Here is a 112,546-nt window from a genome sequence, read left to right on the forward strand (position 1 = left end):
GCTCATGGTCGGCGCACGCTTCTGGTCCCGGCACCTCGTGCGCCTTGCTGCCGGACGGGAGGGCCTGTGATCCCGGTGCTGACCGGTGTACTGCTCTTTGCCGCCGTCTGGCTGCTGTGGCCGGGACTGTCCGGGGCGAGCTGCATCGTCGCGAAGTCGCCGCGGGCTCCAGACGCAGGCCGGGAGGGCGGCGGGGACGAAGCGGCCGACGATCCCGCCCTGCACCTGGATTTGTTGGGTGCCATGCTGGCAGCGGGACTGCCCCTGCCCCACGCCGTGGCTGCCCTCGCCGCCACCACCCGGGGAATGACCAAGACGGCTTTGGATCAAATTGCCTCTGCGCTGTTGCTGGGCGTGGAATGGCAGGAGGCCTGGGCGCTCGCGGAGCCCGGTTCCGGACTGGACGTGTTGCGTGATTCCTTGCGCTTCGGTGCCGCAACGGGTGCGCCCTCGGCGGCGGTGCTCTTTGCCCAAGCAGACCAGCTGCGGCGAAGCCGGCAGCAGGAAGACCAGCAGCGGGCGGCTGCCCTCGGCACCCGGCTTGTACTTCCGTTGGGGCTGTGCGCCCTTCCCGCCTTCATCGCCCTGGGCGTGGTGCCGGTGCTCGTCGCCCTCGTGCCCAGGCTGTAAGCACTCCTCCACAGTGCAGGCCGCGCCGCAGGTTGTGCACCGGCAGCAAGTCGGCGGTGCCCGCACCCTGGCGTAGTCGGGGAGGCTCAAATGACCGCAATCCGGCGGCCTTATCCAGGAGGAAAACATGTCATTGTCACTGGTCGAAATCCGGGACAGGACAGCACCACGCCCGCTGCCGCCGAACCCCGCGCTGCCGCCGAATCCCGTGCTGCAGCCGAACCCTGCGCTGCCGCATCCACGCGGGGACGCGGCAGCGCAGTCACGCCGGGCCGCAGCGGCGCAGACGCCCGGGGCCGCTCCGCTGCAACTGCCCGGGATGGAGCATGAGGACTCCGGCCATCGGGCGGTGGTAATTGCCTTCCCGGCCGGCGGCCGGGACAGGCTAGCCAGGCGAAACTGGCGGCACCTGGCAGGTTCTGAAGCCGGGATGGCAACCGCCGAGTATGCCATCGCGACGCTTGCGGCGGTGGCTTTCGCCGGCCTGTTGGTCCTGATCCTGCGCAGCGGCGAAGTCCGCGGCATGCTCACGGACCTGGTGGAACTGGCGCTGACGGCGGTCTGACCGGTGTCTCTGAGCCGCCTCGCCCACTTCCGCGCCAGCCGCTGCGACACAGCCGCCCACGGCCGCCCCGGCGAGCGCGGCAGCGTCACGGCCGAATTCGCCATCGTCCTCCCCGCCGTCGTCGTCGTGCTGGCTTTCCTGCTGGCCGGGGCAGCCGCCGGCGCAACGCAGCTGACTGTGGAGAAGGCCGCACAGGCCGCGGTTCGGCAACTCGGCCGCGGCGAGTCGGAGACAACCGCCGCCCATACCGTCCGCTCCATCGCGGGGGACGGCGCCACCTTGGCGTTCGGCAGCGGCGACGGCTGGGTCACGGTGCATGTCAGGGCGCAGATGCCGGGACCCTGGCCGGAATTTGGCGGCTGGACGCTGGAAGCCCGGGCCACCGGGCCGGTCGAGCCGACCGGGGGACCGGTGGTCCGGTCAGGCGCAGGAAATGATGGCCGATAACCGTCCGCCGTTGCCCGGGGCGGCGCCACCCGGTGCGGCACCCCCTGGAGCCGGTGCCGCTGCCGATGCCGGCGCAACAGGACAGGACTGCACGGAGCACGGGGCCGGAACGGTGCTGTCGGTGGGCCTGGTGCTGCTGCTGTGCCTGATGCTCGCGGTGGTCGTCACGGTGATGCAGACGGCCACGGCATCGGCGCGGGCCGGCAAGGCGGCCGACTTGGCTGCCCTGGCCGGCGCCGATGCTGCCCGCGGCCTGCTGGCCGGCGAACCATGCACCCTGGCCGCGGAAGTGGCACGCAAGCAGGAGGCCGAAATGTCCGCCTGCCGCCGCTCCGGACCCGGCGGTGTGGTGGTTGACGTCCGGACCGGGACCCGGCTGCCCGACGTGCTGGGGTGGCTTAACGGACATTGGACGCATGCCGAGGGCCTGTCACGGGCGGGGCCGCCACCGGGGCGGTAAGGTCCGTGCAGGGCGGCGGTGCCCCGCGGTTACGCGACGGCTGTCTGGTGCCGGTCGGCAGGGGCAGGGCCGGCGTGGGAAAGCAAGGCCTCGATCAGCGTGACCGCCCCGGACTTGTCCAGGGGATTGTTCTTGTTGCCGCATTTCGGGGACTGTACACAGGACGGGCAGCCCGTTTCGCACTCGCAGGACCGGATGGCGTCCCGGGTGGCCGCCAGCCAGATCCTTGCCGCCTCGAAGCCCCGTTCAGCCAAGCCCGCACCGCCGGGATGCCCGTCGTAGACGAAGATGGTCGGCTTGCCGGTATCGGCATGCAGTGCTGTCGACACCCCGCCGATGTCCCACCGGTCGCTGGAGGCCACCAGCGGGAGCAGCCCGATGCCGGCATGTTCGGCCGCGTGCAGGGCACCGGGCACACGGGCCGCGACCAAACCGGCGGCCGTCAATTGCTGCTCGCCGATGGTGAACCAGACGGCCTTGGTGAACAGTTCCCTGGCACCAAGGTCCAGCGGCTCTTCGCCCAGGATCTCGTTGGAGATGAAGGCCTTGCGCTGGAAGGAGATGACTTTGGTGGTGACCTTGACGTCGCCGAAACAGGCCTGGACCTCGCCCCACTGCTCGGTCCGCTGCGCGCCGAGCACTTCGATCTGCGTAACGTCGCGGGCTTGTGTGTAGTAGTCCGGATTGGCCCGGGTCACCATCGCGCAGTGGTCCTGCTCGTTGAGCTCATCCACCACGTACGCCGTGCCTTGGTGCACGTACACGGCGCCGTTGTGGGCCTGGTAGTGCGACTGCGGAGAGTCCATGGTCCCGAGCAGCGTCCCTGATTCCGTTTCGACGATGCTGATCGGTCCACCGCCGTCGGCCCGCAGATTAACCATGGCCGCTGCGCTTTCCGGATGGGTCCAATACCAGCCGGCGGGCCGCCGCCGGAGATAACCGTCGGCGGTCAGCTGGTCGAGCAGGCCGGGAGCTGCGGCACCGAACAGCCCGATATCCGCCGGCGTCAACGGAAGCTCCTGGGCGGCGGCGCACAGGTGGGGCCCCAGGACATAGGGATTCGACGGGTCGAAAACGGTCGCCTCCACGGAGACGTCGAAGACAGCCTCGGGATGGTGCACCAGGTAGGTGTCCAGCGGATCGTCGCTGGCCACGAAGGCAGCCAGCGCGGCCTGCCCGGACCGGCCGGCACGGCCGATCTGCTGGAACAACGACGCGCGGGTGCCCGGCCAGCCCGCGACCAGGACGGCGTCCAGCCCGGAGATGTCGATGCCCAGTTCCAGCGCCGAGGTGCTCGAGACGCCCAGCAGCTGCCCGGACCTGAGCTTGGCTTCCAGCTCGCGGCGTTCCTCCGGCAGGTAGCCGGAGCGGTAGGCAGCCACCCGCCCCGGCAGCGAGGGATGGACGTCGTCCAGCAGCCGCTTGGTGATGGAGGAAATCGTCTCGGCACCCCGGCGCGACTTGATGAACGCGATGGTACGCACCTGCGCAGCCACGAGGTTGGCCAGCAGGTCGGATGTCTCTGCAACCACCGTGCGCCGTTCCTTGGCGCCGTTCTCGCCTTTGAGCTCGGTGAGCTGGGGTTCCCAGAACGCCACGGTCGTGGAGCCGTGCGGCGAGCAGTCTTCGGTCACAGCCTCTGCTTCCGCGCCGATCAGCCGACCGAAGGAGGTTCCGGGGTCCGCGGAGGTGGCAGAGGCCCCGATGAACACCGGGTCCGCGCCGTAGCTGGCGCAGATTCGGCGCAGCCGCCGCACCAGATTGGCGACATTCGAGCCGAAGACACCGCGGTAACTGTGCGCCTCGTCAATGATCACGTAGCGCAGCCGGCGGAAGAAGCGTGCCCACCAGGCGTGGTTGGGCAGGATCCCGAAGTGCAGCATGTCCGGATTGGCCAGCACGAAGTTGGCATGGTCCCGGATCCAGCGGCGGGCACCCGGATCCGTGTCTCCGTCATAGGTTTCCGCCCGCACGGTGGGCAGCTTCAGCGCCTTGATGGCGGCCAGTTGGTCGGCCGCCAACGCCTTGGTCGGGGCCAGGTACAGGGCGGCGGCACCGCTCGGTTCGAGGCTGACGGTGTCTGCCAGGCCCGTCCGGTGGATGGCGTCCAGCGCCGGCACTTGGTAGGCCAGCGATTTCCCGGACGCGGTTCCCGTGGCAATGATCGTATGGCGGCCCTGGTGGGTGCTTTCGGCGGCGCGGACCTGGTGGCGCCACGGCTCGTGCACCCCGAGCACGGCATAGGCGGCACGGATATCTTCGTGGACCCAGTCCGGCCACGGCTCGGCCACGGCCTCCCGGGCCGGAAGCTCGCGGACGTGCACCAGTTGCTCAGGCTCCGGACCGGAGCCGAGCAGCGGGATCAGGGAATCGTGCAGGGCCACCCGAACATTGTGTCACCAGACCGAGGTGCGGCGGGCAGGCTCCGCAGCCCGGCAGGCCGGGCGCCCGGGGCGCAGCGGGCAGGCTTCCGCAGTCAGGCGAGCCGGGCGCCTGCCGGGCCGCCGGCCGGCCCGCACTGTGGCGGGCAGCAGGCGGTCAGCCCTCCGCCAGGGGCTTGAGAATCATCACATCGCAGACGGTATCCCAGCCCAGGTGCCTGTAGAGCATCTGGCCGTCGTGCGAGGCGATCAGCAGCCCGGTGTCCACCATGTGCTCCAACACGGACGCGATCAGCGCGCGCATCACGTGCGTGGCCAGCCCGCGGCGCCGGTAATTAACGTCCGTTTCGATATGGTCGAAGACCGCGAAATTGTCGACGGCGGCGGCGACGCCGTGCGCGGCCTCGTTGCCTTCGTGCACCACCCGGACCCGGTGGACATTCCCGTGCTTCTCGACCTCGGTCTTGAAATCGGGGTCGCGGTACCACGGGTCCTCGGTGTCCTGGCCGGACATGTCGGTGACCATCAGCGACTGGGCGTTGTGGTGCACGCGCAGCCCGTGCTGCGGCGCCAGTCGGTGGATCCGCTGCGCGTCGCGCGTCAGCACGGTGAAGATCCGTCCCGGCGACTTGGTGGTGTCGCGGGCCACGGCGGCGAATTCCTCGTCGCCCGGTTCAAAAGCAAAGTATTCCCAGTCCCCGGTCTTGTCGGCCAGCAGCACGGCCGGGTGTCCGTCGACCTCTTCGGCGGAGTAGCCCCGGCAGGCCGACCAGCCGGCAACCCAGGCGGCAAGGACGTCGTCGGGGACGTCAGTCGTATATTCGTGACCCATAGCAGGACTGTACCGAACAGCGGCCGCGGGCGGCACAGGAAATCGATGACAACCCTGTCACAATCCCTGATTTCCGACCACCGCGTACCCTTGATGCGTGGCTTTGAACCGGATTGTGCTCTATTACGCCTTCACCCCGCTGCCGGACCCGGACGCCGTCCGGCTGTGGCAACGCGCGCTGTGCGAGAAACTCGGCCTGCGCGGCCGGATCCTGATCTCCAAGGACGGGATTAACGGCACCGTGGGCGGCGAGCTGAACGCGGTGAAGCAGTATGTGAAAACCACGCGCGAATATCCCGCTTTCCGCGGCCTCGCTGTGAAGTGGTCCGAGGGCGGCGCGGAAGACTTCCCGCGGCTGAGCGTCAAGGTCCGTGACGAGATCGTGTCCTTCGGCGCTCCGGGCGAGCTCAAAGTGGACCAGGGCGGCGTGGTCGGCGGCGGGACGCACCTGCGCCCGGAGGAACTGCACCAGCTCATCGACGCGAAGAAGGCTGCGGGCGAAGACGTGGTCTTCTTCGACGGCCGCAACGCCTTTGAAGCGCAAATCGGCAAGTTCAAAGACGCCATCGTCCCGGACGTGGCCACCACCCACGACTTCATCAAGGAACTGGACTCGGGCAAGTACGACGAGCTTAAGGACAAGCCGGTGGTGACCTATTGCACCGGCGGCATCCGCTGCGAAGTGCTGTCATCCCTGATGGTCAACAGGGGCTTCCAGGAGGTCTACCAGCTCGACGGCGGAATCGTCCGTTACGGCGAAACCTTCGGCGACGCCGGGCTGTGGGAAGGTTCGCTTTACGTCTTCGATCAGCGCATGCACCTGGAGTTCACGCCGGACGCCAAGACCATCGGGGAATGTGTCCGCTGCCAGGCGCCGACCAACAAGTTCGAGAACTGTTCCAACCCGGACTGCCGCCAGCTGACGTTGTACTGTTCCGCGTGCGCAGCGGATCCGCAGACCCTGCGCTGCCCGGACGGCTGCCCGGAACCTGCCGCCTGACTGTTTCGGGCGGCAACGCGGACGTCGCTCCCCGGGCAGGGGACCGTCCGAGGACCTGTTACGGCGCGGGGACAGTGACGTCCCAAGGACGTCCGATCCCGAGGCCGGTCAGGCGTCCACGGTCTCCGGCCACAGGCCAACAGTTGCATCCTGCGGTTCGATGTCCTCGACCTCGGTCTTGAACACGCTCATGCCCCGCGCCTGGTAGTTGGCCACCGCCGCCGGCCCGTCCAGGGAACAGGTATGCACCCAGACGCGCTGGACCGGCGGAAACCCGTCCCAGCGGCCGTGCAACTGCCAGGCCTGCCGTATGCCCTCGGCCAGCAGGGCACCGCCAAGGCCGCGGCCGATCGCCTCGGGGAACAGGCCGAAGTACATGATTTCGACGTCGGTGCCCGCCTGGCCGGGGCGGCCCAGCAGCTCCACGTAGCCGGCCGGGGCGCCGGCGGTGTACAGCACCCAGGTTTCCGCGCCGGGAGCACGCACCACCTGTTCCCATTCGCTGCGTGTGAGCACCAGCCGGTCAGCCCAGTTCCAGCTGCTGCCCACACTCCGGTAGAGGAACTTGCTGTACTCGGGGCTGATCTGCGGTACCCGCACCACGGCGGCATCATCAGGCAGCGGGCGCGAGCCAGGCACCAGCTGGGCCGGATCGGTCTGTTCAAGGTGGGTGGTGGTGACGAGCATGAGGTCATTTAACCATCAGGGAACCGCCGCGGACGCACGGGCAGCAGTAACCGGCCGCTAGAGAGGCGCCAACACCTCCGCCCCGGGCAGGTCCGGGGTGGCCGCACCCTCGCCGCCGGGGTTACTAAACTTGGGCCGTGCGTAATACAGACTTCTCCGACGTGCCCGGCGCGCCCGCCAGCACCGACCCGCGGCTGCTGGCGGACCTGGCCGCAGACTTGACCGACCTCGATTACAGCGTGGACGGGGTGGCAACGCTGCTCGGCGCCGAGGCGTGGGAGGCCCTGGACCGCGACCAGCTAATCCCGGCCGTGCTGGCCACGGCCCGCCTGCTGGAGGATCCGGCACAGGGCCGTTTGGCCGCCGTCGTGCGCCTCTGGTTGCTGGGCCGGGGCGTGGAGCCCGCGCAGCTGGCAGGGGCGTTCCCGCGCACCGGGGTGGACGGCCTTGCCGCCCTCCGTCTGGCCGAGCACGACGGCGGCGAGTGGCGGGCAGCTGTTGACCTCCGCCCGTACGCCTTCGGCGAGACCGAGCTGTGGGTGGCCAGCGACCTCGGTGCGCACCAGCGGCCCGGCGTCCTCCGGCACGACCACGTCCTGGGCATCGGCCAGGCCTCGCTGACCCTGGCCCAGCTGACTGTGCGCCCCGCGGTGGAACGGGCCCTGGACCTTGGCACCGGTTGCGGGATCCAGCTCTTCCACCTGCTGGGCCACGCCCGGCACGCCACCGCGACCGACATCTCGGAGCGGGCGCTGGCCTTCACCCGGTTCAACCTCGCGCTCAACGCCGGTGCCCTCGGGCTGGACCCGGACAACCTGGAGGACCGGGTCAGCCTGCGGTTGGGCAGCCTGTTGGAACCGGTGGCGGGGGAGCGCTTCGACCTGGTGGTGTCCAACCCGCCGTTCGTGATCACGCCGCGGCGCCCGGCCGAACGGACCGACGAGCAATTCACCTACCGCGACGGCGGACTGCCCGGCGACGACATTGTGGCCACCCTCTTCCGTACGCTGCCGTCAGTATTGGCCGACGGCGGTGTGGCGCAGATGCTGGGCAACTGGGAAATTCCGGCCGGCGTCGGCAGTTGGCACGCACGGTTGGAACAGTGGCTGGCACCGGACATCGACGCCTGGGTGATCCAGCGGGAGCAGCTCAGCCCGGCGCAGTATGCGCAGACGTGGCTGCGCGACGCCTCGGTGAACCGCGATCTGGAGCTGTTCGAATCCGCTTACGCCGCCTACCTGGACGATTTTGCGTCCCGGGACGTGGAGGCCCTCGGCTTCGGGCTGGTCTGGCTGCGCCGCCCGCTGCCCGAAACCACGGCGGCGGCTGCAGGTGCAGGAGCGCTGCGGCGGTTCGAGGAGATCACGTATCCGATCGAGCAGCCCGTCGGCCCGCACCTGGCCGCAGCGGTCGAACGGGCCGATTGGCTGACCGAGCACGCCGCCGACTTCGGCCGCCAGCATCTGCGGGTGGCCGAGGACGTGACCGAGGAGCGGCACCAGCGGCCGGGCGCCGAACACCCCGGCGTCATCTTGCTGCGCCAGGGTGCGGGGCTGCGCCGGACCAACCTGATGAGCACCGAGTTGGCCGGGTTCGTTTCCGCCAGCGACGGCGACCTGGGCGTGGACCAGATCATTGGTGCCCTGGCGGCACTGTTGGGCCGCGAGGAGCCGGACTTCGCCCGTCAGCTGTCCGCCGAAGTGCGGAACCTGGTGGCAGACGGCTTCCTGGTGCCTGCCGGCGAATAGGAAATTGTTGCCGTATTGCAGTCGGGGATTGCCCGGCAGCCCCGCCCGGGAGCGGTGACCGGCATTACACTTACTGATCATGACTAAGGGTTCAACCACGACGACCGGCCGGGCGGCCGCGGCAGCGGCGGCCACCGGGGCGGAGCCGGCAGCCGGAGACAGGGTCAATATCTCCGACGCCCGCGCCATCCGTGCCCTGGCCCATAACGTGCGGTTGAAGGTTATCGAAGAGCTCTTTGATACGCAGCAGCCGGCCACCGCCACGGAGTTGGCCCAGCGGCACGGGCTGACCCCCAGCGCCATGAGCTACCACCTCCGGGCGTTGGAAAAGTGGGGATTCGTCAAGCGGTGCGTGAACCAGGGTGACGGCCGGGAGCGGCACTGGCAGGCCGCGGCCGGACGTCTGGACGTGACCAGCGTGGCGGACAGCCGTGCCGCCACCATGGGCGTGGTGGACGTGGAACTGAACGACCTGCGCGAACGTCTGTCCAAGTACGTCAAACGGGACAAGCAATTGCCGAACCCTGACACGTGGCGGCAGGAAGGACACCTGGCTGCCCTCAGCACGGGACGGTTCTACCTGACCGAGGAACAGCGGAAGGACCTCGGCCGGCGGATCGGCGAGATCCTGCTGGAATACAGCCCGACCACCAATCCCGAGAACCGGGGTGAAGGGGCCGAAAAGCTCTACTATGTCTTCTCCTTCCTGCCCGGCGACATCGACAACGATTAGGGCCCTGTCGCAGGCATCGGCAGTGGTCCGCGGCACCGGAGGCAACCGGCTGCACCCGTTGGCGTTTTCTGTTTCGCGGTACTGTTGCGGCTAACCTAGTGCTGACGGTCCTCCACCCCGCCGGGTTGGGGGACGTATTTACAAGCGCATCAACACCCCTTTCTTTACGTAGGAGCACAGTGCCAGCCAAGGCCCGCGAAAAAACCGGCAAGAAACTCGTCATCGTCGAGTCCCCGGCCAAGGGCAAAACCATCGCCGGGTACCTCGGCGAGGGCTTTGAGGTCACGGCTTCCATGGGGCACATCCGTGACCTGCCCCAGCCCTCCGACCTGCCGGCCGAGCTGAAAAAGACGTCGGTCGGCAAGTTTGCCGTGGACATCGACAACGATTTCGAGCCCTACTACGTGGTGTCTCCGGACAAGAAGAAGAAGGTTTCCGAGCTCAAAGCGATGCTCAAGGACGCCGACGAACTCTATCTGGCAACTGACGGTGACCGCGAAGGTGAAGCCATCGCGTGGCACCTGCTGCAGGTGCTGCAGCCCAAGGTACCCGTGCACCGCATGACGTTCAGCGAGATTACCCGCGAAGCCCTGCAACGCGCCCTGACCGAGGTCCGCGAGGTGGACACCGACCTGGTCGACGCCCAGGAAACCCGCCGCATCGTGGACCGGCTTTTCGGCTACGAACTTTCCCCGGTGCTCTGGCGCAAGGTCAAGGCCGGCTTGTCCGCAGGACGCGTGCAGTCCGTGGCCACCCGGCTGGTCGTCGAGCGTGAGCGCGAGCGGATGGCGTTCCGGGCGGCCTCCTACTGGGACCTGGTCGCCACGGTGGCGCCGGAGGACGCCGCCAAGGGCGGGGTGTTCAAGGCCAAGCTGGTCTCCCTCGACGGCAGCCGGGTCGCCGTCGGCAAGGACTTCGACGATCTGGGCCGGCTCAAGGCCCGCTCCGCCGTCCATCTGGACGAGGCGGCCGCCACCGGCCTGGCAGACTCCCTGCGCAGCGCCCGGTTCTCAGTCCGCGCGGTTGAGAACAAGCCGTACACCCGGCGTCCGGCAGCGCCGTTCACCACGTCCACCCTGCAGCAGGAGGCGGCCCGCAAGCTCCGGTTCTCCGCCCGCTCGACCATGCAGGTGGCGCAGAAGCTGTACGAAAACGGCTACATCACCTATATGCGTACCGACTCGCCGGCGCTGAGCGACCAGGCCGTCAACGCCGCACGGCGCCAGGCCTCCGAGCTGTACGGACCCGAATATGTTCCGGATGCCCGCCGCGTCTACAAGGGCAAGGACAAGAACGCCCAGGAAGCCCACGAAGCCATCCGGCCGGCAGGGGACTCGTTCCGCACGCCCGGCCAGGTCCGCAGCCAGCTTTCCGGCGACGAGTACCGGCTGTACGAGCTGGTCTGGAAACGCACGGTGGCCTCGCAAATGGCCGATGCCAAGGGATCGACGTCGACCGTGCGCCTCGGCGCCACGGCCGGGGACGGGCGGGACGCGGAGTTCACCGCATCCGGTACCGTCATCACGTTCCCGGGTTTCATGGCCGCCTATGAGGAGGGCAAGGACGCCGGCCGCGAGGACGACGACGATGCCACCGGCGGACGCCTGCCGAACCTCGCCAAGGGTGACGCGCTGGACGCGCAGGCGGTCGACGCCGTCGGACATGAGACGTCAGCACCGCCGCGCTACACCGAAGCATCGCTGATCAAGACGCTGGAGGACCGCGGCATCGGCCGCCCGTCCACCTACGCCGCCACCATCTCCACCATCATGGATCGCGGCTACGTCCGCACCCGCGGCTCCGCCCTGGTTCCGAGCTGGATCGCATTCTCCGTGGTGCGGCTGCTGGAAGAGTACTTCAGCGACTACGTGGACTATGACTTCACGGCGGAACTCGAAGAGGACCTGGACCGCATTGCCCGCGGCGAGGCCAGCCGGACGGAGTGGCTCTCCGGCTTCTATTACGGGGACCGCAAGGAAACCGGCCTGAACACCGTGGTGAACGACCTGGGCGAAATTGATCCGCGACGGATCAATTCGATCGAGATTGCCGAGGGCATCACCTTGCGGGTGGGCAAGTTTGGGCCATACCTGGAACGCAACGGCGAGGGCGACGGCGAAGAGCCGGAGCGGGCCAACGTCCCCGAGGACCTGGCTCCCGACGAGCTGACCCCGGAGAAAGCCGTCGAGCTGATGGAAACCCAGGGGCCGGGCGAGCGCGAGCTTGGCACGGACCCGGAGACCGGTCGGACGATCGTGGCCAGGGAGGGCCGTTACGGCGCCTACGTCACCGAAGTGATCCACGAGCCGACGGCCGAAGAGCTGGCCGCGCAGCCGGTGGAGTACTACAAGAACGGCAAGCCCAAGCCGCCGAAAAAGCCCGCCAAGGTCAGGCCGCGCACCGGCTCCCTGTTCAAGTCGATGAGCGTTGACACCGTCACCCTCGAGGACGCGCTGAAGCTGCTGAGCCTGCCGCGCGTGCTCGGCACCGATGCCGAGGGCACCGAAATCACCGTGCAGAACGGCCGCTTCGGCCCGTACCTGAAGAAGGGCAGCGACTCGCGGTCGATCGGTTCGGAAGAGGAAATCTTCACCATCACGCTGGAACAGGCGCTGGAGATCTACTCGCAGCCGAAGACCCGCGGCGGCCGCACCGCGGCTGCGCCGCTGGCCGAGTTCGGCGTGGATCCGGTGTCGGAGAAGAACATCGTGGTCAAGGACGGCCGGTTCGGCCCCTACATTACCGACGGCGTCACGAACATCACGGTGCCGCGCGCCACCAGCATCGAAGAGCTGACACGCGAGCAGGCCATCGAGCTGCTGGCGGAGAAGCGCGCGAAGGGACCGGCGAAGCCGGCGGCGAAGAAACCGGTACGGCGCAAGGCCGCCGCCAAGAAGTAGCGGACGTGCCCCGGCCGTTGCCCGCGGCGGTCGGGGCCGGAGCCGTTGTCCGTTGGCGGTGCCCGGGCCGCAACACTGCAATAATATGAACATGCGTCTGGGCGTCCTCGACATCGGTTCCAACACGGTGCATTTGTTGTTGGTGGATGCCCACCCGGGTGCCCGGCCCGTGCCCTTCGCCTCGCACAAGCGGCCGTTGTCGCTGGTGGCCTACCTGGATGCCGAGGGCAGTATCAGCGAAGAGGGCCAGCGGGAACTCATCGGCTTTATCCGCGAGGCCTGGCGGTTTGCCGGGCTGCACGGCGCCGAAGACATGCTGGCCTTCTGCACCTCGGCCATCCGCGAAGCGAACAACGGCAGGGCGGTGCTGGACCGGGTCAAGGCGGAAGCCAATGTCACGCTGCAGGAGCTGACCGGCCCGGAGGAGGCCGGCATGACCCTGGTGGCCGTCCGACGCTGGTACGGCTGGGGGTCGGGCACCATCCTGGACTTGGACATCGGCGGCGGCTCCTTCGAAATGGCCATCGGCCATGATGAACTGCCCGAACTAGCCGTATCTGTGCCGCTGGGAGCCGGCCGGCTGACCCGGCAGTGGCTGCCCGAGGACCCGCCGAGCGTGAAGAGCATCAAGGACCTGCACGCGTATATCCGCGAGACGCTGGCTCCCGTCGTGGGAGAGTTTTCTGCATTGGGCCGGCCGGACATGGTGGTCGGCACTTCCAAGACCTTCCGCTCGCTGGCACGGATCGCCGGAGCCGCGCCCTCGGCCGCCGGCCCGTACGTGCGGCGGGAACTGCACCGCACGGACCTGTCCCTGTGGGCCCGCAGGCTGGCCGCCATGCCGGTCAGCGACCGTGTTAATTTGCCCGGTGTCTCGATGGTGCGGGCGCCGCAGCTGTTGGCGGGGGCGATGGTTGCCGAGGCGGCGATGGAAATGTTTGAGATCGAGACCTTGCAGATCTGCCCCTGGGCGCTGCGGGAGGGGCTGATCCTCAAACGCTTCGACCACCTGCTCTACGACAGCGACGCCCCGGTCAGTCCGGTGGGCACCATGCTGGTGCAGCAGGCGCTGGAGCCGGCCCCCGCCGTCGAAAAGGTCGGCAGCTAGCGACCCGCCCCCTAAGCCGCGGAGTTGCCGGTACCCGGTGCGGGCTTACAAGGTTTGTTGGTCCCCGGGGGGAGGCTTAAATGGCGACGCCGGCGAACGTTGCGGTTGGTTGGGGGAGTCAACCGCTGTTCGCCGGCGCCTGGACCGGAACCAGCAGATCCGGTCCATCATCACTCGCACCTTGATGAGGTGCTTACGACACTAGGCGGCAACTTTGGGACGACGCCGGGAAATACCTGAACGGCACCTGTGAGTTCTTCCCGGCCGGCTGCGCCGAGGGGGAGGAACGCGGCACGCGCCCGATGACAGCCCCGTGATTCAATGGCAGACATGACTGCTGACGCCACCGGAACGCCAACCGCACGCCGCATCGCTTTCCTGGGCTGCGGTTCCATGAACGAGGCCGTCCTGGCCGGGCTGCTGGCCTCCGGAACACCCGCCGAAAACGTGACGGCGACGGTGCGCCGCGGCGAGCGCGCCGAAGAACTGCGCGGACGCTATCCCGGCCTGACGGTGCTGGCGGAACAGGACGACCCCGCGGCCAACGCCACCGCCGTGCAGGGTGCCGACGTTGCCGTGCTGGGGGTCAAGCCGACGGGCATCGCGGACCTGTGCCGGACCATCGCGCCGGCTTTGGACGCGGCGACGGTGGTGGTTTCCGTGGCCGCGGCGGTCACCGTTGCCGCCATGGAAGCCGCGCTGCCGGCAGCCCAGCCGCTGGTGCGCAGCATGCCCAACACGCCGCTCAAGGTGCGCCGGGGTGCCGTGGGCATCTCTGCCGGCAGCCACGTGACGGATTCCCAGCTGGCTGCCGCCCGCGAGGTGTTCGCCGGCGCCGGCACCGTCGTCGTGGTTCCGGAAAACCAGTTGGACGCGGTGTCGGCGGTCAGCGGTTCCGGCCCCGCCTATGCCTTCTATCTGGCCGAGGCAATGGCCGCTGCCGGCGTGGAGCTGGGCCTGGACCCGGAGCTGTCGATGACTCTGGCCCGCGAGACCGTGGCCGGCGCAGGCATCATGCTCACCGCGCCGGATGCCGACCCGGCGGTCATGCGCCGCGCCGTCACCAGCCCGAACGGCACCACGGAGCGAGCCATCGCCTCCTTCGACGACGACGGGCTGCCGCGTGTCATCGCGCGCGGTGCCGCGGCCGCCGCCGAACGGGCGGCCGAACTGTCGCGCGAACTGGCGTGAAGCGGGGCAGGCCCTGGGATCCCGGGACCGGCGCGGGCTCCGCTACGGACGGGCCGCGAAGCGCTCCAGCAGGTCCACGTGCCCGGAGACGATCAGCATGTCCCGGCTGGAGACCTTGGTTTCCGGCCGGGCATAGGTGAAGTCTTCGCCGGGTGACTTCACGCCCACCACGGTGACGCCGTACTTGGAGCGCACCTGAGACTCACCCAGCGTGAAGCCCTGGGTTTCCTTCGGCGGGTACATCTTGACGATGGCGAAACCGTCGTCGAACTCGATGAAGTCCAGCATCCGTCCGCCCACCAGGTGGGCGGCGCGGCGGCCGGCGTCGGCCTCCGGATAGATCACGTGGTTGGCGCCGATGCGCGAGAGGATCTTGCCGTGCGACGGGGTGATGGCCTTGACCCAAAGGTGCTCGATGCCCAGGTCCACGAGGTTCACGGTGATCAGCACCGAGGACTCGATCGACGTGCCGACACCGACGACGGCGGAGCTGAACTCATGGGCGCCCAGTTGGCGCAGCGCGTCGATGTTCGTGGCGTCGGCCTCCACGACGTGGGTCAGCTGCCCCGACCACTTCTGCACCAGTGTCGGATCACGTTCGATCGCCAGCACCTCGCGGCCCTGCTTGACCAGTTGTTCCGCGGTGGAGGCACCGAAGCGGCCCAAGCCGACCACCAGCACGGGCGCGTTGTGGGCGGGACGTCTGTTCGATGCGGACTTCTCAGCCAATGATGGGCCTCTCTTCGGGGTAGTGGAACAGCTGGCGGCGTTCGCGCAGCGCCAGCGCGGCGGCCAACGTGATGGTGCCGACGCGGCCGGCGAACATCAGGGCGCAGAGCACGTATTTGCCCTCGGGCGGCAGTTCGGCGCTCAGGTTGGTGCTCAGCCCGCAGGTGGCGAACGCGGAAATGACCTCGAACAACACCCGGTCCAGGCTTTCGCCGGTGAAGGCCAGCAGCAGGCCGGAGGCGACGGCCACCAAGGTGGCACCCATGACGATCACCGAGATGGCCACCCGCATGGCGCCTTCCGGGATGGTCCGGCCGTGGATCTTCACGTCCCGGTCCCCGCGGGCCTCGGCAACGATGGCCAGGAACACGATCGCGATGGTCGTGACTTTGATGCCGCCCGCAGTCGACGCGGAACCGCCGCCGGCGAACATCAGGGCATCGGAAAAGAGCATGGTGGACGGCTCCAGGTTGTTCATATCCACCAGGTTGAAGCCGAGCGAGCGCGTCATGATGGAGGCGAACGTCGCGTGGAGGACCTTGTCCCAGGTGCTCAGGCCGCCCAGGGTCTCCGGGTTGCTCCACTCCATGGCGCCCCAGACCAGGGCACCGACCACCAGCAGGATCAGCGACACCTCGACCGTAAGCTTGGTGTGCAGGTTCCATTTGCTGAAGCGCCAACCGCGTTCCAGGAGCACCATGACCACCGGGAATCCGAGGCTGCCCAAGAAACCTCCGGCCATCAGCGGCAGCAGGATCCACTCGTCGGTCTCGTAGGGGACCAGGCCGTCCGAGTGCGGGGTGAATCCCGCGTTGTTGAACGCCGAGATGGCATAGAAGATGCCGTGCCAGGCGGCCTGGGGAAAGGATTCGCCAAGCATCAGGAAGCGGGGGAACAGCACCAGGGCCAGCACCACTTCGATGATCACGGAGGTGGTGATCACGATCCGCAGCAGCGCGCCGACCTCGCCCAGGCGGCCTGCGTTGTTCATGGCAGACTGGGCGATCAGTTTGCCGCGCACGCCCAGCCGCTTGCTCACCATGAGCGCCAGCAGCGAGGCCAACGTCAGCGTGCCCAGGCCGCCGATGAAGATGGCCAGCAGGATCACGGCCTGGCCGAGGAAAGTCCAGTGGGCAGCGGTGGACACCACGGTCAGGCCCGTGACGCAGACGGCCGAGACGGCCGTGAAGAAGGCGTCGTGCAGTGGCGTGATGGCCCCGTCCCGCGCCGCGGCCGGCAACGACAGCAGGCCGGTGAAGACCAGGATCACCGCCACGTAGACGATCAGCGCAAGCCGTGCCGGGGAACTGTTGGCAACGCTGTCCACGAAATCGCGGAGCGTGCGCAAAAGGCTGAATCGTTCGTGTTCCCGCCCGGCCAGCCATGACGGCTGTTGTCTGGTCATTCCGATCGCTTCTGTCCGGCTCCGAATCGCTGACTTGTTCCTTGCAGTAGTAAATCATCATTTGACAGCACGGGCGCGGGACGAATGCGTGCGGACCGGTGCTTTCGCGTAGCCTGTCTGTGATGTCAGCGACCCCAGTTCCCGCGGTTCCCACCCTGGCGGTGTGGAGCGAATCCGTCTTGGCGTACAACTTCGGCGCGCACCATCCCATGTCGCCGATCCGGTTGGACCTGACGGCCAGGCTGGCTGACGAATTCGCCATTTTCCACCGCCCGAACGTCACTTTGGCCGCAGCCGAAATGGCCGGCGACGCGGCGTTGCAGACCGTTCACGACCCGGCCTACGTGGCCGCGGTAAAGGCGGTCAGCGAAGACCCTAACGCCGTAGATGAAGAGCGGGGCCTGGGCACCGAAGACGATCCCGTGTTTCCGGGCATGCACACCGCCAGTGCCCTCATCGCCGGGGCGTCCCTGCAGTCCGCGGCCGCGATCCTGGACGGCTCGGCGCTGCATGCGGTCAACTTCGCCGGCGGCATGCATCACGCCGCGCGCGGCAAGGCGAGCGGATTCTGCATCTACAACGATTGCGCGCTGGCCATCCAGCACCTGCTGGATAACGGCGTGCAGAGGGTCGCGTACCTCGACGTCGACGCGCACCATGGCGATGGCGTTCAGTCCATCTTCTACAACGACCCGCGGGTGCTGACCATCTCCCTGCATGAAACCGGCACCCACCTGTTCCCGGGGACGGGTTTTGCGAACGAGAGCGGGGGTCCGGAGGCGCCGGGCAGTTCCGTGAACGTCTCCATGCCGCCCCGCTCGGGCGACGCGGCCTTCCTGCGGGCCTTCCACGCGGTGGTCCCGCAGTTGGTCAGGGCCTTCGCCCCCGAAGTGATTGTCAGCCAGCACGGTTGCGACAACCACGTCCGCGACCTGCTGAGCAGCCTTCGGCTGAGCGTGGATGCACAGCGGCAAATGATGCTGGACACGGCCGACCTGGCGCGCGAGATCTGCGGCGACCGGTGGATCGCCACGGGCGGCGGCGGCTACGACGTCTGCAACGTGGTGCCCCGGTCCTGGACCCACATGCTGGCCATTGTGTCCGGCCGGGCCATTCCGCTGCACAGCGAGGTGCCGCAGTCCTGGCAGGACTATGTCGAGGTGCGGTACGGACAGCAGGCCCCGCTGTACATGGGCGACGACGCCGACCTGTGGTGGCGTTCGTGGGAGGTCGGCTATGACCCGAACGACGGCGTGGACCGCACCGTGATGGCCACGCGCAAGGAAATCTTCCCCTACCACGGGCTCGATCCCTGGTTCGACTAGGCGGTTGGAAGGCCGGCCGGTGGTGCCCACCCGGTTCTGGTGGACACGCAGTCTGGCGCCGGGCCGGCCGGGGGCCTGCTCGGTTCGGCGGGCGCGGCGCGCAGTATGGGCGCTGCACGGTATAACGATTTGCCGTACCTGGGCCCGGGACCACCGCCAAGGGTGTGCCGCAAAGCATATATGCGATTAGGGTAATGGAATGGCCATCGATGATGTCTTTGCAGTGATTGCGGAAGGTACCCGCCGGGACATACTCGGCTCGCTTCGTGACGGCGACAAAGCGGTGGGCGAATTGGTCGAAGAACTGGAGGTCAGCCAGCCGACCGTCTCCAAGCACCTGAAGGTGCTGCGCGAAGCCGGACTGGTCTCCATGCGCGCGCAGGGGCAGAAGCGCTACTATTCGCTGCAGACCGGGCCGCTGCAGGATGTGGCCGATTGGATCATCGGTTTCGGTGTTGATGTTCTGCCCGTGACCGAGGCGGAGCCGGTGGCACCCGCGGTGGCAGCCGCCGTCGTCGCCCCGCAGGAGCCCGCGCATGCCGTGACCGGACGGAGCCTCGAGGTTCCGGTTTCTGCCAACCTCAGCCGATCGCTCGGGCAGGCGGCCAACAAGGCAACGACCAAGGCCGCGGACATCTTCGCGCACCTGCCCAAGCTGCCGCGCCGCCGCCGCGGCTGAGCGGCAGGCCTGCCGCAGTCGCAGGCGGCAGCCCGCGCCGCGGCCGGCCGGCAGTCCCCGCGCCGGGCGGAGGACCCGGGCCGGTGATGACCCGCACGTGATGACCCACACATTCGGACCCCGGCGGCTTGGTCCGTTCGCCCGTGACGGGCCGCACTTTCCGCGCCAGCCATGGGGCGACCGGTGCCGGATATGCCCGGATCCGTGCGACAAAACGGCCGACTGTACCGCCGGTCGGCGCGTTACGGGGCGGTTCTGCGATGTGTCAGGCGTGTTTCTTAGATTCCGCTTCTTGTGGTTTTCTGTGTGAGGGCCTGCAGCAACCTGAGTGCCCCAATACGTCAGCTAGTGAAGGGACGCACCCATGGATGCCCACCTGCTTGAAGTCCGCGACGAAGTTTTCCGCCGCAACCCAGGCGAAACGGAATTCCACCAGGCCGTCACCGAAGTCTTCGAAACCCTCGAGCCGCTGTCCGCCCGGCATCCCGAATACTCCGACGCCGCCATCCTGCAGCGCATTTGCGAGCCCGAGCGCCAGATTATCTTCCGCGTTCCGTGGGTGGACGACGCCGGCAATGTCCAGATTAACCGCGGCTTCCGCGTCGAGTTCAACTCCGCGCTTGGCCCCTACAAGGGCGGCCTGCGCTTCCACCCCTCCGTCTACCTGGGCATCATCAAATTCCTCGGCTTCGAGCAAATCTTCAAGAATGCCTTGACCGGCATGCCCATCGGCGGCGGCAAGGGCGGCTCCGACTTCGATCCGCGCGGCCGGTCCGACGCCGAGGTCATGCGCTTCTGCCAGTCCTTCATGACGGAGCTCTACCGCCACATCGGCGAATACACAGACGTTCCGGCCGGGGACATGGGCGTGGGGACCCGCGAAATCGGCTACCTGTTCGGCCAGTACAAGCGCATTACCAACCGCTACGAGTCCGGCGTCCTCACTGGCAAGGGCACCGGCTGGGGCGGCTCGCTGGTCCGCCCTGAAGCCACCGGTTACGGCGCGGTGCTGTTCGCGCAGGAAATGCTCAAGACCCGCGGGCAAAGCCTGGACGGGCAGCGCGTGGCGATCTCCGGCTCCGGCAACGTGGCGATCAACGCCGTCGAAAAGGCGCAGGAACTCGGCGCCACCGTGGTCACCGCGTCCGACTCCGGCGGCTACATCGTCGACGAGGCCGGAATCGACGTCGAACTGCTGCGCCAGATCAAGGAAGTTGAGCGGGGCCGCATTTCGGAGTACGCCGAACGCCGCGGCTCGGCCGTGCACTACGTGGCCGACGGCAACATCTGGGACGTCAACTGCACCGTGGCGCTCCCGTGCGCCACGCAGAACGAACTGGATGAAAAATCAGCCCGCCGCCTGGTGGAATCCGGGTTGGTCGCCGTCGCCGAAGGCGCCAACATGCCCTGCACGAGCGAAGCAGCTTCCATCTTCCAGGACGCAGGTGTGCTCTTCGGTCCGGGCAAGGCAGCCAACGCCGGCGGCGTGGCCACGTCGGCCCTGGAGATGCAGCAGAACGCCAGCCGCGACGCCTGGAGCTTTGACTATACCGAGCAGCGCCTGACCGAAATCATGGTCGGCATCCACGACCGCTGCGCCGAGACGGCCGAGGAATACGGCATGCCCGGCAATTACGTGGCGGGCGCGAACATCTCCGGCTTCAAGAAGGTCGCTGACGCCATGCTCGCCCTGGGCCTCATCTAAGGCAGCGGACACAGCCAAAGCACTGATCACGACGACGGTGCCCGCCCCGGCGGGCACCGTCTCGTTTTGTGCGCACGGGGTTGTCCCCGCGGTGTCCACTGGCCCGCGGACGTGTCGGTCAGGCCGCCGGCTGCGGGACGCCCCAAGTAAGCTCACTCCATGGTGCAAAGACTCATCGGGCTGGATATCGGCGGCAGCAAGACGCACGGCATCCGGCTGGACGACGGTTTGCTGGTTGCGGAAGCGACGGCGGGCAGCGCGAACGTCCAGAACGCCAGCCCCGCCCAGGCCGCCGCGGCCCTGTCCGAAGTCTTCGGCCGGCTTGGGGGAGCCGGGATCACCGCCGTCTACGCAGGGGCAGGCGGGATCGACACCGAGGGCGATGCCGCGGCGCTGCGCGCGCTGATCGCCCCGCTGGCACCGGGGGCGGACGTCCACGTTGTCCACGACACGCGCCTGGTGCTGGCCGCCGGCCACCTCCGCACGGGGATCGGCGTGGTGGCCGGCACCGGATCATCGGTATGGGGCATCAACGAGGCCGGACTTGAGGCCCGCGCCGGCGGCTGGGGGCACCTGTTGGGCGATGAGGGCAGCGGCTACTGGCTGGGGCGGGAAGCAGTGCGGCACGTACTCTCCCGCCTGGATGCGGGTCTGCCACGGGACCGGCTCACGGACTTGTTGCTGGACGACTGCGGGCTGCAGGACCCGGTGGAACTGATCGCGCTGTTGCACTCACCGAAAACCGACCGGCGGTTCTGGGCGGGCAAGTCCCGCCTGGTGGTGGCCGCCGCCGACGAAGGCGACCCGCCGGCGGGGGCGATCGTCGACCGCGCCGCGGCGGACCTGGCCGGCCAGATTGCCCTGGTCGCCCGGCGGCTGGGCATGAGCGGCCCGGTGGTGCTCGGCGGCGGACTCGGCATGAACGTCCCGCGGTTCCAACGGTCGCTGGCTGCCGCACTGGAACCGCAGGGGATCGCGGACATCCGACCGCTGGACCGGGAGCCCGTCTTCGGCATTGATGTCCTGGCCGGTCTGGCCTGAGCGCGCTCCGGGGACGCCACCCTTCCCGCACCTCCGGCCTCAGCCGCAGCAGGAACCGGCGCTGCGCCGTCCGGCTGGCGCTGCCTCCGCGGGCGCCGCAGCCGACGCTGCGCTGCAGCCGGCGCCCCGCCGTCGGGCTGGCGCTGCCGCCGCGGGAGCCGGCGCCCCGACGTCGTCATAATCTGTCATGTCCCGGCGCGCGTTTTCCCTCTCCCGCGGATCCCGCGTAGAGTTCCGGGTATGACGACTCGTTGGTATGCGTATTTTGCGTTGGCTCTGGAGGGGCCTGACGTAACCGCTTAGCGCCTACGCATACCGACCTTCAGAGCCAACAGGGCAGAGATGATTCTCTGCCCTTCGCCATTTCTCCGGCGGGTTCTGTAGCAAAGTCCCGCCGCCAACAGACGGGACACCGACCATGAATGCAGCAGCCAACCACCTCTTGGAAACCGAAGCGCCGACGCCGGGCCACGGCGTCGCGGAGGTCGAAGCGGCCGCCCCGGCCTCGCCGCGCAGCACGAACAACCTGCGGGTGGGTGGCTTCAGCCCGCTGCCGTCGCCCGGCGACGTGTTGCAGGAACAGCCCCTGACCGCCGAAGCCGCCGCCGTCGTCGCCCGCGGCCGGGAGGAGATCCGTGCCGTCATGGACGGGGTGGACGACCGGCTCCTCGTGATCGTCGGGCCATGCTCGATCCACGACACCGCGGCAGGCCTGGACTACGCGCGCCGTCTGGCGCAGGTTGCGCGGGAACACCGCGAAGAGCTGCTGATCGTGATGCGCACGTACTTCGAGAAGCCGCGCACCACCGTGGGCTGGAAGGGGCTGATCAACGACCCGCGGCTGGACGGCTCCCATGACATCGCCGCCGGCCTGCGGCTGGCGCGGACCTTCCTGCTGGACGTGGCGGAGCTCGGCCTGCCGGTGGCCACGGAGTTCCTGGAACCGATCAGCCCGCAGTACCTGGCGGACCTGGTTAGCTGGGGCGCGATCGGCGCGCGCACCACCGAGAGCCAGATCCACCGCCAGTTGGTGTCCGGGCTCTCCATGCCGGTGGGTTTCAAGAACGGCACCGACGGCGGGCTGCAGGTCGCGCTCGACGCCTGCCACGCCGCGTCCGCGGCACAGGTGTTCCTGGGGATCGACGGGGAGGGGCGTGCCGCGCTCGTGTCCACCAACGGCAATCCCGACACCCACGTGATCCTGCGCGGCGGCGCGAGCGGCCCGAACTACGGAGCCGACCAGGTTGCGGCGGCCTCCGGGGCGCTGGCGGAAGCCGGTCTGAATCCGCGGCTGATCGTGGACGCCAGTCACGCCAACAGCGGCAAGAGCCACCACCGCCAGGCCGAGGTGGCTCTGGAGATTGCCGCGCAGGTCGAAGCAGGCGGCAGCGCCATCGCCGGCCTGATGCTGGAGAGCTTCCTGGTGGGCGGGGCACAGAAACTGGAGGTGTCCCAAGACGCCGGCGGACGGGCGTTGGTGTACGGGCAGAGCGTCACGGATGCCTGCATGGAATGGGACGTGACGGCCGACGTGCTGGCCCAGCTTGCATCGGCCGCCCGACATCGCGCCCCGGAAGCGGCATGAGGGCGAAAGCCCGTGCTTGGTTAAAACGCTTAAGCTACAGTGTGCACTTTCACTTTTGCCACAACAGCCTCTAAAGTATCTAGGAAGACGGTTGTTGGGGCGGGGCAAGGCGGCACGCCGCCGGTGTTGCTTACAGTAAAGGAACAGTGCGTAATGGCTGACGAGAATAATTTCTCGAGTGTGCGCTTCTTGACGGTGTCGGAAGTGGCCGCAGTCATGCGCGTGTCCAAGATGACCGTTTACCGCTTGGTGCATTCGGGCGAGATGCCCGCCGTGCGCTTCGGACGTTCCTACCGGGTGCCCGAATCAGCCGTGGAGGAGTACCTGCGCGGCGCCGTGATCGACCGGGAGACCGGGACCGCCTGACGCTCCGGTGCGGGCCTGCTGCTAGCCGGCGGTCAATGCCGGGGGCGCAGAGGCGGTACCCTGTTAAGGAACGTTTTACGTCATCGTCGAAAACCGTGAGTTGGCGTGTGCCCCGCCGGGCGCCGGCAGCTTGCGAAACTATCAGTGAATGAGGGACTCGTGGGTTCAGTTATTAAGAAGCGCCGCAAGCGTATGGCCAAGAAGAAGCACCGTAAGCTGCTTCGCAAGACCCGTCACCAGCGCCGCAACAAGAAGTAGGACCGACAACCGGTTCCCAAGCTTCCAAGGTCCGCCAGGAAACTGGCGGGCCTTGTGCCGTTAACCGGCCCGTTCATGCCGTTCGGGCGGGTTGGGCGTGGGTTGGGGCGGGACGGGCTGTGCCGGCCGTTACGCCGCCGGCCGGCGGAACCAATTGACGCCGCGCCAGAGCCCGTAGGCCGCGCCGGCCCCCGTGGCGGCCTTCAGGCCCACCGTGGCCGCCCGCCGGCCGCTCCTGAAGTCATAGACCGGCCAGTTGTTCTGCCGGGCGTGCCGGCGCAGCCTCATGTCCGGGTTGATGGCCACCGGGTTGCCCACCAGGGTCAGCAGCGGGACGTCGTTGTATGAGTCGCTGTAGGCCCAGCAGCGCCCCAGGTCCAGGCCCTGGCGGATGGCCAGCTCCTCGACCGCAACAGCCTTGGCCGGCCCGTGCAGGATGTCCCCGATGAGCCGTCCGGTGTAGGCACCGTCTTCGATTTCGCCCACCGTGCCCAAGGCGCCGGTCAGGCCAAGCCGGTCCGCGATGACGGCGGCCACTTCAACCGGCGTGGCCGTCACCAGCCAGACCTTGCGGCCCACCCGCAGGTGCTGGTCCGCCAGCGCCCTGGTTCCGGGCCAGATCTTGGAGGCGATGACTTCGTCGTAGACCTCGTCGCCCAGTTGTTTGACGTCGTCGCTCATCAGGCCGGTGGCCAGGGCCAGCGCCGTGTCACGGATGGACTGGATGTCCTTGAGGTTTTCTCCCCGCATCAGGAAGCGGGCCTGTTTGAAGCCGAAGCCGGCAGCGTCGCGCATCCGGAAGGCGCCGCGCTGGTACATCTTGCGGGCCACGTGGAACAGGCTGGCCCCGCGCATCAGGGTGTTGTCGACGTCGAAAAATGCCGCTTCCGTCCCCGGGTCGGCGGAGACCGAGGCGCGCTGTGCATGGCCGGCGGCGGTCTTGGGCATGCTTCGAGTCTAACGAGGCGCCGGGAATTGTCCGGGAATTGTCCGTTCACCGCCGGTGGCGGCTACCGTGGAAGGCATGAGTGGATCCGACGCCGGCCGCGCACACGAACTGGTGCTGCTGACCAAACCCGGCTGCCATCTGTGCCAGGCGGCACGGGAGACTGTCGGGAGTGTTGCGGGGGAGCTCGGTCTCGCCTGGGAGGAGAAGAACATCCTCGAGGACCCCGAGCTGGAGCGGCGCTTCGCCGAAGAAATCCCCGTGGTCATGATCGACGGCGTCCAGCGGGACTTCTGGCACATTGATCCGGACCGGCTGCGACGGCTGCTCACACAGTAGTTCGAGGCCGACAGGCCCGCGTCATCGGAGTTGGAGAGCGGCGCGGGGCAGCTTAATCTTGGGGGGACACTAGCCTGCGGTTGGACAGCCGCCGGCGGCACCCAGGACCCGGACCGGCTGGACACAGCAGGATCGGAGCCCCGCAGCAGGCATCGGAGCGACAACAGTGACCCACCTCCCGGATACCGAGGCGGCCAGGCCATCCGGCAACGAGATCCCGCCGGCCGCCCTCGCACGCCTGACCATCTACCTCCGGGCCCTGAATTCGCTGGTGTCTGAAGGCACGGAACGCATATCGTCCGAGCAATTGGCCGAATCCGCCGGCGTCAGCCCGCCCACCCTGCGCAAGGACCTCTCCTACCTCGGCTCGTTCGGCACCCGCGGCGTGGGCTACGACGTACGGCTGGTCGGCCAGGAGATTGCCGCGGCTCTGGGGCTCACCCAGGACTGGAAAGTGGCGATCGTCGGCATCGGCAACCTGGGCAGGGCGTTGGCCGGCTACTCCGGATTTACCACCAAGGGCTTCGGGGTCGTGGCGCTCTTCGACGCAGACCCGCAGGTTGTCGGGTCGGAGGTCGCTGGGATGCGCGTCAGCCCGATCGCTGACCTGGAACCCGTCCTGCGGCAAACCGGAGCCAACATGGCGGTCCTGGCCGTGCCAGCGGGCGCGGCGCAGGGACTCTGCGACCGGCTCGTCGAAGCCGGCGTGACGAGCATTCTCAGCTTTGCGCCCGCGGTGCTGCAGGTCCCGCCATCCGTGCAGCTGCGCAAGGTGGACATGGCCACCGAACTGCAGATCCTGGCCTACCACGCGCAACGGGCGCAGGCGACGGAGCATAGCTGAGCAGCGGCGCCCCGCCGCTTGGCGGACGTCAAGCGGCCGTCAAACGGCCGGAACCGCTCTGCTCAGCGGCCGTAGATGCCGAACTTGTGCGCTTTGGTGGCCTGGAAGAACCTGTTCGACGCCGGCATGAACAGCAGCACGATCGCCGCGATGCCCAGCAGCACCGACAAGGTGCCGAACCAGATGTTGAAAAGTCCGAACAGCGACAGCGCAGCGAATACCGTGCCGGTGATCCTGGCCCAGTTCTTGCCTGCCTTCACGCCGAAGGCCACCATCAGGTACAGCCCGACGGCGATCACCGCGGTGATGACGATAAACACTCCTGCAGTGCCGCTCATCATCTCCGCCAGCTCCGCGTCGGTGAACTGGCCGCCCTGCTCGCCCAGGGCTTCGCGGACCGCCGGGTCGTTGAGCACCATCGCCATGGTGCCGTCCAGGTTCGCCAGTTCGGTCAGCATTTCGATGGCGGTCAGCACGGCGGCAGCGATGATCAGCCAGAAGGCGATCATGACTTCGCGCGGCGCCGTGGGCTTGGCGGTGGCCTGCGCCTGCCCGCCGGGGTAGCCGTACTGGCCGGGCACGGCGCTCTGGTAGCCGTAAGGCTGCTGCCCGTACTGCTGACCGTACGGGGACTGGCCCTGCCCGTAGGGCTGCTGTCCGGGCTGTCCGTACTGCGGCGGGTTCTGCCCGTACTGTCCGTACTGGGGGGCGTTTTGCCCGTACGGAGGCTGATCCGAGCCGGGCTGCTGGGGCGCGTTCTGGCCGTACTGCGGCAGGTTCTGCCCGTACCGGGGCTGCTCCTGGCCTCCGGGCCGGCCTTCCCCGTCACCGGGCTGGTTCGGTTCGTTTTCTGGGGTGCTCATGGCCGGTTCCTTTTCATCTCATCCACACGGGTCGCACGTCTGCGCCGGCCAGCCTGCGCGCCGGCCGCAGAGGTGCTTGGCAGCTGTTAATGCAACACTACAATGCAGGCCTGCGCCGTGTCGGTCGGCCTGAAGGATGATTTTCAGCCTCGCGGCCCGCCTCGGCCCGCCCCGCGGCCCCGCCCCGCGGCCAGCCCCCGCCAGCCAAGCCGCCGGAGGTGCACGCCCGCCGGCGGTATGCCGGGGCTTTTGGGCAAACACCGGCGGTTTGAGACACTTGTACGCATGCCCGAAGCTATCGTCCACCTGCTCCGCCACGGCGAGGTCCACAACCCCGACCGCGTGCTTTACGGCAGGCTGCCGAGCTTCAGGCTGTCCGCCCTGGGCCAGGAAATGGCCGAGTGCGCCGCGGGCTACTTTTCCGGGCGCCGCGACGACGGCGCCACCATCAGTTACCTGGTGGCCTCGCCGCTGACCCGCGCACAGGAAACCGCCGCCCCGACCGCCAAGGCGCTCGGCCTCGAGATCGTTACCGACGAGCGGATCATCGAAGCCGAGAACCACTTCGAGGGCTTGGCGGACATCCGCTCGCACCTGAACCAGCCCCGGCACTGGCCGCACCTCTATAATCCCTTCCGGCCGTCCTGGGGGGAGCCGTACGCGGCGCAGGCCGCCCGGATGCGCAAGGCCATCGACGACGCCCGCCGGATTGCGGTAGAACGCGGCGGCGAGGGCGCCGAGGCGGTCCTGGTCAGCCACCAGCTGCCCATCTGGGTGACCCGGCTGGCCTCCGAGGGCAAACGGCTCTGGCATGATCCCCGCCGCCGCCAGTGCACGCTGGCCTCGGTGACTTCCCTGGAGTTCGACGACGGCCGCCTCACCGCGGTGCGTTATGCCGAGCCGTGCGCCCACCTCCTGCCCGGTGCGGCGAACCTGCCCGGAGCATAATAGAATTACTACGCGTTGTAGAAGTGGGATACCCCCAACCCCACCAAGAAAAGTGTGACTGTGACTGCCGATAACCCCCGTTTGTTCAATCGCCGTACCGCCTTCAAAGTCGGTGCGGGGCTGCTGGGCGCCCTCTCGCTCGCCGCCTGTTCCGCCGAGGACCCGTTGGCCCAGCAGGCCAACGCGGGAGACAACAAGAACTACATTGCCGGCGACGGGTCGGTCACCGAGTACGCGCCCGAGTCGCGCGGCGAACCCGTCCAGCTGACCGCCAAGCTCTTCGACGGCACCACCGTCGATGCAGCCGACTGGGCCGGACAGGTGACGGTTCTCAACTTCTGGTACGCCTCCTGCGCGCCGTGCCGGCTGGAAGCTCCGGACCTGCAGGCGCTCAGCGAGGAATTCGCCGACGGCGCCCGGTTCTACGGGGTCAACATCCGGGACGAGCGCCCCACGGCGGAGGCATTCGAGCGCAACTTCGGGGTGACGTATCCCAGCTTCATGGACAAGAACGGCGACGTCCTGCTGGCGATGACCGCCTATGTGCCACCGCAGGCCGTACCCACCACGCTGGTGCTGGACAAGGAAGGCCGCGTCGCCGCCCGGATCCTGGGCGTTGCGGACAAGGGCACCCTCAGGGCCCTGATTAAAGACTCAGTGGCCGCCTAGCAATGGGGTGGGCGACGGCCGCGCTGCCGATGACTTTGGGCGGCGCTTTTGGCGACACGGTGTTGAACGGCTCCGTGCTGCTGGCAATCCCCGTGGCCATGCTGGCCGGGCTGGTCTCCTTCCTGTCCCCGTGCGTGCTGCCGCTGGTTCCCGGCTACCTGGGCTACGTCACCGGCCTGACGGGCGTGGACCTCGAACGCCAGCGCCGCGGCCGGATGTTCGCCGGCATTGGGCTGTTCGTGTTGGGGTTTTCCGTCGTCTTCGTGATCATCGGGGCGATCTTCGGCCAGCTCGGTGCCTGGTTGAAGGGCAGCGACGCCGGCTGGGTCACCCAGGTGCTGGGCGTCGTCGTCGTCGCCATGGGCATCATCTTCATGGGCGGCCTGTCCTACTTCCAGCGGGACCGCAAGATCCAGTCGCGTCCGCCGGCCGGGTTGTGGGGAGCGCCGGTGCTCGGCATGACGTTCGGGCTGGGATGGGCGCCCTGCATCGGCCCGACCTTTTCCGCCGTGCAGGCGCTGGCCTACTCGGGCGGCGCCGATGCGGCCAAGGGCGCGTTCCTGGCCTTCGTTTACTGCCTGGGCCTGGGGATCCCGTTCCTGCTGATCGCCCTCGGCGTGCGGCGGGGGATGGGCGCCATGGCGTTCTTCCGCCAGCACCGGTTGTTCCTGCAGCGGGCCGGCGGCGCCATGCTGGTGGTTTTGGGCCTGCTGATGGCCAGCGGGCTCTGGGGAGACTGGGTGACGCAATTGCAGGACTGGTTTGCAAATGAAGTGAGGCTCCCGATCTGATGAGTCAGACACCCGACGGCGCTGGGCGCCATGACGAAGCCGATGCCCCCGCAGCGGCCGGACCGGGCACGGGCGGAGGCGGCGGGGCCGTGAAGGGCCCTCAGTCCGCCAAAGACCGGAAGCGCAGCCGCGACCGGGACGACGTCGCCGTCCCCGCGCTGGGTTTCGCCGGCATGCTGCGCTGGGCGTGGACCCAGCTGACGAGCATGCGCACCGCGCTGTTCCTGCTGCTGCTGCTGGCCGTGGCCGCGGTGCCCGGTTCGCTGTTCCCGCAGCGCCCGGCCAACCCCGCCGTCGTGACCCAGTACATTGCGGACAACCCGGAGGTCGGGCCGTGGCTGGACCGCTTCCAGCTCTTCGACGTCTACTCCTCGGTGTGGTTCTCCGCCATCTACCTGCTGCTCTTCCTGTCGCTGATCGGCTGCGTCATCCCGCGCGCCATCCAGCACTACAAGGCCATGCGGTCGCAGCCGCCCAGGACTCCCCGCCGGCTGTCCCGGCTGCCCGAGTACGGGTCCATGGCGGTCCCGGCGGAAGCCGGCGTCTCCGCGCGCACGGCCGTGGAGGACGCCGCCCGCTTGCTGAAGCGCCGCGGTTACCGGGTGGATGTGCGCGATGCGGCCACCGACCGGCCCTCCGTGGGAGCGGAACGCGGCTTCGGCAAGGAAATCGGCAACCTGGTCTTCCACACTTCGCTGATCGGCGTGCTGGTCTCCGTCGCCGTCGGCGGGCAGTTCGGCTACACCGGCCAGCGGATCCTGGTCGAGGGCGAAACGTTCGTGAATTCGCTCATCGGCTACGACAACTTCAACCCGGGCACCGGGTTCACCGAGGACCGGCTGGAGCCCTTCTCCATGCGCCTCGACGAGTTCGAGGTGGTCTTCGACCGGGAATCGCCGACCCACTACGGCCAGCCGCTCGACTTCACCGCCACCCTGACCGTGCGCGGCGAGCCGGGGGCACCCGAGGAACAGCAGGTGCTGAAAATCAACCACCCGCTGACCATCGGCGGAACGAACGTGTACCTCATGGGCAACGGCTACGCGCCGGTAGTGACCATCCGGGACGGCGAGGGCAACATCGCCCACCAGGGCCCCGTCATTGCCATCCCGAACGACGGCGCCTACACCTCCACCCTGGTGATCAAGGCGCCGGACGCGCAGCCGGAACAGCTGGGCTTCGTGGGGTTCTTCCTGCCGACCGCGATGGAGGGCGAAGACGGGGTGGCCTACGGCAGCGACCCGGATCCCATGAACCCCCGGCTGTACCTGAACTCCTACTACGGGGACCTCGGCCTGGACAACGGCGACCCCAAGAACGTCTACGTCCTGGACACCACCGAGCTGACCGTCCTCAACGACCGCAACCAGGACGACGGCGGCATCGAGCTCGCCGCCTACGAAACCGCGGAACTGCCCAACGGAATGGGCAGCGTCACGTTCGACGGCCTCGTCCGCTATGCCGCGCTGGACATCCACCACGATCCCGGCAAGGTCGGTGCCCTCGTGTTCTCCTCGCTGGCCCTGGCCGGCCTGGGCGCCTCCCTGTTCATCGGCCGCCGCCGCGTCTGGGTGCGGGCCGGTACCCACGAGGACGGCCGCACCATGGTCGAGTGGGGCCTGCTGGCCCGCGGCGAGGACCACCGGCTGGCTCCGGAAGCGGCCGCCATCAGCAACCTCTTCCGCACCCAGTGGCTGACGGATGCCGCCCCCAGGGCGCACAATAGCAAGAGCGCCGCCGGCGTTGACAACTCCTAAGGACATCTCTTCCCATGCCCACGATTGACCAGACCATGGCCCAGTACAGCGAGCTGTTCATCCTGCTCGGCGCGATGGCCTTCACCGTCGCCTTTATCGCCTTTTGCTGGGACCTGGCCACGTCCAGCAAGACCATCAAGGCGGTAGAAGACCGGCTGGCCGCCGGGCACGCCGCGGCCGACCAGGGCGTGTTGGTCGGCGCCGCCGGTGCGGCGTCCGGGGCTGCCGGCGCGAAGGCCGCCGGCGGCGCAGGAAGCGCAGGAGCCGGCGTCGAAATGGCCGCCGACTCGATGAACTACGGCAAGGAACGCCGTGCGGCCGCCCGGATCGGCGTGGCTCTGAGCGTGCTGGCCACCGTCATCCTGGCGGCCGGCGTGGTGGCCCGGGGAATAGCCGCCCACCGCGTGCCGTGGGGCAACATGTACGAGTTCTGCACCACGGGTGCGCTGATGGTGGCGGTGGTGTACCTGATTGCGCTGACCCGCAAGGACCTGCGCTTCCTTGGATCGTTCGTGATCGGCCTTGTGGTCATCATGCTCATCGCCGCGTCCGTCGGCTTCCCGACGCCGGTGGCCCACCTCGTGCCCGCCCTGCAAAGCTACTGGCTGATCATCCACGTCTCGGTCGCCGTGCTGGCCTCGGCGCTGTTCACGTTGACTTTCGCCATGTCCGTGCTGCAGCTCGTGCAGGCGAAACGCGAGGCCCGCGGCCGCGCCGGCAAGGCGGACAATCTGGCGTTCATGCGGCTCGCTCCCTCGGCGCTGACGCTGGAGAATGCCGCTTACCGGCTCAACGCCGTGGGTTTCGTGTTCTGGACCTTCACGCTCGTGCTCGGGGCAATCTGGGCGGAGCAGGCCTGGGGCCGCTACTGGGGTTGGGACACCAAGGAAGTGTGGACCTTCGTCATCTGGGTGGTGTACGCCGGTTACCTGCACGCCCGCGCCACCCGTGGCTGGACCGGTACCCGAGCCGCCTGGCTGTCGATCGTCGGTTACCTGTGCGTGGTCTTCAACTTCACGATTGTCAACGTCTTCTTCGCCGGCCTGCACAGCTACGCGGGGGTCTAGGACAGGTCGGCAGGATCGACCGAAGCGCGCAGCCGCGAATCATAGAAGGCCCGCCGCCCCATCGGGGCGGCGGGCCTTCTTCGGGTCCTGGAGCTCACGGGAGCCGGACGCGGGCGTTTAGGCCGCCGGTCGTTTAGCGGGGACCGTTCTCCGGGTCGTCTTCGCTCAGTTGGCGGTCGTCATGGGCCGCGGGCTTGTCCTCGCCGCCGTGCTTGGGGTCCTCGCCCTTCTTGAGTTCCTGTTCCTTCCGGTTCAGTTCCTCTTCGCGCTGCTTGGCGCGGCGCTGCGCATCAAGCGTGCGCAGGAAGGCAATGTCGTCGTCCGGGGCCGCCGGGCGGGGCGCCTGCTGGGGTTGCCGGCCGCCCGCACGGGGGCGGCCCCACACGAACCACATCAGGGCTCCGATCAGGGGCACCAGGATGATCGTGAGGATCCATCCCGGTTTTGAGATGCTGCGCACCTCATGCGGCCGCGACCGGATGCACTCGATGAGGGCATAGATCACCACCGCGAGGGCCAGTACCGCGAGCAGGACATAGAGACGGACCATGAATCAATTGTAGGTGAGCGTTAAGCTCCGGGCTGATGAATCTTGGTACCGGCCGGTCGATCTCGCGGGCAGCGTAAACTTGAGGCGTGGCTTTTTGGAAATTCAGCGCCCTGCGTCTCGGCATCATGGCCCTCATCTTTGTTATCTGCCTGTTTTTGAGGCTGGGTGTTGTCTACTCGGCCATCGCCGCCGCGATCATGGGTTGGTGCATCACGTACCTGTTCTTCCGCAAGATGCGGGACGAAGCGGGGGCGGCACTGGCGCGCCGTTTCTCCAGCGGTGTCAAGGCACCGAGGACCTCCACGGAAATTTCGGACGCGCTGGCCGAGGACGCGGCCGTCGATGAGCACGGCGAACTGAGCGTGGATTCCTCCCGCAAGCCGCGGGACGCGGAGCGGAAGCCGAACGGCACCCGGCCCGGGGACCAGGGCTGACCCAGACCCAGGCCGGGCGGCCAGCGGCGCCGCCCCGGCGACCGGCTACATCAGCCGGCTCAGCACCACGCCCAGCGCGAAGGCGGTCGCGAAGCCGAGATTGATCAGCCCGGTCTGCTTGAGTACCGGGATGAGGCTCTCGCGCTTCTTGCCCTTGAGCATCAGCCAGCTCGGCGTCAGGCACGCCGGTACCAGCAGCAGCACCAGCAGGATCCACGGGAAGTCGTAGACCATGATGAGCGGCAGCAGGAGGGCCACCGCGAGCATCATGACGTAGCTGACGCGCGCCGCCTCGTCGCCCATCCGGACGGCCAGCGTCAGTTTCCCCACCTCGCGGTCCGTGGGGATGTCACGGACGTTGTTGGCCATCAGCAGTGCCGTGGCGATCAGGCCGGTCCCCACCGCGCCGAGGAAGGACGGCCAGCTGACCTGCAGGGCCTGCGTGTAGGTGGTCCCCATGGTGGCCACAATGCCGAAGAACAGGAACACGTACACTTCGCCCAGCCCCCGGTAGCCGTAGGGGTTGTTGCCTCCGGTGTATCCCCAGGCGGCAATCACGCAGCCCACGCCAACCAGCAGCAGCGGCCAGGTCTGCGACAGGATGATCAGCGCGAGCCCCGCCACCATGGCCAGCCCAAAGCTGGCGAACGCGGCGGCCTTCACCGCTTTCGGTTTGGCCAGCCCGGACCCGGTCAACCGCAGCGGGCCCACCCGCACGTCATCGGTGCCGCGGACGCCGTCCGAATAGTCGTTCGCGTAATTTACGCCCACCTGGAACAGGACCGCGATGAGCGCGGCGAGGAGGGCATGCAGGGGTCGGAAGGAACCCAAATCGTAGGCGGCCGCGCTGCCGACGATCACCGGAGCGACCGCCATCGGAAGGGTGCGGGGCCGTGCCCCTTCGAGCCATTGCCCGGCTGTAGCCACTGTGGAAAATCCTTACCTGTGGGGGTTTCGTGCATCGTTGGCTGCGGGCAGCCGCAGCACCGGTCTATTCTCGCCCATTGAAGCGGACGGGCCGTGCAGCCTGCGGCGCAGGAGTGCCGGATGTCATACGGACGGCGGTTTCCCGCCGCGGGGCACGCCGTCTTGCCCGGCGGCATCCGCCGCCGAACGGAGCAGGATGTCGGCCACGGCCAGCCGGTCCGGCTTGCCGTTGGGCAGCAGCGGGAGCGCTTCCAGGCGCACCACGTGGCGCGGGACGGCGGGCCCGCCCAGCGCCTCGTGGACCCGGGCCCTGATCTCCTCCTCCGCGGCGGAGCCCACGACGGCGGCGCAAACCTTGGTGCCCCACTCGGGATCGTTGATGCCCGCCACCAGCGCGGCCTGGACCTCCGGCAGTCCTTCAATCACCTCGGCGACGGCCGCCGCGGACACCTTGACGCCGCCGGTGATCAGCACGTCGTCCGCGCGCCCGATCACGGTGAGCGCACCGGCGTCGTCCATCTCCCCAAGGTCCTCGGTGCGGAACCAGCGGGTGCCGCCGGACGCGCTGAAACGGGCGGCCGTGAGCTGCGGGTTGTCCAGGTAACCGCCGGCCACCACGTCGCCGCCGATCAGCACCCGGCCGCGTTCCAGCCGCAGGGTGACTCCTTCGAGCGGCACGCCGTCGTACACGCAGCCGCCGCAGGTCTCGCTCATGCCGTACGTGCGCACAATCTTCAGCGAATGTTTGGCAGCCTCCGACCGCAGCGCCTCCGGCATCCGGGCGCCGCCCAGCAGGATGGCATCGAACCGGCGCAGCGCCTTGAGTGTGTCGGGCTCCGCGGCGGTGAGCAGCCGGTGCAGCTGGGTGGGCACCAGCGAGGTGATCCGGAACCGGTCGGTCAGGGCGGCTGCCGCATCGGTGAACGCGTGGGCCGTGAACCCGCCGGAGAGATCCATGGCCCAGGGGCGGGTGCCGGCGTAGAGCGAGCGGACCAGCACCTGCAGGCCGGCGACGTAGTTCGGCGCGAGCGTCAGCAGCCACTGCCCCTCGCCGCCCAGCCGCAACGCCGTGCCCATCGACGACGCGGCCAGCGCATCAATCCCGAGCATGGTGGCCTTGGGCGTGCCGGTGGAACCCGAGGTCCGGACGACGGCGGCGGTCCCGGGAAGCAGCCCGGGCGAGGACACCGGCAGCGGGGTGCCGTCCGGTGCGAGTTCGACGGCGGGGCCCTCGCCGCCCAGCGCCGCGGTCAGCGCTGCCAGCGCCGGCTGGATGTCCATGCCGCCCACCCTAGAAGTAGTAGGGGAAAGACGACCAGTCCGGGTCGCGCTTGGCCAGGAAAGCTTCCTTGCCTTCGACCGCCTCGTCCGTCATGTATGCCAGGCGGGTGGCTTCGCCGGCGAAGACCTGCTGGCCGGCCAGGCCGTCGTCGGCCAGGTTGAACGCGAACTTCAACATCCGGATGGCCTGCGGGGACTGCCGGGCGATGTCCGCCGCGTATTCCAGCGCCACCTCCTCGAGCCGCTCGTGGTCCACGGCCTCGTTGACGGCGCCCATCCGGACCATGTCCTCGGCGGAGTACTCGCGCGCCAGGAAGAAGATCTCGCGGGCGGCCTTCTGGCCGATCTGCCGGGCCAGCAGCGCCGAGCCGTAGCCGGCGTCGAAGCTGCCGACGGTGGCATCGGTCTGCTTGAACTTGCCGTGCTGCCGGGAGGCGATGGTCAGGTCGGACACCACGTGCAGGGAGTGTCCGCCGCCCGCGGCCCAGCCATTGACGACGGCGATGACCACCTTGGGCATGGTGCGCATCAACCGCTGGACTTCCAAAATGTGCAGCCGGCCGGCGCGGGCCGGGTCGATGAATTCCGCCGACTCGCCGGCCGCGTTCTCCACCGGATACCGGTAGCCGTCGCGGCCGCGGATGCGCTGGTCGCCGCCGGAGCAGAACGAGTGGCCGCCGTCCTTGGGCGAGGGGCCGTTGCCGGTCAGGAGCACGGTGGCCACGTCCGGCGTCATCCTGGCGTGGTCCATGGCGCGGTAAAGCTCGTCCACGGTGCCCGGGCGGAAGGCATTGCGCACGTCCGGCCGGTTGAAGGCGATGCGCACCGCCGGCAGGTCGCGGACCACCTTGCCGCTTAGGTCGCGCTCCACCTGGCGGTGGTAGGTCATGTCCTGGAAGTCGAAGCCTTCCACCACGCGCCAACGCATCGGGTCGAAGAGGTCGGAAACCTTCTCCGGCAAGGCAGGCTGCGCCGGGGCGCCGGTGCTGCCGGCAGTGGTTTTGGCGGTACTGGCTGGGGCGGGGCTCTCGGAAGTCACCCTTCGAGTTTATCGTTGCCGTCCCGCGGGCTGGGCCGGGAGCACCCCCTCTACTAAGCTGTTCGAGACTACCGACTCCTTCCGAAAGAGCGACTGTGGGCCATCACTTTGAAATAGTCCGGCACGTCAACGCACCGGTCGACGCCGTATGGCGCGTGATCACGGACATCCCCGGGTCCGCGCGGACGCTGAGCTCCGTCACACGCGTTGAGATCCTGACGCCCGGCGACTACGCCGAGGGCTTCCGTTGGCGCGAAACCCGCAAGATGATGGGCAAGGAAGGCACCGAGGAGATGTGGGTGGCGGAGGTCAATGCGCCGGCGTCGACGACGGTCAAGGCGGGATCGAACGGCGCCGACTACACCACGAGGTTTACGCTCGCGCCGGCGGACGGCGGCACCCGGCTGGCCATGTTCTTCGGTGCCGAGCTGGAGAATCCGGGAAAGCTCTCCAAGCTGATGATGGCGCTCTTCGGAAAGCTGGGACTGCGCATGGCGCGCAAGCAGATGGTCAAAGACCTGGAAGAGATTGCCGCCAAGGCCGAGGGCCGGGACGAAACCGCCCGTTGAGCCGGCCGGGTTCCGTCGGAGGCACTGCCGGTGAACGTACACGTCATGGCAGTTGACCAGCCCCCGGCCGCGTGGGATTCTTTATAGAACGGTCGGTCGGTAAATTCAGTCGTCTGCGGCAGCCGAAGCGACCGCTCATCGTCATCGTTGAACGATCAAGCGCGAGGGATTATTTCTATGGCTGAGGCATTCCTGATTGGCGGGGCGCGGACCCCGGTTGGCCGCTACGGAGGGGCACTGTCGGCAGTCCGTCCCGACGACCTGGCGGCGCTGGTCGTCAAGGAAGCCGTGGTCCGGGCAGGCATCGATCCGGATGCCGTCGAGGAGGTCATCCTCGGCAACGCCAACGGAGCGGGCGAGGAAAACCGCAACGTGGCCCGCATGGCCTGGCTGCTGGCCGGCTATGGCGACCACGTCCCCGGCATCACCGTTAACCGGCTGTGTGCCTCCGGCCTGAGCGCCATCATCCAGGCGTCGCACATGATCAAGGCGGGCGCAGCGGACATCGTCATCGCGGGCGGCGTGGAATCCATGAGCCGCGCGCCGTGGGTGCAGGAAAAACCGGCAAAGGCCTTCGCCAAGCCGGGCGAAATCTTCGACACCTCCATCGGCTGGCGGTTCGTCAACCAGCGTTTCGCCAAGGGCGACCTCAGCCGCGGCGGCAAGATGACCTACTCCATGCCGGAGACCGCCGAGGAAGTCGCCGATGTCTACGGCATTTCCCGCGAGGACGCCGACGCGTTCGCCGTGCAGTCCCACGAGCGCGCCATCGCGGCCATCGAGGCCGGCCGGCTCAAGGACGAAATCGTACCGGTGACGATCAAGGGGCGGAAGGGCGACACCGTCGTCGACACCGACGAGGGACCCCGCCCCGGCACCACCCTCGAGGTCCTGGCCGGACTCCGCTCCATCATCAAGCCCGACGGCGTGGTCACCGCGGGCAACTCCAGTTCACTCAACGACGGGGCCTCGGCCATCGTCATCGCCTCCGAGGCCGCCATCAACAAGTTCGGCCTCACCCCGCGCGCCCGCATTGTCGACGGCGCATCGGCCGGCGTCGCACCGGAGATCATGGGCATCGGACCGGTGCCGGCCACCCAAAAGGTGCTGGACCGCGCCGGCTGGAGCGTCGACGACCTGGGCGCCGTTGAACTCAACGAAGCCTTCGCCACCCAGTCGCTCGCGGTGCTGCGCGACCTGAAGCTGGACCAGTCAATCGTGAACAACGACGGCGGTGCCATCGCCTTGGGACACCCGCTCGGTTCCAGCGGATCCCGCCTGGTGGTGACCCTCCTGGGCCGGATGGAGCGCGAAGGCGCGCAGCGCGGCCTGGCCACCATGTGCGTGGGCGTCGGCCAGGGCACCTCCATGATCGTTGAGCGGGTCTGATGCTCTTCGACGACTACTCCTTCAGCACGCTGCGGCTGGACGAGCGGGAGGACCGCGTCCACCTGGCGTTGAACCGTCCCGAAGTCCGCAACGCCATCGACCAGGCCATGGTCGACGAACTGCATGCCGTGTGCGCCGTCCTGGAACGCGCACCGCGGATCTTGATCCTGTCCGGCACCGAAGTCAACGGCAAGGGGATTTTCGCCTCCGGGGCGGACATCTCCCAGCTGCGCGAGCGCCGCCGCGACGATGCGCTGGCCGGGATCAATTCCACGGTATTCCACCGCATCGCACAGCTGCCCATGCCGGTCATCGCGGCCCTCGATGGCTTCGCACTGGGCGGGGGAGCGGAGCTGGCCTACGCGGCCGACTTCCGCATCGCCACGCCTTCGGTGAAGATCGGGCAGCCCGAGGTCGGCCTGGGCATCATGGCTGCGGCGGGCGCCACCTGGCGCCTGAAGGAACTGGTGGGAGAGCCGCTGGCCAAGGAAATCCTGTTGGCCGGCCGCATCCTGGACGCAGAAGAAGCGCTGGCGGCCCGCCTCGTCACCGAAATCCACGAGCCGGCCGGGCTCATCGACGCCGCGCATGCGCTGGCCGACCGGATCGGCAAGCAGGATCCGCTGGCCGTGCGCATCACCAAGTCGGTGTTCCATACCCCGCGCGAGGCGCACCCGATGATCGATACCATCGCCCAGGGCATCCTGTTCGAGTCGCAGGCGAAGTTCGACCGGATGCAGTCATTCCTGGACAAAAGCGCAGCCAAGAGCGCAGCCCGCAGTACCGCAATGCCGGCGGCCGCCGCACCGGGCGGGGACGCCGTCCGAAGCCCGGCCGTAGAGCAGGAAGGATCGAAGTGAGCGAGATGAATTCCGTGCAGACCATTCCCAACAACGTGGGTGTCCTCGGTGGCGGGCGCATGGGCGCGGGCATCGCCCACGCGTTCCTGACGGCCGGAGCCGACGTCGTCGTGGTGGAGCGCGACGAGGCCGCCGCCGAGGCGGCCCGCGGGCGCGTGACCGCGGCGCTGGCCAAGAGCGTGGAGCGGGGCACGACCACCGAGCCCCTGGATGCGCTCAAGTCCCGGCTGTCGGTCTCCGTCGACTACGGTTCGTTCGCCGCGTGCGGGCTGGTCGTGGAAGCGGTGCCGGAGGACTTCGAGCTGAAGGCCACCGCGCTGAAGGCCGTCGAGGCCCAGCTGTCCCCGACGGCATGGCTGGCGACGAACACGTCCTCGCTGTCCATCACCAAGCTGGCCGACCAGTTGCAGCGCCCGGCGAGCTTCTGCGGCCTGCACTTTTTCAACCCGGTTCCGGCCTCGCAGCTGGTCGAAGTGGTACTGGCCCCGAAGACGTCGGAAGAGCTCGCCGCCGCCTCCAGAAGCTGGGTCGAGGCGCTGGGGAAGACCGCCGTCGTCGTCAACGACGCGCCGGGGTTCGCCTCCTCGCGGCTGGGGGTGGCCATCGCGCTGGAAGCCATGCGCATGGTGGAAGAGGGCGTGGCATCCGCGGCGGACATCGACGCCGCGATGGTGCTGGGCTATAAGCACCCGGTCGGCCCGCTCAAGACCACCGACATCGTGGGGCTGGATGTCCGCCTCGGCATTGCCGAGTACCTCCACTCCACAATCGGGGATCGATTTGCCCCGCCGCAGATCCTTCGCGACAAGGTGGCCCGCGGCGAACTCGGCCGCAAGTCCGGCAAGGGTTTCTTCGACTGGGAGGACTAGCCGCCGCGGCGGTCGGCCCGTCCGTGGGACAGGCCCCGTCTAAACATGGACCCTGACAGCTGCAGCCCGGCCACGTGCCGGGCTGCAGCTGTCAGGGGCAGCAGCATGTCACTCCGGCGCCCGGCGGCGGTAGGCTGCTGGAATGTCGTCCGAACAGTCCCGCGATGCCGCGGGTGTGCCGGCGCCCGCCGGGGCCGATGCCGGCGCCGTCGCCTGGGAAGGCGCGGTCAACGCCCGCCGGGTGGCGGGGGACATCTTCCGGATGGGCCGCGCCGAATGGCTGACTGCCGCGGGCTGGCAGCAGGCGTACGACGACGGCGTGCGCACCATCGTGGATCTGCGGAACCCGGGCGAGCGCTCGCGACGCCCGACCGATCCCGTGGTGCCGGCCGGGGCGCTGGAGAAGTTTATGGTGCTCAACCGGCCGACCGAAGAGCCCGGGCACGCACGGTTCGCCAACAGCGCTCCGTACATGAACCACCCGCGTTACTACCTGGACAACGTGCGGGTCTTCCCGCACCTGATCGCCGAGGTATTCCGCACCCTGGCGCATGCGGAGGGCGCCGTCGTCGTCCATTGCTCCGCCGGGCGGGACCGCACGGGCATGGTCTCCATGATGCTGCTGCAGCTCGCCGGGGTCCCGGCCGAGCGGATCGCGGACGCACACGAGCTGGGCATCCGCGGCATCAACGACTGGCACCGGATCAGCCCCTATCCGCATCCGGTGGAGCGGTACGTCGGCGGCGAGGAACTGGAGGCGCGGGTGGCGGACATGCGCGGGTCCCTGCTGCACGTGTTGGCCCAGCTGGAGGTGGAGCCGTTCCTGCTGCGCCACGGCGTGACGCGCGCCGACATCGAGGCGCTCCGTCGCCGGCTCGCGTGAATGCGTGGGCCGAAAAGGGGGCTGTGCCGCGCGAAGCTGTCATGTAGGCTAGATACGTTACCGACCGACCGTTCAGTATTTTATGTCCCGCCCCATCTGCGCCAGCACTGGGCCGGGCGAAGAAAGGGCTGTCAACGATGACCTCTACCGCCGTTGATGTCGAAATTGTTCCCAGCTACATCCAGGATGCCTGGTGGACGCCCGAGGGCGATGTCTCCGGCACCGAGGTCCGCGATGCCAGCACCGGCGCAGTGCTCGCGCGGGTCAGTACCGACGGGCTGGACCTCGCTGCAGCCGTCGAGCACGGCCGCACCGTCGGCCAGGCCTCGCTGGGCCGGCTGACGTTCCACCAGCGCGCGCTCAAGCTCAAAGAGCTGGCCCAGTACCTGAACGCCCGGCGCGAGGGGTTGTACGAACTCTCGCACCGCACCGGCGCCACCAAGATCGACAACATGATCGATATTGACGGCGGCATCGGCGTGCTGTTCACCTTCGGCTCCAAGGGCCGGCGCGAACTGCCGAACTCCCAGGTGGTCGTCGACGGGCCCGCGGAGGTGCTCTCCAAGGACGGTTCCTTCATGGGCCAGCACATCTACACCCGGATCCCGGGCGTGGCCGTGCAGATCAACGCCTTCAACTTCCCGGTGTGGGGCATGCTGGAGAAGTTCGCTCCGGCCTTCATCGCCGGCGTGCCGACCATCGTCAAGCCCGCCACCCCCACGGGCTACGTCGCCGCCGCCGCGGTGAGGCTGATCATCGAATCCAACATCCTGCCGGCCGGTTCGCTGCAGCTGGTCTCCGGTTCCGCCCGTGACCTGCTGGACCATCTGGACTACCGCGACGCCGTCGCCTTCACCGGCTCCGCCTCAACCGCCAACCTGCTGAAGTCCCACCCGAACGTGGCCCGGGGCGGCATCCGGTTCACCGCCGAGGCGGATTCGCTCAACGCCGCGATCCTCGGGCCCGACGCGGTGCCGGGCACCCCGGAGTTCGACGCGTACATCAAGTCGCTGGTCACCGAAATGACGGCCAAGGCGGGCCAGAAGTGCACCTCGATCCGCCGCGCCATTGTCCCCAGGGACCGCATGCAGGACGTCGCCGACGCCGTGCGCGCCCGGATCGAGCAGCGCGTTGTCGTCGGCGATCCGCGGGCCGAGGGCGTCACCATGGGTGCGCTGGCCTCGGTGGAGCAGCTTGAGGACGTCCGCGCCGCCGTCCAGGCCATGGTCGACGCCGGCGGCGAGCTTGCCTACGGCACGCTCGATTCGCCGCAGGTCACCCGCGCCGACGGGACCGTGGGCGACTCCGAGGGCGCTTTCATGTCGCCGGTGCTGCTGACCTGGGCAGACGCCGAAGCCGATGCCGTGCATTCGCTGGAAGCGTTCGGCCCGGTCTCCTCCGTGATCGGCTACGAGGATCTGGACGACGCCGTGCGGCTGGCCGCCATGGGCGCGGGTTCGCTGGTAGCCACGGTGGCCACCAACGACCCCGACGCCGCCCGCGTGCTGGTGACCGGGATCGCCGCCCACCACGGCCGGGTGCTGGTGCTCAACCGCGAAGACGCCAAGACGTCCACCGGCCACGGCTCCCCGGTGCCGCACCTGGTCCACGGCGGACCGGGCCGCGCCGGCGGCGGCGAGGAGCTGGGCGGGATCCGCTCCGTCCTGCACCACATGCAGCGCACCGCCATCCAGGGTTCGCCGAACATGCTCACGGCCGTGACCGGCGTGTGGCATACCGGCGCCGACCAGCATTTCGACGACGTCCACCCGTTCCGCAAGAACCTGGCCACGCTGCGGATCGGCGACGCCGTGCGCTCGGAACTGCGCCAGGTCACGCTGGAGGACATCACCGCGTTCGCCAATGAGACCGGCGACACCTTCTACGCCCACACCAACCAGGAGGCCGCCGCCGCCAACCCGTTCTTCCCCGGCATCGTGGCGCATGGTTACCTGTTGCTCGCCTGGGGCGCCGGACTGTTCGTGGAGCCGGCACCGGGACCGGTACTGGCGAACTACGGCCTGGAGAACCTGCGCTTCATCACTCCGGTGGCTGCCGGCGACTCCATCCGGGTGACCCTCACCGCCAAGCGCATCACGCCGCGCGAGACCGACGCGTACGGCGAGGTCGCCTGGGACGCGGTGCTGACCAACCAGAACGACGAGATCGTCGCGACCTACGACGTGCTCACCCTGGTGGAGAAGTAGCCGGAGCTCCTCCTCCTGCCGTGTCCCCGGCGGCCCGTGCCCCGGGGACCGGCAGGAACACCACCGTGTGCCAGCGCCAGAAGGCGAACAGCACCAGCAGCACGGTAGCGCCGTACAGCAGTTGGGGCGTCGGCTGACTGGGAAATACCAGTGAGGTGGCCAGCTGCACCACGGCAAAGGCCAGCCACAGCCACCAAGCCTCATAAATCCGGTGCGCCAAACCCAGATACACCACCGTCATCACCGCGGCGTAGAACGCCTGGAGCAGGAGGACGGTCAGCAGGCCGCCCTCCAGTGGAAAGCCCGCCTGGATGTCGCTGGCCATGAAAACCACCGTGGCGGCGATGAGGACCAGCACGGCCACCGCCCAGTTTCGGCCCGTGGCCCGGTGCACCCACACCGCCGGGCCGGCCGGTGCAAGGGGCGAGGCCGCGGCCCGCCAGCGCCACGCGCCGTAGCAGGGCAGCAGCAGCGCCACGCCTATCGAGGCATCGACGAAGAACGCGCCGCCGCCGTCGAAAGCCGGCGTGAGGAGCAGCAGGAAGACCAAGGCCTCCTGGACCAGCAGCACAGGCCACGCCCAGCGGGAGTGGAGCCCGAACAGGAAGACGGTCAGCAGGCCCACCGATGCCTGCAGGTAGCCCACGGAAACCAGCGCGCCGGCAGGACCGTCCAGGGCCTTCAAGGCCATGATCCAGTCCATGCCGCCGACCTCCGTCGTGCTGGTTACACGGCCCGTCCCGCTGCGCCGGGACCGGGAGCGGCCGGACGTCCCGGCCGCACCGACGCCAGCCGGTGTTTGCTCCGCACCGGCCGCCGCAAGGCCGCCTGCCACCCCAGGTAACCGAAGATTTGGAGGCCCGCCGCGATCGCGCCATACAGGGAGACCCAGACCGGAGCGTCCTGGATGGCGGAGAGGAACATGGTGGACAGCGAGAGCGCAACGCCCAGCCACCACGACTGCAGGATGCCGTGGGCGAAGCCCAGGTACATGACGACCGGAAGTGCGGCCAGCAGGGCGTTGAACAGGTACAGGGGTCCGATCTCGGCAACCGGGGTGACGCCGGCGAACCCATTGAGCAGGAACAACAGCAGCAACAGCCCCGCGCCGATTCCCCACTCACGGCCGTGGGCCGAGCGGAGCGGGACACGGACGCCTTTCCGCCGGTACTGGGTCCACTTCCACAGGCCATAGAGGGCCGCGGCCAGCACAAACACGGTGCTGGTGTTCAACCGGCCGTAGGGGATCCCGGTGGCCAGCAGCACGGCGGTTGCGGCCACCGGCAGCAACCAGGCCCACGGCACACGGTAGGCGAATAGAACGATGGCGGCGATCGTGAGCGCCATGCTCAGCGCCGAGACCCACCAGAACTCCCCATCCATATCGATCACGTCCCCATAACATCGAATGGTGAGGTCAGCCTAGCAGGGGAGGACCGTGAATTCAGTAAGTACTTTAGGTCCCTCGGGCGGCCCCGGATCCGCGGTGGGTGCGGGTCGGCGGTGCCGCCGTGAATCAGGCGAGGACGCGGGCCGCGGCAGGCAAGTGGAGGCCGTCGAACATCATGACGATCAGGTCGTCGGCGAGCTTCTGCGGGGACAGTGATCCGCCCGGCTTGTACCACTCGACGATGGAGTTGATCGTGCCGAACAGCAGTCGCGCCGTGGTCCTCGGGTCGATGTCCCCGCGCAGGGAACCCTCGGCACGGGCGGCGTCCACCAGGTCCGCTACCTTGTGGTCGAACGCGCGCCGGCGGTCCAGCGCGTCGCGTTCGATCTCGGTGTTGCCGCGCAGACGCAGCAGCAGGGTGACGTACGGCAGTTTGTCGCACAGGACCTGGACGGTGCCGCGGAGCACGAACTCCAGCCGTGCATCCGCCCGGCCGGTGGAAGCCGACGGGTTTTCGAGCACGGCCTCGAGGCTGCCGAGGGCTTCTTCCAGGGCCAGGCGCAGCAGGTCGCCCTTGGACGGGACGTGGTGGTAGATGGCGCTCTTGGAGATGCCCAGGTTTTCGGCGAGGATGCCCATGGAGGTGGCCTCGTAACCGTGCTTGTTGAACACGGCGACGGCGACGTTCAGCACCGACTGCTGGTCGTAGCCGGGGCGGCCGCGGCGGGCGGTCTCCTGCGTCCTTGTCTTCGCCATTGTCCTATTCTCCCACGACCGTTAGGTCAGTTATGCGGCGGGCGGTGCGTGCCCAGGCCTCCACCCGCCCGCCGCCTCCACATCCGTCAGGCGTTGCCGCGCAGGTCGTAGACCCGGCGCAGCTTGCCGCTGGAGCGGGCGAGGGTGCCGGGGTCGGCGACCACGATCTTGCAGCTGGAGCCGACGTGGATCTTGATCTGGCGCTGCAGCTCGCGGGCCGCTTCGGTCGCCTTGGCGGGCGTGCAGTCTTCGCGGCGTTCGATCTTCACGGTCAGCTCGTCCATCCGGTGGGGCCGGCTGATTTCCAGCTGGAAGTGCGGGCTCAGGCCGGGGATGCGCAGGGCGATTTCCTCGATCTGGGTGGGGAAGAGGTTCACGCCGCGCAGGATGATCATGTCGTCCGAACGCCCGGTGATCCGGCCGATGCGGCGCATGTTCGGCCGCCCGGTGCCGGGCAGCAGCCGGGTGAGGTCGTGCGTGCGGTAGCGGATCACCGGCATGGCTTCCTTGGTCAGCGACGTGAACACCAGTTCGCCGGCCTCGCCGTCGTCCAGCACCCGGTCGGTGAGCGGATCGATGACTTCCGGCCGGAAGTGGTCCTCCCAGATGGTGGAACCGTCCTTGAAGTCCACGCACTCGCCGGCGACGCCCGGGCCCATGACCTCGGAGAGGCCGTAGATGTCGCACGCGTCGATGTCCAGCTTGCCCTCCAGCTCGTGGCGCATCTCGTCGGTCCACGGCTCGGCGCCCAGCACCGCGACCTTCAGCGACGTCTTGGATGGATCGACGCCGGCGTGCTCCATCGCGTCCACGATGGTCAGCAGGTAGGTGGGCGTGCAGAGGATGGCATCCGGTTCGAAGTCCTGGATCAGCTGGATCTGTTTCTCGGTCTGCCCGCCGGACATCGGGATCACCGTGCAGCCGAGCTTCTCCGCACCGTAGTGTGCACCCAGTCCGCCGGTGAACAGGCCGTAGCCGTAGGCATTGTGGACCTTCATGCCCTTCTTCACGCCCGAAGCGCGGATGGAACGGGCGAACAGCGTCTCCCAGTTCTGGATGTCGCGACGCGTGTAGCCGACCACGGTGGCCCGGCCGGTCGTGCCCGAGGACGCATGGATCCGGGCCACTTCTTCCTGCGGCACGGCGAACATGCCGAAGGGGTACGACTGGCGCAGGTCTTCCTTGTCCGTGTAGGGGAACTTGGCCAGGTCGGACAGTTCCTTGAGGTCCTCGGGGCGCACGCCGGCGTCGTCGAACTTCTTTTTGTACATCGGCACGCGCTCATAGGCGTAGGCAACCGTGTGCTGCAGGCGCTTCAGCTGGAGGGCCTCCAGCTCGTCCCGGCTCATCAGCTCCTCGGGGTCGAGGGTGTCCTCGGCGGCGGGAGTGGTCTTGCGGGCTTTGGTACCGGTGGTGGTCGTCATGGGAACGGTCCTTTGATGCGGGTCGGGCTGTGCTGTCGGTGAAGGCTGGGGGGCGTCGCTGTCCGAAAGGTGCGGCGCGGTCAGGGCTTTTGCCGGTTGCGGGCGGGATTGGGGACGGTGCGGGAACGGCCGCGGAATTCGAGCAGGACGTCGGCCCCGCCGTTCGGCTTCTCCTGGGTGACGGTGATGTCGTACAGGCCGCTGCGGCCGGTCTGGTTGACCAGCCGGGCGGTGGCGGTCAGCAGCCGGCCGGCGAGCCCCGGATTCAGGAAATTGACGTCGACGCCGGAGGCCACCGTGATGGTGCTGCCGTCGCCGTCGGGGTCGTTGCAGGCCAGCGCGAAGGCCACGTCGGCGAACGCGAACACCATGCCGCCCTGCGCCATGCCGAAGCCGTTGAGCATCTCCTCGCGCAGCCGCATCTCGATGACGACGTCGCCAAACTCCGCCTTCACGACTTCCACGCCCATCCAACGCGCGGCCTGGTCGTTGACGAAGGCCGGGTGCACGGGCCGTTCGCCCGGCTGCAGCTCGTTGCTTTCCGCCGGAGTGTCCCGGGAAGTGTCGACGTCGATGTCCGTCATGGAAGCCCCTTGCTGTTCATTACCGAATGTTCATTAGGTAATCCTGATTTGTGATTCAAGTCAAGGCGGGCCGGGAACGTTGAGCAGCGGCTACGCCAGCTCGGTGGCACCGATCGCGTCGAGGGCGAAGGCGTAATCCCAGGCCCGGTCCTTCCAGGCCTCGTACCGGCCGGACGCGCCGCCGTGTCCGGCGTCCATCTCGGTCTTGAGCACGATCGGTGCGGAGCCGGCCGTGGCCTCCCGCAGGGCCGCCACCCACTTGGCGGGCTCCACGTACAGCACCCGCGTGTCGTTGAAGCTGGTGACCGCAGCGATCTTCGGATAGGCGGCCGGCCGGACATTCTCGTAGGGGCTGTACGACTTCATGTAGGCGTAGACCTCGGGGTCGGTGATCGGGTTGCCCCACTCCTCCCACTCCAGCGCCGAAAGCGGCAGGTCCGGGTCCAGGATCGAGGTCAGCGCGTCCACGAACGGCACCTGCGCCACGATCGCCGCATACTTCTCCGGCGCCAGGTTGGCCACGGCGCCCATCAGCAGGCCGCCGGCGGAGCCGCCCATGGCCGCGATCCGCTGCGGATCCGCCCAGCCCGAGGCGGCCAGCCACTCGGTGGCGCTGACAAAGTCCGTGAACGTGTTCTTCTTGTGCAGCTTCTTGCCGTCCTCGTACCAGTGCCGCCCCATCTCGCCGCCGCCGCGGACATGGGCCACCAGGTAGACCACGCCGCGGTCCAGCAGCGACAGCCGCGCCGTGCTGAACGCCGGATCCATGCTGACCTCGTAGCTGCCGTAGGCGTAGGCCAGCGCGGGATTGCTGCCATCGCGCTGCACCGAGGCCTTGCGGATCACCGAGAGCGGGATCCTCGTGCCGTCCGCCGCGGTCGCCCACTCCCGCTCGGCCACGTAGTCCGCCGCGTCGTAGCCGCCGAGCACCGGCGTTTCCTTGCGCAGGTGCAGTGTGCCGGTGGCCAGCTCGTAGTCGTAGATCCGCGGGGGCGTCAGGAACGAGGTGTAGGCCAGCCGAATCACCGGCGCCTCGTAGTCGGACCCGCCGACGCCGGCGGTGAACAATTCCTCGTCGAACGCCGGCTCAGCCGGGGCGGCCTGCGCGGCCGTCCCCAAACCGGCCAGGGGCAGCACCTGCACGCGTTCAATGGTGTCCTGGCGGATGGACAGGACCGCATGCGTGGCGGTGACCCCCGCCCCGTTGACCCGCACCGCGTCGTCGTGCTCCACTACGGTGTCCCAGTGCTGCTCGGCCAGGGGCTTGCAGAACTCCGCGAGGTCGGCCAGCGAGACCATCGAGTTCACGGCGTCCTTGTTGTGGGTCAGCAGCACCTTTTGGTTGCCGTCCAGCAGGAACGGCTCGGCGTCGTAGAGCACCCGCTCGCTGCGCGGGATGAGCGTCTGCAATCCGGCTTCGGGGGCGGAGAAGTCCAGCAGCCGCGTCTCGGAGTATTCGGAGCAGCCGATCCCGATCACCAGGTGCCGGCGGTCGGAGGAAAGCTCAAACCCCATCCACATGGCCGGGTCGTCTTCCTGGTAAATCACGACGTCGGAGGCCGCCGGGGTGCCGATGGTGTGCGCCTTGATCTGGAACGGGCGCCAGGACTCATCGACCACGGTGTAGAACACGCGGCTGCCGTCGGGATCGAACGCCAGCGAATAGAAGACGTTCTCCACCACGTCGTCCAACAGGTCGCCGGTGTCCAGGTCCTTGATCCTCAGGGTGAAGCGCTCATCGCCGGCGAAGTCGGCGGCGTAGGCGTAGAGGCTTCCGTCTTTGGTCACGGCGGAGCCGCCCAGGGAAAAGAACGGCTTGCCCTCGGCTTCGGCATTGCCGTCCAGGAGCACCTGCTCGCCGGGCACCGGCCGGCCGGCGTCGACCTGCGGGGGAGTCCAGTCGGCTGCCCGGTCCCCGGTGTCCGCGGCCCGGACCCGGCACTGGATGCCGTACTGCTTGCCCTCATCCATCCGGCCGTAGTACCACCAGCCGTCCTTGCGGACCGGAACCGACAGGTCCGTTTCCTGGGTGCGGTTCTTGATTTCGTTGAATATGGCCTCGCGCAACGGCTGCTGGTGCCCGGTCACCGCCGCCGTGTAGGCGTTCTCCGCCTCCAGGTGCGCAACGACCTCCGGATTCCCCTTGTCCCGCAGCCACTCATAGTTGTCAACGAAGACGTCGCCGTGGTGGGCTCGCTCGACGGGAACCTTGCGGGCAGCCGGCGGTTCCGGCAGTCCTGCGGGGGAGGAGGCGTGGGCGGTTTCGGCGGGGGAGTGCGTCATGCCACCAATATATAGAGCCCGTCCCCTCCGCCGGCCGGGTTCGGCTGAGGGTGGAAGCAGCGGAACCCGCCCGGGGGTCGGGCTGCTCCAGCCGGCGGCCGGGCCGGCCTGCTGCCGCTGCTCCCGCCGTCGGCCGGGCCGGCCTGCCGCCGGGAACCGGAAGTTCGTCTCCGGCCGGGCCGGGCGGCAGCCGATGGCCTTGACGGCCACGGAAAATGCGCTATATCCTGAACGAACGGTCGGTAATTATTTCGCGGCCGGATTTCGTACAGTGAGGTGACCATCGTGGCAACGCAGACCCAGGCCGGCGACTCCCAGTTGCACGCCGTGCCGTCCCCTGAGGACGAGGCCGGGAAGGCCTACTTTGACAAGATCATTGCCGAGGACTCCCGGATCGAGCCGGCCGACTGGATGCCGGAGAAGTACCGCAAGACGCTGGTCCGGCAGATGTCCCAGCACGCGCACTCCGAGATCATCGGCATGCAGCCGGAGGCGAACTGGATTACCCGCGCGCCCAGCCTGAAGCGCAAGGCCATCCTGATGGCCAAGGTGCAGGACGAGGCCGGCCACGGGTTGTACCTCTACTCCGCCACCGAAACCCTGGGCACGCCCCGGCACGTCCTCAACCAGCAGCTGCTCGACGGCAAGGCCAAGTACTCCTCGATCTTCAACTACCCGGCCAACAGCTGGGCGGACATGGGGGCCATCGGCTGGCTCGTCGACGGCGCCGCGATCGCCAACCAGGTGCCCCTCTGCCGGGCCTCCTACGGCCCCTACGGCCGGGCGATGGTTCGGATCTGCAAGGAAGAGTCCTTCCACCAGCGGCAGGGCTTCGAGATCCTGCTGGAACTGGCCAACGGCACTCCGGCGCAGAAGCAGATGGCCCAGGACGCGGTCAACCGCTTCTACGCCCCGGCACTGATGATGTTCGGCCCCACGGACACCGACTCGCCGAACTCCCAGCAGTCGATGGCCTGGAACATCAAGCGGTTCACCAACGATGAGCTGCGCTCGCGGTTCGTGGGGATGATCCAGGAACAGGTCAAGGTCCTGGGCCTGACCCTGCCCGATGACAAGATCCGCTACAACGAGGAAACCGGCATGTGGGAGCACGGCGAACTCAACTGGGACGAATTCTACGAAGTCCTCGCCGGCCGCGGCCCCTGCAACGCGCAGCGGATGGAGCGCCGCCGCGAGGCACACGAGAACGGCGCCTGGGTGCGCGAAGCAGCAGCCGCCTACGCGGACAAGAAGGCACAGAAAGTACAGGTGGCCTGAATGGCAACTGGAGACCAGACCGCAATGGCCCGACCCGTGGAGACGGCGACGGCGGAAGGCGCGTCGTCCGACAAGCAGCCCTGGCCGCTGTGGGAAGTGTTTGTGCGCTCCTCGCGCGGACTGTCCCACGTGCACGCCGGGTCGCTGCACGCCCCGGACGCCGAGATGGCCGTGCGGAACGCGCGGGATCTCTACACCAGGCGCAACGAAGGCGTCTCGCTCTGGGTGGTGCCGGCGTCGGCCATCGTGGCCAGCGACCCAGACGCGAAGGGCGAATTTTTCGAATCGCCCAAGGGCAAGGATTACCGCCATGCCACGTACTACACCAAGAGCGAAGGGGTGAAGCACCTGTGAGCGGCGAAAGCGCCACCCGGATCACGCCCGGCAACGCCCTGCGCCCTGAGGACATCGCCGCGCAGGTGACCGAAGGCACCAGGGCCAGCAACGACGTCGCCGAGTACGCTTTGCGCCTGGGCGACGACGCGTTGATCCTGGCCCAGCGGCTGGGCTGGTGGATTTCCCGCGCGCCCGAGCTGGAAGAGGACGTCGCGCTCGCCAACATCGCGCTGGACCAGATCGGCCACGCCCGGTCGTTCCTGACCTACGCCGGCTCCGCCTGGGACAAGTCCGAAGACGATCTGGCTTACTGGCGCGGGGAGAGCGAGTTCCGCTCCAGCTACCTCGTCGAACAGCCCAACGGCGACTTCGGCAAGACCATCGCCCGCCAGCTGGTCATCGCCACTTACCAGCACGAACTGTACTCACGGCTGGTCGACTCGCAGGACGAAACCCTGGCGGCCATCGCGGCCAAGGCGCTGAAGGAAGTGGACTACCACCGCGACCACGCGGCGCAGTGGACGCTGCGCCTGGGCGACGGCACGGAAGAGTCGCACCGGCGCATCGCCGCCGGCTTCCTCTCCATCTGGCCGTACGTGGAGCAGTTGTTCCTGGACGATGAGCTGATCGACCGTCTGCCCGGCATCGCGGTGCGGCCCTCGGAACTGCGCGAAGGCTACGACGCCTTCATCGCGGAAGTCTTCGCCGAGGCGACGCTGGAGGTCCCGGACGTCCAGCCCGCCATGACGGACAAAACCCGCGTCAAACACAGTGAACACCTGGGCTACCTGCTGGCTGAGCTGCAGGTGCTGGCCCGCGAACACCCCGGCGCCACCTGGTAACCAGGCCGGCTTAGCGGAGCAACGGAGCTATTCATGTCCACCAATACGGCCCAACGGCCGGCAGGAACCGAAGCGGCGCGCGTCTGGGATGTCGCGGCCACCGTCTGTGACCCGGAGATCCCGGTGCTGAGCATCGAGGACCTGGGCATCCTGCGGTCCGTGTCAGTGCTGGATGAACCGGACGACAGCGGGCGCCCGGCCGTCGAGGTGACCATCACCCCGACCTACTCCGGCTGCCCGGCGATGGACGCCATCCGCGACGACATTGTCGCCGCGCTGGCGTCCGAGGGATACACCGACGTCCGGGTGAAGCTGGTGCTCGCCCCCGCCTGGACCACGGACTGGATGACCGCCGACGGCAAGGCGAAGCTGAACGAGTACGGCATCGCCCCGCCGTCGGGCATGGCGCCGGTCCGCACCGGACCGGTCAAGCTGGGCCTGAGCGTAAAGTGCCCGCGCTGCGATTCCCTCAACACCCGCGAGCTGTCCCGCTACGGCTCCACGTCGTGCAAGGCGCTGTACCAGTGCAACGACTGCCACGAACCCTTCGACTACTTCAAGGTGCTCTAGATGACTACTTCCACCACGGATGCCCCGGCGGTCAAGCGCCGCGCCACCTTCCACCCGCTGTCCGTCGCGGAGGTCCGCAAGCTCACCGACGAAGCCGTCGAGGTCACCTTTGAGGTGCCGGAGGAATTGCACGGCCAGTACGATTACGTGCCCGGCCAGTACGTGGCCCTGCGCACCACGCTCGAAGGCCAGGAAATCCGCCGCAGCTACTCCATCTGCGCCGAGCCGAAGCCGGGCGAAATCCGGGTGGCGATCAAGCGCGACATCGGCGGATTGTTCTCGAACTGGGCCAACGACAACCTCAAGGCCGGGGACGTTTTGGACGTCATGAGCCCCACCGGCGCCTTCATCTCCAAGCACCAGATGACGGAGATCAACCACCCGGAACAGATCGATGCCGGCGCCGGCGCCACCTTCGTGGCGTTCGCCGCCGGGTCCGGCATCACTCCGGTGATCTCGATCGCCCGGACCGTGCTGGCTGCCAGCGACAGCGTCCGGTTCGACCTGGTCTACGCGAACAAGGCCGCCATGGACGTGATGTTCGTGGAGGAACTGGCCGACCTGAAGGACAAATACCCCACCCGCTTCGCGCTGCACCACGTGCTCTCCCGCGAGCAGCGCATTTCGCCGCTGCTCTCCGGCAGGATCGACGCCGAGAAGCTGACCAGCCTGTTCGACAACGTGCTCCGCACCGACGATGTGGACGAATGGTTCCTCTGCGGCCCCTACGAACTGGTGCAGCTGTGCCGCGACACCCTGGCCGAACGCGGCGTGCCCGCCGAGAAGATCCGCTTCGAGCTGTTCAGCACCGGCGAGCCGACCAAACCGCAGGGCAACATTGGCCGGCCGGTGCAGCTCGACCCCAGCGCGGACAACTTCGAGATCAACTTCAGGCTGGACGGGCTCTCCGGCACGGTCGCTTCGCCCAAGCATGCCCGCGAGTCGGTGCTCAACGCCGCGCTGCGCGTCCGCCCGGACGTTCCCTTCGCCTGCGCCGGCGGCGTCTGCGGCACCTGCCGCGCCAAGGTTGTCTCCGGCACGTTCACCATGGAGGAGAACTACGCGCTGGAACCGGAGGAGATCGAGCGCGGCTACGTGCTGACCTGCCAGACCCACCCCACCAGCGACGAAATCACCGTCGACTACGACGCCTGACCGATCTTAGACAGCACCGACCCCGAAGGAGCCGCATGAGCATGATTGAGCTGTCCATCGAGGACAACATCGCCGAAGTGGTGCTCAACGCACCGGGCAAGATGAATGCGCTGGACGAACAGGCGCTCAATGATCTGGGCAAGGCGTACGACGACGCCGCAGCCGCCGGCGTCCGCGCGCTGCTGCTCCGCGGCGAGGGCCGCGGCTTTTGCGCCGGCCGCGACATCTCCGCCGTGGACCCGGCGACCGACGATGCCTACGGCTACCTGTCCGGCGTCGTCACCCCGGTCCTGCGCAAGATGGCGGAGTTCCCCGCGCCCACCTTCGCCGCCGCACAGGGGGCGGCGCTCGGCGTCGGGCTCGGCCTGCTGATCGCCACGGATGTGGTGTACGTGGCCGACAGCGCCAAGATCGGCTCGCCGTTCGCCAATCTGGGGGCCACCCTGGATTCGGGCGGGCACTGGCTTTTCACCGAGCGGCTCGGCGCGCACCGGACGCTGGATCTGATCTACACCGCCGAGCTGATGAGCGGCGAGGAAGCAGTAAAGGCCGGCCTGTTCAGCCGCGCCATGCCGGCGGACGACCTGCTGGAGACCACCCGCGGCATCGTGGGCAAGGTGGCCCAGGGCGCCACCGGCGCGTTCCGGGCGTCCAAGGAGTTGGTGGCGAACATCCGCGACCAGCGGCTGGGCCTGTGGCTCGCCACCGAAGAGGAAAACGCCGCGCAGGGCCGGCTGTGCAAGAGCGACGACTACGCCGAAGGCTTCAAGGCCTTCCAGGAGAAGCGCAAGCCGGTCTTCAAGGGCTGACGAGCGGGCCGAGGCCGGTGCCGCGCAGTCGGAGGGTAGGCTTTCACGCGTAGCCCGTTCGCGCTGCCGGGCCTCCCGGCCTCTGCTCCAGGAGTCACATGAGTGCCGCCCCGCCCGTCATCACGACCGTGGCCTGCCCCGACCGGGACCTGATGGCCGCCCTGGAACCCCTGCCGGCGGGGATCCGCACCGTCTATTGGGATTTCGACGGCGACCCCGCGGGTGCCCGGCTGGACCAGCTCGAGGCCGTGGTGCTGCCGTATCCGGACATGGCCGGCGCGCTCCCCAACCTGCCGAAGCTGCAGAACCTGAAGCTGGTGCAGACCCAAACCACCGGGGTTGACGGGGTCGCCGCCGTTGTCGCACCGGACGTCGCCATCGCCAGCGCGGCCGGGGTGCACGCCGCCGCGACCGCCGAACTCGCCGTCGGGCTCGTGCTTGCCTCCTTGCGCGGGATCGACGTCGCGGCGCGTGACCAGCCCGAGGGACGGTGGCGCCACGTGCGCCGGCCGTCCCTGGCGGACCGCAAGGTGCTGCTCGTCGGCGTGGGCGGCATTGGCCGGGAAATCGCGCGCCGCCTGGAGCCCTTCGAAGTGCAGCTAACCCGGGTGGGGACCCGCGCCCGGGACGACCGCGACGGCCACGTCCACGGCACGGACGAGCTGACGGAGCTGGCCGCGTCCCACGAGGTGCTGATCCTCATCACACCGCTGACGGACGCCACCCGCGGGTTGATCGATGCCGCGGTACTGGCAGCCCTCCCGGACGGTGCGCTGGTGGTCAACGTCGCGCGCGGGGCGGTGGTCGACACGGATGTGCTGACCGCGGAGGTCGTCTCCGGCCGGCTGAAGTGCGCGTTGGATGTCACCGATCCCGAACCGCTGCCACCGGACCACCCGCTGTGGCGGGCCGGCAACGCGCTGATCACCCCGCACCTGGGCGGCGACACCACGGCGTTCGAACCGCGGATCGTCCGGCTCCTGAAGCATCAACTGGCGGCTGTCGCGGCCGGCCAGGCGCCGCAGAACCTGGTGCAGCCGGGCCACTTCCGATAACCCGGGGCGAGGTCTGGACAACCCTCCTGCCCCGCGGGCACGATGAAGGCGGCGCGTCGGGCAGCGGGCCGGCGCCGGAGGAGGGATGACCTATGGGCATCATCGTGTCCAACATGTTCCTCACACTCGACGGTGTCTACCAGGCCCCGGGCGGAGCCGACGAGGACCCGGAGAACGGCTTCGAATACGGCGGCTGGCAGGCGCCGTTCTTCGACGAAGCATCCGGCGAGGCGATCGGGGCCGTCATCGACCGCATCGACGCGCTGCTGCTCGGGCGGAAGACCTACGACATCTTCGCGGGCTACTGGCCGAATGCCGGCGACGACTCTCCGATTGCGGTGAAGTTCAACGCGGCGCCGAAGTACGTCGTGTCGACGACGCTCACCGAGCCTGCCTGGGCGGGCACGACGGTGCTGCACGATGCCATGGCGGCCGCGCACCTTCGCGAACGGCACGACGAGGTGCACGTGTTCGGCAGCGGCGACCTGTTGCAGTCGTTGTTCACCGAGGACGTGGTCCACCGCCTCAACCTCTGGCTGTATCCGCTCACGCTTGGCAGCGGGAAGCGGCTCTTCGGCCCCGGCACGATTCCGGCGTCATTCCGCCTCGCCGGCCCTGCCCGCACCTTTGACAAGGGCTCGGTGGCACTGGTGTATGAGCGTGCGGGCGAGGTCGAGACCGGCGACATGACCGAGGTCGAGGCGCGCGGGAGCGGGGACGGCGGCTGAGCGCCGGCGCCTGCTCCTCCAGTGCCGCGGGGCGCGGCTGCCGTGGCCCACTGGCCGGTTTAGCGGGTGTCCAGGTCCTCGAACACCAGGAAGGTCTGGGTATCTAGGATGCCGGGCATGGACTGGATCTGGTCGAAGATGACCCGGCGAAGGTCCACGTTGTCCACGGCACGGACCAGCAGGATGACATCGAAGTTCCCGCCGACCAGGGCGATGTGGTGCACCTCGGGAATGGCGCGCAGGGCTTCGCGCAGCTCGCGCCAGGAGTGCTGGCGCAGCTTTAGCGTCACGTAGGCGGAGGCCTTCAACCCCGCCTTAATCGGGTCCACCAAAGCCGTGAACTTGGTCAGCACCCCTGCCTCGGTCAGCCGCGCAATGCGCGAGTAGGCGTGTGCCCGGGAGATGTGGACGTTTTCGGCGACGGCAGTCACGGACAACCTGCCGTCCCGCGTCAGTTCCGCCAGGATCCGGCGGTCGATCTCATCCAGCTGCGGGACTTTCACGGCGGCACCGTTGGCCATCTGTCTACACCTCGCGGGGTTATCCAGCTCACATTAACAATTCGTCTCCAAGACTACGACCAGGCAAGCAGATATTCCACGTTTTCCTGCATAAGTGGATACGAAAAGTAGCCGAATCCATACTAAAGCTACACAGTTTCTTCACGCAGAGCCGCCCGCGCTGTGCAGGGCGGCGGGCAACGGCGCCGCCGCCGACCGCCGACCGCCGACCAAGGATTCGAGGGAGACACCATGACCATCTCAACCGGTAACCCGATCGAGGGATCGATGTCCGACCCGTCCGGCCGCACCGGCATGGATGATCCGGTCACCGCCGAGGCCTACATGCTGCCCTCCGGGCAGCCCGTGCAGTTGGTGGATCCCGACGGCCGGCACGTGCACAACGACAAGTACCCGCTGCCCGACGGCGAAGCCCTGCTGGGCGCCTACCGCGAACTGGTGGTCGGCCGCCGCGTCAACGACCAGGCCAACGCCCTGGTCCGCCAGGGCAGGCTGGCCGTCTACCCGTCATCGCACGGCCAGGAAGCCTGCCAGGTGGCGGCCGCCCTGTGCCTGGGCCGGGACGATTGGCTGTTCCCGACGTACCGCGACACGGTCGCCGTGATCGCCAAGGGCGTCGACCCCGTGCAGACCCTGACCCTGCTGCAGGGCGACTGGCACGGCGGCTACGACCCCTACGAGCACAAGGTGTCGATCCAGGCCACACCGCTGGCCACCCAGCTGCTGCACGCCGTCGGCGTTGCCCACGCCGCCAAACTCAAGGGCGAGGACACCGTCGTCGTCGCGCTCTGCGGAGACGGGGCCACCAGCGAGGGTGACTTCCACGAGGCACTGAACTTCGCCGCCGTGTTCCACCTCCCGGTCGTGTTCTTCGTGCAGAACAACCAGTACGCCATCTCCGTCCCGCTGAACAAGCAAACGGTGGCGCCGTCGCTGGCGCACAAGGCCATCGGCTACGGCATGCCGGGCGAGCGGGTGGACGGCAACGACACTGCCGCGTTGCTGGCCGTGCTCGGCAAGGCCGTGACCCGCGCCCGCGAAGGCGGCGGCCCCGCCCTGGTGGAGGCGCACACCTACCGGATGCAGTCGCACACCAACGCCGACGACGCCACCCGCTACCGCACCGAGGATGAAGTGGCCGAGTGGGCGCCGAAGGACCCGCTGGTGCGCCTGCGGACCTACCTCAAGGAGCTGAACGTCCTGGACGAGGCGCTGGAAGAGGAGATCGCCGGGCGGGCCGAAACCGTGGCCGCGCAGATGCGCGACGGCCTCAACGCCGAGACCGAGGTGGACCCGGAGGACCTGTTCCGCTTCGTCTACACCGAAAAGACCAGCCAGCTGCGCGAGCAGGCCGCCATGCTCCGCGACGAGCTCTCGCGCGAGTCGGCCTGAGCGCCGCCGCCGACTAAAAGGACACACCATGAGCACAACAATGACGTTCGCCAAGGCGCTGAACACGGCCCTGGCCGACGAGATGGAAGCCGACCGTTCCGTCGTCGTCTTCGGTGAAGACGTGGGCCCGCTGGGCGGCGTTTTCCGCATCACCGACGGCCTCACCAAGCGGTTCGGCGAGGAACGCTGCTTCGACACCCCGCTGGCCGAATCCGGCATCATGGGCATGGCGATCGGCATGGCGATGAACGGCCTCCGCCCGGTGGTGGAGATGCAGTTCGATGCCTTCGCCTACCCGGCGTTCGAGCAGGTGGTCTCGCACGTGGCCAAGATGCCCAACCGGACCCGCGGCAGGGTCAAGCTGCCGATGGTCATCCGGATTCCGTACGCCGGCGGCATCGGGGGAGTGGAGCACCACTGCGACTCTTCGGAGTCCTACTACGCGCACACGCCGGGCCTGACCGTGGTGGCGCCGGCCACCGTGGAGGACGCCTACACCATGCTCCGCGAGGCCATCCGCTTCCCGGATCCGGTGGTGTTCCTGGAGCCGAAGAAGCTCTACTTCTCGAAGGAGCAGCTGGACCTCGAAGCGCTGCAGTCGCAGTGGGCCGCCCCCGAGATCGTGCAGGGATCCGGGGCCGGGCAGGCTGGCACCGCCGGGTCCGGCATCGGCCGCGCCGTCGTCGCCCGCGAGGGAACCGACGCCACGCTGATCACGTACGGTCCGTCCGTCCCCACCGTCATGCAGGCCGCCGCGGCCGCCGCCGAGGAGGGGCGCTCGCTGGAGGTGATCGACATCCGGTCGATCGTGCCGTTCGACGATGAAACCGTGATGGCGTCGGTGCGCAAAACCGGCCGCGCCGTGGTCGTCGCGGAAGCCCCCGGCTTCGCGTCCGTCGCCTCCGAGATCGTGGCGCGGGTGCAGGAGCGCTGCTTCCACTCGCTGGCCGCGCCGGTGCGGCGCGTGACCGGTTTCGATATTCCGTATCCCGCGCCAAAGCTGGAGCGGCACTACCTGCCCAGCGTGGACCGCATCCTGGACGCGGTGGATGAACTTCAGTGGGAGGACGCGTAGCCATGTCGCGACAGGTATTCAAACTGCCCGACCTCGGCGAAGGCCTGACCGAGGCCGAACTGGTCAACTGGCTGGTCAAGGTGGGCGACGAGATCCGCGTGGACCAGCCGGTGGCCGAAGTGGAGACCGCCAAGTCCATGGTGGAAGTGCCCAGCCCGTTCGCGGGGACCGTCGCGGTGCTGCACGGGGCCGCCGGCGACACCCTGGACGTGGGCAAGCCCCTCATCTCCGTGGACGCGCCGGGCTACGTGCACGACGACGGCGGCCCGGCTGCCGCTGGGCCCGCGCCGCAGGCACCCCGGGCGGGGGAGGCTGCCGCCGCGGTCGCGGCGGGAGATGCTCCGGACCCGGACCGCGCGAGGGCAGGCGCCGCCCATCCCGCCGGCGAGGCCTACCGGAACGAGGAGCGGGCCGGAATCCAGGAGCCCTCGGAGTCCGGGTCGGGCAACGTGCTGATCGGCTACGGCACACCCGGCGGGTCGGCGGGGTCCAAGCGCACCCGCAAGCCGAAGACCGGCCGCGTTGCCGCGGCCACCTTCCCGCCCCCGCCGGCGGTTGCGGCCGTCCCGGCGGCCGCACCTGCGGCGGCTGCGCCCGTGGCCGCCCCGGCGACGGCGGAAACGCGGGAGGAATCCGCGCCCGGCGGCAGTGGCCGGGCCCCGCTGGTCATCTCGCCCCTGGTCCGCAAGCTGGCCCGCGACGCCGGCCTCCGCTTGACCGACATCACCGGCACCGGCGCAGACGGCATGGTGTTGCGCAAGGACGTGGAGGCCGCGCTGGCCGGCGCCCCGGCCCCCGCGAACGAGGCGGCCAATGCCGCGGCCCCCGCCAGCGGGGTGGCAGGCGACCGCGCTGAGGTTCGCGCGGCGGCTGCCGCCGGCACCGACGCCCGTACCGGCCTGGGCATCGCCACCCGCACACCGATGAAGGGCGTGCGGAAGACCGTGGCCCAGGCGATGTCCCGCAGCCGCAGCGAGATCCCCGAGGCCACCGTGTGGGTGGATGTGGACGCCACCGCCCTGCTGCAGATGCGCGCCGACCTCAAGCGCCGCGATCCGGAGAACACGCCCGGGCTGCTGGCCTTCATCGCCCGGTTCGTGCTGGCCGGGCTGGCCAAATATCCGGAGTTGAACACCCGGGTGGAAGGCGAAGAGATCGTCGGCTTCGACGGCGTCAACCTGGGCTTCGCCGCCCAGACCGACCGCGGGCTGATGGTGCCGAGTGTGCGCAACGCCGACCGGCTCAGCGCCCGCCAGCTGGACACCGAGATCAGGCGGCTCACCGCCGTCGCCCGCGACGGCAAGGCCACGCCGGCCGAGCTGACCAGCGGAACCTTCACGCTGAACAACTACGGCGTGTTCGGTGTGGACGGCAGCGCCGCGATCATCAACTACCCCGAGGTGGCGATCCTCGGCGTCGGCCGGATCATCGACAAGCCGTGGGTGGTGGACGGGCAGCTGGCCGTCCGGAAGGTCACCGAACTGGTGCTGGCCTTCGACCACCGCGTCTGCGACGGCGGCACCGCCGGCGGGTTCCTGCGCTACGTCGCGGACGCCATCGAAAACCCCGCCAGCGTCCTCGCCGACCTGTAGCGTCTCCCCGCCGGCCGGCGCCCGAACCGGCCGGCGGGAGTCCGGGGTTGGCCTTTGGCCGAGGCGCACGGCGGCGCCCGAACCGGCCGCCGGGAGTCGGGTCCGGCCTGCGGACGGCCCGAAATTTTCTCCTAGCTGGCCCGTCCCGGCGGCGCTACCCTTAGGGCATGGTCACTCTGCCAGAGACGTACAAAAAGTACCTCTCCCGCTTGTCTGCACACCATGCCGAGGCGCTGCGGCCGGCCTTCCTCGAGTCGGCTGCCGAAGGGGAACACGGCGTGTTGGTCCGTGGCATGGGCTCCAAGCATGTGCAGGCGTACGTCGACGACTCCGTGCCGTTCGGCGAGGTGCGCGAGGTGCTTCGCTCCGTCCACGAAGCCTGAGCGCGGGACGCTCGACAGTAGACCGCCGCCGGTGGCCGCGGTCTGGTGGCCGGGTGTGTCGACGGGCGGGCACGGTACCGTAGCAGGATCAGGCTGCGCCGTCCGCGCGGCCGGGGTTCGACGCGATGGAGGGTGACGGCCGGATGAGTGATGCCGCCCGATCAGTGGACAAGGCCAACGAGCCGGCGGACAAGTCAGGCGAGCCGGCGGAATGCGAGCAGGTGGCACCCGGCAACTACGTGATCAGGACGCGGGAGTACCTGCTGAACTCCGGGCTCGTCGTCGGCAGGAAGAAGGCCCTGGTGGTGGATACCGGTGCCGGGCCGCGACAGGCGCGGCGGATTTACGCGGCCGTACGCGCGTTGACCAAGCTGCCGCTCGTCGTCGTCAACACGCATTTCCACTACGACCACGTCTTTGGCAACGCCTACTTCGCGGCCCAGGGCGTGCAGGACTTTTACGCGCACCGCAATTGCGCGCACGACATGGCCGAATACGGCGTGCTCCAGCGTGAGGCAGTCGGGGCGACGGAACCGGAAATGGCGGCCGCCGACGGGGAGCATATCGGGATCAAGATGCCTAACAAGCTGGTGGATGCGGAGACCACCGTCGATCTTGGCGAAGTCAGCGTCAAACTCTTCCATCTGGGCCGCGGCCACACCGACGGCGACCTGCTGGTCGGTTCGCCCACCACGCTTTTTGCCGGCGATTTGGTGGAGCAAGGCGCCCCGCCCGCCTTCGAAGATTCCTACCCGCGCGACTGGGTGGAAACGCTGCGCCGGATTTCCGGGTTGCGGCACGAGTACGATGTGCTGGTGCCCGGCCACGGCCAGACCGTCAGCGACGCCTTCGTGAAGAACATGTGCGAGACCATGACCCTGGCCGTCCGGATGGGCGAACAGGCCAACCGCGACACTCCCGCAGACTCCACCAAGGCCATCCCCATCCTGCCCTACGGCCCCGCGCAGTCCCGCGCCCTGCTGCAGCGCCTCACCGCCACCCGGTAAGCGGCGGCGGGGTGTGCGGCGTCGGAGAGTTATGGGGCGTCAGTCCAGGTCAAGCCGCATGAGCACGCGGGGGAACCCGTTCAGCACCGAGTCGGTGTCTGCCGCCTTCGTGAAGCCGGCCTGTTCGAAGAGCTTTCGGGTGCCGACGTAGGCCATGGTCAAGTCGACCTTCTGGCCCTCGTTGTCGACCGGGTAGCCCTCGACGGCGGGGGCACCATGCCCGCGTGCGAGGTCGACGGCGCCCGCGAGCAGGTGGTGCGAGATCCCCTTGCCACGATGCCCCGGCCGCACCCGGATGCACCACGCCGACCATACGTCGACGTCGTCCACGTGCGGAATCTTTCGGTTGCGCGCAAACGCCGTGTCGGCGCGGGGATGCACGGCGGCCCAGCCGACCACCTCGTCGCCGTCGTAGGCGAGCACCCCGGGCGGCGGGTCCTGTCCGCACAAGCGCTCGACGAGGGCCCCTCGATCCTGCCCCCGCAACGAGGCGTTGTCTTTCGACGGAAGGCGATAGCTGAGGCACCAACAGACGTTCGCATCGGCGCGCTTGGGCCCCAGCACGGTCTTCACATCGCCGAACACCGTTGCCGGACGCACCTCGATGGCCATGGGATCACCCTGCCACCACCATCCGACGCTGGCAATGCTCCGGGCCGCGCCGCGTCTACCGTTCCCGCCGGCGACTCAATGGCGGCGCGACTGGAGGCCGAACAGCCAGGTCAGCAGGGCGCTGAGCAGCATGCCGGTGCCGGTGATCAGGCCCATGCCGGCCCAGAAGAACAACGGGAGCCTGCCGGTGCCGGGGACAGGTGCCGCGCCGGCCTGTTGCGCGAGCAGGTAGAGTCCCGCGGCGGCGGCGATACCCAGCACGGCCAGCAGCCAGCACAGCCGGGGCCACCAGGCGGACGCCGCCCAGAAGCTGCCGTAGCCGGACCAAATGTTCCAGTCGCTGCCGCGCCGCAGCACGATCGGGCCGGCGGCCAGCACCCAAAAGCCGGCCACCAAAAAAGCGGCCACGACGTCCGCCGGGCGGTGCCAGCCGTTGATCAGGGTAGCGGCACCCGCCAACACGGCATACAAACCGCCCGCGGCCGCAGCGAACGGCCGCCACCGGGGCGAGACAACCAGGAAGATGGCCAGGGCGGCAGCCGTCGCGATGGTGGTGTGCCCCGACGGCAGCGAATTGTGTTCCAGCGTGGGCACGCCGCGGTCGGGCCGGTCGAGAATGAGGTTCTTCAGGATCCACGTGGTCGCCGCCGACGCCGCGACCACCGCCACGCCGACCACGGCCGGCCCCCACCGTCGTCGTACCAAGGCTGCCACCAGCAACACGACGGCCGCCACGGCGACGGAGATATCCGGCAGCAGGTCCAGGAAGTCCAGGAAAACGCCGCGGCCCAGCCGCCAGCCGGAGTCCGCTTCCGCCCAGGCCGATTCGTCGGCGAACTGCCCGGTGGTCGTGCGGACGAAAGCGTAGTAGTTCAGCACAAAGGCTCCCGCGCACAGCAGTGCTCCCAGCCAGAACAGGCCGGGAGCGTGCGCGGCCGGACGGCTGGACGCGGGCCGGGAACGGACACGGGAACGCTGCGGAGTCATCGGTTCTAGGGTCGCACACAATGCTGACAGCTTCCGGGAAGGGTGGCCGGCCGTACAGTTGGAGTTGATGACACCGCACCAGATTCCCGATGTTCCCGGGCTTTCCGACCGGCCGGAGCTCCCCGACCTCGCCGACCTGCTGGCCACCGCGCGCGTGGTGTCGCTGCCGATGAAGGTCCGCTTCCGCGGGGTGATGCACCGTGAGGTGCTGCTGTTTGAGGGCCCGGCGGGCTGGGCGGAGTTCTCGCCCTTTCTCGAGTACGACGACGCCGAAGCCGCCGCGTGGCTGGCGGCCGCGGTGGAGGCGGGCTGGCGGGGTTTCCCGGACTCGGTCCGGGACAGCGTCCCCGTCAACGCCACGGTGCCCGCGGTGGCGCCGGCGGAGGTACCCGGCGTGCTGGCCCGTTACGACGGTGCGCAGACGGTGAAGATCAAGGTTGCCGAGACCGGTCAAGGCATCGACCAGGACGTGGCCCGCGTTGCGGCCGTGCGTGCCGCAGCCCCGCACGCTGCCCTGAGGGTGGATGCCAACGGCGGCTGGGATGTTCCCCCGGCTGTGGAGGCGTTGACCCGGCTGGCCGGGTACTCGTTGGAGTACGCCGAGCAGCCGGTCGCCGACATCGCCGGGCTGCGGGCCGTGCGGACCGAACTGCGTCGGCGCGGCATCTCCACCCCAATCGCGGCGGACGAAAGCGTGCGCAAGGCCGCCGACCCCTTGCGCGTGGCCCGCGAAGACGCCGCCGACCTGATCGTGGTCAAGGTGCAGCCCCTCGGGGGCGTGCGGCGGGCGCTTGAGATCGTCGCCCAAGCCGGGCTCCCCGCCGTCGTCAGTTCCGCCCTGGACTCCTCCGTGGGAATCCGTGCCGGCGTGGCCTTGGCGGCGGCGCTACCGGAACTTCCGTATGCCTGCGGGTTGGCGACGGTGTCCCTGATGGACGCCGACGTGGCGGCGGAACCTCTGGTGCCGGTCGCCGGCCGCCTCCCGGTGCGCGACGTGGTGCCCGACGCGGACCTGCTGGATCGTCTTGCTGCGCCCGAGGACCGGCGGCAGTGGTGGCTGGAACGGCTGGCGCGGACGCACCGGCTGCTGGCGCGGTGACGTAGGGACGGGGGAACGGCTGGCGCGGACGCACCGGCTGCTGGGGCCGTGAAGTAGGGGCGGGGGAGCGCCAGTGCCGTGGGCACACGCCTAAGGGGTCGCTGGAGCGGTGACGTGCCTATGCTCGGGACGTTTGCCGACGTGTGCGGACGTGTGCCGACGTGTGCCGACGCGTGCGGACGTGTGCGGACGTGTGCGGACGTGTGCCGCGGGGCCCTGCGCGGCGCAGCCCCAGATCAATCTCAGGGGCCGCGGCCCGTTTCCACACGCCAGGCCGCTCCAGGTCGAATGCGTGGCTTAATCGTCCGGTGAGCGCAGTCTGGACGTGCCCATTCCGTGCACTGTTGGCGTCAGGACGAGCCCCTCAAACTGTCCGAGGCGGCCGGTAGCGTGAGGATATGGACGGCGAGGGCGGCGAGCTTCGGTTGCCGGTTCCGGGACAGGGACTGGTGATGTACCTTGGTGTGCCCTCGCGTCCGGACAGTTCCCTGCTGGAAGCGCTGCTGCAGCAGGTGGTGGCAGAGGCGCTGCTGCGACGTTATGGCATCGGGCCTGATGGCGGTGGACTCTTTCCGGCGGCCGCTGACCTTGGTGCCGGTGCCGCTGGCGCCGGTGGCGGCGCCAGCTCTGCAGGGATTTCTTCCCCGACCGAAGCCGCCGGCGGCGAGCCTCCCATGCCCGAGGACGCCGGATCAGCTCAGGGATTGGGCGCCGGGCTGCCATCGGCCGGGACCGGGGAGGACGGTGTAGGCCTTCCGCTGGTGCCGGAGGGCACCGTGGGCGAGCCGGTGGTCCCCGAGGGTGGCGTGGGCGTGCCTGCCGTGCTGGCTGGCCTGTTGGCGGTGGTGGAGCCGGCGGATCTGGATGACGTACAGACCATGGACTATCTTTTGGCCGCGGCGCGGGTGGAGGCGTGGGTGCAGTCCTGCCAGGTCAAGGCGTTGGGCCGCTTCGCCCGGCTTCGTCCCGGCGTTGGCGCCGACTGCGACCCGGAAGGCTTTTCCCGCTTCGCGCCGCAGGAGATCTCGGCGCATCTATGCACGGGGGACGCCGCGGCGCGGGCCATGCTGGCCGATGCCCGGCACATCTGCTCGCACCTGCCTGGCACTCTCGCGGCGATGGGCCGCGGTGACCTGGACTTGCCGCGCGCGAAAGCGCTGGCCCGCGGCTCCGCCGCCCTCCCGGCGGAATGCCTGCAGGACTTCGAAGCCGCTGTGCTGCCGGGCGCCGGGGACGTCACGCTGGACTCGGTGAGATCGCGGGCCCGGCGGATGCGGGACCGCCTGCACCCGGAGTCCTTGGCGGAGCGGCACCGGCGGGCGAACGAGTCCCGGGACGTGCAACTGACGGACCAGGACGACGGGATGGCCGAACTGTGGATCCGGACCAGCGCGGATAAAGCGCACCTGGTCTTCGACCGGATCCAGGCCACGGCCCGCTCCCTCCAAGGCCCCGGCGAGGCCAGGACCCTGCCGCAGCTGCGCGCCGACGTGTTCACCGACCTGCTGCTGGCCGACGGCACTGGCCTGGCTGACGCCGCGAACACCGCGGCAGCGGACGAAACGGTACCGGCAGCGCCGGCACCGGCACACGCATTTGCCCGCAGCGACAGCGAAAGCTTCGCTGGAGGCATGTCCGGGGACGGCACTGTTGCGGTTCCAAGGCCGGCACCGGCCGGCGGCGACGATGGTCGGTCCGCACCCGCCTGCGGCGGCAGTGGCCGGGCCGCACCTGTCTGCGGCGGCGCGGGGCCGGGGATGCTGGTCACGATGCCCTTGACTACGCTGCTGGGACTCAGCGAGGAGCCCGGGGACCTGGGCGGGCACGGACGCATTCCCCCGGAGATGGGACGGCGGCTGGCCCAGTTGGCGAAATCCTGGTTGCTGGTGCTCACCGACGACCATGGTCAGGCGATCGCGGCCGCCCGGAAACTGCGGATTCCGCCCGAATGGCTCAAACGCCTGGTCCGTGTCCGGGACCGGCACTGCCGCTTCCCCGGGTGCCGCCGCGCGGCCAGGTATTGCGAGATCGACCATGTCCTCGCGTGGGACGACGGCGGTCCGACCGTGCTGGAGAACCTGCAGTGCCTGTGCAGCGCGCATCATGCGGCGAAGACCGGCGGGCATGTCCGGGCCGCTGCCGGGCCAGGCGGCGAGATCAGGTGGACCACGCGCACCGGCCACCGCAAGACCACCCGTCCGGACGAGGGCTGGGACACCATCCTGCCCCGACCGAAGGAAACGGAAGCCGCCGCCAACGGCGGCAGCGAAAGCGGAAACAACACCAACGGCGGCAGCGAAAGCGGAAACAACACCAACGGCGGCAGCGGAAGCGTATACAGCTCCGACGGCGCCGCAGATGCGGCCGGAGAGGCCGCCGGCGGCGGAGCCATCACCGGCGGGTCGGGGGATCGGAAGCCCCACCGTACGTTGGGCGGCATCGAACTGCCCGACGACGGGGACACCGATCTGAATGCGCCGCCCCCATTCTGAACCGGCGCTGCGTTGCACCTGAACGCTTCTCCGGTGGCCCTTCGGCAGCCGGCAACGGTGTCGCTGGTCCGGGAATGCTGGTCACGACCACGCTGCTGGGATGCACCAGGAGTCCGGGGTCCTTGCCGGGCACGGGCCGATTCCACCGGATGGAGCCCTGGAAAACTCGAAGCCTCGCCATGAAAACCTGAAGCCTCCCCGCCACGGAACCGCCCGGCAAGGTGTTTTGCCTGCCGTTGGCCGAAAATTCACCACTGCTCGGCCTGTCGGTCGAATTCGAGCAGCACACTGGAGGACGATCCGACAGTTCAATGCAGAAGGTGAAAACGTGACCGAAACCAAGAAGCGCTACCTGCCGATGCTGGGCCATGTGTCCGGAAAACGCAGCGCCGTGACCTGCGCCCTCAAGTGCGACAACGCCTGTGCCAAGGGCGTCTGCAACACCTCGGACAATAACTACTTCCGGGACATCGTCTCCGCCGAATACTCCCGCCGCCGGATGATGGGGTTGGGCGGCGCCGGCGCGCTGGCGCTGATGTTCGGCGGCGGGGCGGCCGCGGAGGCACAGGTTGGGCTGGCCCCGGCCGCCAAGACCGGGCGCGGGCCGGGCAACCCAAGCAAGCTCAAGTTCGACGGCATCCAGGCCGTGCCGAACAACGTGGACGACGTCGTGGTGCCCAAGGGCTACAACTGGGATCCGGTGATCCGCTGGGGCGATCCCCTGTTCCACGACACCCCGGAGTTCGATCCGGAGAACCAGACCAAGAAGTCCCAGTCGGGCCAGTTCGGCTACAACAACGACTACCTGGACATCATCGAGATCCCGGGCAGCAATGGCAAGCGTGCCGTCCTGTTCGCCAACCACGAGTACACCAACGAGGGCATCATGTTCCCGCCGGACATGCCCGTCGAGCGCCAGCGCGAGGTAGCCATGGCCGCGCACGGCCTGTCCGTGGTGGAGCTGGAGCGCAAGGGCAAGGGCCAGCCGTGGACCTACGTCCGGGGCGCCAGGCTGAACCGCCGGTTCCTGATGGACACAGAATACGAACTCACCGGGCCGGCCGCCGGCTCCGACCTGCTGAAGACGCAGGCCGATCCCACCGGCCGCATCGTGCTGGGCACGCAGAACAACTGCGCCGGCGGCACCACCCCGTGGGGGACCGTGCTCTCGGGCGAAGAGAACTTCAACCAGTACTTCAAGGTGTCGGCGCCGACCGCCGAGCAGCGCCGCTACGGCCTGACCAGCGCCAACCCGTCGCGCGGCTGGCACATACCGGAACCGCGCTTCGACACCGACCGGCCCGAGGGCAAGAACGAAGACAACCGGTTCGGCTGGATCGTGGAGGTGGACCCGTTCGATCCCGCCTCCACCCCGCGCAAGCACACCGCCCTGGGACGGTTCAAGCACGAGGGCGCCAACGTGACCATCGCCGCCTCCGGCCACGCGGTGTCCTACTCCGGCGACGACGAGCGCTTCGACTACCTGTACAAGTTCGTCTCCAAGGGCACCTACCGCGAGGGCGACAAGAAGCACAACATGACCCTGCTGACCGAGGGTGACCTCTATGTGGCCAGCTTCAAGGGCAATTCCCCGCAAAACCAGATCGACGGCTCCGGCGTGCTGCCCTCCGACGGCGCGTTCGACGGCACCGGCCACTGGATCCAGCTGACCCGCGACGGCGAGTCGCTGGTGCCGGGCATGCGGATCGACCAGGTGCTGGTGTACACCCGGCTCGCCGCCGACGCCATGGGTGCCACCAAGATGGACCGCCCGGAGGACGTGGAGATCAACCCGGCGACCGGCAAGATCTACATGGCCTGCACCAACAACACCGCCCGGACCCGCGCGCAGGTGAACGAGCCGAACCCCCGGGCCAACAACCGCCACGGCCACATCGTCGAAATGACCGAGACCGGTGACCAGACCTCCACCGAGTTCACCTGGCAGCTGATCCTGGTGGCGGGCGATCCGGCAGTGGACGATTCGGTCTACTTCAGCGGCTACCCGGCGGACCAGGTGCAGCCGATCTCCTGCCCGGACAACCTGGCCTTCGATTCGGCCGGAAACCTGTGGGTCTCCACCGATGGGCAGCCCGGCACCATCCAGCGCAACGACGCACTCTTCCGCGTCACGCTGGAAGGACAGGAACGCGGCAAGGTGGAGCAGTTCATGGCCGTTCCGATCGATGCCGAGACCTGCGGCCCGCTGATCCACGACGACGACGGCCTGGTGTTCGTCGCCGTCCAGCACCCGGGCGAGGACGGCAGCTGGGGTGCCCAGCGCTCGCTGTTCCCGGACTACGTCGGGGACGGGCGCCGCGCCAAGCGGGGCGACGCCGCGCTGCCCAGACCGGCCGTGATCCAGATGTTCAAGGGCAAGAACGGGCACATCAAGCGCTAGTCGGGCAACGCTGGCGGAAGGCCTGGCGGCCGCGTCCCTCGGGGCGCGGCCGTCTGCTTACCATGAGGGGGTGACTGCGCAGCTGAGCTCGATGGAAACCGCCCGACTGGCCGTGAAGGCCTTGGTCTGGGGCGGAGTGCGCGACGTCGTCATCGCGCCGGGCTCGCGCAGCGCTCCGCTCGCGTACGCGCTCGCCGAGGCCGAAACACACGGTGACCTGCGGCTGCATGTGCGCATCGACGAGCGGGGCGCGGCGTTTACCGCCCTCGGGCTCTCGCTGGGCTCGCTGCGCCCGGTCCCGGTAGTCACAACCTCCGGAACGGCAGTGGGCGAGCTGTTGCCGGCGGTGATGGAAGCCAATCACGCCGGCGTGGAGCTGGTGGTGCTCTCCGCCGACCGCCCGGCCGAAATGCGCGGCACCGGCGCCAACCAAACCACCGTGCAGCCCGGCCTGTTCGGCATCCACGTGCGCTCCGCCGTCGACATCCCGGCCGGAGACGACCCGACGGACGCCATCCGCACCAGCCTCCTCAACGCGAAAGGCATCCCGCCGGCCCCGGCGGCCGCGACGGCCGACCTGCGCGCGCTGTCGGCCACGCCGTCGGCGGCAAGCGCCGCCGCAACGGCGGCCGAAACGGTGGTGCACCAGGGCGCGGTCGGTCCCGTGCACATCAATCTCGCGTTCCGGGATCCGCTGTTCCCGGATACGGACCCCGCCCCGGCGGCGGTGGAGGCAACGGACGACGGCGGTGCCTCGGCAACCGCGGCGACGGCACCTGAGCCGGTCATCAGCTGGCCCGCGGGCCTGGCGGAACCGCCGGTCCACGCGACCGAGGAACGCCGCACGGTGGTCGTGGCCGGCCACGGTGCCGGGGCAAGGGCCGAAGCCTTCGCGCGTGCACACCGGCTGCCGCTGCTGGCCGAACCGTCCTCCAACGCGAGGTTCGGCCCCAACGCCATCGGCCCCTACCGCCTGCTGCTGGGCCACCTCGGGACGCAAATCGAACGGGTCGTGGTCTTTGGCCGGCCGACGCTCTCGCGGCCGGTGTCCGCCCTGCTGGCACGCGAGGACGTCCAGACCGCGCTGTTCCAGCCGGAACCGGTGGCCTGGTTCGAGCCCGGACGCCGCCGCGAGCGGGTGATTTCCGAGCCCGGGGATCTGTCGATCTTCTCCGGAGGAGGGCCCGACGCGTGGTTGCGGCTCTGGCGGCAGGCCGCCGGTGCGGCCGATGTGGCCCTGATTGAGCGGCTGGACGCCGAACCGGAGCTGACGGGCCTGCGCGTCGCACGATCGGTCTGGCTCAATACCCGCGGCCGGCTGGTGCTCGGTTCGTCCAACCCGATCCGCGACGTGGACCTGGCCGGAACGCCCATCGACATCCCGGACGCTTTCGTGCACGCCAACCGGGGGGTGGCCGGCATCGACGGCACGGTGGCAACGGCGGCGGGCATCGCGCTGGGAGCAAGGACCGGAACCCGGGCACTCATGGGTGACCTGACCTTCCTGCACGACGCCGGATCGCTGCTGCTCGGACCCGGGGAGCCCGAGCCAGACCTGCAGATCGTGGTGGTCAACGATTCCGGCGGCGGGATCTTCTCGACCCTGGAACACGGAAAGGTGGGGGAGCACGCGGCGTTCAGCTCCGCCGTCGAACGCCTCTTCGGCACCCCGCACCGCGCGGACCTTGCCTCGCTGGCCGGTGGCTACGGAGTCCGGCACCGGCTGGTCAAGGACGCGGACGAGCTGGACGCCGCCCTCTCCGAGCCGGTGGCGGGGCGGAGCGTGGTGGAGGTCCGGACAAACCGAAGCCGGCTGCGGGGCGTGCACGCAGAAGTGGCGGCCGCCATCGCGACCGCCACCTCCCGTCTGTTGGGGTGAGCCTGCTCAGAGGACCTTCGAGAGGAACGCCTTGGTGCGTTCGTGCTGCGGGTTGGCCAGCACGTCCTCGGGCTTGCCCTGCTCCACCACCACGCCGCCGTCCATGAAGACCACGCGGTCACCCACTTCGCGGGCGAAGCCCATCTCGTGCGTGACCACCATCATGGTCATGCCTTCGTCGGCCAGCTTGCGCATGACCTCAAGCACGTCGCCCACCAGTTCGGGGTCCAGCGCGGAGGTGGGCTCGTCGAAGAGCATCATGTCCGGGTTCATGGACAACGCGCGCGCAATGGCCACCCGCTGCTGCTGCCCGCCGGAGAGCTGGGCGGGGTAGGCGTTCTCGCGGTTGGCCAGCCCTACCTTCTCCAGGTTTTTCCGGGCGACTTCCATGGCTTCGGCTTTGCCGCGTTTCTTGGCCCGGCGCTGGGCCAGGGTGAGGTTTTCCAAAACATTCAGGTGCGGGAACAGGTTGAACTGCTGGAACACCATGCCGATCCGGGTGCGGACCCGATCCAAATCCGTTTCCGGATCGGTGATGTCCACGCCTTCCACCAGGACGGTGCCGCTGGTCGGCTCCTCAAGCCGATTCACGCAGCGCAGCAAGGTGGACTTGCCCGAGCCCGAGGGCCCGATCACGCAGACCACTTCGCCCTGGTTCACATGGAAGTCAATGCCCTTGAGGACCTCGTTGTTGCCGAAGTTCTTGCAGAGGTCCTTGACCTCGATGGCCGGCGCGTCCCGGCGCAGGGATTCTTCAGTCATGGGTTACCGGCTCCTGTTGTTGCGCTTCTCCAGCCAGGCAACCAGCTGGGTGAGCGGCAAGGTGATGATCAGGTACATGAGGGCAGCGGCGACCAGGGGCGTGGCATTGGCGAACTGGGAGACGCCGTCGCGGGCAAAAGTCGTGAGTTCCCGATTGGCCAGGGCCATGCCGGCGATGAAGAGCAGGGAGGTGTCCTTGATCAGGATGACCAGCTCATTGGTCAGCGGCGGGGTGACGATGCGCACCGCCTGCGGCAGCACCACGGAGACCATGGTCCAGCTCGGGTTCATGCCCAGCGAGCGGGCCGCCTCCCGTTGGCCTGTCGGAACGGCCTCGATGCCGGCGCGGAGTGTCTCGGCAATGTAGGCAGCGGAGACGACGATCAAACCGATCAGCCCGGCGCCGGTGCTGCCTCCCGGCGGACGCCAGTCGAAGGCGATCGGGACCGCGAAGGCGAAGCCGAAGATCACCAACAGGGCAGGCAGGCCGCGGAACAGCTCGATGTAGGCGGTCGCCACCCACCGGTAGGGCGCCACGGGGGAGAGCTTCATAAGCGCCAGGAGGAAACCGAAAAGCAGACCGCCGACGAAGGCGATCAGAGTGTAGACGACGGTGTTCTTGGCCGCCGTGACGATGATGGTGGGGAACTGCTCGCCCAAGACTTCCGGGTTCAGGAAGCTCTCACGGATGGCCTCCCAATCGGCAACCAGGGCGACGGCGGCGACGGCCGCGATGAAGATGGCGTAAAGGACCCCGCGGAAAAGTCGGCGGCGGGTCGAAGGTTTCACTGGTGATGCCTTCCAGCTGTAAGTCGGCGGCCCCCGTTCCCGCTGCTGACGCGCGGGAACGGGGGCCGGAGGGCCTGCTACTCGGTGAAGTACTTGTCGTAGATTTCCTGGTACTTGCCGTTGTCGCGCAGCGTCGAGAGGGCATCGTTGACGGCCGAGATCAGTGCCTCGGACCCTTCCTTCTTCGCCGCGAAACCGTAGGACTCGTCGGTCTTGTACTCCTCGACGATGGTGAACTTGCCGTCCTCGGTGTGGCCGATGTTCACGGGCAGGTCCTGCAGCAAGGCGTCGACCTGGCCGGCCTGGATGGCCTGGTACATTTCGGCATCGGACGGGAAGGCGACGATTTCGGCGTCCTCCGGGGCGTTCTCCCGGGTGTAGGCCTCGCCGGTGGTGCCCTGCTGGACGCCGACCTTCTTGCCGGAGAGGTCGCCCACGGCCTTGATGTCGGAGTCCGTGGGGACCAGCAGCGACTGCAGCGAGTCGTAGTAGGGGTCGGAGAAGGCGATGTTCTTCTTGCGGTCCTCGGTGATGGTCATCGCGCTGGCGCCGAGGTCGCACTGGCCGGCGGCGAGCGTGACACCCGACTGCAGCGCGTCGAAACCGACGTCCTGGATGGCCACTTCAAGGCCAATCTCCGAAGAGATTTCCGTGATCAGGTCGATGTCGAAGCCCGTGTACTCGCCGCCCTCTTCGAACTCGAACGGGGGGTAGGGGATGTCGGAGCAGACGGTCAGCGTTCCCGGCTGGACCAGGGGCAGTTCGGATCCCGCGCCGGGACTGCCGGTGCTGCCGTTGCCGCCGGCGTCGTCCGAACCACCGCACGCGGTCAAAGCGAGTGCCGCCACGGCCAGGAGGGAGAACCCCTGGACCGCCTTGGATGCGTTTTTGCGCATAGTTACTACCTTTGTCTCGTTGGAAATCCGGCTTAAGTGTAGCGGGAATGCCCGCCACAGGTGATATGCACCACAGGCTACAGCCATTGCCTATTGGAAAACAGCGTAGTCGGCGGGAGGCTGGTTTGCTCCCGCCTGCCCCGATTGTCGGTGAATAGTTATCTGCGGCGCAGGCCGAGCGCCTCGATCATCGGCCGGAACTTGGCCCAGGTCTCCGCCAGTTCGGCCTCCGGATCGGAGCCGTCCACGATGCCGCAGCCGGCGTAAAGCCGGACCCGCTGCGGACTCTCCACCACGGCGCCGCGCAGCGCGATGCCCCACTCGCCGTTGCCGGCGCCGTCGGTCCAGCCCACCGGGCCGGCGTACGGCCCGCGGTCCATCTGCTCCAGTTCGCGGATCAGGGCTCCGGCCACTTCGGTGGGGGTGCCGCACACGGCCGCGGTGGGGTGCACCGCTTCGGCCAGTTCCAACGACGACGGCGGCTGCCCGCCGTCGTGCGCCAGCTCGGCCGAGACGTCGGACGCCAGGTGCCATACGTTGGGCAGCTCCAGCACGAACGGCTCGCTGTGCGAGCTCATCGCGGTGGTGAAGGGCTCGAGTTTCCGGGTGAGCGAGTCGATGGCGATCCGGTGCTCGTGCAGCTGCTTCTCGGAGCCGGCCAGCACGCGCTGGGCGTAGTCGGTGTCCGATTCGCCGGCGTGGCCGTGGGTGCGGGAGCGGTCGAGCGTGCCGGCCAGCACCCGGGCGCGGGCCACATTGTTCTCCACCTTGATCAGCATCTCCGGCGTGGAGCCGATCAGCCCATCCACGGAATACGTCCAGCAGTCCTTGTACCGTGCGGCCAGTTCGCGCAGCACCTGGGCGATGGCGATGGGCGAGGCAAGGTTGGCCACCACGTCCCGGGCCACGACGAGCTTGCTCAGGTTCCCGGCCTGGATGCGCTTAACCCCGGCGGCGACGGCATCCATGTACGCCTGCTCGGAAACCTGTCCCGGAACGAGGGAGTCGGCCGGATCGGGGCTGCGTTCTACCGAGATCTCTTCCAGCCAGCCCGCGAGCACGGCCTCGGCTGTCTCGGCGCTGAGGTGGGCATCGCCGTCGTACGTCAGATAGGTGAGCCAGGCGCGGTCGCCGTCCAGGCCCACCAGCACCTCCGGCACCACCAGGCGGGAGCTGTGGGTCGACGTGAAGGAGAAGGCGAAGGAGCCGAAGGCGACCGGTCCGGTGCCGGGGCCGCCCACCCGGTTGTCGATGTCGGCGGTGGCCTGGATCCCGCGCCACCACGCGGCGGCCTGCTGGAAGCGGTCCGGTCCGCTGGCCGTGAACCGCGCAATCTCGCCGAAGCCGGCGAGCCCGCCCTCGCGCCGCACCCAGCAGAGCACGTCGTCGCGCACCAGATACTCCAGCAGCCCTTGGGTGTCGGGCACCGCCGGCCACTCGACCGTGATGCCGCGCAGCGTACCGCCGGGCACTTGGTCCGCAGCCTCCGGTACCGAGCGGCCGGCCGGTGCGGCCGGCCCGGTTCCGGGCAGGCCGGACGAGGGGGACAGGGGGGAGGTCATGGTCATTAAGCCTACTCTGCCCGGGCAAAGGTCACCGCCCTCGATCGCCCGGGTTCGCGGGTGGGCGCCGGTCTTTGAGACAATGGGCCAGTGAATCGTGCATCGCTGGAGAAGCGCCCGGATGAAGTAGCCGCCATGTTCGATGACGTGGCGCCGAAGTACGACCTGGTCAACGATGTGTTGTCGATGGGCCAGACCCGCCGGTGGCGCCGGGTCGTGGTGGACGCGGTGGATGCCAAGCGTGGCCAGAAGGTCCTGGACCTGGCCGCCGGAACGGGCACCTCCAGCGAACCGTATGCCGATGCCGGCATCCATGTGGTGGCGTGCGATTTCTCCCTCGGGATGCTGCGCGTGGGCAAGCGCCGCCGCCCGGACATTGATTTCGTGGCCGGAGACGCGACCAATTTGCCCTTCGCGGACAACTCCTTCGACGCCGTGACCATCTCCTTCGGCCTGCGCAACGTCAGCGATCCGAAACTGGCGCTGCGCGAGATGCTGCGCGTGGCCAAGCCCGGTGGCCGGCTCGTGATCGCCGAGTTCTCGCACCCGACCCTCCCGGTCTGGCGCACCGTCTACACCGAGTACCTGATGCGCGCGCTGCCGGCGATCGCGTCCAAAATTTCGTCCAACCCCGACTCCTACGTCTACCTGGCCGAGTCCATCCGCGCCTGGCCCAACCAGCACCAGCTGGCCGAATGGATCACCGGCGAAGGCTGGCAGGACGTGGCGTACCGCAACCTGTCCGGCGGCATCGTCGCCGTCCACCGCGCCATCAAGCCGGGCCGCGACGATGCGGCCAACGCCGACGCGCAGGCCGCGCTGCGGCGCCAGAGCAGCAGGCACACCCTGTAGCCATGTCAGTTCTCATTGTTGGGGCAGGCCCGGCCGGATCCACGGCCGCGTACTACCTCGCCCGCGCCGGCGTGGACGTCACGGTGCTGGAAAAGACGGCGTTCCCGCGCGAAAAGGTCTGCGGCGACGGCCTGACGCCCCGCGCCGTGCGCGAAGTTCAGCTGCTGGGACTGCCGCACGAGGAATCCGCCGGCTGGCGCCGAAACCGGGGGCTGCGGCTGATCGCCGGCGGCCGGCAGCTCGAGCTGCCTTGGCCGGAACTGAGCGACTTCCCGGACTACGGGCTGATCCGCACCCGGCTCGGCTTTGACGAGCAATTGGCCCGCCACGCGGCGGACGCCGGCGCCGTCGTGCTGGAAAGCCACTCCGTCTCCACCGCCCTCCGGGACGAGGCCGGACGGGTCGCCGGGGTGCGCGCCAACGTGCTGGACGGGCGCGGGCGCAAGACCGGCGAGACCAAGGACTTCTTCGCCGACGTGGTGCTGGCCGCCGACGGCAACTCCACCCGCACGGCCCTGAGCCTGGGCATCGAGAAGCGCGACGACCGGCCGCTGGGCGTGGCCGTGCGCACGTACTTCACCTCCCCCCGGCACGACGACGACTGGATGGAAGGCTGGCTGGAGCTTCCGGATGCGGCCGGCAACCCGCTGCCCGGCTACGGCTGGGTCTTCGGTGTCGGCGACGGCACGTCCAACGTGGGCCTGGGCATCCTGAACTCGTCCAAGTCCTTCGGCAAGCTGGACTACCGGCAGGTGCTCCGCGAGTGGACCGCCGGCATGCCGGCGGACTGGGGCTTCACCGAGGAGAACCAGGTGGGGCAGATCCGCGGTGCGGCCCTGCCGATGGGGTTCAACCGCACGCCGCACTACAGCCCCGGCCTGCTGCTGCTCGGCGACGCCGGCGGCATGGTCAGCCCGTTTAACGGAGAAGGCATCTCCTACGCCATGGAGTCCGCCCGCTACGCGGCGGAGCTGATTGCCGACGCGCATGGCCGCTTGTCCGGGACCGGCGGGCAGCTGCTCAGCATGGCCGGCTTCGACGCCGCGATGGCCCGCTACCCGGGAATCATCCGCGGGCACTGGGGCAGCCACTTCACCCTGGGCCGGATTTTTGCCCAGCTGATCGGCAAACCGGCCATCATGAAACTGGCTTTGAGGACCGGAATGCCGGTCCCGCCGTTGATGCGCTTCGTGGTGCGGATGCTGGCCAATCTGACCGACTCGGGCGGCCGGGGATTTGAGGATAGAGTTATTCATCTGCTGGAGCAACTGACGCCGCCGGCATCCAACCAGGCCGGCAGCCACAAGCCGGCCGGCCATACCGCCCCCACGATTAGTTAGTGTTGAACAGTGACTGACGCCAAACCGAGTTGGACTCCCGCCGGCCAGAACCCGCCGGAGTCGCCGGAGCTGGATACCGCGACTGCCGCCCTTGCCACCAGCTTGAACCTGCCGGATGGATTCGCCCCGGTGGCCCAGGACGCCGTGCTCGGTCCCGCGGTTTCCACCGCCTTGGCGCGGGTGGAGAAGCAGCTGCGTGCTGCCATTGCACATTCCGATCCGTTCGCCGATGCCACCAGCCGCCATCTCGTGGAAGCCGGCGGGAAGCGGATCCGTCCGCTGCTGACCATCCTGGCCGCGCAGCTGGGGAACGGTTCGGTTCCCGACGTGGTGCAGGCCGCCGTCGTCGTCGAACTGACGCACCTGGCCACGCTCTATCACGACGACGTGATGGACTCCGCGCCGTACCGCCGGGGCGCCCCGACCGCCCACGAGGTGTGGGGCAACCAGGTGGCCATCCTGGCCGGCGACCTGATCTTTGCCCGCGCGTCGCTGCTGGTGTCCGAGCTGGGGCCCGAAGCAGTGGGCATCCAGGCGCGCACCTTCGAGCGGCTCTGCCTGGGCCAGCTGCACGAGACCGTCGGCCCGCGCGAGGACGAGGATCCGGTGGAGCACTACCTCTCCGTGATTGCGGACAAGACCGCCTCGCTGATCGCCACCTCCGGCCAGCTCGGCGCCATGTTCTCCGGCGCCGGCGAGCAGGCCGTGAACGTGATGCTGGAATACGGCGAGAAGGTGGGCGTGGCCTTCCAGTTGGCCGACGACGTGATCGACGTGACCGGCCTCAAGGCCAAGTCCGGCAAGACCCCCGGCACCGACCTGCGTGAGGGCGTCCCCACCCTGCCGGTCCTGTTGCTGCGCCAGGCCGCGGCCGACGGCGACGCGTCAGCCGCCGCCGTGCTGGAACTGGTGGACGCCGACCTGACGTCCGACGAGGCACTGGCCGACGCGGTCTCCGCGCTGCGCGGGCACCCGGTCACCGCCAAGGCCTGGGCCATCGCGGGTGAATGGGCCGAAGCCGCCAAGGTGTCGCTGGCCCCGCTGCCCGAGAGCACGGTCAAGGCCGCGCTGACAGCCTTCGCCGAGGCCGTGGTGGACCGCGAGGTCTGACCTGCCGTGCCTGCGCCGTCTTTCGAGGGATAACGAGTGACCGTAGAACAAGCACTCTTGTCCTTCGCCCTGGTGGCCGGCCTGCTGACCCTGGTTCCCGGGATGGATACCGCATTGGTGTTGCGCTCAGCCGTCAGCGAGGGCCGGGGCAAGGCATACGCTACGGCGTTAGGCATTAACACCGGGGCCCTGGTCTGGGGCATCGCGGCCGCAGTCGGGGCGTCGGCCCTGCTGGCTGCCTCCGAAACAGCGTTTACGGTGCTGAAGTTGGCCGGCGCCGCTTACATGGTCTGGCTGGGCACCCGGATGTTGATCCGGTCGTTCCGGAAACCGGCCCCGTACCTTCCAGACGCCGGCGCGCCGGCCGCTGCGTCGTCGTACGTCAGGGCGTGGCTCACCGGCGTCGGGACGAACCTGTTAAACCCGAAGGTCGGCGTCTTCTATGTGGCGATGATCCCGCAGTTCATCCCGCCGGACGTTTCCCCGGCGCTGATGGGCACGGCGCTGGCCCTGGTGCACAATCTGGAGGGGCTGGTGTTCTTTTCGGCCATCATCTGGGGCACGCACCTGGCCCGGAAGTGGCTGCGCACCCCGGCCGTGACGCGCTCCATCGACCGGATCACGGGCACCGTGCTGGTCGGTTTCGGCGTCGGGCTGGCAGTCGAAGGACGCTGAGCCAGGCTTTCTCAGTCTTCCTCGTCGTCGTCGAAGACCCACTCGAACATGTCGAAGACGAACTCGCTGAAGGTCGCCTCCTCGCTCTGCCACTGGGGCTTCGGGCCGTTCGTACGGATCCAGACGATGGGGTCCGGTACATCCAGATGTTCCGTCCTGAAGCCCCAGTTCGCTTCTTCGTCCATCTCGTCCAGGAACAGCAGGTAGCCGTCTTCGATCTCCAGTTCGTCCGGGTCGAAGAAGAAGTCGTGCGCCTCCATCAGGTCTTCGCAGCCGCCGAGCGCGTGGTAGAACTCCACCAACGCCTGCGGGACCTGGAACTTGTGACCGCCCAGCAGCCCCTCGAGTTCGTCGTAGGAGATGCCGTCGTCCTCGGTCCACTTCCGGTCCAGGTATTTGGGCACGAGGGCACGGAATTTGTCCACGAACATTTCGGGCATGGTTTCTCCCTGGAACGGTTGATTGGAGGGCTTGAGTTCCATCCTATGCGGCGGCACCGACTGTGCTGAACGGCGGCCGGCGGCGGCACCAGACGGCGGTGCGGGGAGGGGCCCCGCGCACGACTCCGGCACTGCAGGACGCGCCGGGTGCCTTCCGACGCGCCTGCCGTCAGTCGCGGCGGCGGGTGGCCAGGCCGGGGTAGTCGATCACGATGCCGTCCGAATCCACCACGATCTCGGCGCTGAAGTCCCCGGAGGTGTAGGTGACCGCGGCGGTGCCGGTGCCGTCGTCGTAGGCGCGGGAGCCGCTGTAGATCTGCTGCCGGCCGAGCACGCGCAGGCTCGGCATCTCCACCCACGCGACCGTCAACTCCGCGGCGGCTTCGGCGTCGTGAACCAGGCCCAGCCGCAGGATCGGCATGGTGTTGGTGGCCGGGCACAAACCCAGGTCGCAGTCCACCGCCCCGACCAGGGATTCCGGATCGGCGATGCCCGGCTCCGGCAGGTCGCTGTCGCCGGACACTCTGGTCGCAGAGCTCCAGGTGCCGTCGGGCGCGCGGTCCAGCACCAGGTGCCGGCTCCAGCCCCGTCCGTGGACGGAAACCGTGAGGTTTTCGGTGAACCAGTTGCCGGTGGTCGTGAGGGACCAGCTGGCGGCGTAGCTGGCGGTGCGGGAGGCGCCGTGTGCGCTCAGCCGTTCCGGTTCCAGATTCAGGGTCGCCGTGTCCGCGCGCTGCGGATCGTCGGTTCCCACCCAGGTGACCGTCCGGCTTTCGTGCGTCTCGTGTCCCATGCCCCCAGCCTTGTGTCTGTGCGCTGCCTTGGCAAGGGATGGCAGCCGCCTAGCCTTTCGTCCGCGAGTCCGAACCCAGCCGCCGTACCGTCAGGGCCAGCCACAGGTGCACGCGGTCCGCGGTGAGGGCGGGATCGTAGCCGGTCAGCTCCACGATCTGGGACAGCCGGTAGCGCACGGAGTTCCGGTGCAGGCCCAGTTCCTCGGCCACGGCCGCCACCGAGCCGTTTAACTCCAAATAGGTCTGCAGCGTGGGCAGCAGCGCCGCGTCGTGGGCCGCGTCGAACTCGGCCAGCGGGTCGAGCGCCTCGGCCGCAAGATCGGCCAGCGGCACGTCTTCCGATGCCAGCAGCAAGGAAGTCAGGGACAGCCGCTGCGGCACGTTCAGCCGCTCACCCCGGCCTACGGCCTCCTTGGCCTCGAAGTAGCTCCAGCGCAGCCCGTTCGCCTGCGCATAGCTGCCGCCCACCCCGACCGTTGCCGAGAGGCCGGCGTTCTGCAGGTAAGCACTGAGCTCTCGGCCCAGCGCGTCACCCGACTCGGCGCCCTGCACCACCAGCACCAGCCGCTCGTCGACCAGGCCGGTGACCACGCCGTCGAACGCGGCCGGCAGCGGCAACGTGGGCAGCGCGCGGCGTTGGGCTGCTCCCACCTGCACCATGACCACCAGTTGCCGGCGTCCGGCGTCGATCCCCACGTTGCTCAGCCGCAGTGAGGCGTCGCCGCCCTGCAGCACGCCGCGCACCACATCCAGCAGCACCTGGCCCACGGAGCTGCGGTCGGCCGCGCGGCGGTGCGCCTGGTTGCTCAGCTCCAGGCTAATAAGGCTCTGCGCGTAGTCCACGATGGCGTTGCGCTCGTACGGCTTGCCCAAGGCCAGCGTGCAGCGGTCCTTCAGGCCGGTGGCGATCGGAACCTCGTGCCAGCTGGTTCCCTCGCCGCCACCGGTCCCGTACAGCCGGGTGCCGTATTGGGAGAGCACGACGTCGGTGCCCACCATTGCTGCCAGGGTGCGCAGGAGCGCGGGGAGGCCGCCGCCGCCCAACAGCGAGGCGGCCAGCGCCTGGTGGTCCTTGAGCAGGTGCTCCAGGCGGTTGTAGTGGTCGGCGGAAATGGCGTCGGCGACCATCTTGCTGATCGCCACGAACGGGGTCTCGTAGGGAACTTCAAAGACCGGAAGCTCAAGTTCGTTGGCAGCCGCGAGCACGCCCGGCGGGACCCGGCGGTGCGTGAGCCCGAGCGCGAAGCCCATGCCGACCGCACCGGCTTCGTGCACCCGCTCCACGAATCTGCGCTGCGCGGCCACGGTCTTCTGGCGCAGGCCCGTGGTCAGCACCACTTCTCCACCGGTCAGGAAGGGCGCCGGGTCTTCGAGTTCCGTCGAAGCCACCCAGGTAATGGGCGCGTCAGGGTCGCCCTGCGCGGTACCGACAAGCTTCAGGTGCAGCGCGGGGGAGGCCAGTAGTTTGGCGAGAGTGACAGCCATGCCTTCACTATACGGGCAGCTGTTGTGCAGCTGCACTACGGGTGGCTAGGCGTCAGGGCGCGCTCGCGGAGGGGCGGACCGGGCGCCGGTCCAAACCTTCGCGCTTTTGCGTGGCGTCGGCGCCGGTCACGGTTTTCGGGGCAGCCGCCACGGCGCTAGGATGGTCCGCGGCGTCACACGCGTCACACCCCTGCCAGCCCTACACCGTGAGGTCCCTTCATGAGTACCCCTTCACCGCAGGCAGCGTCGGGCGCCAAGCCCAAACGCGAGATGTGGTCCACCCGCAAGGTGTTCATCCTCGCGGCGATCGGCTCCGCCGTCGGCCTGGGCAACATCTGGCGCTTCCCGTATGTTGCCTACGAAAACGGCGGCGGCGCCTTCATCATTCCTTACCTGGTCGCTCTGCTGACGGCCGGCATCCCGCTGCTGTTCCTGGATTACGCCGTCGGCCACCGCCACCGCGGGTCCGCCCCGCTGGCCTTCCGCCGGCTGGCGCGCGGCGCAGAAGGCCTGGGCTGGTGGCAGGTGGCCATCTGCTTCGTCATCTGCGTCTACTACGCCGTCATCATCGCGTGGGCCGCGATGTACATGATCTACTCCTTTACCGAGGCGTGGGGCGACGACCCCGCCGGATTCTTCCTGGGGTCGTTCCTGCAGGTGAGCGAGGACGTGAACATCGGCTTCGACTTCGTGCCGACGGTCCTCATCCCGCTGGTGGTGGTCTGGGCGGTGGTGCTGCTGGTGCTCGCCGCCGGCGTGCAAAAGGGCATCGGACGGGCGAACATCGTGTTCCTGCCGCTGCTGCTGGTCATGTTCCTGCTCCTGGTGATCCAGTCGCTGTTCCTCCCGGGCGCCGCCGACGGGCTGAACGCTCTGTTCACTCCCGACTGGGGTGCGCTCACCAATACGACGGTATGGGCTGCGGCCTATGGCCAGATATTCTTCTCGCTGTCCGTTGCCTTCGGCATCATGGTCACCTACGCGTCCTACCTCAAGCACCGGACGGACCTGACCGGGTCCGGGTTCGTGGTGGGCTTCGCGAACTCGGGTTTTGAGATCCTTGCCGGCATCGGCGTCTTCGCGGCGGTCGGCTTCATGGCCTTCAGCGCCGGTGCCGAGGTCGGCGACGTTGCCGCCGGTGGGATCGGGCTGGCGTTCATCGCGTTCCCCACCATCATTTCCGAGGCCCCGCTGGGCGGACTGCTCGGGGTGCTCTTCTTCGGCTCGCTGGTGTTCGCCGGGTTCACCTCGCTGATCAGCATCATTGAAGTCATCATCTCCGCGGTCCAAGACAAGCTCGGCATGAGCCGCGTCAAGACCACCTGGTGGGTCGGCATCCCGCTGGCGTTGATTTCCATCCTGCTGTTCCCGACGACCACCGGCCTGAACCTGCTGGACGTCACCGACGCGTTCGTCAACAGCTTCGGCATCATGGCGTGTGCCCTGGCGACCGTGCTGCTGGTGACCTACGGATTCCGCAAGCTGCCGCTCCTCGGCGGACACGTCAGCGAGGTTTCATCCATCAAGCTGGGCCTGTGGTGGCGCATCATGGTGGGCATCATCGCGCCGATCGTGCTGGGCTACATCCTGATCAGCGAACTGATCAAGAGGATCCAGGAAGGCTACGGCGACCCGCCCATGCCCGACTGGTTCGTGAACGTCTTCGGCTGGGGCATGGCGGGGTCCCTGATCGTGGTCGGCTTCATCCTGTCGCTGATTCCCTGGAGCAAGAAGTCGGCGGCCAACGACCCGGAGCTGGATGCCCACACCCTGAAGGAGACACAGCCATGAGTACCGCAGCGATTGTCATGCTGATCATTTCCATCCTGACGGTCTGGGGAGGCCTGGCGTTGGCCCTGGTCAACCTCAGCCGCCACCCCGAAGACGAGGGTGCCCTGCCGACGGACCACGCACCCGAGCTCTGACCTGGCTCCGCCCGCCCGGCTGCGCCCCGGGGCGCGAAACGGCGGGCGGGGCGGCCCCTCGGTGCCTCGGCACACCGCTCGGTTGCCGGCTCTCCCTTCTGGCCAATTGCACGGCAAGGTGGCGCCTTTGCTGTGCGGGCCGCCATAGGCAGCTTCGGGCCGGGAACCGTAATCTCGCTGTAGAGCGCGGCTTCGCCGTGGCCCGGCCTGCCCGCCGGCTCCCGCGAAGCTGCCGCTGCGATGCGAGTGTGCGGGTCCTTCGGGCTGTCCGCGGCATTCCCACCCTCAACGTGAAAGGCACATCATGACCACTCAGTCGACCCAGCCCCAGTTCCGGCTGGAGCAGAAGCGGGATGTTTCCGCAGGCTTCCCCGGCCCGAAGTCCGCCGAACTGGCCGCCCGCCGCAGCGCCGTGGTTGCAGGCGGCGTCGCCTCCAGCGTTCCGGTCTACGTGGCCGACGCCGACGGGGGCATCATCACCGACGTGGACGGCAACTCGTTCATCGACCTGGGATCCGGCATCGCCGTGACCAGCGTCGGCGCCTCCGACCCCGCCGTCGTCGCCGCGGTGCAGGAGCAGGTCGCCAAGTTCACCCACACCTGCTTCATGGTCAGCCCCTACGAGGGCTACATCGCCGTCGCCGAGAAGCTGGCCGAGCTGACCCCGGGCGACCACGAGAAGCGTTCCGTGCTGTTCAACTCCGGGGCCGAAGCCGTGGAGAACGCCGTGAAGGTGGCCCGCATCGCCACCGGCCGCACCGCCGTCGTCGCTTTTGACCACGCCTACCACGGCCGCACCAACCTGACGATGGGCCTGACCGCCAAGGCAACCCCGTACAAGTCCAGCCCGGCCGGCAGCTTCGGCCCCTTCGCGCCGGAGATCTACCGGGTGCCGATGAGCTACCCGTACCGCGAGGAAACCGACATTAAGGGTGAGGACGCGGCACGCCGCGCCATCACCATGATCGAGAAGCAGATCGGCGCCGAGAACGTGGCCGCCATCCTGATCGAGCCGATCCAGGGCGAGGGCGGCTTCATTGTCCCGGCCGAGGGCTTCCTGCCCGCACTGGCCGAGTGGGCCAAGGACAAGGGCGTGGTGTTCATCGCGGACGAAGTCCAGTCCGGGTTCTCGCGCACCGGTGCCTGGTTTGCCTCGGAGCACGACGGCGTGGTGCCCGACATCATCACGATGGCCAAGGGCATTGCCGGCGGCATGCCGCTCTCCGCAATCACCGGCCGCGCCGAGCTGATGGACGCCGTGCACCCGGGCGGACTGGGTGGTACCTACGGCGGCAACCCGGTGGCCTGTGCCGCCGCGCTGGCTGCCATCGAAACCATGCAGACCCAGGACCTCAACGCCCGGGCCCGCCACATCGAAGAGCAGGTCATGGGCCGGCTGCGGCAGCTGGCCGAGGAAGTGGACATCATCGGCGAGCTGCGCGGCCGCGGCGCCATGCTGGCCATGGAGTTCGTCAAGCCGGGCACCGGCCAGACCACCAAGGAACCCAACGCCGAGGCCACCAAGGAGATCGCCGCAGCCTGCCTGCAGGAAGGCGTCATCATCCTGACCTGCGGTACCTACGGCAACGTGGTGCGCCTGCTGCCGCCGCTGGTGATCGGCGACGAACTGCTGGCCGATGCCTTGGACGTGCTGGAAGCGGCCATCCGCAAGGTGGCAGCGGCCTAGTACACGGGCACCGTCCGAACGGGCGGCTGCCGGATCCCCCGCCATCAGCGGCGGGGCCCGGCGGCCGCCCGCGGTCGTTTCAGGCCGCTGCCGCCGCCCGGTCTGGCCCCTGCTTCCAGCCTGTCGCGGCCGGCAGTCTCCGGCTAGAGTCGGAACCATCATCGCCTCATGGGGTGCGGATGTTGCCGGCAGCGTCGCATCCGCTGCTTTACGGACAGGGACAGGGGTAGTTTGCATGCGTTATGTGGTGGGTTACCAGCCGGACGAGCGGGGAGCCGATGCCGTGGCATTGGCCGTGGCAATCGCCCGGACCCAGGGGACGGGGCTGGATATCGTCTACGTGGTGGCGGACAGCGCTCCCTACGTGGCGTTGAACCCCGAAGGAAGCCGCGTCAGCGCCAGCGAGCAGGAAGTCCTCACCGCCCGTCGCGAGGCTTTGAAGCTGGTCCCGGCAGACGTCAATGCCGAATTCAAGGTGCGGTCCGCCGAGTCGTTCGCCGAAGGGCTGATCGCGGCGGGCGAAGAAGCCGGCGCCAGGTTGATTGTCATCGGCGCCAGCAGCAACAGCCTGTTCAAGCGCTTCACGGTGGGCAGCGTGGCCAATGCCCTCCTGCACGCCTCGCCGATTCCGGTGGCGTTGGCGCCCCGCGGCTACCAGCGGACAGAGCCGCTGACCCGGTTGACCGCATTCATCGGGGAGCGGCAGGGCGCGCAGGCGGCTCGAGATGTTGCCCTGAACGCGGCCTCGCGCCGCGGCCTGCAGCTGCGCCTGGTTTCCCTGGTCTCCCTGGATACCCGTGAAGACTCGGACAGCGGCGAGGCCATCCACAGCGCCCACCTGCACGCGAACTCCGTGCTGGCCCAAGCCGCCACCGAACTGCCGGCCGGGAACGCCACGGTGACCGTGGCCCATGGGCGCAACATCGAAGAGGCCATCGATTCCCTGGACTGGGACGAGGGCGAACTGGTGGTCATGGGATCCAGCCGGCTGGCCCAGCACAACCGCCTGTTCCTTGGCGCCACGGCGTACAAGGTCCTGCGCTCGCTGCCGGTACCCATGGTGGTGGTTCCGCAGGAAGTGGACGGGGTGCGCGACTAATCCGGCGAGCCGGCCGCTGACCGCGGCTGCGCACCTTCCTGGGGAGGCGGCGGGACCGTACTCACGGCAGGAACCACGTCCGTCCCGCCGTAAAAGCGGCCCTCTTGCGCCTTCACGGCGGCCACCAGCACGAAGCTGAGGCTGACCAGCGCCCACGAGCCCCATTTGCCGACGTGCACCAGCTGCCAGAACCGGTCCTGCTGTCCGGTCCAACCGTGTCTTGGCCGGTCGCCGCGATCCGGCACTGGTAACCTCCGTCACAAGCGGGTGTATGTCTCACATCATGTGTCAACTTCCCGCCGTCACGCGCTTTAGCGCCACGTCGACGAGGGGGATCCCGCATGAGTGTTGTGCGCCGCTATGTTCTGCCGGTGGTTTGGCTGGCGATTTTCGCCGTCATAGCTGCCGCGCTCTTCAAGCTTGCCTTCGTGGACGGCATGCGCGCGGAGGCGGTCACCGGGCAGCCTTCAGCCCAACTGGTCACGCCCAGCATCCCGGCGGCCATGGGCACCGTGAACAATGTGGTGCAGCTCGAGGGCTCGGTTGCCAGCGACCCGGCCGTGACCGTGCGCAGCACGGCGGAAGGCACGGTGAACTACTTGTTCGTAGGGGCCGGCGCGAACGTGGCCAAGGGAGATGCGCTCTTCCAAGTGCAGAAGCTCTTGGAGCCCGACGCCGTGCAGCAGGTCTCCCTGGAGCCGGATTCGGAGGACGAGCCGGCTCCACCGGCTGCTCCTGCGTACACCTACGTGAACGTGGTGGCCCCCGCTGCGGGCAAGCTCACCGATCTGTCCGTGCTGGTGGACCAGCAGGTCTCGGTCGGTGCCGAAGCAGCCGTTATTTCCCCGGGCACGTTTTCGGTGACGGGAACACTGACCGCTGACCAGCAGTTCCGGCTGCTCGACCGGCCCAGTTCCGCCACCGTGACGGTCACCGGCGGTCCGGCTCCCTTCGAATGCAAGGCAGTGACGGTCGGGGAAAGCCCGGCAGTCGGCGCCGCGGGCCCGGTTCAGGAGCAGCCCGGGGATCCGTTCGGTCCGGCAGCCCCGGCTGCGGCGACGGGCACTGTCAGCTGCGCCGTCCCAGCCGACGTCAAGGTTTTCGCCGGGCTGGGCGCAACGATCGACATCACCGCCGGAACCGCCCAAAACGTGATCGTGGTACCCACCACGGCGGTCCAGGGATCCGTGGACACCGGCCTGGTGTGGGTGGTGGAGGACGACGGCGGGGCGCCGGTTGAGCGCCCGGTCGCCCTGGGACTGAACGACGGGATGCAGGTGGAGATCGTAGAGGGGCTGGAAGAGGGTGACGTGGTCCTGCAGTTCATTCCCGGCGCGCCCGGGGACCAGATGATGCCCGGCATGGAAGCCGATTTCGGCATGGTGGGCGGATGAGCGCTGCGGCGACCGGGGCCCCGCTGCTGGAGTTGCGGGGAGTGACGCGGAGCGTGCACATCCCGGAGCGCGGCCCGCTGCACATCCTGCAGGGCATCGAGCTGAGCGTCAGTACCGGAGAGCATGTGTCGATAGTCGGCCGGTCCGGGTCGGGAAAGTCCACGCTGCTGAACATCCTGGGCCTGCTGGACGTGCCCAGCACCGGCGAGATGTTTTTTGAGGGGCGGGCGGTTTCTACCATGGGGGAGAAGCAGCGCGCCGTGGCCCGCGGTGCGCGCGTGGGATTCATCTTCCAGCAGTTCAACCTGTTGCCGGGCCGGACCGCACTGGAAAACGTCATGACGCCGCTGCTCTATGCCGGCGGTAGGCAATTCTGGCAGCGTGAGCGGCTGGCCACCCGAATGCTCGATCGGGTCGGCCTGGGCGACCGGCTGGGGGAGAAGCCGCACAAGCTCTCCGGCGGCGAGCAGCAGCGGATCGCCATCGCGCGGGGCGCTGGTGCGGTCGCCCAAGCTGATCCTCGCGGATGAGCCTACCGGTGCCCTGGACATAGAAACCGGGCAAAGCGTGATGGCCCTGCTGGATGAGGTGGTTCAGGAGTCGGGTGCGGCCCTGGTGACCATCACGCACGATGCGAATGTGGCGGTCTTGGCCCAGCGTCACTACCGGCTGGGCGACGGGATTCTGCACGCTTCGGAGTTTGCGGTATGACCGGCGCCGTTGCCCTCCTGGTCGAGGCATGGGCCGAGCTGCGCATCCACAAGACCCGGATCCTGCTGGCCCTGATCGGCGTGGCGCTGTCCGTCGCTGCCCTGACCACCGTCGTCGGGCTCGGCAACATGGCCAGGGAAGGCCTGGTGCAGGGGCAGGAGCAATCCGGAGGCCGCGCAGCGACGGTGACGGTTGAGGTCCACACGCCGACGGGAAGCGAGGATTCGGCGGTCCTGCAGGCCGCCTTCGAGGGGCTCGTGGAACGCTACGGCGTGGAATACGCGAGCCGCCGGGCCTTCGCCCAGGTCCCGTTCCAATTCCCCCACGGAGTCATGACCGCCGAGACCACGGTGGTGGACCGCAGCTATGGCGAGATGCGGCGGGTCAACCTGGTGACCGGCCGCTGGTTCACGGAAGCGGACGCCGCGGCGCTTGCACCGGCGGTGATCATCAACGAAGCATTCCACCGGCAGCTGGGCGAACCCGATCTGGCGCGGAATCCGGTCGTGCAGATCTTCCAGCAGCGGCCGATCGCGGCCACCGTGGTGGGAGTGATGCCGGACTTCTACCAGGGTGCCATGGCCCAGGCCATGATGCTCACCAGCCAGTACGAGCGTTGGGGCCTGGGCGGGGCGGCAGGTCCGCCTCCCGTCTTGGAAATGTGGCTCCCGGTCGAACTCGAGCCGGGCCTGAGCGCGGCGATCGCCGGCGACCTCCAGGCCCAGTTTCCCGATGCCCAGGCGCATGTGTACCGCAGCGACTATGCCGCCTGGGGCGACCCGTTCGAGGGCATCCAGTGGGCGGTGGGCGGCATCGCCGGACTCGTGCTGCTGCTCGGCGCCGTGGGACTGCTGAACATCTCGATGGTCACGGTCAGGTACCGGGTGCGGGAAATCGGCATCCGGCGCAGTTTCGGAGCGACCTCCGGCCGGATCTTCTTCGGCGTCATGCTCGAGTCGGTGGTCGCGACGTTCGTGGCCGGCGTGGTGGGGGTGATGCTCGCCGTCGCCGTGGTGAAGAGCCCGTGGGTCCAGGACCTGATCGCCCAGGGCATCAGCGAACTGCCGCCGTTCCCGGTGGAAGCGGCACTGCTTGGCATCGCCGCCGCCACGGCCGTCGGCGCGCTGGCCGGCCTGATCCCGGCCGTGGTTGCCGTGCGGGTCAAGGTCATCGACGCGATCCGCTACTAGTTTGCCGCCCTGCCTGTGAACCGGACCTGAGATGCGGTGCCGAAGTGTCAGAAGGTGCGTTAGCCTCCGGTTATGCCTCTCATAAGTCGTACTATTCAAGCGGCGAGCGGACGCGTGTCCCATAGGTGGTCCATGAAAGTTCCCGCAGACCGTCTTTGGTGGGGCCTTACAGACCCGGAGGCTTTACCTCATTGGCTAGGGACATTAACCTCTGGGCGATTCGTTAGCGGCGATGTGGTGACCGTTCAGCACGCGGAAAACTATCTCTGCACCAGCCGGATTCTGGAATGTGAACCGGAAAAACTGCTGCACATGACGTGGGACTTTCCGGACGAGCCGCCTTCAGATGTGCGGATCACTCTCACCCCGGTTGGCAGTACTACCAACTTAGTCTTGGCGCACGACGGCCTGGGGAGCGAAGCGGTCAATTACCTGCCCGGTTGGCACGCGCATCTTCTCTACTTGGAAGACTTAACCATGGGCCGGCCACGATCCATGTCCGAATTCTGGTCAACGTACGACGGGCTGGCCGACCTTTAAATCGGCCAAATTTGTTTCCTAAAAAATTGCGAGGAACCGAAATGCCGCTCCGGAGGTGATCCAAGCCGCCGCAGGCGCCTAGCGTGCCTGGGCGGCCGCGGGTTCGTCCCCGGCCTTGGGCGCCCGCTTGAGGGCAACGGCCATGTCGGTGGTCAGGATGGCCAGGGAGAACCAGACCAGGCCGAAACCGATCCAGCGTTCCAACGGCATGGGCTCGTGCAGGAAGACGAGCGCGATGATGAACTGCAGGATGGGGGCCAGATACTGCAGCATGCCGACGGTGCTCAGCGGCAGGCGGCGGGCGGCGGCGCCGAAGAACAGGAGCGGCAGCGCGGTGATTAGTCCGCTGGCCGCCATCAGCCAGAAGTGGCTGGTGCCTTCGGACAGCACCGTGGCCTGGCCGCCGGCCATCAGGATGAGCATGATGACCACCGAGACCGGGGCCAGCACCAACGTTTCCACGCTGAGGCTGGTGACGGCATCGACCCGGCCGCCAATGTTTTTCTTGACCAGGCCGTAGAACCCGAAGCTGAGCGCCAGAATCAGTGCAATCCAGGGGACGTTGCCGTACCCGAACGCGAGCACCAGCACCGCTGCGAACGCCACGCCCATCGCGGCCCACTGGGCTGGGCGGAGCCGTTCCTTAAGCAGGATGACCCCCAGCAGCACGGACACCAGCGGGTTGATGAAGTACCCCAGCGCCGCTTCGATGGCGTGTTCATTCAGCACCGCGAACGTGTAGGTGAACCAGTTGACCGCAATAAGGACCGCGGCCAGGGACAAGGTGGCAAAGGTGCGCCCGTTGCCCAGCGCGGCGCGGAAGGTGCGCCAACCGCGCAGCGCCGTGATCAGCAGGAAACAGAACAGCAGCGACCAAACAATCCGGTTGGCCACGATCTCCAGCGGCCCGGCGGGTATCAGGGCGGTGAAGTACAGGGGCAGGATGCCCCAGAGCCCGTAGGCCGCCAGGCCGTAACCCATGCCGGCCCGGGTCTCGGTGGTCCGCCGCCCCCGTGCCGGCGAGCTGACGCCGCCATCCGGGCTCCCGGCCACGCGGGCGGGGGAAGAGGGCTCCGAGGAGGCACCTCCGTCGTTCATGGACACGCTGGCGACAACCTCCGGTCGGTGGGTTCTATTCCACCCACCGTACTCCGGTGCAGCCGCGGGGTCAGAACTTCCCGCCGGCCAGCTTTCCCACCAGTTCGCTGAACTCATCGAGCGGATGCTGACGGCCACCGGAGGGATCGCGGTGGTACGTGACGGCGAGCGACTGCAGCGGCGGGACGCCCACCAGCCGGGCGCGCTCGCCGGCGGCGGCCAGGGCCTGCTGCGGACCGAATTGCGCCAGCGCCTCCGGCCCGAAGAACGAGCACGCGGGGACGCTGACGCCGGTGAAGCGGGCGGGGAAGGCCAGCCGGTCCAGCAGCATGGTGTGCCCGGCCAGCGCGGTGCGGGCGTGTGCGCGGTGCATGGCCGAACCGAAGGAGGCCAGCTCGTCGTCGCTGAGCGGATCCACCGATTCGCAGAACAGCTCCACCGACTCGTGCACACCCGTCGACGAGCGCGTCACGGTGAGCACGCCGATGGATGGCACATCCGTGCCGGGACGGGGACGGCCGACCACGACGATGTTGCTGGTCATCGGCGCGAGGCGAAAGCAGTAGCTGGTGAGTTCGGCCGCGTCCCACGGTTCGCTGACCGGTTCGTGGATACCCCACCCCACCGGCCCGGCGCCGGTCAGCTCAGTGAACAGCGCGGCGGTGAAGGCGCCGATCCGGGTGGACTCGCTGGCCGGATGCAGGATTTCGCCGCGGGCCTGGATCACGCCGTCGGATCCGGCCGGTGCCTGGAGGTAGTCCGGGGCCAACTGTTCCTCGGCGGCGAAAACGTCCCCGCTCCAGCGGTACTGCTGGCCGGTAAAGCCGTTGTAGAACGTGCCGTCCGCAGCGCTGGCCATCCAGATGCAGCCCTCGCGCTGCAGCAGCTGGTACAGCGGCAGCGTCAAGTTGCTGGTGCTGGGCGTCATCACCACGAACTGACGCTCCGATGCGCGGGCGGCCACATAGGCGCGGGTGAGGGCGGGGGAGAGGAACGCCAGCGGCTTGTCCTGGAAGACGACGGCGGTCCGCCCGGTGTGGAAATCGAAGGCGGAAGCGTGCATGTCCATCCCTATTCACCGTACCCGGGCAGTTGGTGGGCGACGACGGCGCCGCGGCACCGCACGGCGATGTTTTGCGCCACCCGGTAGCCGAGCGAGTCGCCGTCTAGGATGCCGTTGCGGATGGTGATCTCCTGCCACCACAGGTCCTGGTGCTCCGGCTCGGCGAAGTCCGGGTCGTCGGAGAAGATCGACGGGATCGGGGTGCCCTCGATGGCGTTCACGGTGGCGCCGGCGAGCAGCCGGGACACCTCGCCGGGGACCCGGACCAGTCGCGGCAGTTCGACGGCCAGCATGGTGGTGCCGTTGCCGTCTTCCACTTCCAGCAGGGCGTTGCCGGCAGTCTGGCGGACGTACTCCTGCGGCACCACGGCCAGCAGCGAAACCATGACCACGTCCTGGTCCGGTTCATCCAGCGCGACGACGGTGACGGTGTTAGACATTGGCGGTTGCCTCCATCGGGGTCCACAGGGTCTGCACGGTCTGCACCGGGCCGCCGGAGCGGACCAGCAGGCCGCGGCCGGGCGGCAACCGGCGGGCGCGCACGTTGTTGAGCAGGCCGCCTTCGGAGCGGTCGCCGGAGAGGATCAGCCCGGTGCTGCCGGAGTCCCGCAGCGCGGCGAAGAACTGTTCGTACATGCCGCGGCCGGCCCCGCGTACCCGTCGGGTGAGGATCACGTTCAGCTGCAGCTCCGGGCCCATCGGCAGGTACTCGATCAGCGAGCGGAGCGGGCCGGCGCCGCCGGCCGTGAGGATGTCGTAGTCATCGGCCAGCAGCACTATCCGCGGGATGCTGTCCGCCTCGCCGATGCTGTCCTGCATCGCGTCGCCGCCGGCGGCTCGCTTGGACAGCTCCGAGGCGATGGCGTTGGCCAGCGGCTCGGCCTGGGCGGCGCTCGGCGCGTAGCCGCCCAGGTAGGCATCCGGGACCACGTTGGCCAGCGCCCGGCGGGGGTCGAAGACGGCGAAGACCAGGTCCCGGGACGGGTACTGCGCCACCAGCGAGGCCACCAGGGAACGGACCAGGTTGGTCTTGCCGGACTGTTCGTCGCCCATCACGATCAGATGGTGCTCGCCGCGGACGACGTCCAGCATTTCGGGGCCCAGATCGGTCTCGCGCAGGCCGAGCGGCAGCAGGCCCTGGAGCGCCGGGACCTCGAGCTGGGCGGCCTCCACCACCTGCGGCAGGATGCGCACCTGCATGGCGCGGGCATCGGTGGAGGCGGCGACGGCGGCCACCATGTCCCAGGTGCCCTGCGTGGCCGTGTCCGCGTCGGCCACGCCGTCGATGCGGGGGAGCGCAAAGTGGCCGAAAAGCTTGGCGTCGGTCAGCGCGCGGCCCGGGCGGTCGGCCGGCATGGTCTCGGCCAGCTTGCGGCCGTAGGAGGAATCTGCCGGATCGGCCAAGCGCAGCTCGATCTTGGTGCCGAAGAAGGACTGCTGGGCCAGCCGGATCTCATTCTGCCGGTTGGCGGTGGTGACCACGTGGATGCCATAGCCGCCGCCGCGGGCGATCAGCGCATGCACGGCCGGCTCGATGTCCTCGAATTCATCGGTCAGCAGGCCGTAGCCGTCCAGGACCAGCACGACGTCGGCGCTGGGCAGTTCGGGAATCTTGCCCTGGGCGCACAACCTGCGCAAGGTGGCCAGCGAGTCCACCTGGTACTTTTCGAAGACGATCTCACGTTCGCCCAGCATAGCCAGCAGTTCTTCGACCGTGCGGCGGACCACTTCTCGGTTGGTCCGCACGGCCACACCGCCCACATGCGGCAGGCCCTCCAGCGGGATCAGCGAGTTCCCCAGCAGGTCCACGCAGTAGATGCCCACTTCCTGCGGGCTGTGGGTCAGGGCCAGCGAGGCCGCGATGGTGCGTAGCGCGGTGCTCTTGCCCGACTGCGGTCCGCCGATGATGGCCACGTTGCCGCCCGCCGACTTCAGGTCCAGTTCCCAGACACCCTGCCACTGTTTGGCCGGGTCATCCAGCAGGCCGATCGGGACCTTCAGCCCGCCGCCGGAGGCGAGCCGGATGCCCTGGCTGGTCGTGGTCACCGAACCGGCGGCGGTGTCCAATGCCAGCGCCGCCGGCAGCGGCGGCAGCCAGATGGGATCCAACGCGCGCGGGAACCTGGCCAGGGTGGCCATCAGCGCGGACAAGACGGTCGGGCCGGTGGTGCGCTTGGACGCCCCGGTGCGGGCAGGCTTGGCGGCGGCCGTGCCGGCGTCGTCCGCCCGCTCCAGGCTGGCCGCATAGGTGGGCATCGGCAGCACCCGGGGGCCGTCGTCGCCGGCGGTTTCGTCCGCCTCCCGGGCCTGGACATCCTCCAGCGGGCCCGACACGTAGCCGGCCTTGAACCGGGTGTAGACGGTGGTATCCACCTTCAGGTAGCCGTACCCGGGGACCGGCGGCAGGTGGAAGGCGTCCGGCGTGTCCAGCACGGTGCGGGACTCCGATTCGGAGAGCGTGCGCAGGCCGATCCGGTAGGACAGGTAGGTCTCCAGTCCGCGCAGCTTGCCGGACTCGATCCGCTGACTGCTCAACAGCAGGTGCACGCCGATGGACCGGCCAATCCGGCCGATGGAGAGGAACAGGTCGATGAAGTCCGGCCGGGCGGTGAGCAGTTCGCCGAACTCGTCGATGATCACCACCAGATGCGGCAGCGGCTCCATGGCCTCGCCGCGGGCCAGCCGTTCCTGCCGATGCAGCTGGTAGTCGGTGATGTTGGCGATGTTGCCGGCGGCCTTGAGCACTTCCTGCCGGCGGACCACTTCGCCGTTGAGGCTGGCATAGATGCGTTCAATCAGGCTCGCGTCGTCGGCCAGGTTGGTGATCACGCCGGAGACCTGCGGCGCGTCGGCGAAGGGAGCGAACGTGGCGCCGCCCTTGAAGTCCACCAGCACCATGGACAGCAATTCCGGCGGATGGGTGGCCAGCAGGCCCAGCACCAGCGACCGCAGCATTTCCGACTTGCCCGAGCCGGTGGCGCCGACGCAGAGCCCGTGCGGGCCCATGCCGAACTGTGCCGATTCCTTCAGATCCAGCAGTGCGGGCCGGCCGCGGTCGTCGGGGCCCAGCGGGATCCGCAGGAAGTCCACTTCGCTGCGCGGCTTCCAGAGCCGCCTGATGTCCGCCTCGTCCAGTGCCGGGCTCAGGCCGAGCATGTCCAGGAAGCTGTCGGAACTGGCGGCGGTGTTGTGTTCCAGCGAGTCCGCCGAGAGCCGCATCGGCGCCAGTTCCCGGGCCAGCGCCTCGGCGGTCGCCACGGCCAGGGGGTCCAGGGTTCCCTGTTCTAGGACCGGCTCGACCGGATCCTCGCGGTAGTTCTGGATCATGAATCCCGAGTCCGACGGCGGGGCACCGGCTTCCGGGGCGGCGGCGCCTGCCGCGCGGCCCGCCCGGGGGAGGGCCGCCCGCGCACCGGACGGAGCGGCGTTCGCGGCCGCACCGTCCTGGGTGACGCGAACGCTGACTTCGCCGGGCTCCTGGCCGCGGTCGGCCACCAGGTACACCACGGTGATCCCCAGGTGGGCCAGTCCGGCGTGCCGGTCCGGCAGCACGAGTTCTTCGGGCAGTCCGCCGTAGCAGTCGGCGAGCACCAGCAGGCGCGGCAGGTGCTGGCTGGCGCCCCTGAGGTTTTTGGAGGACTCGGCCGCCACCACCGCGCGGCGGTTCAGCTCGTCGGCCACCACGGCCCCGAGTTCGTCCAGGGAACGGGCCATCCGGCGGACCGGGCCGGTGGCGTGGGCCTGTTTCTGGTCTGCCAGGTGCGGCAGCCACAGGGCCCAGTCCCAGTCGCCCAGCCGGTCTTCGCCGGCCGCGATGCCCACATGCAGGTCTTCGGGCGAGTGAAAGGCGCAGGCCTCGGCGAGCAGGTTGCGGGCGGCATTGAGCACGAATCCGCGGGAGCCGATGATGCTGACGTTGCCGGCCGAGTCCAGCGGCAGGGTCAGCGGCAAATCCGGCGACCTCTCATACCGACGCTGCAGGATCCGGACCTCGTTGTCCATGAAGGTGTCGCGCTGGGCCGTGGCCGGGCCCTGCTCGGTGATGGCGATCTGCCGGCTGATCCGTTCCCCGGAGCCGATCCGCACGTGCAGGAAGTCCTCGTTGCCGCGGCGCCGCTCCCACAGCCGCTCGGTGTTGCGGACGATGTCGAAGAGGGCGGTGGGTTCCGGGTTGCTGGTGCGCGCCGTGGTGATGGTGCGCTGCTCGTCGGCGCGCAGCGTGGCCCGGGACTCCTCCAGGTATTCCAGGTAGCGGTCGCGTTCCTCGGCCCGGGTGCGGGCCGCACGGCCGCGCTGGCCCAACATCATGACGATGGACGCGACGACGGTCACGATCATCGCGATGGCGCCAACGGCGGCCAGGCTGTTGCCGCGGAAGAGCATCATCACGGTCATGGACAATCCGGCGCCCAGCAGCGGGATCAGCGCCATGGCGTTCATCCTGCCGGACTTCTCGCCCATCGGCGGCGGGGCCTCCAGGCTGAAGGGAGCGGCCTCACGGGCCGGGGCGGTGGTCCGGGCCGGCCGGTGGAAGATCTTCACGCTCATCGGCCGGTGTGCTCCATCGCCAAGGCCAGCGCCGTGGCGGCGAGCTCCGCCGCCTGCAGCCGGGCCGCACGGGACATCAGGCCGGGGTCGATCTCCACCCCGCTGGCCAGGTGCCGGTCGTACCCCAGGGGCAGCACGGGGATCCCGTCCCGGGCCAGCAGCTTGGCTTCGGCCATCGGATCCAGCGGGGCATCGGCATCGGTCTGCGTCAGCACGGCCAGCAGGCCGGTTCCGGCCAGCTCCGGGGTGGCGGCCCACGCGGCCGCCGTCCGGCGTACGCCCTGGACGCCGGCCACCGAGGCGGGGGCCACCAGCACGGCCACCTGCGCGGCGCCGATGGCCCAGTTGGTGTCCGGGTTCTCGCCCGGGCCGGTGGCGCAGTCGTAGACCGCCACCGGGCAGTACCGGGAGATGTTCTGGCCTGCCGCGGAGAGCGCGGTGTTCCCGGCATGCCCGCCGAGGGCACGTGCTCCGGCCACCCAGAGGTTGGGCCCGGCGGCGGCCAGCCGCCGGCGCAGGTCGTCGGCACCCGCGGCGGGGGAGTATTGCAGGACCGAGGCGGCGTCGTCGATCGCCGGCGCGTCCGGCACCCCGAGGCGCAGCGCCAGGGTGCCGCCGGCGGGTGCCAGGTCCACGGCAGCAATCGTGTCCTGCCGGGCCGCCGCGTACAGCGATGCCAGCAGCGCCGCCGTCGTGGTCTTCCCGGCCCCGCCCCGGCTGCCGATCACCGCGATCCGGCGCCCCGTGCTGACGGCGGCCTGCGCGCCGGCCGTAGCGGCGACCAGCCGCTGCGGGTAGTCGTCGGAGGAGACCAGGCCCTTCGCCGCGCGGAAGGTGCGGACCAGCCAGGGCTCGCCGCGCCGGCTGCGCAGGTGGCGGCGGCGCTGTTCGGCGTCGGACTCGAACGGACCCGGCCCGGCGGGTCCGGCGGACGGAGCCGGCGTGCTCCACGGATCGGCCACCTGCGTCCGGGCGGAGCGGCCTGCACCGGATGGGGCGGCCGGGGTCATGGAACTTTGAGGGGGCGGGCCCGCTGGGACGTGGCCGGTGGCGGTATTCTCCCGGGCGATCAGGTCACGGCGCGAAATCGGTTCCATGGAGTCGGTTCCAACCTGTCTCAGTCGAAGGTGGTCAGCAGCGAGGCGAAGACGCCGAACAGGCCGATGACCAGCGGGACAGCGGCCAGGATGGCCAGCGTCTCCAGTCGGTTGGCCAGCAGGCGCAGTTTCGCCGCGGAATGGTCGGCGAGCGTGGCGGTCAGCGAGATCACGACGGCGATGGCCAGCACCAGCAGGCCGGTTGCCACGAACCAGCCGTGCCCGGGAGCGAAGGCCAGCACCGAACGCGCCAGGGCGAGCGTGCCGACGGCGGCCGCCAGGTACAGCGCGATCCGATCGGTGGCCAGCGGAAAGGCACGCGCGCGCAGCCCGGTGGCCAGGGCCAGGCAGCCGACCAGCGGCATCGTCCAGACCTGCGACGCGGTGTCCGTGCCCAGGATCCACAATCCGGCGGCCACGGAGAGCGCCGCCAGCGCGGTGCCGAAGCTGAGCCCGCGGTGCGCCGAGCCGATGGCCACGTGGACGTCGGTGCGTCCGATGCGGCCGCCCTTGGCCCGCCGGTCGTCCAGCGTGGCCAGCCCGGACGTGGAGAGGGCGATCTGCGGCAGCAGGCCAAGGGTCGCGCAGCTGAGCAGCGCGGCGACGGCGGCAGCCCGCACCGGGTCGCTGAAGAGAGCCAGCGAGGCGGCCCAGAAAACGGTGAGCAGGGCCAGCAGGCCCGCGGCCGACATCAGCGCGCGCGGACGCTGCGAGATCAGGCCCGCACAGACCAGTGCCACGGCGCTCGCCGCGGCGGCCAGCAGCACGTGCGTCCCGGGATCGGCCGGCAGGCGCAGCACGCCGCCCACGGCCAGCAGCCAACCGGTGCCAACCAGCAACGGGCCCAGTACCGTGGCGGTCGCCCGGCCCAGGTAGATGCCGGCGCCCAGCAGCACCGCGGCCAGCGCGAAGAAGACAGCGGCGGCCATGGCGGTGGCGGTGCCGTCGAGCAGCAGATGCACGCCCAGATAGAGTCCGACGGCGGCGAAGACGGCCCCCGTCCCGCGGCGGACCCGCTCGGTCCAGCGGCCGCCGATGTCCTCGGTCTGTTCCACCACGGCGTCGGTAATGTCGTACACCACCGGTGCGGGCGGGGCCTCGGACACATTCACCAGCCGGAGCATGGCGCCGTCGGCGATGCCCGCGTCCGTCAGCGACGCGTCCTCGCGGACCGGATCGCCGGCGGGGGTGATCAGCGTCTTGACGGCGACGGCGGCGGCCGGCTGGTCATCGAGCAGCTCCAGGACCTGGGGCAGCAACAGGCCGACCGGCGTCCGCGACGGGAGCAGGACGTCCACATGGCGCTGCGATCCGGCCACGGTGACGCGGGTAAAGGTTTCGGCCATGCTCAAGCGGCTCCTCGGTGGGGGACGGGCGGCAGGCGGACGCCGCCGTCGTCCGCTGGATCGCCACTGAGGTGGAGGACGACGGCGGACTGCGCCCGCTGCTGCCGTTCCTGCCGCAGGTCTTCCAGCAAATTGGTCACGAATGAATAGCCCACGCAGACGGCGGCAATGACCGCCGCCATGGCGATGCTGAAGAAGAAGGTGCGCACGCTGGACTTCCAGCGCCGCTGCAGCGGGTTCGCGCCGTACAGCAGCGCCGTGGTCAGCCGGGCACGCCGGACAGCCACGGACTCAATGAGCTGGTTGTCGTAGTCCTGGGCCACGTCTCTCCTCCCAAGCGGTGCGTCGCCTACCGAGCTTATCGCTCCAAGTGATGGATTAATTCCTGCGTGTCCCGCGCAGGATGGGGAGATGTACCCATTAACTTTGATTGACGCAATGCGGGCCGGCGCGTTCTATGGTAAAGGCGGGGAACCGCTCGAGGACAACCGGCCGGGCGGCAACCCGGCGCACCGCGGACGCAGCAGGCGTCCGCCGGCGCAAGCGGCAGCTACAGCCCCGTGACGGGGCACGGAGGTGGAGCAATGAGCGGCAACCAGTTCATCAAGATGGAAAAGAGCGCGTTTGTCGACGCCGGGAAGGCCAGCGCGGCGGCCGATACCGAACTCCAGGCACTGATGAAGGAACTTGAGGCAGTCCCCGAGCCCATGCGCGGCAACACCGCCGGCGACTTCTGGGAGAAGTTCAAGGGCATCATGGGCCGGGCCAACATGGTGGCGTCCGGGCTGCAGAAATCCCTGGTCTCCATTCAGCAGGGCCAGTCCGAGGTTAACACCACCATGCAGCTGGGCGAGCAGCAGCAGGCCGACGACGCCGATGCCACCGAGGGCAAGGCGGCCTGGGACGACGCCGTCTTCCGCAACCGCGGCTAGCCTGTCGCAGGCACGGGCACGGGCACGGGCACGGGCACGGGCACAGGGCCGAGACGGCCCAACGGCACTCACCTAAAGCGGCCCTGGCCCTAAAGCGACCCTAGAGCGGCAGACACCTTAGAGCGGCACTGACTCACAGACGATTTTTCCGGCCGAGGCCGGGCATGAGGGAGGAAACATCACATGGCAGACCAGAATTCATACGCCTTCTCCGACGGCGGCGCATCGCAGGCCCAGGACAACCTGGACCGGGTGAAGAAGAAGCTCAACGCGCTGGTGGAGACCCGCAAGAAGGACGCCGCGGACCTGCAGGCCAAGTTCCAGGCCACGGACATCGCGGAGCAGTACGACCGCGTGGAGCAGGCATGGGCAGACGCCGGCTTCGCGTTTGCGGGCATCATGGCGGACGTCCACAAGCTGCTGGAGGACGCCAAGAGCACCGCCGGCAACACCATCAAGACGGCCGGCGGGAAGATCGCCAACATCTAGGCCGCCAACACCCGGCACGGAAGGCAAACAGCAGTGGCACTCGACGGCTGGGACATCGAACCCACCAAAGTCCAAACAATCGTCACCACCGCCAGCGGGCGGGCCGACAGCTTTGAGAGGGATTTCCCGGCCTTGGGTACCGCGGTCGGCGACATCATCGCTGCCGCCAAGTCCGGCCCGGTGATGGATGCGCTCAACGGGTGGGCGGAGAAGACCGTCCAACCCGGACTGAACAGTGTTGCCGGACGGCTGCAGACCACCTTCCAGGGCACTATGGACGCGGTGAACTCCTACGTCATGGGGGACGCGCAGATGGCCGGAGACGCCCAAAACCTGATCGGGACCCTGCCCGTGAAGGAGGACACGTCGCGTCCGCACCGACCGCACGGACCAACTCCGTTGGCGCTCTGACCAACCGGTCCCGCCATTTTCACAAACATCTTGTCTCACGCACCGAATAAGGGGAATCAATGACGGCCTGGGATCCCTATGCCGAGGAATACCCGCAGCGTCCCGACGCGGAGCTGCTGCGCACCCATGCCAAGGCGCTGGATGACAAGGCCGAAGACATTGACGACGCCGTCGAACTGATCGAGAGCGACTGGAGCGGGCTGGAAGCGGTCTACAAGTCGCCGGAAGCCCCGCAGGTCTACGCCGCGGTGCAACCGGTCAAGACCACCACCGAGGACATCAAGTCCGACACCGCGGCCATCAAGGCGGCCATCGAGGCGTTCGCCGACTGGGCGGACACCTTCAAGTCGCGCTACGACGCGCTGGTGGCCCGCTGGCACGGCGTGCGGGCCCGGATCGCGGACGAGGGCAGCGACTGGCGCAAGGACGAGGACCTGGTCAACGACGACAACCGGATCCTCAGGGACGCCAACGCGTTGGCGGCCGAGCACATGGCAGCCGAGCGCGCCTGCGCCAACGCGATTGCTGCGCTCTACGGCGGTATCACGCTGGTCGAAACCACGCAGGACGGCCCCGGCACGGGCGAGCAGGCGTACGGCTACTCGGCAGAACAGCTTGATTCGGCGACCGGCGAGGGCCACATTCCCTGGGGCAAGCCGACCGAGTGGGACAAGCCCTGGTACGCGGACGTCTGGGACGGCATGGTGTCCTTCGGCAAGGGCGTCTGGAGCGGCATCACCGGCACGGTGACCGGCCTGTGGAACATGGTCAACTTCACCGACGGCGAGACCTTCGCCGCCACCTGGAAGGGCATCGGCCAGATCGCCCTGAACGTAGCCATCGTCTCCAGCCCGATCACCGCCGCCGTCGCCGAATCGATCGGCGGCCCGGGAACGGTCAAGAAGGCGGGCGAGGAACTGCTGGCCGTCGGCAAGGCAGCCATCCACTGGGACGACTGGCAGCGCGACCCGGCCTATGCCGCCGGCGCGACGGCGTTCGATCTGTCGGCCATCCTCCTGACCGCCGGCGGCGGCGCCGTGGCCAAGGCCGGCGGCGTGGCCAACAAGATCACCGCGGTGAGCCGCGCCGGCGGGGCAGCGTCCAAGGTGCTGGACTTCTCCGGCCTGTCCAAGACCGCGGGCCTGACCACCCGGGCCATCGACTTCTCCACCAACTTCAAATTCACGGCCATCGACGTCACGACCACCGGCTTTAAGACGGTCACCGGCACGGTCCGCCCCTACGTCAGCACCGCCGGCCACTTTTTCACCGACGGGCTGCGCAACGCCTCCTCCGGCCTGCGCGCCGGCGCGGACAACTTCACGACGTCGGTGCGGACCGGCGCGGACAACCTGGCCAATGCGCTGGGCGGCCCGCGCCTGGCCACCGCCGGCGGTGGCTACACCAGTGTCCACCGGTTCGACGTGGACATGCCGTCCGGCCGGAACACCAGCACCATCATGAACTTCGACGCGGACGGGCCCAAGCCGTCGTCGGGCAAGAGCGGCTACACAGTACCGGAACGATCCGGCCCGCCGCAGTATGGCCAGCGGGTCGAGACGCCGGAGACCAACCCGGCGCCGGCACGCACTCCCGACGCCGAGGCGCCCCGCAATACTCCGGACGCCGAGGCGCCCCGCAAAGCACCGGAGGCCGAGGCGTCCCGCAATGCTCCGGATGCCGAGGCGCCCCGCAGTGCTCCGGATGCCGAGGCGCCCCGCAGTGCTCCGGATGCCGATGCTCCGGGCTCCAAGGCTCCGGAACCCGATCCCACCACGTCCAAGGCGCCCGCTACGGGGTCCGGCGACGGTGTCAACGGCTATGACGTGAACGGACAGCGCGTCGACGACAACTTCCGCCATCCGCAGGAACCGCAGCACGGCACTGCTGTACCCGACGCGATCCAGAATCCGGAGGCACACGCCAGATACGGCCAGCACCGGGCCGAAGACCTCTACCAGGACGTCGAGATGCCGGACTGGGCGGACCTGCCCAAGGACCAGGACGGCCGCCTGGACATCAACAGCGACCTCGACGCCATCGTCGACCGCTCCCAGCCCGCCTACGGCACTGATGAGCTCGGAAACCCCTTGGAGAGAGCCGAGTACGCGAACCGGTACAGCCTGTTGGACGAGTTCAGTCCTGACGAGTACCGGGCGGCCTATCCGGACAACGCCGGAGCGGCCGAGGGAACCATCCGGACGTACTCGTCTTACGACGACCTGCAGGCAGACTTCGGACAGGTCAAGTTGGACCGGATCGGTCCCAACGGCGGAGACTACCTGGCCATCGAGGGAACCCCGTGGCACATGCGCGGCCTGCCGGTCGATACCCTCGGCAAGCCGCTGCACCACTTCGAACTTGATCGGTTGCCCGAGGGCGTCAAGATCGAGGTCTCCGAAATCGCCCCGGCTTTCGGGCGCCCGGGCGGCGGAACCCAACTGCGGTTCCTCGACACCACCCAGGGTCCGGAACCCAAAGCCATCGGCGTCGACGAACTTATCCGCAGGGAAGGCCTCCGCGAGACCGGACCCCGCCAGTTCGACCCGCCGTGGGCGCGCAACGCCGACGACCCTGTGGACCTGCTGGCCGAGCACGAACTTGACTTGTCTGCAGGGAAGTCCGTCATTGACGCCGTCGAAGAGCGGGGCATCACGTTGGAACGCACCACCGCCTACGAGGTGCACGGCCGCGGCAAGTTCTACACGAACTCCGCCGGCCATATCCAGCAGATCGAGGCTCCCAGCGGATCCAAGGGCAACTGGAATCCCGAGTTGAACAACCCGAGGCCCAACATCAGGTACCACATCGACGGCAACATCGTGGTCCACACCGACGGGTTCGGGCGGCCCACGGCACTGCACGTCCACGACATGGAGTACTTCCCCAAGGAGCAGGCCGACGGCGGCTGAAGTTCATCGAAACCGCCGGCACTTGGTACGACGCAGAACTTTCGATCCGCAACCAACTTCGTAACTTGCCACCCGGGGTACCAAGGCCTCGGTCACGTGGGGGCGCCCGCCCGATCTACGATGCTGGTGAGGGAAACCGTGTTCCACATATGGTGGAACTCAAAGTAACGGTCAACGGCCAAACCCGGCGCTTCGACTTCGAAAACTAAGGAATGAACTCCCCGTGACATCACAGCTGCTCTCCGACGAGTTCTTGTCGGCCATGGCGACCGCGGCCTCTTCGCGGTTCCGGACCTATCAGGAGATCCGGCTGGAGTTCGAGATCTACGGTGCAACCGTCTCTTGGACGGAGATGGCACGTACTGCCGAAGGCGCATGGGGCAGCATCGATTTTTCCGACGCCGCACCCCTGGATCGCAGGGCGCTGAAATCGGACAAGGCCGCCAGCTACACGAAGGGCAAGGGCACCTGGTTCGCCGCTCGGCTGACCCTGGTCCCGGACGAAGAACCGCGGTTCGAACGGTTCGACACGGAGCCGTTGCAACCGACCCCGGGCGCCCTCCAAATGCCGGTATCGCCCGCTGCGGTCCAGGCCGAGCTGGCCTTGTTCCCGCGCGAGCAGGAATGGATTCCCGGATGGATGCGCGACATCCTCGAAAGCAGCGGTTTGGACGTGCCGTATCTTGACCCGGCAACCGAAGAGTTAGTGCTTGGCAGTGAACGGGCTCCTTTCCAGGATCCCGCCCAGTAGCTCCCCCGCACCCTCCCGGAAGAAGGAAACACCGCATGTCCGAACAGACGCCTGCTCTGCTCCGCCAACAGCAGCTGGCAGAGATACTCGCCGGCTGGATGCTGCAGGCCGGCAACAGCGAGCCCGGATGGGACCGGATGGTGCTGGAGTTGAAGCCCGCCGCCGATGCCATGCTCATGCGCATCACCCAAGAGCGCGGCGGAAGGGCCGCGGCCAATGCCGGGGTCCTGCAGCCCGGAACCGCGCCCTTCGACGCCGCCACCGAACTGCACAGCCTCGGCGTGGGGGACAACGGTGAATCCTGGCGCTCGGCGGCCGTGAACCTCTCCGCACGCGACTGGCCCGAACCGAAATACTCACTGGACACCTACTTCAATTTCGACCAGCCCGCGCCCGATTTCGGTCTGGGGGAACCGGCCGGCCAGGCATCCGCATCAGAAGTCGAGCATGAACAACCCGGCCGGCACGGCGTGGACAACCGCCTGGTCGGCGCCGCGGTGGCCAGATTCAGCGAGAATCCGGGCAAGCCGGCGGCAGTCAATGTGTTGCGCCACCTGATTGGCAGCGACCTGTTGCTCGATGCCACCGATAACCCCGGGCGTCCCGGGATCAGCGTCGTCGAAGTCCACGGTTCGCCGTCCGTGCTCGCCTTCACCTCCCAGGAGAAACTGGCCGAGTTCCGAGCCTCCACGGGCCGTCCGGGAGCGCCCGTGTCCTGGGTTCAGCCCGGCGAAGAACTGTTGAAGTTCGTGGACAGCCACCGCGACATTGCCTACCTCTACATCAATCCTGCGGGCCCGACCTGCGCCCTCGGACGCGAGGAGATCGGCTTCGCCGTCGGGAGCCTGGCCAATGTCGGCCTGAAGCGGGCAGTCGCGGGACAGGGCGGCACCAACGCCGTCGCGGAACAGCTTAAGCGGCCCGGCGCCGTCGTGTTGGCGGCCGATCGTGCCGATGAGGGCGGATCGGACGGCGGCCCGATCCTGCTCAAGGGGCAGGACGGCGGGCCGATTCTTCCCGTGTTCTCAACCGGGCCGGAAGTCGCCGCCTTCAAGCCGTCGGCGCGGTTCAGGGAAGTGCCGGCAACCTGGGCCATCGACATGCTGCGCCAGAGGCCCGAGCTGTCGATGGTAGTGGATCCCGCCGGCCCCGAAGCGCTGCTCCGCGCCTCGGACTTCTGACATGGCCGCCCACCTGGAGCAGCTGGACGACGCCCTGCTGGCCACGGCCGCGCAGTGGTTCGGGGGCGCCGGCTCCATCGAGGACGGCGCCTGGACCGTGCGGAACGGATACGGCGTCCGGATGTCCATCGCGGCCGAGGCCGACGGGTTCATCTTTCGGGACGTCATCGCGCGTTACTGGCCCGGGCGACGGGAATACGTCCGCACGACGGACCCGGAGGTCCTGCTGCGCTGCCTGCTGTTCCGGGCGGCGTTCTGGCATCGCAAACGCGGCGGCCTGCGCTTTCTGGCCCTGTCCGACGACGGGACGGATGACTCCAGCGGCTGGGCGTTGCGCACCAAGGCCCACAAGTCGCCTGCGGTGCTTGAGCGTACGGGGCCGAGCGGCACCGTCACCGCTGGCTTTCCGGTGGCACGGGATGCGCGGATCTTCACCCGGTATGCGGCACTTCCGCTGGAGTCCCTCGTGGTGTCACTCGTCGCTGCGGACGGTGCCCCGCTCTTTGGGCCGGGCAGGCCCGGCCACATGCTTTCCGAACTGCCTGGCCGGTTGGCCGGCCTGCCGCCCGAACGGATGGACAAGGCCGTACAGTACGCAGCCATAGCCGAACCGCTGGTCCGTGAAGATCAATGGGCCTTCATGAACGCGGCCGGAGAGCGCACGACCGTCAGCGCGACCGCCGACGGGTACATCCTGGACTTTGAAATGCCGCATGACAACGCGGACCGGAAGAGGTCCTACGTGCGCACCGACGACCCTGACATACTCACCCGCTGCCTGTTGTTCCTCAGCGGCCGGGCGAACCGGTTCCTGGAAGCAGCGGACGCCGGGGACGGATTCCTGCCCTACACCGACCGATACGGTTGCCGGGTCGAGGATCCTGACCAGGCCTACCCTGTCACCCTCACCGGGACCAGTGAGCAAGGGGAGTTTCGGGCCTTCTTCCCGACCGGCACCGGGGCGCGCCATCTGACCTATTACTCCGGGGCGCCGTTCGCTGAGCTGCTGGCGTCGATCGAGTCGGACGACGGCTCGCCGCTGTTCGGTCCGGCCCGGCTGGAAACCGCCGGCGGCGGGAGCCAGTGAGATACGCGGCACACTGTTAGGAGGGAAACGGGCGGGCATTTAGAATAGGAAACTGTGCGCTTATTGCGCAGGAGGATTCCCGAAGAAGAAGGACTGCCAGTGTCTAACCCTGCCGAGGCCATCACCCAGCGTCCCCTGAGGGTGGCTATTGTCGGCGCCGGACCAGCCGGCGTTTACGCCGCCGACATCCTCACCAAGGCCGAGCGGGATTTCGAGGTAAGCATCGACCTCTTCGACCGCTACCCCGCGCCCTACGGCCTGATCCGCTACGGCGTGGCCCCCGACCACCCCCGGATCAAGGGCATCGTCAACGCCCTGCACAAGGTGCTGGACCGCGGCGACATCCGCTTCCTGGGCAACGTCGACTACGGCCGGGACCTGACCCTGAGCGACTTCCGGCACTTCTACGACGCGGTGATCTTCGCCACCGGCGCCATCCAGGATGCCGCGCTGGACATCCCCGGCGTTGAGCTCGAAGGATCCTACGGCGCCGCCGACTTCGTGTCCTGGTACGACGGCCATCCGGATGTGCCCCGCGACTGGCCGCTGGAGGCCAAGGAAATCGCGGTCATCGGCAACGGCAACGTGGCCCTGGACGTGGCACGCATGCTCTCCAAGCACGCCGACGACCTGCTCAGCACCGAGATCCCGGACAACGTGTACCGCGGCCTGAAGAACTCGCCCGTCACCGACGTGCACGTCTTCGGCCGGCGCGGCCCGGCCCAGGTGAAATTCACCCCGCTGGAGCTGCGCGAGCTATCGCACTCGCGCGACGTGGACATCGTGCTCTACCCGGAGGACTTCGACTTCGACGAAGGCTCCGACGAGGCGATCCGCTCCAACAACCAGACCAAGACCATGGTCAACACCCTCACCAACTGGCTGGTGGAAGAACAGGACACCGGCGCCTCCCGCCGCCTGCACCTGCACTTCCTGCACACTCCGGTGGAGATTGTGGAAGGCACCGGCGACGGCGCCGGACACGTGGCCGCGATCAAGTTCGAGCGCAACGAACTGGACGGCACCGGCAACGTCCGCGGCACCGGCGAAATCCTGGAGTACCCCGTGCAGGCGGTCTACCGGGCCATCGGCTACTTCGGCTCCGAGCTGCCCGAGGTCGGCTACGATGCCCGCCGCGGCGTGATCCCCAACGAGGGCGGACGCGTTCTGGACGAGGACGGCAACCCGGTGCCGGGCATCTATGCCACCGGCTGGATCAAGCGCGGACCGGTGGGCCTGATCGGCCACACCAAGGGCGATGCGCTGGAGACCATCGGCTTCCTGCTCGAGGACCGGCTGGACCTGCCCGCGGCCTCCGACCCCGCCGAGGACGCCATCATCAAGCTGCTCGAGGAACGAGGCGTCGCCTACACCACGTGGGAAGGCTGGCTGAAGCTGGATGCCCATGAGCGTGAGCTCGGAGCCTCCTTCGTCCCCGAAAACAACGACGGCGATGCACCCGCCGTCGAGCGCGAGCGCGTCAAGGTGGTCCCGCGCGAAGACATGGTGAAGATCTCGCAGCCCTGATCCACGGGACCGGGTTCCCCGGCCGTCCGGGGAGCCCGCGCGACCCTGCCTGGCCCTGCCGTCGGTAACAGGCCGACGGAACGTGTCGGCTGGGCGCGCCGGTACGGTCCCGCTAGCGCTTGACGTAAAAGCGCAGGATGTCGCCGCCGGGGAGTTCCACGCGGACCTTGTCCTCGCCGGGCGTGCTGAGGCGGGCTTCGGGATAGGCGGAACGCAGGCTGCTGAGCAGCGCCTGGTACGGATCCGGAGGCGACGCATCCGGTCCGGGCCGGCTTCCCGGTGCCGGGCGGTGGAGCCACGCCCGGAAGCGGCCTCCGCACCGCTGCAGCATGGACTGTACTGGAGCCACCATCGCCATCCTCGCTCGCTTCACTGCCGGCGGCCGGCCGGTCCAATTCCGCGTTTCTGCCCTTTCACCCAGTATGGGAGCCGCCGGCCCTTAATCTGCGAGGCGTTCCGGCAAGTCGCGGAAGCACGTGTGTTGCGCCCTTCATTCCCGGGACCATCGACCACCCGGGACAATGCCGGTCCCGGGGACCGTCCGGCCACACGGGCCATCCCCGGCCCCAACGACTATGCTGAAGCCGAGCCGATGGCCGGCCGCGTCCACCCGTGCCCCCGATCCGTTTCGGGGCGCTTCAGGTCACAAGCAGAAGGAGGCAGGGCACCCGCATGGCCAGACCGCAGAATCCGCAGCGCAAGCCGCAGCTGCTCGAGGACATCCTGGCCTACCTGCAGGACAAGAACCTGGCGGACCTGTCCTTCCGCCCGCTGGCCGAAGCCCTGGGCATCAGCAGCTACATGCTGGTCTATCACTTCGGACACCGGGAACAGCTGCTTGAGGAGATTGTGCAACGGGTAGAGGCCGATCTCTCCGCGCCGTCGCCGGAGCAGTTAACCGACCTGGCGGTTCCGGAACTGCGGCAGCTGCTTCTCCAGGTGTGGGAGCACTCGCAGACCCCGCACAGCCGCGCCCTGCAGCGCCTGGGGTTCGAAGCGGCCATCCAGCAGGCGGCCGCCAGGCACACCACCCATTCGGCTCCGCCCCTGCGGCCGCCCGGTTTTGTCCGGTGGCGCGACGCCGCCACCGGGTGGCTCCGAGCCCGCGGGACTGGGGAGCAGACGGCAGCGGCCGAAGGCACGCTCTTCGCCGCCGGCGTGTGCGGGCTGTGGTTCGGGCAGGTGGTTGCCGACCAGGCCGGAGAGCCGGCAGCGGCGTTCAACCTGCTGCTGGAACGTTTCCTGGCGGCCGCAGCCTGAGAAGTCCCCACGGCGCCGCACTGGCGTCCTGCTAAGGCACCGTGCTGCGGTGCCGTGCCGAGGCGCCGTGCAGACTCCGTCTCAGGCGGACGGGGCGCTCCGCCGTCGTGATTCGGGAGAGGCTCGCATACTCTGGGGGAGTGACGAACGATATACCGCTGAATGAAGAACAGACCCGACGCGTGGTTGCCCTCGCCATGGACCTGGCCCGCGAGGGCAAGACCGGCGAGCTGGTGGAGTTCCTCGACCACGGGCTGCCCGTGGATGCGCTGGATTCCGACCACAACACCCTGCTGATGCTGGCCGCCTACCACGGGCAGGAAGAGACCGTGGGCATGCTGCTGGAACGCGGGGCCAACCCCGATATCCGCAACGTGCGCGACCAGTCGCCGATCGCCGGCGCCCTGTTCAAGGGCGAGGACGCCGTGGTGTCCAGGCTGCTGGCGGCCGGGGCGGACCTGGATGCCGGCACTCCGAGCGCGCGCGATGCCGCCAAAATGTTTGGCCGGGAGCACCTCCTGGAGAAGTAGGGCCCGCAACAAAGAACTGCCCGGGACCGGCCAATGAGGCGGTCCCGGGCAGCTTCATGCCGTCGGGTGAGACTGGGGTGTTACGCCGAGTCGGTGTTCACGTCGACCGGGGAGATCTTGCCCGCCTGCAGGGCCTCGATGGCCTTGCGCACGCCTTCGCCGTAGGCCGGGTCGGCCTTGGTGCAGTTGGCGATGTGGCGTTCGATGGTCGCCTGGGAAGCGCCGTCGATGGCACGTGCGGTGTTCTCGAAGAGCACCTGCCGCTGCTCGGCGGTCATCTTCTCGCGGAAGAGGATGCCGGGCTGCTCGTAGTAGTTGTCGTCGTCCTCGCGGAAGTTGAACCGGTCGGCGACGGCGCCCACGGCCTGGGCCGGGTCGCGGTAGGCCGGCTGTTCCTGCCAGCGGCCGTAGCCGTTCGGATTGATGCCCGGGGTTGCGCCCTGGTTGCCGTCAACGCGCATGGCGCCGTCACGGTGGAAGGAGTTGACCAGCCCGGCACCGCGCGGGTAGTTCACCGGGATCTGGTGGTGGTTGACGCCCAGGCGGTAGCGCTGCGCGTCGCCGTAGGAGAACAGGCGTCCCTGCAGCATGCGGTCCGGCGAGAAGCTGATGCCGGGAACCACGTTGGCCGGGGTGAAGGCGGCCTGCTCGACGTCGGCGAAGTAGTTCTCCGGGTTGCGGTTCAGCTCCCACTCGCCAACCTCGATCAGCGGGTAGTCCTTCTTGGACCAGACCTTGGTCAGGTCGAACGGGTGGTACTTGTAGGTCTCCGCGTCAGCCTCGGGCATGATCTGGACCATCAGCTTCCACTTCGGGAAGTCGCCGCGGTCGATCGACTCAAGCAGGTCGCGCTGGTGCGACTCGCGGTCCTCGCCGACCAGCGCTGCGGCCTCGGCGTCGGTGAGGTTCTTGATGCCCTGCTGCGTGCGGTGGTGGAACTTCACCCAGTAGCGCTCGCCGGCGTCGTTGATGAAGCTGTAGGTGTGCGAGCCGAAGCCGTGCATGTGGCGGTAGGACGCCGGGATGCCGCGGTCGGACATGACGATGGTGACCTGGTGCAGGGCCTCCGGCAGGTTGGTCCAGAAGTCCCAGTTGTTCTCCGCGCTGCGCAGGTTGGTGCGCGGATCACGCTTCACTGCGTGGTTCAGGTCCGGAAACTTCAGCGGGTCGCGGAAGAAGAACACCGGGGTGTTGTTGCCAACCAGGTCCCAGTTGCCCTCTTCGGTGTAGAACTTGACCGAGAAGCCGCGGATGTCACGCTCGGCGTCGGCCGCGCCACGCTCGCCGGCGACGGTGGAGAAGCGGGCGAACAGCTCGGTCTTCTTGCCGACCTCGGAGAAGATCTTGGCCTTGGTGTACTTGGTGATGTCGTTGGTCACCGTGAACGTGCCGAAAGCACCGGAGCC

At 68.6% G+C, this 112,546-nt stretch carries 107 protein-coding genes and 1 pseudogene (2 of these 108 running past the window's edge); 71 read left to right on the top strand and 37 right to left on the bottom strand.

The genetic code is table 11. The features are described 5' to 3' along the window. The 5 genes from AC5RVS_RS06180 to AC5RVS_RS06200 all read left to right on the top strand — a co-directional run. Positions 1–70 carry the end of a hypothetical protein gene (locus AC5RVS_RS06180; RefSeq protein ID WP_493989529.1) on the top strand. It extends 281 nt beyond the left edge of the window, so the window shows 70 of its 351 coding nt (coding positions 282–351); its start codon lies off the left edge, out of view; it ends in the stop codon at positions 68–70. Further along, positions 67–630, top strand: a complete 564-nt coding sequence (locus AC5RVS_RS06185; protein WP_494107533.1) for a type II secretion system F family protein — start codon at positions 67–69, stop codon at positions 628–630. The genes AC5RVS_RS06180 and AC5RVS_RS06185 overlap by 4 nt, the downstream gene beginning before the upstream one ends. Before the next feature lie 127 nt (positions 631–757). Next, positions 758–1,195 carry a DUF4244 domain-containing protein gene (locus AC5RVS_RS06190; RefSeq protein ID WP_493989527.1) on the top strand — a complete coding sequence of 146 codons (438 nt, stop codon included), beginning with the start codon at positions 758–760 and terminating at the stop codon, positions 1,193–1,195. 3 nt (positions 1,196–1,198) lie between these two features. Then, positions 1,199–1,642 carry a TadE family type IV pilus minor pilin gene (locus AC5RVS_RS06195; protein WP_494107534.1) on the top strand — a complete coding sequence of 148 codons (444 nt, stop codon included), beginning with the start codon at positions 1,199–1,201 and terminating at the stop codon, positions 1,640–1,642. After that, positions 1,629–2,102, top strand: a complete 474-nt coding sequence (locus AC5RVS_RS06200; RefSeq protein WP_494107535.1) for an Rv3654c family TadE-like protein — start codon at positions 1,629–1,631, stop codon at positions 2,100–2,102. The genes AC5RVS_RS06195 and AC5RVS_RS06200 overlap by 14 nt, the downstream gene beginning before the upstream one ends. A gap of 29 nt (positions 2,103–2,131) precedes the next feature. Here the strand turns inward: AC5RVS_RS06200 and AC5RVS_RS06205 are convergent, their stop codons facing one another. Both AC5RVS_RS06205 and AC5RVS_RS06210 read right to left on the bottom strand, forming a co-directional pair. Continuing rightward, entirely contained in the window at positions 2,132–4,486 is a 2,355-nt protein-coding gene (locus AC5RVS_RS06205) for a DEAD/DEAH box helicase (protein ID WP_494107536.1), read from the bottom strand. A gap of 154 nt (positions 4,487–4,640) precedes the next feature. Beyond that, the gene (locus AC5RVS_RS06210) at positions 4,641–5,315 is read right to left on the bottom strand and encodes a GNAT family N-acetyltransferase (protein WP_493989524.1); all 675 of its coding nucleotides are present in this window, start codon (positions 5,313–5,315) and stop codon (positions 4,641–4,643) included. A gap of 97 nt (positions 5,316–5,412) precedes the next feature. Here AC5RVS_RS06210 and trhO point away from each other — a divergent pair, with 97 nt between their 5' ends. After that, positions 5,413–6,315, top strand: a complete 903-nt coding sequence (gene trhO / locus AC5RVS_RS06215; RefSeq protein ID WP_494107537.1) for an oxygen-dependent tRNA uridine(34) hydroxylase TrhO — start codon at positions 5,413–5,415, stop codon at positions 6,313–6,315. A 108-nt stretch (positions 6,316–6,423) separates the two neighbouring features. Here the strand turns inward: trhO and AC5RVS_RS06220 are convergent, their stop codons facing one another. Then, positions 6,424–7,002: a GNAT family N-acetyltransferase gene (locus AC5RVS_RS06220; RefSeq protein WP_494107538.1), complete on the bottom strand. Its 579-nt coding sequence runs from the start codon at positions 7,000–7,002 to the stop codon at positions 6,424–6,426. A gap of 137 nt (positions 7,003–7,139) precedes the next feature. On the opposite strand from AC5RVS_RS06220, the gene AC5RVS_RS06225 reads away from it, so the two are divergent. The 5 genes from AC5RVS_RS06225 to proC all read left to right on the top strand — a co-directional run bounded on the left by AC5RVS_RS06225 (position 7,140) and on the right by proC (position 14,682). Continuing rightward, on the top strand, positions 7,140–8,750 hold the full coding sequence (locus tag AC5RVS_RS06225; protein ID WP_494107539.1) for a DUF7059 domain-containing protein: 1,611 nt from the start codon (positions 7,140–7,142) through the stop codon (positions 8,748–8,750). 79 nt (positions 8,751–8,829) lie between these two features. Beyond that, entirely contained in the window at positions 8,830–9,483 is a 654-nt protein-coding gene (locus tag AC5RVS_RS06230) for an ArsR/SmtB family transcription factor (protein WP_493989520.1), read from the top strand. 179 nt (positions 9,484–9,662) lie between these two features. After that, positions 9,663–12,383 (top strand): type I DNA topoisomerase, encoded by a 2,721-nt coding sequence (gene topA, locus AC5RVS_RS06235; protein WP_494107540.1) that lies wholly within the window; start codon positions 9,663–9,665, stop codon positions 12,381–12,383. A gap of 91 nt (positions 12,384–12,474) precedes the next feature. Beyond that, complete coding sequence (locus AC5RVS_RS06240) at positions 12,475–13,491, top strand: Ppx/GppA phosphatase family protein (RefSeq protein WP_493989518.1); 1,017 nt, start codon at positions 12,475–12,477, stop codon at positions 13,489–13,491. A gap of 330 nt (positions 13,492–13,821) precedes the next feature. Beyond that, complete coding sequence (proC, locus tag AC5RVS_RS06245; protein WP_494107541.1) at positions 13,822–14,682, top strand: pyrroline-5-carboxylate reductase; 861 nt, start codon at positions 13,822–13,824, stop codon at positions 14,680–14,682. A 42-nt stretch (positions 14,683–14,724) separates the two neighbouring features. Here the strand turns inward: proC and AC5RVS_RS06250 are convergent, their stop codons facing one another. Further along, on the bottom strand, positions 14,725–15,363 hold the full coding sequence (locus AC5RVS_RS06250; RefSeq protein WP_494107867.1) for a potassium channel family protein: 639 nt from the start codon (positions 15,361–15,363) through the stop codon (positions 14,725–14,727). Between the two features lie 40 nt (positions 15,364–15,403). Further along, positions 15,404–16,816: a TrkH family potassium uptake protein gene (locus AC5RVS_RS06255; protein WP_494107542.1), complete on the bottom strand. Its 1,413-nt coding sequence runs from the start codon at positions 16,814–16,816 to the stop codon at positions 15,404–15,406. A 122-nt stretch (positions 16,817–16,938) separates the two neighbouring features. Between AC5RVS_RS06255 and AC5RVS_RS06260 the strand changes: the two genes are divergently transcribed. The 7 genes from AC5RVS_RS06260 (at position 16,939) to AC5RVS_RS06290 (ending at position 23,775) form a co-directional block, all read left to right on the top strand. Further along, positions 16,939–18,141, top strand: coding sequence for an acetoin utilization protein AcuC (locus tag AC5RVS_RS06260; protein WP_494107543.1), 1,203 nt, complete (start codon positions 16,939–16,941; stop codon positions 18,139–18,141). Between the two features lie 199 nt (positions 18,142–18,340). Beyond that, complete coding sequence (locus AC5RVS_RS06265; protein ID WP_493989514.1) at positions 18,341–18,820, top strand: ArsR/SmtB family transcription factor; 480 nt, start codon at positions 18,341–18,343, stop codon at positions 18,818–18,820. Between the two features lie 364 nt (positions 18,821–19,184). Next, positions 19,185–20,525 carry an NADP-specific glutamate dehydrogenase gene (gene gdhA / locus AC5RVS_RS06270; protein ID WP_493989513.1) on the top strand — a complete coding sequence of 447 codons (1,341 nt, stop codon included), beginning with the start codon at positions 19,185–19,187 and terminating at the stop codon, positions 20,523–20,525. Between the two features lie 159 nt (positions 20,526–20,684). Beyond that, entirely contained in the window at positions 20,685–21,566 is an 882-nt protein-coding gene (locus AC5RVS_RS06275; protein ID WP_494107544.1) for a BadF/BadG/BcrA/BcrD ATPase family protein, read from the top strand. Between the two features lie 418 nt (positions 21,567–21,984). Further along, a complete protein-coding gene (locus AC5RVS_RS06280; RefSeq protein WP_494107545.1) occupies positions 21,985–23,151 on the top strand; it encodes a 3-deoxy-7-phosphoheptulonate synthase in 1,167 nt (388 codons plus the stop codon). A gap of 153 nt (positions 23,152–23,304) precedes the next feature. Then, positions 23,305–23,517, top strand: a complete 213-nt coding sequence (locus AC5RVS_RS06285) for a helix-turn-helix domain-containing protein (RefSeq protein WP_493978048.1) — start codon at positions 23,305–23,307, stop codon at positions 23,515–23,517. A gap of 159 nt (positions 23,518–23,676) precedes the next feature. Next, positions 23,677–23,775, top strand: coding sequence for a 30S ribosomal protein bS22 (locus AC5RVS_RS06290; RefSeq protein WP_003792170.1), 99 nt, complete (start codon positions 23,677–23,679; stop codon positions 23,773–23,775). 129 nt (positions 23,776–23,904) lie between these two features. Here AC5RVS_RS06290 and AC5RVS_RS06295 read toward each other — a convergent pair whose 3' ends face one another. Then, complete coding sequence (locus tag AC5RVS_RS06295) at positions 23,905–24,723, bottom strand: HAD family hydrolase (RefSeq protein ID WP_494107546.1); 819 nt, start codon at positions 24,721–24,723, stop codon at positions 23,905–23,907. A 76-nt stretch (positions 24,724–24,799) separates the two neighbouring features. On the opposite strand from AC5RVS_RS06295, the gene AC5RVS_RS06300 reads away from it, so the two are divergent. Both AC5RVS_RS06300 and AC5RVS_RS06305 read left to right on the top strand, forming a co-directional pair. Further along, positions 24,800–25,060 (top strand): glutaredoxin family protein, encoded by a 261-nt coding sequence (locus tag AC5RVS_RS06300; RefSeq protein ID WP_493989509.1) that lies wholly within the window; start codon positions 24,800–24,802, stop codon positions 25,058–25,060. 166 nt (positions 25,061–25,226) lie between these two features. After that, positions 25,227–25,904 (top strand): redox-sensing transcriptional repressor Rex, encoded by a 678-nt coding sequence (locus AC5RVS_RS06305; RefSeq protein WP_494107547.1) that lies wholly within the window; start codon positions 25,227–25,229, stop codon positions 25,902–25,904. Between the two features lie 62 nt (positions 25,905–25,966). Here the strand turns inward: AC5RVS_RS06305 and AC5RVS_RS06310 are convergent, their stop codons facing one another. Beyond that, positions 25,967–26,767 (bottom strand): hypothetical protein, encoded by an 801-nt coding sequence (locus AC5RVS_RS06310; protein ID WP_494107548.1) that lies wholly within the window; start codon positions 26,765–26,767, stop codon positions 25,967–25,969. Positions 26,768–27,052: 285 nt separating this feature from the next. Between AC5RVS_RS06310 and AC5RVS_RS06315 the strand changes: the two genes are divergently transcribed. The 5 genes from AC5RVS_RS06315 to ccsB all read left to right on the top strand — a co-directional run bounded on the left by AC5RVS_RS06315 (position 27,053) and on the right by ccsB (position 31,999). Further along, positions 27,053–27,715, top strand: a complete 663-nt coding sequence (locus tag AC5RVS_RS06315; protein WP_494107549.1) for a histidine phosphatase family protein — start codon at positions 27,053–27,055, stop codon at positions 27,713–27,715. Positions 27,716–27,769: 54 nt separating this feature from the next. Further along, a complete protein-coding gene (locus AC5RVS_RS06320) occupies positions 27,770–28,384 on the top strand; it encodes a TlpA family protein disulfide reductase (protein WP_493989505.1) in 615 nt (204 codons plus the stop codon). A gap of 2 nt (positions 28,385–28,386) precedes the next feature. Next, positions 28,387–29,175 carry a cytochrome c biogenesis CcdA family protein gene (locus AC5RVS_RS06325; RefSeq protein WP_493989504.1) on the top strand — a complete coding sequence of 263 codons (789 nt, stop codon included), beginning with the start codon at positions 28,387–28,389 and terminating at the stop codon, positions 29,173–29,175. Between the two features lie 173 nt (positions 29,176–29,348). Beyond that, the gene (gene resB / locus AC5RVS_RS06330; protein ID WP_494107868.1) at positions 29,349–30,932 is read left to right on the top strand and encodes a cytochrome c biogenesis protein ResB; all 1,584 of its coding nucleotides are present in this window, start codon (positions 29,349–29,351) and stop codon (positions 30,930–30,932) included. 14 nt (positions 30,933–30,946) lie between these two features. Then, positions 30,947–31,999, top strand: a complete 1,053-nt coding sequence (gene ccsB, locus AC5RVS_RS06335; protein WP_494107550.1) for a c-type cytochrome biogenesis protein CcsB — start codon at positions 30,947–30,949, stop codon at positions 31,997–31,999. A 133-nt stretch (positions 32,000–32,132) separates the two neighbouring features. Here the strand turns inward: ccsB and AC5RVS_RS06340 are convergent, their stop codons facing one another. Then, entirely contained in the window at positions 32,133–32,549 is a 417-nt protein-coding gene (locus AC5RVS_RS06340) for a PLD nuclease N-terminal domain-containing protein (RefSeq protein WP_494107551.1), read from the bottom strand. Positions 32,550–32,635: 86 nt separating this feature from the next. Between AC5RVS_RS06340 and AC5RVS_RS06345 the strand changes: the two genes are divergently transcribed. Continuing rightward, entirely contained in the window at positions 32,636–32,983 is a 348-nt protein-coding gene (locus tag AC5RVS_RS06345) for a DUF4229 domain-containing protein (protein ID WP_494107552.1), read from the top strand. A gap of 45 nt (positions 32,984–33,028) precedes the next feature. Here the strand turns inward: AC5RVS_RS06345 and AC5RVS_RS06350 are convergent, their stop codons facing one another. The 3 genes from AC5RVS_RS06350 to AC5RVS_RS06360 all read right to left on the bottom strand — a co-directional run bounded on the left by AC5RVS_RS06350 (position 33,029) and on the right by AC5RVS_RS06360 (position 36,119). Then, complete coding sequence (locus tag AC5RVS_RS06350) at positions 33,029–33,910, bottom strand: 1,4-dihydroxy-2-naphthoate polyprenyltransferase (RefSeq protein ID WP_494107553.1); 882 nt, start codon at positions 33,908–33,910, stop codon at positions 33,029–33,031. A 123-nt stretch (positions 33,911–34,033) separates the two neighbouring features. Next, positions 34,034–35,191, bottom strand: coding sequence for an AMP-binding protein (locus AC5RVS_RS06355; protein ID WP_494107554.1), 1,158 nt, complete (start codon positions 35,189–35,191; stop codon positions 34,034–34,036). A gap of 10 nt (positions 35,192–35,201) precedes the next feature. Next, positions 35,202–36,119, bottom strand: coding sequence for a 1,4-dihydroxy-2-naphthoyl-CoA synthase (locus AC5RVS_RS06360; protein ID WP_493989648.1), 918 nt, complete (start codon positions 36,117–36,119; stop codon positions 35,202–35,204). A 206-nt stretch (positions 36,120–36,325) separates the two neighbouring features. Between AC5RVS_RS06360 and AC5RVS_RS06365 the strand changes: the two genes are divergently transcribed. From AC5RVS_RS06365 to paaZ, 6 genes are all read left to right on the top strand, one after another. After that, positions 36,326–36,799, top strand: coding sequence for an SRPBCC family protein (locus AC5RVS_RS06365; RefSeq protein ID WP_494107555.1), 474 nt, complete (start codon positions 36,326–36,328; stop codon positions 36,797–36,799). A gap of 177 nt (positions 36,800–36,976) precedes the next feature. After that, positions 36,977–38,188 carry a thiolase family protein gene (locus tag AC5RVS_RS06370; RefSeq protein WP_493989497.1) on the top strand — a complete coding sequence of 404 codons (1,212 nt, stop codon included), beginning with the start codon at positions 36,977–36,979 and terminating at the stop codon, positions 38,186–38,188. Continuing rightward, entirely contained in the window at positions 38,188–39,048 is an 861-nt protein-coding gene (locus tag AC5RVS_RS06375; RefSeq protein WP_494107556.1) for an enoyl-CoA hydratase/isomerase family protein, read from the top strand. The genes AC5RVS_RS06370 and AC5RVS_RS06375 overlap by 1 nt, the downstream gene beginning before the upstream one ends. A gap of 5 nt (positions 39,049–39,053) precedes the next feature. Continuing rightward, positions 39,054–39,917 carry a 3-hydroxyacyl-CoA dehydrogenase family protein gene (locus AC5RVS_RS06380; RefSeq protein ID WP_494107869.1) on the top strand — a complete coding sequence of 288 codons (864 nt, stop codon included), beginning with the start codon at positions 39,054–39,056 and terminating at the stop codon, positions 39,915–39,917. Between the two features lie 142 nt (positions 39,918–40,059). Then, positions 40,060–40,800, top strand: coding sequence for a tyrosine-protein phosphatase (locus AC5RVS_RS06385; RefSeq protein WP_493989495.1), 741 nt, complete (start codon positions 40,060–40,062; stop codon positions 40,798–40,800). A gap of 137 nt (positions 40,801–40,937) precedes the next feature. Further along, positions 40,938–43,007 carry a phenylacetic acid degradation bifunctional protein PaaZ gene (paaZ, locus tag AC5RVS_RS06390; RefSeq protein ID WP_494107557.1) on the top strand — a complete coding sequence of 690 codons (2,070 nt, stop codon included), beginning with the start codon at positions 40,938–40,940 and terminating at the stop codon, positions 43,005–43,007. On the opposite strand, the gene AC5RVS_RS06395 is transcribed toward paaZ, so the two are convergent. The 6 genes from AC5RVS_RS06395 to AC5RVS_RS06420 form a co-directional block, all read right to left on the bottom strand. Continuing rightward, a complete protein-coding gene (locus AC5RVS_RS06395) occupies positions 42,988–43,710 on the bottom strand; it encodes a nicotinamide mononucleotide transporter (protein ID WP_494107558.1) in 723 nt (240 codons plus the stop codon). The genes paaZ and AC5RVS_RS06395 overlap by 20 nt on opposite strands. Positions 43,711–43,733: 23 nt before the next feature. After that, on the bottom strand, positions 43,734–44,399 hold the full coding sequence (locus tag AC5RVS_RS06400; RefSeq protein WP_494107559.1) for a hypothetical protein: 666 nt from the start codon (positions 44,397–44,399) through the stop codon (positions 43,734–43,736). Positions 44,400–44,523: 124 nt separating this feature from the next. After that, positions 44,524–45,153, bottom strand: coding sequence for a TetR/AcrR family transcriptional regulator (locus AC5RVS_RS06405; RefSeq protein WP_494107560.1), 630 nt, complete (start codon positions 45,151–45,153; stop codon positions 44,524–44,526). 86 nt (positions 45,154–45,239) lie between these two features. Then, complete coding sequence (gene paaK / locus AC5RVS_RS06410) at positions 45,240–46,577, bottom strand: phenylacetate--CoA ligase PaaK (protein ID WP_493989490.1); 1,338 nt, start codon at positions 46,575–46,577, stop codon at positions 45,240–45,242. Between the two features lie 80 nt (positions 46,578–46,657). After that, complete coding sequence (locus AC5RVS_RS06415) at positions 46,658–47,161, bottom strand: hotdog fold thioesterase (RefSeq protein ID WP_493989489.1); 504 nt, start codon at positions 47,159–47,161, stop codon at positions 46,658–46,660. A gap of 90 nt (positions 47,162–47,251) precedes the next feature. Then, positions 47,252–49,444 (bottom strand): S9 family peptidase, encoded by a 2,193-nt coding sequence (locus AC5RVS_RS06420; protein WP_494107561.1) that lies wholly within the window; start codon positions 49,442–49,444, stop codon positions 47,252–47,254. Between the two features lie 285 nt (positions 49,445–49,729). Here AC5RVS_RS06420 and paaA point away from each other — a divergent pair, with 285 nt between their 5' ends. The 8 genes from paaA to AC5RVS_RS06460 all read left to right on the top strand — a co-directional run bounded on the left by paaA (position 49,730) and on the right by AC5RVS_RS06460 (position 56,217). Next, on the top strand, positions 49,730–50,722 hold the full coding sequence (paaA, locus tag AC5RVS_RS06425) for a 1,2-phenylacetyl-CoA epoxidase subunit PaaA (protein ID WP_494107562.1): 993 nt from the start codon (positions 49,730–49,732) through the stop codon (positions 50,720–50,722). 24 nt (positions 50,723–50,746) lie between these two features. Then, a complete protein-coding gene (paaB, locus tag AC5RVS_RS06430; protein WP_493989646.1) occupies positions 50,747–51,076 on the top strand; it encodes a 1,2-phenylacetyl-CoA epoxidase subunit PaaB in 330 nt (109 codons plus the stop codon). After that, positions 51,073–51,900 carry a 1,2-phenylacetyl-CoA epoxidase subunit PaaC gene (gene paaC / locus AC5RVS_RS06435; protein ID WP_494107563.1) on the top strand — a complete coding sequence of 276 codons (828 nt, stop codon included), beginning with the start codon at positions 51,073–51,075 and terminating at the stop codon, positions 51,898–51,900. The genes paaB and paaC overlap by 4 nt, the downstream gene beginning before the upstream one ends. Before the next feature lie 33 nt (positions 51,901–51,933). After that, the gene (gene paaD, locus AC5RVS_RS06440; protein ID WP_494107564.1) at positions 51,934–52,470 is read left to right on the top strand and encodes a 1,2-phenylacetyl-CoA epoxidase subunit PaaD; all 537 of its coding nucleotides are present in this window, start codon (positions 51,934–51,936) and stop codon (positions 52,468–52,470) included. Continuing rightward, the gene (paaE, locus tag AC5RVS_RS06445) at positions 52,471–53,625 is read left to right on the top strand and encodes a 1,2-phenylacetyl-CoA epoxidase subunit PaaE (RefSeq protein WP_493989484.1); all 1,155 of its coding nucleotides are present in this window, start codon (positions 52,471–52,473) and stop codon (positions 53,623–53,625) included. A 41-nt stretch (positions 53,626–53,666) separates the two neighbouring features. Then, the gene (locus AC5RVS_RS06450) at positions 53,667–54,434 is read left to right on the top strand and encodes an enoyl-CoA hydratase/isomerase family protein (RefSeq protein ID WP_494107870.1); all 768 of its coding nucleotides are present in this window, start codon (positions 53,667–53,669) and stop codon (positions 54,432–54,434) included. A gap of 98 nt (positions 54,435–54,532) precedes the next feature. Beyond that, positions 54,533–55,489 (top strand): 2-hydroxyacid dehydrogenase, encoded by a 957-nt coding sequence (locus AC5RVS_RS06455; RefSeq protein WP_494107565.1) that lies wholly within the window; start codon positions 54,533–54,535, stop codon positions 55,487–55,489. Positions 55,490–55,581: 92 nt separating this feature from the next. Next, on the top strand, positions 55,582–56,217 hold the full coding sequence (locus AC5RVS_RS06460; protein WP_494107566.1) for a dihydrofolate reductase family protein: 636 nt from the start codon (positions 55,582–55,584) through the stop codon (positions 56,215–56,217). A gap of 59 nt (positions 56,218–56,276) precedes the next feature. Here the strand turns inward: AC5RVS_RS06460 and AC5RVS_RS06465 are convergent, their stop codons facing one another. Further along, entirely contained in the window at positions 56,277–56,738 is a 462-nt protein-coding gene (locus AC5RVS_RS06465; protein WP_493989481.1) for an Lrp/AsnC family transcriptional regulator, read from the bottom strand. 231 nt (positions 56,739–56,969) lie between these two features. Here AC5RVS_RS06465 and pdhA point away from each other — a divergent pair, with 231 nt between their 5' ends. The 5 genes from pdhA (at position 56,970) to AC5RVS_RS06490 (ending at position 62,187) form a co-directional block, all read left to right on the top strand. Next, positions 56,970–58,130, top strand: a complete 1,161-nt coding sequence (gene pdhA / locus AC5RVS_RS06470; protein WP_494107567.1) for a pyruvate dehydrogenase (acetyl-transferring) E1 component subunit alpha — start codon at positions 56,970–56,972, stop codon at positions 58,128–58,130. Between the two features lie 28 nt (positions 58,131–58,158). Beyond that, a complete protein-coding gene (locus AC5RVS_RS06475) occupies positions 58,159–59,205 on the top strand; it encodes an alpha-ketoacid dehydrogenase subunit beta (protein ID WP_493989479.1) in 1,047 nt (348 codons plus the stop codon). Positions 59,206–59,207: 2 nt separating this feature from the next. After that, entirely contained in the window at positions 59,208–60,797 is a 1,590-nt protein-coding gene (locus AC5RVS_RS06480; protein ID WP_494107568.1) for a dihydrolipoamide acetyltransferase family protein, read from the top strand. A gap of 167 nt (positions 60,798–60,964) precedes the next feature. Beyond that, a complete protein-coding gene (locus AC5RVS_RS06485; RefSeq protein ID WP_494107569.1) occupies positions 60,965–61,180 on the top strand; it encodes a hypothetical protein in 216 nt (71 codons plus the stop codon). 143 nt (positions 61,181–61,323) lie between these two features. Next, the gene (locus tag AC5RVS_RS06490; protein WP_494107570.1) at positions 61,324–62,187 is read left to right on the top strand and encodes an MBL fold metallo-hydrolase; all 864 of its coding nucleotides are present in this window, start codon (positions 61,324–61,326) and stop codon (positions 62,185–62,187) included. Positions 62,188–62,226: 39 nt separating this feature from the next. Here the strand turns inward: AC5RVS_RS06490 and AC5RVS_RS06495 are convergent, their stop codons facing one another. Together AC5RVS_RS06495 and AC5RVS_RS06500 are read right to left on the bottom strand one after the other, a co-directional pair. Continuing rightward, on the bottom strand, positions 62,227–62,799 hold the full coding sequence (locus tag AC5RVS_RS06495; protein ID WP_493989476.1) for a GNAT family N-acetyltransferase: 573 nt from the start codon (positions 62,797–62,799) through the stop codon (positions 62,227–62,229). 75 nt (positions 62,800–62,874) lie between these two features. Further along, positions 62,875–63,786 (bottom strand): phosphatase PAP2 family protein, encoded by a 912-nt coding sequence (locus AC5RVS_RS06500; protein ID WP_494107571.1) that lies wholly within the window; start codon positions 63,784–63,786, stop codon positions 62,875–62,877. A gap of 67 nt (positions 63,787–63,853) precedes the next feature. On the opposite strand from AC5RVS_RS06500, the gene AC5RVS_RS06505 reads away from it, so the two are divergent. From AC5RVS_RS06505 to menD, 4 genes are all read left to right on the top strand, one after another. After that, complete coding sequence (locus AC5RVS_RS06505) at positions 63,854–64,885, top strand: o-succinylbenzoate synthase (RefSeq protein ID WP_494107572.1); 1,032 nt, start codon at positions 63,854–63,856, stop codon at positions 64,883–64,885. Positions 64,886–65,283: 398 nt separating this feature from the next. Next, a complete protein-coding gene (locus AC5RVS_RS06510; protein ID WP_494107573.1) occupies positions 65,284–67,377 on the top strand; it encodes an HNH endonuclease signature motif containing protein in 2,094 nt (697 codons plus the stop codon). A 328-nt stretch (positions 67,378–67,705) separates the two neighbouring features. Next, on the top strand, positions 67,706–69,778 hold the full coding sequence (locus tag AC5RVS_RS06515) for a PhoX family protein (protein WP_494107574.1): 2,073 nt from the start codon (positions 67,706–67,708) through the stop codon (positions 69,776–69,778). A gap of 70 nt (positions 69,779–69,848) precedes the next feature. Next, on the top strand, positions 69,849–71,657 hold the full coding sequence (menD, locus tag AC5RVS_RS06520; protein ID WP_494107575.1) for a 2-succinyl-5-enolpyruvyl-6-hydroxy-3-cyclohexene-1-carboxylate synthase: 1,809 nt from the start codon (positions 69,849–69,851) through the stop codon (positions 71,655–71,657). Positions 71,658–71,663: 6 nt separating this feature from the next. On the opposite strand, the gene AC5RVS_RS06525 is transcribed toward menD, so the two are convergent. From AC5RVS_RS06525 to AC5RVS_RS06540, 4 genes are all read right to left on the bottom strand, one after another. Further along, positions 71,664–72,419, bottom strand: coding sequence for an amino acid ABC transporter ATP-binding protein (locus AC5RVS_RS06525; protein ID WP_494107576.1), 756 nt, complete (start codon positions 72,417–72,419; stop codon positions 71,664–71,666). Positions 72,420–72,422: 3 nt separating this feature from the next. Continuing rightward, positions 72,423–73,208 (bottom strand): amino acid ABC transporter permease, encoded by a 786-nt coding sequence (locus AC5RVS_RS06530; protein WP_494107577.1) that lies wholly within the window; start codon positions 73,206–73,208, stop codon positions 72,423–72,425. 77 nt (positions 73,209–73,285) lie between these two features. Then, the gene (locus AC5RVS_RS06535; RefSeq protein ID WP_494107578.1) at positions 73,286–74,104 is read right to left on the bottom strand and encodes a basic amino acid ABC transporter substrate-binding protein; all 819 of its coding nucleotides are present in this window, start codon (positions 74,102–74,104) and stop codon (positions 73,286–73,288) included. A gap of 158 nt (positions 74,105–74,262) precedes the next feature. Continuing rightward, positions 74,263–75,666, bottom strand: coding sequence for an isochorismate synthase (locus AC5RVS_RS06540; RefSeq protein ID WP_494107871.1), 1,404 nt, complete (start codon positions 75,664–75,666; stop codon positions 74,263–74,265). 90 nt (positions 75,667–75,756) lie between these two features. On the opposite strand from AC5RVS_RS06540, the gene AC5RVS_RS06545 reads away from it, so the two are divergent. From AC5RVS_RS06545 to AC5RVS_RS06560, 4 genes are read left to right on the top strand one after another with little or no spacing between them, the layout of a single operon-like run. Continuing rightward, positions 75,757–76,518 (top strand): demethylmenaquinone methyltransferase, encoded by a 762-nt coding sequence (locus AC5RVS_RS06545; protein WP_494107579.1) that lies wholly within the window; start codon positions 75,757–75,759, stop codon positions 76,516–76,518. Positions 76,519–76,520: 2 nt separating this feature from the next. Then, entirely contained in the window at positions 76,521–77,858 is a 1,338-nt protein-coding gene (locus tag AC5RVS_RS06550) for a geranylgeranyl reductase family protein (protein WP_494107580.1), read from the top strand. 9 nt (positions 77,859–77,867) lie between these two features. After that, positions 77,868–78,968 carry a polyprenyl synthetase family protein gene (locus AC5RVS_RS06555; protein ID WP_493989465.1) on the top strand — a complete coding sequence of 367 codons (1,101 nt, stop codon included), beginning with the start codon at positions 77,868–77,870 and terminating at the stop codon, positions 78,966–78,968. 36 nt (positions 78,969–79,004) lie between these two features. Beyond that, positions 79,005–79,643 (top strand): LysE family translocator, encoded by a 639-nt coding sequence (locus AC5RVS_RS06560; protein WP_494107581.1) that lies wholly within the window; start codon positions 79,005–79,007, stop codon positions 79,641–79,643. Positions 79,644–79,654: 11 nt separating this feature from the next. On the opposite strand, the gene AC5RVS_RS06565 is transcribed toward AC5RVS_RS06560, so the two are convergent. The 3 genes from AC5RVS_RS06565 to AC5RVS_RS06575 all read right to left on the bottom strand — a co-directional run bounded on the left by AC5RVS_RS06565 (position 79,655) and on the right by AC5RVS_RS06575 (position 82,362). Beyond that, the gene (locus tag AC5RVS_RS06565; protein ID WP_493989463.1) at positions 79,655–80,083 is read right to left on the bottom strand and encodes a hypothetical protein; all 429 of its coding nucleotides are present in this window, start codon (positions 80,081–80,083) and stop codon (positions 79,655–79,657) included. A gap of 169 nt (positions 80,084–80,252) precedes the next feature. Then, positions 80,253–80,876: a putative glycolipid-binding domain-containing protein gene (locus AC5RVS_RS06570; RefSeq protein ID WP_494107582.1), complete on the bottom strand. Its 624-nt coding sequence runs from the start codon at positions 80,874–80,876 to the stop codon at positions 80,253–80,255. A gap of 49 nt (positions 80,877–80,925) precedes the next feature. Further along, positions 80,926–82,362 carry a PucR family transcriptional regulator gene (locus AC5RVS_RS06575; RefSeq protein ID WP_493989461.1) on the bottom strand — a complete coding sequence of 479 codons (1,437 nt, stop codon included), beginning with the start codon at positions 82,360–82,362 and terminating at the stop codon, positions 80,926–80,928. 219 nt (positions 82,363–82,581) lie between these two features. Here AC5RVS_RS06575 and AC5RVS_RS06580 point away from each other — a divergent pair, with 219 nt between their 5' ends. The 4 genes from AC5RVS_RS06580 to AC5RVS_RS06595 all read left to right on the top strand — a co-directional run bounded on the left by AC5RVS_RS06580 (position 82,582) and on the right by AC5RVS_RS06595 (position 87,073). Further along, positions 82,582–84,153 (top strand): sodium-dependent transporter, encoded by a 1,572-nt coding sequence (locus AC5RVS_RS06580; protein ID WP_493989460.1) that lies wholly within the window; start codon positions 82,582–82,584, stop codon positions 84,151–84,153. Then, positions 84,150–84,287 carry a methionine/alanine import family NSS transporter small subunit gene (locus tag AC5RVS_RS06585; protein WP_493989459.1) on the top strand — a complete coding sequence of 46 codons (138 nt, stop codon included), beginning with the start codon at positions 84,150–84,152 and terminating at the stop codon, positions 84,285–84,287. The genes AC5RVS_RS06580 and AC5RVS_RS06585 overlap by 4 nt, the downstream gene beginning before the upstream one ends. A gap of 304 nt (positions 84,288–84,591) precedes the next feature. Next, entirely contained in the window at positions 84,592–85,974 is a 1,383-nt protein-coding gene (gene gabT / locus AC5RVS_RS06590) for a 4-aminobutyrate--2-oxoglutarate transaminase (protein ID WP_493989458.1), read from the top strand. A 235-nt stretch (positions 85,975–86,209) separates the two neighbouring features. After that, the gene (locus AC5RVS_RS06595; RefSeq protein ID WP_493989457.1) at positions 86,210–87,073 is read left to right on the top strand and encodes a universal stress protein; all 864 of its coding nucleotides are present in this window, start codon (positions 86,210–86,212) and stop codon (positions 87,071–87,073) included. On the opposite strand, the gene AC5RVS_RS06600 is transcribed toward AC5RVS_RS06595, so the two are convergent. Then, positions 87,070–87,318, bottom strand: coding sequence for a hypothetical protein (locus AC5RVS_RS06600; RefSeq protein ID WP_493989456.1), 249 nt, complete (start codon positions 87,316–87,318; stop codon positions 87,070–87,072). The genes AC5RVS_RS06595 and AC5RVS_RS06600 overlap by 4 nt on opposite strands. 96 nt (positions 87,319–87,414) lie before the next feature. Here AC5RVS_RS06600 and AC5RVS_RS06605 point away from each other — a divergent pair, with 96 nt between their 5' ends. From AC5RVS_RS06605 to AC5RVS_RS06620, 4 genes and pseudogenes are all read left to right on the top strand, one after another. After that, a complete protein-coding gene (locus tag AC5RVS_RS06605) occupies positions 87,415–88,467 on the top strand; it encodes a permuted SH3 domain-containing protein (protein ID WP_494107583.1) in 1,053 nt (350 codons plus the stop codon). Beyond that, positions 88,464–89,178 (top strand): annotated as a pseudogene (locus tag AC5RVS_RS06610) (ABC transporter ATP-binding protein). Before AC5RVS_RS06605 ends, AC5RVS_RS06610 begins: the two are co-directional and overlap by 4 nt. After that, positions 89,175–90,368 carry an ABC transporter permease gene (locus tag AC5RVS_RS06615; protein ID WP_494107584.1) on the top strand — a complete coding sequence of 398 codons (1,194 nt, stop codon included), beginning with the start codon at positions 89,175–89,177 and terminating at the stop codon, positions 90,366–90,368. Before AC5RVS_RS06610 ends, AC5RVS_RS06615 begins: the two are co-directional and overlap by 4 nt. A 132-nt stretch (positions 90,369–90,500) precedes the next feature. Further along, positions 90,501–90,908, top strand: a complete 408-nt coding sequence (locus AC5RVS_RS06620) for an SRPBCC domain-containing protein (protein ID WP_494107585.1) — start codon at positions 90,501–90,503, stop codon at positions 90,906–90,908. A gap of 78 nt (positions 90,909–90,986) precedes the next feature. Here the strand turns inward: AC5RVS_RS06620 and rarD are convergent, their stop codons facing one another. The 7 genes from rarD to AC5RVS_RS06655 all read right to left on the bottom strand — a co-directional run bounded on the left by rarD (position 90,987) and on the right by AC5RVS_RS06655 (position 100,383). Beyond that, positions 90,987–92,006, bottom strand: coding sequence for an EamA family transporter RarD (rarD, locus tag AC5RVS_RS06625; RefSeq protein WP_494107872.1), 1,020 nt, complete (start codon positions 92,004–92,006; stop codon positions 90,987–90,989). 70 nt (positions 92,007–92,076) lie between these two features. Next, on the bottom strand, positions 92,077–93,069 hold the full coding sequence (locus AC5RVS_RS06630) for a DUF6177 family protein (protein WP_494107586.1): 993 nt from the start codon (positions 93,067–93,069) through the stop codon (positions 92,077–92,079). An 8-nt stretch (positions 93,070–93,077) separates the two neighbouring features. Then, the gene (locus tag AC5RVS_RS06635; RefSeq protein ID WP_494107587.1) at positions 93,078–93,509 is read right to left on the bottom strand and encodes a hypothetical protein; all 432 of its coding nucleotides are present in this window, start codon (positions 93,507–93,509) and stop codon (positions 93,078–93,080) included. Next, positions 93,502–97,617 (bottom strand): type VII secretion protein EccCa, encoded by a 4,116-nt coding sequence (gene eccCa / locus AC5RVS_RS06640; RefSeq protein WP_494107588.1) that lies wholly within the window; start codon positions 97,615–97,617, stop codon positions 93,502–93,504. Before eccCa ends, AC5RVS_RS06635 begins: the two co-directional genes overlap by 8 nt. Beyond that, positions 97,614–98,714 carry a nucleotide-binding protein gene (locus tag AC5RVS_RS06645; protein ID WP_494107589.1) on the bottom strand — a complete coding sequence of 367 codons (1,101 nt, stop codon included), beginning with the start codon at positions 98,712–98,714 and terminating at the stop codon, positions 97,614–97,616. The genes eccCa and AC5RVS_RS06645 overlap by 4 nt, the downstream gene beginning before the upstream one ends. A gap of 20 nt (positions 98,715–98,734) precedes the next feature. Then, the gene (gene eccD / locus AC5RVS_RS06650; protein ID WP_494107590.1) at positions 98,735–100,060 is read right to left on the bottom strand and encodes a type VII secretion integral membrane protein EccD; all 1,326 of its coding nucleotides are present in this window, start codon (positions 100,058–100,060) and stop codon (positions 98,735–98,737) included. Between the two features lie 2 nt (positions 100,061–100,062). Beyond that, positions 100,063–100,383 carry a hypothetical protein gene (locus AC5RVS_RS06655; RefSeq protein ID WP_494107591.1) on the bottom strand — a complete coding sequence of 107 codons (321 nt, stop codon included), beginning with the start codon at positions 100,381–100,383 and terminating at the stop codon, positions 100,063–100,065. Between the two features lie 261 nt (positions 100,384–100,644). Between AC5RVS_RS06655 and AC5RVS_RS06660 the strand changes: the two genes are divergently transcribed. The 8 genes from AC5RVS_RS06660 to AC5RVS_RS06695 all read left to right on the top strand — a co-directional run bounded on the left by AC5RVS_RS06660 (position 100,645) and on the right by AC5RVS_RS06695 (position 109,350). Continuing rightward, a complete protein-coding gene (locus AC5RVS_RS06660) occupies positions 100,645–100,992 on the top strand; it encodes a hypothetical protein (RefSeq protein ID WP_493939538.1) in 348 nt (115 codons plus the stop codon). Positions 100,993–101,175: 183 nt separating this feature from the next. After that, positions 101,176–101,481 carry a hypothetical protein gene (locus AC5RVS_RS06665; protein WP_493989446.1) on the top strand — a complete coding sequence of 102 codons (306 nt, stop codon included), beginning with the start codon at positions 101,176–101,178 and terminating at the stop codon, positions 101,479–101,481. A 33-nt stretch (positions 101,482–101,514) separates the two neighbouring features. Then, the gene (locus AC5RVS_RS06670) at positions 101,515–101,892 is read left to right on the top strand and encodes a DUF6507 family protein (protein WP_494107592.1); all 378 of its coding nucleotides are present in this window, start codon (positions 101,515–101,517) and stop codon (positions 101,890–101,892) included. 59 nt (positions 101,893–101,951) lie between these two features. Further along, entirely contained in the window at positions 101,952–104,804 is a 2,853-nt protein-coding gene (locus AC5RVS_RS06675) for a TNT domain-containing protein (protein ID WP_494107593.1), read from the top strand. A 223-nt stretch (positions 104,805–105,027) separates the two neighbouring features. Further along, positions 105,028–105,555, top strand: coding sequence for a hypothetical protein (locus AC5RVS_RS06680; RefSeq protein ID WP_493989443.1), 528 nt, complete (start codon positions 105,028–105,030; stop codon positions 105,553–105,555). Positions 105,556–105,590: 35 nt separating this feature from the next. Next, on the top strand, positions 105,591–106,736 hold the full coding sequence (locus AC5RVS_RS06685) for an SseB family protein (protein WP_493989442.1): 1,146 nt from the start codon (positions 105,591–105,593) through the stop codon (positions 106,734–106,736). A 1-nt stretch (position 106,737) separates the two neighbouring features. Continuing rightward, the gene (locus AC5RVS_RS06690) at positions 106,738–107,823 is read left to right on the top strand and encodes an Imm61 family immunity protein (RefSeq protein ID WP_494107594.1); all 1,086 of its coding nucleotides are present in this window, start codon (positions 106,738–106,740) and stop codon (positions 107,821–107,823) included. A gap of 99 nt (positions 107,824–107,922) precedes the next feature. Beyond that, positions 107,923–109,350, top strand: a complete 1,428-nt coding sequence (locus AC5RVS_RS06695; protein ID WP_493989440.1) for an FAD-dependent oxidoreductase — start codon at positions 107,923–107,925, stop codon at positions 109,348–109,350. 112 nt (positions 109,351–109,462) lie between these two features. Here AC5RVS_RS06695 and AC5RVS_RS06700 read toward each other — a convergent pair whose 3' ends face one another. Then, entirely contained in the window at positions 109,463–109,702 is a 240-nt protein-coding gene (locus AC5RVS_RS06700; protein WP_493989439.1) for a hypothetical protein, read from the bottom strand. 320 nt (positions 109,703–110,022) lie between these two features. On the opposite strand from AC5RVS_RS06700, the gene AC5RVS_RS06705 reads away from it, so the two are divergent. Both AC5RVS_RS06705 and AC5RVS_RS06710 read left to right on the top strand, forming a co-directional pair. After that, entirely contained in the window at positions 110,023–110,610 is a 588-nt protein-coding gene (locus tag AC5RVS_RS06705) for a TetR/AcrR family transcriptional regulator (protein ID WP_493989438.1), read from the top strand. A gap of 197 nt (positions 110,611–110,807) precedes the next feature. Continuing rightward, the gene (locus tag AC5RVS_RS06710) at positions 110,808–111,140 is read left to right on the top strand and encodes an ankyrin repeat domain-containing protein (RefSeq protein WP_493989642.1); all 333 of its coding nucleotides are present in this window, start codon (positions 110,808–110,810) and stop codon (positions 111,138–111,140) included. A gap of 80 nt (positions 111,141–111,220) precedes the next feature. On the opposite strand, the gene AC5RVS_RS06715 is transcribed toward AC5RVS_RS06710, so the two are convergent. Next, positions 111,221–112,546: the 3' portion of a catalase gene (locus AC5RVS_RS06715; RefSeq protein ID WP_493989437.1), read on the bottom strand. The gene runs 174 nt beyond the window's last position; only the last 1,326 of its 1,500 coding nucleotides appear in the window; the start codon falls outside the window, past its right edge; the stop codon is at positions 111,221–111,223.

This window comes from Arthrobacter sp. Y3221048, assembly GCF_059092685.1.

What these genes read in the sequence shown, in the direction of transcription:
- AC5RVS_RS06190 (WP_493989527.1), top strand. Translation starts at nt 758, where the DNA reads ATGTCATTGTCACTGGTCGAAATCCGGGACAGGACAGCACCACGCCCG.
- AC5RVS_RS06200 (WP_494107535.1), top strand. Translation starts at nt 1,629, where the DNA reads ATGATGGCCGATAACCGTCCGCCGTTGCCCGGGGCGGCGCCACCCGGT.
- AC5RVS_RS06210 (WP_493989524.1), bottom strand. Translation starts at nt 5,315, where the DNA reads ATGGGTCACGAATATACGACTGACGTCCCCGACGACGTCCTTGCCGCC.
- AC5RVS_RS06220 (WP_494107538.1), bottom strand. Translation starts at nt 7,002, where the DNA reads ATGCTCGTCACCACCACCCACCTTGAACAGACCGATCCGGCCCAGCTG.
- AC5RVS_RS06230 (WP_493989520.1), top strand. Translation starts at nt 8,830, where the DNA reads ATGACTAAGGGTTCAACCACGACGACCGGCCGGGCGGCCGCGGCAGCG.
- AC5RVS_RS06240 (WP_493989518.1), top strand. Translation starts at nt 12,475, where the DNA reads ATGCGTCTGGGCGTCCTCGACATCGGTTCCAACACGGTGCATTTGTTG.
- proC (WP_494107541.1), top strand. Translation starts at nt 13,822, where the DNA reads ATGACTGCTGACGCCACCGGAACGCCAACCGCACGCCGCATCGCTTTC.
- AC5RVS_RS06255 (WP_494107542.1), bottom strand. Translation starts at nt 16,816, where the DNA reads ATGACCAGACAACAGCCGTCATGGCTGGCCGGGCGGGAACACGAACGA.
- AC5RVS_RS06260 (WP_494107543.1), top strand. Translation starts at nt 16,939, where the DNA reads ATGTCAGCGACCCCAGTTCCCGCGGTTCCCACCCTGGCGGTGTGGAGC.
- AC5RVS_RS06265 (WP_493989514.1), top strand. Translation starts at nt 18,341, where the DNA reads ATGGCCATCGATGATGTCTTTGCAGTGATTGCGGAAGGTACCCGCCGG.
- gdhA (WP_493989513.1), top strand. Translation starts at nt 19,185, where the DNA reads ATGGATGCCCACCTGCTTGAAGTCCGCGACGAAGTTTTCCGCCGCAAC.
- AC5RVS_RS06275 (WP_494107544.1), top strand. Translation starts at nt 20,685, where the DNA reads ATGGTGCAAAGACTCATCGGGCTGGATATCGGCGGCAGCAAGACGCAC.
- AC5RVS_RS06280 (WP_494107545.1), top strand. Translation starts at nt 21,985, where the DNA reads ATGAATGCAGCAGCCAACCACCTCTTGGAAACCGAAGCGCCGACGCCG.
- AC5RVS_RS06285 (WP_493978048.1), top strand. Translation starts at nt 23,305, where the DNA reads ATGGCTGACGAGAATAATTTCTCGAGTGTGCGCTTCTTGACGGTGTCG.
- AC5RVS_RS06295 (WP_494107546.1), bottom strand. Translation starts at nt 24,723, where the DNA reads ATGCCCAAGACCGCCGCCGGCCATGCACAGCGCGCCTCGGTCTCCGCC.
- AC5RVS_RS06300 (WP_493989509.1), top strand. Translation starts at nt 24,800, where the DNA reads ATGAGTGGATCCGACGCCGGCCGCGCACACGAACTGGTGCTGCTGACC.
- AC5RVS_RS06310 (WP_494107548.1), bottom strand. Translation starts at nt 26,767, where the DNA reads ATGAGCACCCCAGAAAACGAACCGAACCAGCCCGGTGACGGGGAAGGC.
- AC5RVS_RS06315 (WP_494107549.1), top strand. Translation starts at nt 27,053, where the DNA reads ATGCCCGAAGCTATCGTCCACCTGCTCCGCCACGGCGAGGTCCACAAC.
- AC5RVS_RS06325 (WP_493989504.1), top strand. Translation starts at nt 28,387, where the DNA reads ATGGGGTGGGCGACGGCCGCGCTGCCGATGACTTTGGGCGGCGCTTTT.
- resB (WP_494107868.1), top strand. Translation starts at nt 29,349, where the DNA reads ATGCTGCGCTGGGCGTGGACCCAGCTGACGAGCATGCGCACCGCGCTG.
- ccsB (WP_494107550.1), top strand. Translation starts at nt 30,947, where the DNA reads ATGCCCACGATTGACCAGACCATGGCCCAGTACAGCGAGCTGTTCATC.
- AC5RVS_RS06340 (WP_494107551.1), bottom strand. Translation starts at nt 32,549, where the DNA reads ATGGTCCGTCTCTATGTCCTGCTCGCGGTACTGGCCCTCGCGGTGGTG.
- AC5RVS_RS06355 (WP_494107554.1), bottom strand. Translation starts at nt 35,191, where the DNA reads ATGGACATCCAGCCGGCGCTGGCAGCGCTGACCGCGGCGCTGGGCGGC.
- AC5RVS_RS06360 (WP_493989648.1), bottom strand. Translation starts at nt 36,119, where the DNA reads ATGCGTTGGCGCGTGGTGGAAGGCTTCGACTTCCAGGACATGACCTAC.
- AC5RVS_RS06370 (WP_493989497.1), top strand. Translation starts at nt 36,977, where the DNA reads ATGGCTGAGGCATTCCTGATTGGCGGGGCGCGGACCCCGGTTGGCCGC.
- AC5RVS_RS06375 (WP_494107556.1), top strand. Translation starts at nt 38,188, where the DNA reads ATGCTCTTCGACGACTACTCCTTCAGCACGCTGCGGCTGGACGAGCGG.
- AC5RVS_RS06380 (WP_494107869.1), top strand. Translation starts at nt 39,054, where the DNA reads ATGAATTCCGTGCAGACCATTCCCAACAACGTGGGTGTCCTCGGTGGC.
- AC5RVS_RS06385 (WP_493989495.1), top strand. Translation starts at nt 40,060, where the DNA reads ATGTCGTCCGAACAGTCCCGCGATGCCGCGGGTGTGCCGGCGCCCGCC.
- paaZ (WP_494107557.1), top strand. Translation starts at nt 40,938, where the DNA reads ATGACCTCTACCGCCGTTGATGTCGAAATTGTTCCCAGCTACATCCAG.
- AC5RVS_RS06395 (WP_494107558.1), bottom strand. Translation starts at nt 43,710, where the DNA reads ATGGACTGGATCATGGCCTTGAAGGCCCTGGACGGTCCTGCCGGCGCG.
- AC5RVS_RS06405 (WP_494107560.1), bottom strand. Translation starts at nt 45,153, where the DNA reads ATGGCGAAGACAAGGACGCAGGAGACCGCCCGCCGCGGCCGCCCCGGC.
- paaK (WP_493989490.1), bottom strand. Translation starts at nt 46,577, where the DNA reads ATGACGACCACCACCGGTACCAAAGCCCGCAAGACCACTCCCGCCGCC.
- AC5RVS_RS06415 (WP_493989489.1), bottom strand. Translation starts at nt 47,161, where the DNA reads ATGACGGACATCGACGTCGACACTTCCCGGGACACTCCGGCGGAAAGC.
- AC5RVS_RS06420 (WP_494107561.1), bottom strand. Translation starts at nt 49,444, where the DNA reads ATGACGCACTCCCCCGCCGAAACCGCCCACGCCTCCTCCCCCGCAGGA.
- paaB (WP_493989646.1), top strand. Translation starts at nt 50,747, where the DNA reads ATGGCCCGACCCGTGGAGACGGCGACGGCGGAAGGCGCGTCGTCCGAC.
- paaD (WP_494107564.1), top strand. Translation starts at nt 51,934, where the DNA reads ATGTCCACCAATACGGCCCAACGGCCGGCAGGAACCGAAGCGGCGCGC.
- paaE (WP_493989484.1), top strand. Translation starts at nt 52,471, where the DNA reads ATGACTACTTCCACCACGGATGCCCCGGCGGTCAAGCGCCGCGCCACC.
- AC5RVS_RS06450 (WP_494107870.1), top strand. Translation starts at nt 53,667, where the DNA reads ATGATTGAGCTGTCCATCGAGGACAACATCGCCGAAGTGGTGCTCAAC.
- AC5RVS_RS06455 (WP_494107565.1), top strand. Translation starts at nt 54,533, where the DNA reads ATGAGTGCCGCCCCGCCCGTCATCACGACCGTGGCCTGCCCCGACCGG.
- AC5RVS_RS06460 (WP_494107566.1), top strand. Translation starts at nt 55,582, where the DNA reads ATGGGCATCATCGTGTCCAACATGTTCCTCACACTCGACGGTGTCTAC.
- AC5RVS_RS06465 (WP_493989481.1), bottom strand. Translation starts at nt 56,738, where the DNA reads ATGGCCAACGGTGCCGCCGTGAAAGTCCCGCAGCTGGATGAGATCGAC.
- pdhA (WP_494107567.1), top strand. Translation starts at nt 56,970, where the DNA reads ATGACCATCTCAACCGGTAACCCGATCGAGGGATCGATGTCCGACCCG.
- AC5RVS_RS06475 (WP_493989479.1), top strand. Translation starts at nt 58,159, where the DNA reads ATGAGCACAACAATGACGTTCGCCAAGGCGCTGAACACGGCCCTGGCC.
- AC5RVS_RS06480 (WP_494107568.1), top strand. Translation starts at nt 59,208, where the DNA reads ATGTCGCGACAGGTATTCAAACTGCCCGACCTCGGCGAAGGCCTGACC.
- AC5RVS_RS06485 (WP_494107569.1), top strand. Translation starts at nt 60,965, where the DNA reads ATGGTCACTCTGCCAGAGACGTACAAAAAGTACCTCTCCCGCTTGTCT.
- AC5RVS_RS06490 (WP_494107570.1), top strand. Translation starts at nt 61,324, where the DNA reads ATGAGTGATGCCGCCCGATCAGTGGACAAGGCCAACGAGCCGGCGGAC.
- AC5RVS_RS06495 (WP_493989476.1), bottom strand. Translation starts at nt 62,799, where the DNA reads ATGGCCATCGAGGTGCGTCCGGCAACGGTGTTCGGCGATGTGAAGACC.
- AC5RVS_RS06500 (WP_494107571.1), bottom strand. Translation starts at nt 63,786, where the DNA reads ATGACTCCGCAGCGTTCCCGTGTCCGTTCCCGGCCCGCGTCCAGCCGT.
- AC5RVS_RS06505 (WP_494107572.1), top strand. Translation starts at nt 63,854, where the DNA reads ATGACACCGCACCAGATTCCCGATGTTCCCGGGCTTTCCGACCGGCCG.
- AC5RVS_RS06510 (WP_494107573.1), top strand. Translation starts at nt 65,284, where the DNA reads ATGGACGGCGAGGGCGGCGAGCTTCGGTTGCCGGTTCCGGGACAGGGA.
- AC5RVS_RS06525 (WP_494107576.1), bottom strand. Translation starts at nt 72,419, where the DNA reads ATGACTGAAGAATCCCTGCGCCGGGACGCGCCGGCCATCGAGGTCAAG.
- AC5RVS_RS06535 (WP_494107578.1), bottom strand. Translation starts at nt 74,104, where the DNA reads ATGCGCAAAAACGCATCCAAGGCGGTCCAGGGGTTCTCCCTCCTGGCC.
- AC5RVS_RS06540 (WP_494107871.1), bottom strand. Translation starts at nt 75,666, where the DNA reads ATGACCTCCCCCCTGTCCCCCTCGTCCGGCCTGCCCGGAACCGGGCCG.
- AC5RVS_RS06550 (WP_494107580.1), top strand. Translation starts at nt 76,521, where the DNA reads ATGTCAGTTCTCATTGTTGGGGCAGGCCCGGCCGGATCCACGGCCGCG.
- AC5RVS_RS06565 (WP_493989463.1), bottom strand. Translation starts at nt 80,083, where the DNA reads ATGCCCGAAATGTTCGTGGACAAATTCCGTGCCCTCGTGCCCAAATAC.
- AC5RVS_RS06570 (WP_494107582.1), bottom strand. Translation starts at nt 80,876, where the DNA reads ATGGGACACGAGACGCACGAAAGCCGGACGGTCACCTGGGTGGGAACC.
- AC5RVS_RS06575 (WP_493989461.1), bottom strand. Translation starts at nt 82,362, where the DNA reads ATGGCTGTCACTCTCGCCAAACTACTGGCCTCCCCCGCGCTGCACCTG.
- AC5RVS_RS06580 (WP_493989460.1), top strand. Translation starts at nt 82,582, where the DNA reads ATGAGTACCCCTTCACCGCAGGCAGCGTCGGGCGCCAAGCCCAAACGC.
- AC5RVS_RS06585 (WP_493989459.1), top strand. Translation starts at nt 84,150, where the DNA reads ATGAGTACCGCAGCGATTGTCATGCTGATCATTTCCATCCTGACGGTC.
- gabT (WP_493989458.1), top strand. Translation starts at nt 84,592, where the DNA reads ATGACCACTCAGTCGACCCAGCCCCAGTTCCGGCTGGAGCAGAAGCGG.
- AC5RVS_RS06595 (WP_493989457.1), top strand. Translation starts at nt 86,210, where the DNA reads ATGCGTTATGTGGTGGGTTACCAGCCGGACGAGCGGGGAGCCGATGCC.
- AC5RVS_RS06605 (WP_494107583.1), top strand. Translation starts at nt 87,415, where the DNA reads ATGAGTGTTGTGCGCCGCTATGTTCTGCCGGTGGTTTGGCTGGCGATT.
- AC5RVS_RS06615 (WP_494107584.1), top strand. Translation starts at nt 89,175, where the DNA reads ATGACCGGCGCCGTTGCCCTCCTGGTCGAGGCATGGGCCGAGCTGCGC.
- AC5RVS_RS06620 (WP_494107585.1), top strand. Translation starts at nt 90,501, where the DNA reads ATGAAAGTTCCCGCAGACCGTCTTTGGTGGGGCCTTACAGACCCGGAG.
- rarD (WP_494107872.1), bottom strand. Translation starts at nt 92,006, where the DNA reads ATGAACGACGGAGGTGCCTCCTCGGAGCCCTCTTCCCCCGCCCGCGTG.
- AC5RVS_RS06630 (WP_494107586.1), bottom strand. Translation starts at nt 93,069, where the DNA reads ATGCACGCTTCCGCCTTCGATTTCCACACCGGGCGGACCGCCGTCGTC.
- AC5RVS_RS06635 (WP_494107587.1), bottom strand. Translation starts at nt 93,509, where the DNA reads ATGTCTAACACCGTCACCGTCGTCGCGCTGGATGAACCGGACCAGGAC.
- eccCa (WP_494107588.1), bottom strand. Translation starts at nt 97,617, where the DNA reads ATGAGCGTGAAGATCTTCCACCGGCCGGCCCGGACCACCGCCCCGGCC.
- AC5RVS_RS06645 (WP_494107589.1), bottom strand. Translation starts at nt 98,714, where the DNA reads ATGGAACCGATTTCGCGCCGTGACCTGATCGCCCGGGAGAATACCGCC.
- eccD (WP_494107590.1), bottom strand. Translation starts at nt 100,060, where the DNA reads ATGGCCGAAACCTTTACCCGCGTCACCGTGGCCGGATCGCAGCGCCAT.
- AC5RVS_RS06660 (WP_493939538.1), top strand. Translation starts at nt 100,645, where the DNA reads ATGAGCGGCAACCAGTTCATCAAGATGGAAAAGAGCGCGTTTGTCGAC.
- AC5RVS_RS06665 (WP_493989446.1), top strand. Translation starts at nt 101,176, where the DNA reads ATGGCAGACCAGAATTCATACGCCTTCTCCGACGGCGGCGCATCGCAG.
- AC5RVS_RS06675 (WP_494107593.1), top strand. Translation starts at nt 101,952, where the DNA reads ATGACGGCCTGGGATCCCTATGCCGAGGAATACCCGCAGCGTCCCGAC.
- AC5RVS_RS06685 (WP_493989442.1), top strand. Translation starts at nt 105,591, where the DNA reads ATGTCCGAACAGACGCCTGCTCTGCTCCGCCAACAGCAGCTGGCAGAG.
- AC5RVS_RS06690 (WP_494107594.1), top strand. Translation starts at nt 106,738, where the DNA reads ATGGCCGCCCACCTGGAGCAGCTGGACGACGCCCTGCTGGCCACGGCC.
- AC5RVS_RS06700 (WP_493989439.1), bottom strand. Translation starts at nt 109,702, where the DNA reads ATGGTGGCTCCAGTACAGTCCATGCTGCAGCGGTGCGGAGGCCGCTTC.
- AC5RVS_RS06705 (WP_493989438.1), top strand. Translation starts at nt 110,023, where the DNA reads ATGGCCAGACCGCAGAATCCGCAGCGCAAGCCGCAGCTGCTCGAGGAC.
- AC5RVS_RS06710 (WP_493989642.1), top strand. Translation starts at nt 110,808, where the DNA reads ATGGACCTGGCCCGCGAGGGCAAGACCGGCGAGCTGGTGGAGTTCCTC.